This window comes from Acinetobacter sp. EKM10A, from assembly GCF_011075215.1.
Taxonomy (GTDB): Bacteria; Pseudomonadota; Gammaproteobacteria; order Pseudomonadales; family Moraxellaceae; genus Acinetobacter; species Acinetobacter baumannii.
On sequence record NZ_JAALLK010000003.1, the window covers coordinates 1 to 115,343 of the forward strand.

At 38.7% G+C, this 115,343-nt stretch carries 107 protein-coding genes and 4 pseudogenes (1 of these 111 running past the window's edge); 45 read left to right on the forward strand and 66 right to left on the reverse strand.

Annotated elements, in window-relative coordinates:
* The first annotated feature begins 474 nt into the window (after nt 1-474).
* The 7 genes from G9371_RS04700 to G9371_RS04730 all read left to right on the forward strand — a co-directional run bounded on the left by G9371_RS04700 (nt 475) and on the right by G9371_RS04730 (nt 5,442).
* Nucleotides 475-1,374: a VacJ family lipoprotein gene (locus G9371_RS04700; RefSeq protein WP_001109856.1), complete on the forward strand. Its 900-nt coding sequence runs from the start codon at nt 475-477 to the stop codon at nt 1,372-1,374.
* Nucleotides 1,375-1,489: 115 nt separating this feature from the next.
* Complete coding sequence (gene gigA, locus G9371_RS04705) at nt 1,490-2,458, forward strand: RsbU family protein phosphatase GigA (protein ID WP_000273589.1); 969 nt, start codon at nt 1,490-1,492, stop codon at nt 2,456-2,458.
* Nucleotides 2,459-2,560: 102 nt separating this feature from the next.
* Nucleotides 2,561-3,082 carry an anti-anti-sigma factor GigB gene (gigB, locus tag G9371_RS04710; protein WP_000103065.1) on the forward strand — a complete coding sequence of 174 codons (522 nt, stop codon included), beginning with the start codon at nt 2,561-2,563 and terminating at the stop codon, nt 3,080-3,082.
* Nucleotides 3,083-3,108: 26 nt separating this feature from the next.
* Entirely contained in the window at nt 3,109-3,933 is an 825-nt protein-coding gene (locus G9371_RS04715) for a carbon-nitrogen hydrolase family protein (RefSeq protein ID WP_000177091.1), read from the forward strand.
* A gap of 14 nt (nt 3,934-3,947) precedes the next feature.
* Nucleotides 3,948-4,325: a DUF4951 domain-containing protein gene (locus G9371_RS04720; protein WP_000266123.1), complete on the forward strand. Its 378-nt coding sequence runs from the start codon at nt 3,948-3,950 to the stop codon at nt 4,323-4,325.
* A 160-nt stretch (nt 4,326-4,485) separates the two neighbouring features.
* Entirely contained in the window at nt 4,486-4,923 is a 438-nt protein-coding gene (locus G9371_RS04725) for a MarR family winged helix-turn-helix transcriptional regulator (protein ID WP_000371731.1), read from the forward strand.
* A gap of 87 nt (nt 4,924-5,010) precedes the next feature.
* The gene (locus G9371_RS04730) at nt 5,011-5,442 is read left to right on the forward strand and encodes an organic hydroperoxide resistance protein (RefSeq protein ID WP_000051124.1); all 432 of its coding nucleotides are present in this window, start codon (nt 5,011-5,013) and stop codon (nt 5,440-5,442) included.
* Between the two features lie 56 nt (nt 5,443-5,498).
* On the opposite strand, the gene gspE is transcribed toward G9371_RS04730, so the two are convergent.
* Nucleotides 5,499-6,989 carry a type II secretion system ATPase GspE gene (gene gspE / locus G9371_RS04735; protein ID WP_029423664.1) on the reverse strand — a complete coding sequence of 497 codons (1,491 nt, stop codon included), beginning with the start codon at nt 6,987-6,989 and terminating at the stop codon, nt 5,499-5,501.
* Nucleotides 6,990-7,085: 96 nt separating this feature from the next.
* Here gspE and G9371_RS04740 point away from each other — a divergent pair, with 96 nt between their 5' ends.
* Nucleotides 7,086-7,907: a hypothetical protein gene (locus G9371_RS04740; protein ID WP_029423663.1), complete on the forward strand. Its 822-nt coding sequence runs from the start codon at nt 7,086-7,088 to the stop codon at nt 7,905-7,907.
* Between the two features lie 9 nt (nt 7,908-7,916).
* A complete protein-coding gene (locus G9371_RS04745; protein ID WP_029423662.1) occupies nt 7,917-8,834 on the forward strand; it encodes a mechanosensitive ion channel family protein in 918 nt (305 codons plus the stop codon).
* Here the strand turns inward: G9371_RS04745 and G9371_RS04750 are convergent.
* Complete coding sequence (locus tag G9371_RS04750) at nt 8,824-11,628, reverse strand: DUF2339 domain-containing protein (RefSeq protein WP_165471258.1); 2,805 nt, start codon at nt 11,626-11,628, stop codon at nt 8,824-8,826. The two genes, G9371_RS04745 and G9371_RS04750, sit on opposite strands and share 11 nt — an antisense overlap.
* Before the next feature lie 154 nt (nt 11,629-11,782).
* Here G9371_RS04750 and polA point away from each other — a divergent pair, with 154 nt between their 5' ends.
* The gene (polA, locus tag G9371_RS04755; RefSeq protein WP_029423660.1) at nt 11,783-14,554 is read left to right on the forward strand and encodes a DNA polymerase I; all 2,772 of its coding nucleotides are present in this window, start codon (nt 11,783-11,785) and stop codon (nt 14,552-14,554) included.
* A gap of 61 nt (nt 14,555-14,615) precedes the next feature.
* Here polA and G9371_RS04760 read toward each other — a convergent pair whose 3' ends face one another.
* Genes G9371_RS04760 through ppx form a run of 5 tightly spaced genes read right to left on the reverse strand, consistent with a single transcriptional unit; the run spans nt 14,616 to nt 19,715 of the window.
* The gene (locus G9371_RS04760; protein WP_000501183.1) at nt 14,616-15,185 is read right to left on the reverse strand and encodes a YggT family protein; all 570 of its coding nucleotides are present in this window, start codon (nt 15,183-15,185) and stop codon (nt 14,616-14,618) included.
* Between the two features lie 21 nt (nt 15,186-15,206).
* Nucleotides 15,207-16,043 carry a pyrroline-5-carboxylate reductase gene (proC, locus tag G9371_RS04765; protein ID WP_086374558.1) on the reverse strand — a complete coding sequence of 279 codons (837 nt, stop codon included), beginning with the start codon at nt 16,041-16,043 and terminating at the stop codon, nt 15,207-15,209.
* The gene (tilS, locus tag G9371_RS04770) at nt 16,015-17,418 is read right to left on the reverse strand and encodes a tRNA lysidine(34) synthetase TilS (protein ID WP_071543235.1); all 1,404 of its coding nucleotides are present in this window, start codon (nt 17,416-17,418) and stop codon (nt 16,015-16,017) included. Before tilS ends, proC begins: the two co-directional genes overlap by 29 nt.
* Nucleotides 17,355-18,176, reverse strand: a complete 822-nt coding sequence (locus G9371_RS04775) for an acetyl-CoA carboxylase carboxyltransferase subunit alpha (RefSeq protein ID WP_000710403.1) — start codon at nt 18,174-18,176, stop codon at nt 17,355-17,357. The genes tilS and G9371_RS04775 overlap by 64 nt, the downstream gene beginning before the upstream one ends.
* A gap of 18 nt (nt 18,177-18,194) precedes the next feature.
* Nucleotides 18,195-19,715 carry an exopolyphosphatase gene (gene ppx, locus G9371_RS04780; protein ID WP_001279273.1) on the reverse strand — a complete coding sequence of 507 codons (1,521 nt, stop codon included), beginning with the start codon at nt 19,713-19,715 and terminating at the stop codon, nt 18,195-18,197.
* 279 nt (nt 19,716-19,994) lie between these two features.
* On the opposite strand from ppx, the gene trxA reads away from it, so the two are divergent.
* Together trxA and rho are read left to right on the forward strand one after the other, a co-directional pair.
* Entirely contained in the window at nt 19,995-20,321 is a 327-nt protein-coding gene (gene trxA, locus G9371_RS04785) for a thioredoxin (protein ID WP_001276875.1), read from the forward strand.
* A 321-nt stretch (nt 20,322-20,642) separates the two neighbouring features.
* Nucleotides 20,643-21,911, forward strand: coding sequence for a transcription termination factor Rho (rho, locus tag G9371_RS04790; protein WP_001054522.1), 1,269 nt, complete (start codon nt 20,643-20,645; stop codon nt 21,909-21,911).
* A 194-nt stretch (nt 21,912-22,105) separates the two neighbouring features.
* Here rho and G9371_RS04795 read toward each other — a convergent pair whose 3' ends face one another.
* Entirely contained in the window at nt 22,106-22,231 is a 126-nt protein-coding gene (locus tag G9371_RS04795) for a hypothetical protein (protein WP_002127429.1), read from the reverse strand.
* Between the two features lie 94 nt (nt 22,232-22,325).
* Here G9371_RS04795 and G9371_RS04800 point away from each other — a divergent pair, with 94 nt between their 5' ends.
* Entirely contained in the window at nt 22,326-22,577 is a 252-nt protein-coding gene (locus G9371_RS04800) for a hypothetical protein (protein ID WP_000897673.1), read from the forward strand.
* Between the two features lie 171 nt (nt 22,578-22,748).
* Here the strand turns inward: G9371_RS04800 and G9371_RS04805 are convergent, their stop codons facing one another.
* The 3 genes from G9371_RS04805 to pheS are packed head-to-tail and all read right to left on the reverse strand — an operon-like array spanning nt 22,749 to nt 26,437.
* Nucleotides 22,749-23,045 carry an integration host factor subunit alpha gene (locus G9371_RS04805; RefSeq protein ID WP_000126166.1) on the reverse strand — a complete coding sequence of 99 codons (297 nt, stop codon included), beginning with the start codon at nt 23,043-23,045 and terminating at the stop codon, nt 22,749-22,751.
* Complete coding sequence (gene pheT, locus G9371_RS04810) at nt 23,042-25,423, reverse strand: phenylalanine--tRNA ligase subunit beta (RefSeq protein WP_029423657.1); 2,382 nt, start codon at nt 25,421-25,423, stop codon at nt 23,042-23,044. The genes G9371_RS04805 and pheT overlap by 4 nt, the downstream gene beginning before the upstream one ends.
* A gap of 33 nt (nt 25,424-25,456) precedes the next feature.
* Nucleotides 25,457-26,437 (reverse strand): phenylalanine--tRNA ligase subunit alpha, encoded by a 981-nt coding sequence (gene pheS, locus G9371_RS04815; RefSeq protein WP_000050952.1) that lies wholly within the window; start codon nt 26,435-26,437, stop codon nt 25,457-25,459.
* Nucleotides 26,438-26,594: 157 nt separating this feature from the next.
* On the opposite strand from pheS, the gene G9371_RS04820 reads away from it, so the two are divergent.
* The 3 genes from G9371_RS04820 to G9371_RS04830 all read left to right on the forward strand — a co-directional run bounded on the left by G9371_RS04820 (nt 26,595) and on the right by G9371_RS04830 (nt 29,751).
* Entirely contained in the window at nt 26,595-27,596 is a 1,002-nt protein-coding gene (locus G9371_RS04820) for a hypothetical protein (protein ID WP_024438103.1), read from the forward strand.
* Between the two features lie 428 nt (nt 27,597-28,024).
* Nucleotides 28,025-28,639: a hypothetical protein gene (locus G9371_RS04825; RefSeq protein ID WP_029423656.1), complete on the forward strand. Its 615-nt coding sequence runs from the start codon at nt 28,025-28,027 to the stop codon at nt 28,637-28,639.
* A 20-nt stretch (nt 28,640-28,659) separates the two neighbouring features.
* On the forward strand, nt 28,660-29,751 hold the full coding sequence (locus G9371_RS04830; protein ID WP_029423655.1) for an ImmA/IrrE family metallo-endopeptidase: 1,092 nt from the start codon (nt 28,660-28,662) through the stop codon (nt 29,749-29,751).
* Nucleotides 29,752-29,796: 45 nt separating this feature from the next.
* Here the strand turns inward: G9371_RS04830 and rplT are convergent, their stop codons facing one another.
* The 3 genes and pseudogenes from rplT to G9371_RS19195 form a co-directional block, all read right to left on the reverse strand.
* Nucleotides 29,797-30,156: a 50S ribosomal protein L20 gene (gene rplT, locus G9371_RS04835; RefSeq protein ID WP_000124858.1), complete on the reverse strand. Its 360-nt coding sequence runs from the start codon at nt 30,154-30,156 to the stop codon at nt 29,797-29,799.
* Nucleotides 30,157-30,167: 11 nt separating this feature from the next.
* Nucleotides 30,168-30,362, reverse strand: a complete 195-nt coding sequence (rpmI, locus tag G9371_RS04840; RefSeq protein ID WP_001096359.1) for a 50S ribosomal protein L35 — start codon at nt 30,360-30,362, stop codon at nt 30,168-30,170.
* Nucleotides 30,350-30,481 (reverse strand): annotated as a pseudogene (locus G9371_RS19195) (hypothetical protein); the annotation flags it as partial. The gene rpmI and the pseudogene G9371_RS19195, both read right to left, overlap by 13 nt.
* Before the next feature lie 129 nt (nt 30,482-30,610).
* Here G9371_RS19195 and nreB point away from each other — a divergent pair.
* Nucleotides 30,611-31,861 (forward strand): annotated as a pseudogene (gene nreB, locus G9371_RS04845) (nickel resistance MFS transporter NreB).
* 39 nt (nt 31,862-31,900) lie between these two features.
* Here the strand turns inward: nreB and G9371_RS04850 are convergent.
* From G9371_RS04850 to thrS, 4 genes are all read right to left on the reverse strand, one after another.
* On the reverse strand, nt 31,901-32,329 hold the full coding sequence (locus G9371_RS04850) for a YqaA family protein (protein WP_000954155.1): 429 nt from the start codon (nt 32,327-32,329) through the stop codon (nt 31,901-31,903).
* A gap of 52 nt (nt 32,330-32,381) precedes the next feature.
* Nucleotides 32,382-33,002 (reverse strand): glutathione S-transferase N-terminal domain-containing protein, encoded by a 621-nt coding sequence (locus tag G9371_RS04855; RefSeq protein ID WP_000566578.1) that lies wholly within the window; start codon nt 33,000-33,002, stop codon nt 32,382-32,384.
* Between the two features lie 205 nt (nt 33,003-33,207).
* Nucleotides 33,208-33,759 carry a translation initiation factor IF-3 gene (gene infC, locus G9371_RS04860; RefSeq protein WP_012297364.1) on the reverse strand — a complete coding sequence of 184 codons (552 nt, stop codon included), beginning with the start codon at nt 33,757-33,759 and terminating at the stop codon, nt 33,208-33,210.
* Between the two features lie 5 nt (nt 33,760-33,764).
* Entirely contained in the window at nt 33,765-35,687 is a 1,923-nt protein-coding gene (gene thrS / locus G9371_RS04865; protein WP_001121792.1) for a threonine--tRNA ligase, read from the reverse strand.
* 411 nt (nt 35,688-36,098) lie between these two features.
* Between thrS and G9371_RS04870 the strand changes: the two genes are divergently transcribed.
* The gene (locus G9371_RS04870; RefSeq protein WP_000253052.1) at nt 36,099-37,727 is read left to right on the forward strand and encodes an acyl-CoA synthetase; all 1,629 of its coding nucleotides are present in this window, start codon (nt 36,099-36,101) and stop codon (nt 37,725-37,727) included.
* Between the two features lie 60 nt (nt 37,728-37,787).
* Here G9371_RS04870 and yjgA read toward each other — a convergent pair whose 3' ends face one another.
* From yjgA to mazG, 9 genes are all read right to left on the reverse strand, one after another.
* Complete coding sequence (yjgA, locus tag G9371_RS04875; protein WP_000124014.1) at nt 37,788-38,324, reverse strand: ribosome biogenesis factor YjgA; 537 nt, start codon at nt 38,322-38,324, stop codon at nt 37,788-37,790.
* Between the two features lie 2 nt (nt 38,325-38,326).
* Nucleotides 38,327-38,596 carry an HPr family phosphocarrier protein gene (locus tag G9371_RS04880; RefSeq protein WP_000567533.1) on the reverse strand — a complete coding sequence of 90 codons (270 nt, stop codon included), beginning with the start codon at nt 38,594-38,596 and terminating at the stop codon, nt 38,327-38,329.
* A complete protein-coding gene (gene rapZ, locus G9371_RS04885) occupies nt 38,593-39,444 on the reverse strand; it encodes an RNase adapter RapZ (protein WP_000821671.1) in 852 nt (283 codons plus the stop codon). Before rapZ ends, G9371_RS04880 begins: the two co-directional genes overlap by 4 nt.
* A gap of 22 nt (nt 39,445-39,466) precedes the next feature.
* Entirely contained in the window at nt 39,467-40,315 is an 849-nt protein-coding gene (panC, locus tag G9371_RS04890) for a pantoate--beta-alanine ligase (protein WP_000846362.1), read from the reverse strand.
* Nucleotides 40,316-40,318: 3 nt separating this feature from the next.
* Complete coding sequence (gene panB / locus G9371_RS04895) at nt 40,319-41,128, reverse strand: 3-methyl-2-oxobutanoate hydroxymethyltransferase (RefSeq protein WP_000624763.1); 810 nt, start codon at nt 41,126-41,128, stop codon at nt 40,319-40,321.
* Between the two features lie 45 nt (nt 41,129-41,173).
* On the reverse strand, nt 41,174-41,656 hold the full coding sequence (gene folK, locus G9371_RS04900; protein ID WP_000219215.1) for a 2-amino-4-hydroxy-6-hydroxymethyldihydropteridine diphosphokinase: 483 nt from the start codon (nt 41,654-41,656) through the stop codon (nt 41,174-41,176).
* A complete protein-coding gene (gene pcnB / locus G9371_RS04905) occupies nt 41,653-43,116 on the reverse strand; it encodes a polynucleotide adenylyltransferase PcnB (RefSeq protein ID WP_001194201.1) in 1,464 nt (487 codons plus the stop codon). The genes folK and pcnB overlap by 4 nt, the downstream gene beginning before the upstream one ends.
* A gap of 124 nt (nt 43,117-43,240) precedes the next feature.
* Nucleotides 43,241-43,651 (reverse strand): ComEA family DNA-binding protein, encoded by a 411-nt coding sequence (locus G9371_RS04910; RefSeq protein WP_001978433.1) that lies wholly within the window; start codon nt 43,649-43,651, stop codon nt 43,241-43,243.
* Complete coding sequence (gene mazG, locus G9371_RS04915) at nt 43,620-44,426, reverse strand: nucleoside triphosphate pyrophosphohydrolase (RefSeq protein WP_000359488.1); 807 nt, start codon at nt 44,424-44,426, stop codon at nt 43,620-43,622. Before mazG ends, G9371_RS04910 begins: the two co-directional genes overlap by 32 nt.
* Nucleotides 44,427-44,537: 111 nt before the next feature.
* Between mazG and G9371_RS04920 the strand changes: the two genes are divergently transcribed.
* Complete coding sequence (locus tag G9371_RS04920) at nt 44,538-45,311, forward strand: SDR family oxidoreductase (protein WP_029423654.1); 774 nt, start codon at nt 44,538-44,540, stop codon at nt 45,309-45,311.
* 44 nt (nt 45,312-45,355) lie between these two features.
* Here G9371_RS04920 and G9371_RS04925 read toward each other — a convergent pair whose 3' ends face one another.
* Genes G9371_RS04925 through cysM form a run of 4 tightly spaced genes read right to left on the reverse strand, consistent with a single transcriptional unit; the run spans nt 45,356 to nt 50,849 of the window.
* The gene (locus tag G9371_RS04925; RefSeq protein ID WP_000259109.1) at nt 45,356-47,662 is read right to left on the reverse strand and encodes a RelA/SpoT family protein; all 2,307 of its coding nucleotides are present in this window, start codon (nt 47,660-47,662) and stop codon (nt 45,356-45,358) included.
* A 30-nt stretch (nt 47,663-47,692) separates the two neighbouring features.
* Entirely contained in the window at nt 47,693-49,084 is a 1,392-nt protein-coding gene (gene rlmD, locus G9371_RS04930; protein ID WP_029423653.1) for a 23S rRNA (uracil(1939)-C(5))-methyltransferase RlmD, read from the reverse strand.
* A 9-nt stretch (nt 49,085-49,093) separates the two neighbouring features.
* Nucleotides 49,094-49,912 carry a 3'-5' exonuclease gene (locus G9371_RS04935; protein WP_001212165.1) on the reverse strand — a complete coding sequence of 273 codons (819 nt, stop codon included), beginning with the start codon at nt 49,910-49,912 and terminating at the stop codon, nt 49,094-49,096.
* Nucleotides 49,913-49,934: 22 nt separating this feature from the next.
* On the reverse strand, nt 49,935-50,849 hold the full coding sequence (cysM, locus tag G9371_RS04940) for a cysteine synthase CysM (RefSeq protein ID WP_000072604.1): 915 nt from the start codon (nt 50,847-50,849) through the stop codon (nt 49,935-49,937).
* 172 nt (nt 50,850-51,021) lie between these two features.
* Between cysM and G9371_RS04945 the strand changes: the two genes are divergently transcribed.
* From G9371_RS04945 to G9371_RS04970, 6 genes are all read left to right on the forward strand, one after another.
* The gene (locus G9371_RS04945; RefSeq protein WP_000064534.1) at nt 51,022-53,829 is read left to right on the forward strand and encodes an ATP-binding protein; all 2,808 of its coding nucleotides are present in this window, start codon (nt 51,022-51,024) and stop codon (nt 53,827-53,829) included.
* Between the two features lie 96 nt (nt 53,830-53,925).
* Nucleotides 53,926-54,714, forward strand: a complete 789-nt coding sequence (locus G9371_RS04950; protein ID WP_001196726.1) for a crotonase/enoyl-CoA hydratase family protein — start codon at nt 53,926-53,928, stop codon at nt 54,712-54,714.
* Nucleotides 54,715-54,724: 10 nt separating this feature from the next.
* A complete protein-coding gene (locus tag G9371_RS04955; protein ID WP_001008362.1) occupies nt 54,725-55,591 on the forward strand; it encodes an NAD(P)-dependent oxidoreductase in 867 nt (288 codons plus the stop codon).
* Nucleotides 55,592-55,607: 16 nt separating this feature from the next.
* On the forward strand, nt 55,608-56,402 hold the full coding sequence (locus G9371_RS04960; RefSeq protein WP_000532983.1) for a hydroxypyruvate isomerase family protein: 795 nt from the start codon (nt 55,608-55,610) through the stop codon (nt 56,400-56,402).
* An 81-nt stretch (nt 56,403-56,483) separates the two neighbouring features.
* The gene (gene rsfS, locus G9371_RS04965) at nt 56,484-56,885 is read left to right on the forward strand and encodes a ribosome silencing factor (RefSeq protein WP_001047580.1); all 402 of its coding nucleotides are present in this window, start codon (nt 56,484-56,486) and stop codon (nt 56,883-56,885) included.
* A gap of 251 nt (nt 56,886-57,136) precedes the next feature.
* Nucleotides 57,137-57,958: an SDR family NAD(P)-dependent oxidoreductase gene (locus G9371_RS04970; protein WP_000697812.1), complete on the forward strand. Its 822-nt coding sequence runs from the start codon at nt 57,137-57,139 to the stop codon at nt 57,956-57,958.
* Nucleotides 57,959-58,010: 52 nt separating this feature from the next.
* On the opposite strand, the gene G9371_RS04975 is transcribed toward G9371_RS04970, so the two are convergent.
* From G9371_RS04975 to G9371_RS04985, 3 genes are read right to left on the reverse strand one after another with little or no spacing between them, the layout of a single operon-like run.
* Nucleotides 58,011-59,465: an NAD(P)(+) transhydrogenase (Re/Si-specific) subunit beta gene (locus tag G9371_RS04975; protein WP_000394402.1), complete on the reverse strand. Its 1,455-nt coding sequence runs from the start codon at nt 59,463-59,465 to the stop codon at nt 58,011-58,013.
* A 12-nt stretch (nt 59,466-59,477) separates the two neighbouring features.
* Complete coding sequence (locus G9371_RS04980; protein ID WP_000230434.1) at nt 59,478-59,792, reverse strand: proton-translocating transhydrogenase family protein; 315 nt, start codon at nt 59,790-59,792, stop codon at nt 59,478-59,480.
* A gap of 11 nt (nt 59,793-59,803) precedes the next feature.
* The gene (locus G9371_RS04985) at nt 59,804-60,931 is read right to left on the reverse strand and encodes a Re/Si-specific NAD(P)(+) transhydrogenase subunit alpha (protein WP_029423652.1); all 1,128 of its coding nucleotides are present in this window, start codon (nt 60,929-60,931) and stop codon (nt 59,804-59,806) included.
* A 239-nt stretch (nt 60,932-61,170) separates the two neighbouring features.
* On the opposite strand from G9371_RS04985, the gene G9371_RS04990 reads away from it, so the two are divergent.
* The 4 genes from G9371_RS04990 (at nt 61,171) to G9371_RS05005 (ending at nt 67,141) form a co-directional block, all read left to right on the forward strand.
* The gene (locus tag G9371_RS04990) at nt 61,171-62,097 is read left to right on the forward strand and encodes a DMT family transporter (RefSeq protein WP_000703587.1); all 927 of its coding nucleotides are present in this window, start codon (nt 61,171-61,173) and stop codon (nt 62,095-62,097) included.
* Between the two features lie 67 nt (nt 62,098-62,164).
* Complete coding sequence (locus G9371_RS04995; RefSeq protein WP_001031011.1) at nt 62,165-62,572, forward strand: RidA family protein; 408 nt, start codon at nt 62,165-62,167, stop codon at nt 62,570-62,572.
* Nucleotides 62,573-62,590: 18 nt separating this feature from the next.
* A complete protein-coding gene (locus G9371_RS05000) occupies nt 62,591-63,775 on the forward strand; it encodes an MFS transporter (RefSeq protein WP_029423651.1) in 1,185 nt (394 codons plus the stop codon).
* Nucleotides 63,776-64,453: 678 nt separating this feature from the next.
* Nucleotides 64,454-67,141, forward strand: a complete 2,688-nt coding sequence (locus G9371_RS05005) for a restriction endonuclease (protein WP_001019261.1) — start codon at nt 64,454-64,456, stop codon at nt 67,139-67,141.
* Between the two features lie 144 nt (nt 67,142-67,285).
* On the opposite strand, the gene G9371_RS05010 is transcribed toward G9371_RS05005, so the two are convergent.
* From G9371_RS05010 to cadR, 8 genes are all read right to left on the reverse strand, one after another.
* The gene (locus G9371_RS05010) at nt 67,286-68,353 is read right to left on the reverse strand and encodes an ArsO family NAD(P)H-dependent flavin-containing monooxygenase (RefSeq protein WP_000080827.1); all 1,068 of its coding nucleotides are present in this window, start codon (nt 68,351-68,353) and stop codon (nt 67,286-67,288) included.
* Nucleotides 68,354-68,457: 104 nt separating this feature from the next.
* A complete protein-coding gene (gene trxB / locus G9371_RS05015) occupies nt 68,458-69,411 on the reverse strand; it encodes a thioredoxin-disulfide reductase (protein WP_001191832.1) in 954 nt (317 codons plus the stop codon).
* Nucleotides 69,412-69,429: 18 nt separating this feature from the next.
* Complete coding sequence (arsH, locus tag G9371_RS05020) at nt 69,430-70,134, reverse strand: arsenical resistance protein ArsH (RefSeq protein ID WP_001052988.1); 705 nt, start codon at nt 70,132-70,134, stop codon at nt 69,430-69,432.
* Nucleotides 70,135-70,138: 4 nt separating this feature from the next.
* Nucleotides 70,139-71,179, reverse strand: coding sequence for an ACR3 family arsenite efflux transporter (arsB, locus tag G9371_RS05025; RefSeq protein WP_000068658.1), 1,041 nt, complete (start codon nt 71,177-71,179; stop codon nt 70,139-70,141).
* 7 nt (nt 71,180-71,186) lie between these two features.
* Nucleotides 71,187-71,660 (reverse strand): arsenate reductase ArsC, encoded by a 474-nt coding sequence (locus tag G9371_RS05030; RefSeq protein ID WP_000670223.1) that lies wholly within the window; start codon nt 71,658-71,660, stop codon nt 71,187-71,189.
* 6 nt (nt 71,661-71,666) lie between these two features.
* Complete coding sequence (locus tag G9371_RS05035; protein ID WP_000373080.1) at nt 71,667-71,990, reverse strand: metalloregulator ArsR/SmtB family transcription factor; 324 nt, start codon at nt 71,988-71,990, stop codon at nt 71,667-71,669.
* A gap of 55 nt (nt 71,991-72,045) precedes the next feature.
* Nucleotides 72,046-72,480 carry an arsenate reductase (glutaredoxin) gene (gene arsC, locus G9371_RS05040; RefSeq protein WP_000213577.1) on the reverse strand — a complete coding sequence of 145 codons (435 nt, stop codon included), beginning with the start codon at nt 72,478-72,480 and terminating at the stop codon, nt 72,046-72,048.
* Between the two features lie 224 nt (nt 72,481-72,704).
* Entirely contained in the window at nt 72,705-73,097 is a 393-nt protein-coding gene (cadR, locus tag G9371_RS05045) for a Cd(II)/Pb(II)-responsive transcriptional regulator (protein WP_165471259.1), read from the reverse strand.
* A gap of 75 nt (nt 73,098-73,172) precedes the next feature.
* Here cadR and G9371_RS05050 point away from each other — a divergent pair, with 75 nt between their 5' ends.
* The 3 genes from G9371_RS05050 to feoB are packed head-to-tail and all read left to right on the forward strand — an operon-like array spanning nt 73,173 to nt 76,571.
* Nucleotides 73,173-74,480 (forward strand): cation transporter, encoded by a 1,308-nt coding sequence (locus G9371_RS05050; protein ID WP_000537300.1) that lies wholly within the window; start codon nt 73,173-73,175, stop codon nt 74,478-74,480.
* 11 nt (nt 74,481-74,491) lie between these two features.
* On the forward strand, nt 74,492-74,752 hold the full coding sequence (locus G9371_RS05055; RefSeq protein WP_001048218.1) for a FeoA family protein: 261 nt from the start codon (nt 74,492-74,494) through the stop codon (nt 74,750-74,752).
* Nucleotides 74,742-76,571: a ferrous iron transporter B gene (gene feoB / locus G9371_RS05060; RefSeq protein WP_001086233.1), complete on the forward strand. Its 1,830-nt coding sequence runs from the start codon at nt 74,742-74,744 to the stop codon at nt 76,569-76,571. The genes G9371_RS05055 and feoB overlap by 11 nt, the downstream gene beginning before the upstream one ends.
* Before the next feature lie 133 nt (nt 76,572-76,704).
* On the opposite strand, the pseudogene G9371_RS05065 reads toward feoB, so the two are convergent.
* The 5 genes and pseudogenes from G9371_RS05065 to G9371_RS05085 all read right to left on the reverse strand — a co-directional run.
* A pseudogene (locus G9371_RS05065) lies at nt 76,705-77,553 on the reverse strand (TolC family protein); the annotation flags it as partial.
* A gap of 80 nt (nt 77,554-77,633) precedes the next feature.
* Entirely contained in the window at nt 77,634-78,029 is a 396-nt protein-coding gene (locus G9371_RS05070; RefSeq protein WP_002055110.1) for a hypothetical protein, read from the reverse strand.
* Between the two features lie 112 nt (nt 78,030-78,141).
* Complete coding sequence (locus G9371_RS05075; RefSeq protein ID WP_001260879.1) at nt 78,142-79,071, reverse strand: copper resistance protein B; 930 nt, start codon at nt 79,069-79,071, stop codon at nt 78,142-78,144.
* Nucleotides 79,058-80,815 (reverse strand): multicopper oxidase domain-containing protein, encoded by a 1,758-nt coding sequence (locus G9371_RS05080; RefSeq protein WP_077932446.1) that lies wholly within the window; start codon nt 80,813-80,815, stop codon nt 79,058-79,060. Before G9371_RS05080 ends, G9371_RS05075 begins: the two co-directional genes overlap by 14 nt.
* Nucleotides 80,816-80,897: 82 nt before the next feature.
* A complete protein-coding gene (locus G9371_RS05085; protein ID WP_000853609.1) occupies nt 80,898-81,215 on the reverse strand; it encodes a hypothetical protein in 318 nt (105 codons plus the stop codon).
* Nucleotides 81,216-81,364: 149 nt separating this feature from the next.
* Here G9371_RS05085 and G9371_RS05090 point away from each other — a divergent pair, with 149 nt between their 5' ends.
* On the forward strand, nt 81,365-82,048 hold the full coding sequence (locus G9371_RS05090; protein WP_001221580.1) for a heavy metal response regulator transcription factor: 684 nt from the start codon (nt 81,365-81,367) through the stop codon (nt 82,046-82,048).
* Nucleotides 82,038-83,414 (forward strand): heavy metal sensor histidine kinase, encoded by a 1,377-nt coding sequence (locus G9371_RS05095; protein ID WP_029423868.1) that lies wholly within the window; start codon nt 82,038-82,040, stop codon nt 83,412-83,414. The genes G9371_RS05090 and G9371_RS05095 overlap by 11 nt, the downstream gene beginning before the upstream one ends.
* 77 nt (nt 83,415-83,491) lie before the next feature.
* Here G9371_RS05095 and G9371_RS05100 read toward each other — a convergent pair whose 3' ends face one another.
* Nucleotides 83,492-85,831, reverse strand: coding sequence for a heavy metal translocating P-type ATPase (locus tag G9371_RS05100; protein ID WP_002055133.1), 2,340 nt, complete (start codon nt 85,829-85,831; stop codon nt 83,492-83,494).
* A 282-nt stretch (nt 85,832-86,113) separates the two neighbouring features.
* On the opposite strand from G9371_RS05100, the gene G9371_RS05105 reads away from it, so the two are divergent.
* Nucleotides 86,114-86,494, forward strand: coding sequence for a copper resistance protein CopC (locus G9371_RS05105; RefSeq protein ID WP_000689220.1), 381 nt, complete (start codon nt 86,114-86,116; stop codon nt 86,492-86,494).
* A gap of 65 nt (nt 86,495-86,559) precedes the next feature.
* A complete protein-coding gene (locus tag G9371_RS05110) occupies nt 86,560-87,441 on the forward strand; it encodes a copper resistance D family protein (protein WP_029423867.1) in 882 nt (293 codons plus the stop codon).
* A 263-nt stretch (nt 87,442-87,704) separates the two neighbouring features.
* Here G9371_RS05110 and G9371_RS05115 read toward each other — a convergent pair whose 3' ends face one another.
* From G9371_RS05115 to G9371_RS05145, 7 genes are all read right to left on the reverse strand, one after another.
* Entirely contained in the window at nt 87,705-88,754 is a 1,050-nt protein-coding gene (locus G9371_RS05115) for a DUF932 domain-containing protein (protein ID WP_000951141.1), read from the reverse strand.
* A gap of 55 nt (nt 88,755-88,809) precedes the next feature.
* Entirely contained in the window at nt 88,810-89,103 is a 294-nt protein-coding gene (locus G9371_RS05120) for a hypothetical protein (protein ID WP_075400723.1), read from the reverse strand.
* 91 nt (nt 89,104-89,194) lie between these two features.
* Entirely contained in the window at nt 89,195-89,524 is a 330-nt protein-coding gene (locus G9371_RS05125) for a hypothetical protein (protein WP_001009292.1), read from the reverse strand.
* 60 nt (nt 89,525-89,584) lie between these two features.
* Entirely contained in the window at nt 89,585-90,283 is a 699-nt protein-coding gene (locus tag G9371_RS05130; RefSeq protein ID WP_031945661.1) for a hypothetical protein, read from the reverse strand.
* Nucleotides 90,284-90,364: 81 nt separating this feature from the next.
* On the reverse strand, nt 90,365-91,432 hold the full coding sequence (locus tag G9371_RS05135; RefSeq protein ID WP_019767983.1) for a J domain-containing protein: 1,068 nt from the start codon (nt 91,430-91,432) through the stop codon (nt 90,365-90,367).
* 14 nt (nt 91,433-91,446) lie between these two features.
* Nucleotides 91,447-91,596, reverse strand: a complete 150-nt coding sequence (locus G9371_RS05140) for a hypothetical protein (protein ID WP_002056795.1) — start codon at nt 91,594-91,596, stop codon at nt 91,447-91,449.
* 104 nt (nt 91,597-91,700) lie between these two features.
* Nucleotides 91,701-91,961 (reverse strand): hypothetical protein, encoded by a 261-nt coding sequence (locus G9371_RS05145; protein ID WP_000790978.1) that lies wholly within the window; start codon nt 91,959-91,961, stop codon nt 91,701-91,703.
* Nucleotides 91,962-92,495: 534 nt separating this feature from the next.
* Here G9371_RS05145 and G9371_RS05150 point away from each other — a divergent pair.
* From G9371_RS05150 to G9371_RS05170, 5 genes are all read left to right on the forward strand, one after another.
* Nucleotides 92,496-92,711 (forward strand): hypothetical protein, encoded by a 216-nt coding sequence (locus G9371_RS05150; RefSeq protein ID WP_000489165.1) that lies wholly within the window; start codon nt 92,496-92,498, stop codon nt 92,709-92,711.
* A gap of 361 nt (nt 92,712-93,072) precedes the next feature.
* Nucleotides 93,073-94,185 (forward strand): hypothetical protein, encoded by a 1,113-nt coding sequence (locus G9371_RS05155; RefSeq protein WP_000235771.1) that lies wholly within the window; start codon nt 93,073-93,075, stop codon nt 94,183-94,185.
* A gap of 726 nt (nt 94,186-94,911) precedes the next feature.
* Nucleotides 94,912-96,147, forward strand: coding sequence for an inovirus-type Gp2 protein (locus tag G9371_RS05160; protein ID WP_000834699.1), 1,236 nt, complete (start codon nt 94,912-94,914; stop codon nt 96,145-96,147).
* Nucleotide 96,148: 1 nt separating this feature from the next.
* Nucleotides 96,149-97,129, forward strand: coding sequence for a hypothetical protein (locus G9371_RS05165; RefSeq protein WP_000170392.1), 981 nt, complete (start codon nt 96,149-96,151; stop codon nt 97,127-97,129).
* A gap of 18 nt (nt 97,130-97,147) precedes the next feature.
* On the forward strand, nt 97,148-97,420 hold the full coding sequence (locus tag G9371_RS05170; RefSeq protein ID WP_000500676.1) for a pyocin activator PrtN family protein: 273 nt from the start codon (nt 97,148-97,150) through the stop codon (nt 97,418-97,420).
* Here the strand turns inward: G9371_RS05170 and G9371_RS05175 are convergent.
* On the reverse strand, nt 97,404-98,552 hold the full coding sequence (locus tag G9371_RS05175; protein ID WP_029423866.1) for a tyrosine-type recombinase/integrase: 1,149 nt from the start codon (nt 98,550-98,552) through the stop codon (nt 97,404-97,406). The two genes, G9371_RS05170 and G9371_RS05175, sit on opposite strands and share 17 nt — an antisense overlap.
* 134 nt (nt 98,553-98,686) lie before the next feature.
* Between G9371_RS05175 and dusA the strand changes: the two genes are divergently transcribed.
* Both dusA and G9371_RS05185 read left to right on the forward strand, forming a co-directional pair.
* Nucleotides 98,687-99,703 carry a tRNA dihydrouridine(20/20a) synthase DusA gene (gene dusA / locus G9371_RS05180; protein WP_032009112.1) on the forward strand — a complete coding sequence of 339 codons (1,017 nt, stop codon included), beginning with the start codon at nt 98,687-98,689 and terminating at the stop codon, nt 99,701-99,703.
* Between the two features lie 335 nt (nt 99,704-100,038).
* Entirely contained in the window at nt 100,039-100,548 is a 510-nt protein-coding gene (locus G9371_RS05185) for a hypothetical protein (RefSeq protein ID WP_000587862.1), read from the forward strand.
* A 7-nt stretch (nt 100,549-100,555) separates the two neighbouring features.
* Here the strand turns inward: G9371_RS05185 and G9371_RS05190 are convergent, their stop codons facing one another.
* A complete protein-coding gene (locus tag G9371_RS05190) occupies nt 100,556-101,449 on the reverse strand; it encodes a LysR family transcriptional regulator (protein ID WP_000956765.1) in 894 nt (297 codons plus the stop codon).
* 103 nt (nt 101,450-101,552) lie between these two features.
* On the opposite strand from G9371_RS05190, the gene G9371_RS05195 reads away from it, so the two are divergent.
* Nucleotides 101,553-101,675, forward strand: coding sequence for a hypothetical protein (locus G9371_RS05195; RefSeq protein ID WP_001984446.1), 123 nt, complete (start codon nt 101,553-101,555; stop codon nt 101,673-101,675).
* Between the two features lie 62 nt (nt 101,676-101,737).
* On the opposite strand, the gene G9371_RS05200 is transcribed toward G9371_RS05195, so the two are convergent.
* The 7 genes from G9371_RS05200 to G9371_RS05230 all read right to left on the reverse strand — a co-directional run bounded on the left by G9371_RS05200 (nt 101,738) and on the right by G9371_RS05230 (nt 111,127).
* Nucleotides 101,738-102,499, reverse strand: a complete 762-nt coding sequence (locus tag G9371_RS05200; RefSeq protein ID WP_000130927.1) for a ThiF family adenylyltransferase — start codon at nt 102,497-102,499, stop codon at nt 101,738-101,740.
* Nucleotides 102,500-102,833: 334 nt separating this feature from the next.
* Nucleotides 102,834-105,590, reverse strand: a complete 2,757-nt coding sequence (gene acnA / locus G9371_RS05205; RefSeq protein ID WP_005112113.1) for an aconitate hydratase AcnA — start codon at nt 105,588-105,590, stop codon at nt 102,834-102,836.
* 124 nt (nt 105,591-105,714) lie between these two features.
* Nucleotides 105,715-106,527 (reverse strand): TatD family hydrolase, encoded by an 813-nt coding sequence (locus G9371_RS05210; RefSeq protein WP_029423665.1) that lies wholly within the window; start codon nt 106,525-106,527, stop codon nt 105,715-105,717.
* Complete coding sequence (locus tag G9371_RS05215) at nt 106,527-107,468, reverse strand: RsiV family protein (RefSeq protein WP_029423666.1); 942 nt, start codon at nt 107,466-107,468, stop codon at nt 106,527-106,529. Before G9371_RS05215 ends, G9371_RS05210 begins: the two co-directional genes overlap by 1 nt.
* Nucleotides 107,469-107,555: 87 nt before the next feature.
* Nucleotides 107,556-108,398, reverse strand: coding sequence for a hypothetical protein (locus G9371_RS05220; protein WP_001054078.1), 843 nt, complete (start codon nt 108,396-108,398; stop codon nt 107,556-107,558).
* 69 nt (nt 108,399-108,467) lie between these two features.
* Nucleotides 108,468-110,060, reverse strand: a complete 1,593-nt coding sequence (locus tag G9371_RS05225; RefSeq protein WP_000008538.1) for a peptide chain release factor 3 — start codon at nt 110,058-110,060, stop codon at nt 108,468-108,470.
* A 203-nt stretch (nt 110,061-110,263) separates the two neighbouring features.
* Nucleotides 110,264-111,127: a hypothetical protein gene (locus G9371_RS05230; protein WP_000037374.1), complete on the reverse strand. Its 864-nt coding sequence runs from the start codon at nt 111,125-111,127 to the stop codon at nt 110,264-110,266.
* A 330-nt stretch (nt 111,128-111,457) separates the two neighbouring features.
* Between G9371_RS05230 and G9371_RS05235 the strand changes: the two genes are divergently transcribed.
* Complete coding sequence (locus G9371_RS05235) at nt 111,458-112,030, forward strand: TetR/AcrR family transcriptional regulator (protein WP_000043988.1); 573 nt, start codon at nt 111,458-111,460, stop codon at nt 112,028-112,030.
* Between the two features lie 215 nt (nt 112,031-112,245).
* Here the strand turns inward: G9371_RS05235 and G9371_RS05240 are convergent.
* Nucleotides 112,246-112,800 (reverse strand): annotated as a pseudogene (locus tag G9371_RS05240) (TetR/AcrR family transcriptional regulator); the annotation flags it as partial.
* 613 nt (nt 112,801-113,413) lie between these two features.
* On the reverse strand, nt 113,414-115,343 hold the 3' portion of the coding sequence (locus tag G9371_RS05245; protein WP_000510221.1) for a GGDEF domain-containing phosphodiesterase. It continues 125 nt past the right edge of the window; 1,930 of the gene's 2,055 nt are visible here — the last part of the coding sequence; the start codon falls outside the window, past its right edge — the gene reads right to left on this strand; its stop codon occupies nt 113,414-113,416.

Genomic DNA, 115,343 nt, shown 5'->3' on the forward strand with positions numbered 1-115,343 from the left:
AATCAATCAATGAAAATTATTTCGATTAATCAATCAGTAAAAATCCACACAAGTTGTTCTTCAATTCTCTTAATGATCTTCTTACTAGTTCGTCACCAGCAAGCTAGGTCGGCTATATTACTCTTAATCTCTTAAAAGTCAACAGGTAATTTCGATATTTTTAAAACTTATTCTTTAAACCAACTTCCCATCAAATTCATCGCTTAAAGCAACCAATCTAATCACAAGTAACTGTTTTTCAACAAGTTTCTATCTGCATCACCGCCGATGGATGTGCATTATAGACCATCTCTCTCCCTTTGCAACCCCTTTTTCTAGCATTTCATATCAAGCGTACATTTTTTAGGCTTTTTGGCTATATTTCTATATAATTTGATCAATTTTACATTGATAATAGCTTATCGCTTCTGTATTAAAATATATCTCTACCCAACTGCATATTGAATATAGCCTGGCTAGCGGTTAAGGAATTATATGAATTATTCTAATTTACTTTTGTCGAGCTTATTAACTGTAGGTCTTTACACCTCAGCCCATGCTCAAGAAAATCTTACTGAAGAATCTGCCGCTAGTTCGGAAGATGTTACTTCAACCCAGACTCAGCATAGCCGACCTCACTTACAAATTATTAAAGATTTGAAAGGCATAAAAGTTAAAGATTTAAAGATCAACGCAAATGCTGCTCAACCGGATACAGTAAAAGATCCATTACAGTCACTGAACCGTCCAATTTATTCTTTTAACGATATGTTAGACCGCCATGTTTTGCGTCCCGTTGCTGTTGAATATAGAGAAAAGACGCCAGAAGATGTACGTGGTTCTTACCGACAATTTCGTAAAAACCTTGGCGAACCATGGAATGCTGTTAACCAGCTAATTCAAGGACGTCCTGGCCGCGCCGCAAAAACTTTAGGTCGTTTTACTATTAATACGTTAACAACATTAGGTTTAGCCGATCCAGCGAGCCGCTTAGGCTTACCTCCTGAAGAAGAAAGTTTTGGTGTAACTCTCGGTTACTATGGTGTTCCTTCTGGACCATTTCTTATGCTGCCTTTCTTTGGGCCAAGCACTTTACGTGATGGCGTTGGCTTGGCTGTAGATGCTCAGGCCCGTCCACAAAAATACATTATGGATGATCAAGATGGCCTGTATTGGTCGACTAATCTATTACAAGCCGTTGATACACGCGCTCAATATCTAGATTTAGACCAAACTATACAAGGCGATCAGTATGCGATGATTCGTGATTTATATCTCCAACGTAAAGCATTCCAGATTGCCGAGAAAAAAGGTGATTCGGCAGATGTGTCTTTTATTGATGATGACGAATCTGAAGATGTACCAGAAGATAACACTGATAAAACCGAAAAATAATTAAAGGACAAATCAAGGTATTGCATTTTTCTTATAGAAAGGCAATACCTTGATTTTGGTCATACATCCTCTATGATGGATAAAGTGATCTTGAAAAAGGACTACCATATCTTCTATGTATTTTATTAAACCGACACGCTCTATCCCTTTCGTAGAGCAAGCTCTGGAAGCATTACCAGACTTACAAGTCATTCACATAGATGATCTCGATTTATACGACCCAACAATTATCGCAATTGCTGATGTACAAGATTTCCTAACTTATAAATGGCGTTTACCTACAATCGTGATTGCTTTTGAGCATGAAGGTAGTGCTTTAGCTCAAGCATGGGAAGCTGGTGCTCTTGCAGGATGGGTATGGAACCAATTACCTAAAGATCTAAATAAAGCTTTAACAAGAATTGATGCACAATATAAACGTAATCAGGATAGCCGTGATTTACCTTCGGCAGCAGAATTACAAAAACGTTTATTGCCAAATCCTATTGATTTATTAAATTATGAGGTTGAAACTTTTTTCCAACCTTCTGCCTATTTATCAGGCGACTGGTACGACTACTGGAAGCTCAATGATAAAGAGGTTTTATTTTATCTCGCCGATGTATCGGGGCATGGTGTAACAAGTAGCTTATTAACTTCTTGGATGGCAGCCTTTCATGGTCGCTCCAAAACACCACGACAGTTAATCAAAAAGTTAAATGGGATGCTGGTTCAAGAGAATATTGAAAAACATATTACAATTGTGGTCGGTATTCTAAATCTTGAAACTCATAGTCTTCGCTGGTCTAGTGCAGGTCATTACCCTCCTCCAATTATTTTTGAACCTAATCAACCTCCAAAAATTTTAACCACCAGCAGCTTTCCCTTAGGGTTAACTGATGAGTTAGAAGTTGAAGAACATGTATGCACATTAAATCGTCATGCACGTTTCATTATTTGCTCAGATGGAGCACTAGAACCATTTGATGGCGGCTTGAATGATCAGTTTCAACAATTAGTTCAACATTTGCAAAATCAATCATTCCAAGCCCCTGATCACGTTGCTGATGACATTGCCATCTTTAGTCTTTGTCGAATGAATTAATTTAAGAATCAATTAATTACATAATATACGACTTAAGGACTCTTGAGTCTGAGATGGCACTATGTGATAATTTTTCTATCCTTCTCTGAAAATGGCATTTATATGTCAACAGGTCATGTTGAATATGCAAGTTTAAATGGAACGCATATTTTCAAGCTTATTGGTGAAGTGCGAGCCCATTCTTGTATAAGTCTAGACAAACTTTTAAACAGAATTGAACAGCAAGAAAATGTTGTTGGTGCAATCGTTGATTTAACCCAAACAACATTTATTGATAGTACTGTATTAGGTATCCTAGCCAAGCTAGGTTTAAAACTGAAACAGACTCATCATATTCAAGCTGTGATGCTATCTACCAATCCAGATATCACAACCTTAGCCAACAGCATGGGGCTAGGGCAGGTTTTTGTCATCCTGAATTATTGTGGCGATCCTAACGTTTGTACTTTAACGTTAACTGACGAGCACATTACTCATAATGCGATGCTAAGAACCGTTCTGGACGCACATAAGACATTGATGAAACTCAATGCAAATAATCAGAACATGTTTGAGCCGCTTGTTAAGCAATTGCAAAAAGAACAAGACACGCTTGAACAAGTATCTGATAAGCAAAATGCCTAAACTTTATTGCTAATCTGGATGTGTATATGACTCTTGTTTCGGTTGTTCAAATGAATTCTCAAGATGACATTGAAAGCAACTTTCAAGTGATTGAGTCATTGATTCAGCAAAGCAAGGCTCAAAATGCCAGCTTAATTGTTTTTCCCGAAAACTTTGTTTGTTTTGCGGCTGGCAAACAGCGTGAAACAGCAGAGCAATTTGAGTCGATTCAACAAAGACTTGAGAAACTTGCGCATCAGTATCAAATCTGGATTGTTGCAGGCACTCTACCGTGCCCATTTCGTCCGGATGGTTCCATCATACAAGATGGTCGAGTGCGCACAGTGAGTTTATGCATCAGTCCTGAACGTACCGAAGCACGTTATGACAAAATACATTTATTTGATGTACAAGTTGGCGATGCTGTGGGTGGATATCAGGAATCTCGTTTCTTTGAACCAGGAACAGACGTTGTAGTCACATCTACCCCTTTTGGCAATATTGGCCTAATGGTATGTTATGACTTGCGTTTTCCTGAGTTAGCTTTAACCCTTAGACAGCAAGGTGCTCATCTATTAACTGCTCCTGCTGCATTTACCTATACAACAGGTCAGATGCATTGGCAGCTTTTGCTGCAAGCACGTGCAATGGATAGCCAATGCTATGTTTTAGGGGCTGCGCAACAAGGTTGGCATGGGGAAAAACGCCAAACTTGGGGGCATGCAGGAGCAACTGATAGTCGTGGTCAAGTTTTAAGTATGATTGGTTATGAAGGGAACGGTTTAATTACGGTACCTTTTGATTTAGCTGCTCAAGAACTTGTGCGTACATCAATGCCTTTAATGATGCATCGTAAATTAATTCACTATTAAAAGCTTAATTATTCATGTGGAAATACTTATTTAGCATTTTTTGCTTAGGGGCAAATATTCACTGTTATGCGACTGATTTCGGGACAACGAATAATTTTGTCTCTCCAAATTTGCAGCTTAAACAAAATGTACTACCTCCTACTCCAAAAAATATTCCTCTGCCTGCTTTTGGCCAGCGGATTATTGGTTGGGGGACAGGTGCAGAAGGTGCCAGACAGCGTTTAGAGAATATTCAGCCTGCCGATGTTTCTATGATTAAAAAACAAGGAACAACTTTAGAAATGATCACGGCCTGGCAAGATTTTTATGAACAAGAGCAACAACGTAATGAAAATAACCCAACTGCAAAATATCGTGCTCGTTTAATGAAAAAAATTGCCGACCTTTGGTAACCATTTTAAATTAGTATTTTTAAGTGATGGAGTAATGTTTAGATTACTCCATTTTTTTACGTTATCTTATTTTTATCAATAGCTCTAAATTATGAGCATTTAAGAAATTAAACATAAAGCGATATACTAGAAAAGCACCAATTAGTTTTCTGAGGAATATATGGACCAAGACTGTCAAAATCTAAAGCTTGAGAATCAATTATGTTTCCTCATTTATTCAACAAATTTAGCCCTTAATCAACTTTATCGCAAACTATTAACTCCATTAGGGATTACTTATCCTCAATATTTGGTGATGTTGGTGTTGTGGGAAAAAGATGAGATTACTGTTTCAGAAATTGGCAGCAAGTTATTTTTAGAGTCTTCAACTTTAACCCCCATTTTAAAAAAGTTAGAAGCATTGCAGCTTCTTAATCGTACTCGATCAAAAGAAGATGAAAGACAAGTCATTATCACGCTTAGCGAAAAGGGGAAAAAACTTAAAGAACAGGCCGTAAATATTCCAACGCATATCTTAGAGGCCAGTTCTTGTGATACGGCTACCCTTCTCGGTCTCAAAGATCAATTAACACAACTCCGTACAAATATAGCTAAATAATCACCAATTTTTTTACAAAATTGACTTGTTAAAATAATTAAGTCGTGTACGATATATTTGCATTCAATTTAATTTAGGAATAAAAAGATGTCATTAGAAAAAGTTGTGTATCGTGCAAAAGCTAAAGCAACTGGTGGCCGTGACGGTCGTGCAACGTCATCAGACGGTGTATTAGACGTACAACTTGGTGTGCCTAAAGAAATGGGCGGCGCTGGTGGTGCTGTAACTAACCCAGAACAATTATTTGCAGCAGGTTATTCAGCGTGCTTTTTGGGTGCTTTAAAATTCGTTGCAAACCGCGATAAATTTAATATTAGCAAAGATGCTTATGTTGAAGGTGAAGTTGGTATTGGTCCAATTCCTACAGGTTTTAGTATTGAAGTAACGTTAAATGTTTACTTAATTGGTATGGACCGTGAAGAAGCTGAAAAATTAGTTGCAGCAGCTCATATTGTTTGCCCATATTCAAATGCGACTCGCAACAATATTGATGTGACTTTTAATATTGTGACTGAATAATTTTTGTCATTTCAAAAATGCCCGAGTTAAATCGGGCATTTTTTATATCTTACAGATTATGCTTCATTTGCTTCATTGGTTACACGCAATACTTCTTCAAGTGTGGTTTTACCTAAAATTACCTTGCGCAAGCCATCATCACGAATAGAACCCGAGTACTGGCGAGCATGGTTTTCTAATTCAAACTCAGCTGCATTGCCATGAATAAGACGACGCATCGGTTCATCAATAGGTACAATTTCATAAATAGCCGTACGGCCATTAAACCCTAAATGAGAACACTGATCACACCCTTGAGCTTCTGGTATCTTTAAAGTTGGCTCATGCGAAATATGCTGAAAAACCTGCTTTTCAAAAGTATCGGCTTCACGCCATGTCATACAATGTGGACATAAGGTACGAACCAAACGCTGAGCAACGACCCCAATTAAAGAACTTGATAATAGGAAGGGTTCAATCCCCATATCTTTAAGTCGAGTCACTGCACCAATAGCAGTATTGGTATGTAGTGTTGATAACACCAAATGACCTGTTAAAGATGCCTGCACCGCAATTTCAGCAGTTTCTAAATCACGAATCTCACCGACCATGACCACATCTGGATCTTGACGTAACATTGCCTTTAAAGCTCGAGCAAAAGTCATATCCACTTTGGTATTCACTTGAGTTTGGCCAATACCTTCAAGCTGATATTCAATTGGATCTTCGGCTGTTAAGATGTTACGGGTATTGTCATTTAGATCTGATAAGGCAGCATATAAAGTCGTCGTTTTCCCCGAACCAGTAGGTCCTGTGACTAAAATAATACCGTGCGGACGATGTACTAACTGAGTTAAACGTTCATAGTCATTTGCCATTAAACCTAGGTGAGTCATATTAAGGCGACCCGCTTGTTTATCAAGCAAACGCATAACAACCCTTTCACCATGTGACGATGGCAAAGTTGAAACACGGACATCAACTTCACGGCCAGCAAGACGCAAAGAAATACGTCCATCTTGCGGTACACGCTTTTCGGCAATATCGAGTTTTGCCATAACTTTAATACGTGAAACAAGTAAGGGAGCTAGTTCACGGCGTGGCTGTACAATCTCGCGTAATTGACCATCTACCCGTAAACGTACAGATAATTTCTTTTCAAAAGCTTCAATATGAATATCTGAAGCACCTACACGGATTGCCTCAGAGAGAAGTGCATTGATCAGACGCACAATAGGCGCGTCATCTTCCTGATCCATTAAATCTTCTGTTTCAGGAACCTGATCGGCCAAACTCAATAAATCCGGGTGGTCTTCTAAGCCAGCCGCAACTTGTTGAGATTCGCCTGTGTCCCCCGCATAACTCGTACTTAATAGGCTATTAAACTCTTGTTCAGTACATAGCTGATAATGTGCAGGCTTCCCCAAAATTCGTCTTGCTTCCTGCAATGCAATTTTTTCTGTATTTTGACGTCTAACAATAAAAACTTGATCACCGTCATAACGAAATAAAACACCATGACGCTTGGCAAAACTATATGGAACTTGTATTTGTTTCAATATTTGCATCACAATTTATAATGATGAGTAAGATAATTTTGAGTGTACTCTAAGCAGATTACAGCGTGAAGTCTGTTTAACAACTCGGTAGAGGAATTTTACGTCTTGTTTGAAAATAATGAATATCAGCCTCACCCCCAGAATTCTTTAAAATGGTGGGGTGAACAGCACTTTGAAATTAACCAATCCAAAGCATGGCAATTCGGTTCAATGCTCTTTCGTTTAACGCGTGGCATAAAAGAATGGCGTATCGAATATTATCGTCCCACTCTTCAAGATGATAATGAACAAGATTGGCACATCATCCCAGATGCTAATTTCGGTTTCCCACATTCTGTTCAAGTCGAACGTTACATGTTTCGGAAAACTAATCCAAAGTTTTTACTCATGCCTCGTTTAGCAGACCGATCTGTTGTGATTAAACCTGTTGATCCTATTTATATTCCAGCAGGTCAACGCGGAACTCTTTATATTAGTACACCCCTATGGATTGCAGGTTTAGTTGAAAGTCAGCATGAGCCTTTGTTTGAGATTCCTGTGATTCAACCTAAAGATACATGGTTTGGTCCTAATGCCCAGCAAGGTGAAATTTGTTATGCCACGTCTGTAGATGGGCGTACCGATTTGAACCTATTAACGCCTCGAGCTTTTCGTGCAGTTACGCCGATCGATTTTCACAATACCAGTAATCATCAATTACGCTTTGACCGTATGAATGTACCGGTTACCGCCCTACCGCTATTTTATAGTGAAAGTACGGGACGCTTATGGACATCACAAATCAAAGTCTACTATGAAGGCTCTGACCGCCCTGCCCGCATTCGTATTGAAAACCGTACGCCTCCTCTTGCAGGTGAAGTGACTTACGTACATCCCCCACGTTCACCTGGTGGTGCACTATTTAATATGTTTGATTCATTTTTCTAAGGGGGTTCTATGGCTGATTCAAATATTCCTAGAGATATCGCTGATAGCCTCAAAAGTATATTTACCAATATTAACACCGAACGTATCAGTGAAATTTTAGTAGGTGTTGTACTGTGCTTTATTGGTTTTGTCCTTGCCCGTATTATTTCAAATACATTTATTAGAACCATTGGTTCACGCTTTAATGCTCATCAACGCCTTGTATGGCGCCGTGGTATTTTCTATTTTATTTTCTTACTCTTCATTATGACGAGTTTAAAAGAGGCAGGATTTAAACTCAGTGTCTTCCTTGGCGCAGCAGGGATTTTAACAGTAGCACTGGGTTTTGCTTCGCAAACATCTGCCAGCAACCTGATTAGTGGTCTATTTTTGATTGGGGAAGGTTCATTTGAAGTCGGTGATACCATCCAAATTACCCTCATTCGTGGCAATACCATTGAAGGGGAAGTCATTTCAATTGATTTGCTTTCGGTAAAGTTACTTACGCTCGATAACGTGTATATTCGCTTGCCAAACGAACAGCTTATTCGTGCGCCTGTACACAACTTATCTAAATATCCCATACGGCGTATTCCAATTACTTTGGCAATTAACTTTCACGAAGACATTATTAAAGTTCGTGAGGTTTTACTGAATGTCGCATCAAATTATCCACTCGTATTAGATGATCCAAAACCGGCAGTTACGGTTACTGCATTTAGGGAATCATCGATTGAGCTTTTATTTACAATGTGGTGTCGACAAGAAAACTCTTTAAAAGTTCGAGATGAAATGCAAGAACGTATCCGTAATGGTTTTTTAGATAACCGAATCGAAATTCCTGTTCCTAAAATGGGCTTGATTGATCGACCATCTAATATTTTTGCTGACGATGATATCGATCAATACAGTAATCAGAAAGAATTAAAACAAGAGCCTAAGCTTTAGGCTCTTGTTTCTTCTGTACAGAAGATGACGGTGGTAATGGTGCAAGATAAGCAATAATCAACATTACCCCACCTGCTCCAATAAACGAAATGACTCGAGTTAATGTCGCACTTTGCGATAGATCTAGTAAAATCAGCTTTAATACCACAATCCCTAAAAGCGCAGCACCTACAAACCACAATTGACGAATCATTTTTCGACTAGAGAATGTAGTCAATACAAATGCCAAAATAACCCAAAGCAATGTCAGACTTAACTGGACTATTCCGTTTGTCCAAATTGCAGCACCCCATAGCGGTGTCGCCCAGTAGTGGTGCAAGCCCCGAACGACTACACTACTAAATACCAATAACCCCACTAGAATTGTTGTAATTTTAAAAGTCCACTCCAGTGATTTATCTTCATCAAAATCATGCTGATAAATAATAAAGAGTAGACCTGCAAATACCGCAATTGAAAGAAAATCAGTCAAGTTAATTAAAGGAACAAAATAAAGATACTCAGCAGAATGGCTATCTACACTCACTACAAGCAACCACAGTAAACTTAAACACCACACTGGAATTTGATGCAATAGGGTCGTTTTATGAGACTTATACACCCAAAGCGAATAAACCACAGGGATAAAAGCCAGAGCAACAACTGGCATTTTTGGGAAAATAGCCACGCCAACTATCGCTAACGCCAACCAGCTTAAACCAGCCCAGACATTTAAGTACCCAGACTCATCCGACTGCGGTTGAGCCATAAGAAATAAGGCACTTAGAATAATGGTAGCGACCAAGAAAGTAGTTTGTTGTAATGAGTCTACCCATTTAAACAACGTAAACACTTGACTCGCAAACGCTTCACCCAAAACTAATAACAGTAACAGGCTAATTAAAATTAACTGCAAACTTTGCCATTGCACACGAAGTTTATAGTGAACAATCGCACTAAATATTGCTATTAGAGCAATAGCAAACATCAAATATGGACTTAAAGCATGATGATGCCATGCCATTATTTCTACACCTGCTACGGCGCCCGCATACATGCCTAAACATAAGAAAATACCGCTAAACATGCTTGCGCTAAAATAGCGTTGTTCTTTGCTGTTGTATTGCAATAAATAAAAGGCCGAAATGAATTGGGCAATTGCATAAATGCTAGTGCTTAGTGTTGGAAACTCTTCATTTGCCCAAACCTGATAAAACAGTGCAAGTGAGCTGAGTAAAACTAAAATCACACCAATATATCGGCTTAAACGGTAGCGTTCAGTTACTCCCCATACGATGAGGGCCGTACCTTGAGCTACCCAACCAATCGCTGTCCAATGTGCTCCTTTTGCAAGCGGGAAAATTAAGGCAAAAAAAGCAACCGCGAGAATGAAAAAACTTTTTGCAAGGACTGAAAGCTGAGGATGAGTTTTTTTAATCCAGAACGTTAATACCGCATAGGTGCCTGCTAAAACAGCAGCACCAATTGTTAAAGCTTGGGTCGACTCATGAACTAAATAGGCATGAAGCGTAAAGCCTAGTACAGGTACACTAAAAATAAGACCAACATCTAACAGCGGAGGTAAACGGATCCCCTCTTGTTTTTCGTGTTCTGAAACCCGAGAGATATTTTGGCTATAACGAACACTTAACCAAATAAATAGCGCTATATGGAGCCATAAAATCCAGTCTAATTTGTCAAATTTTGCTGGCTCTGCATAAAATGCGATTGCACTACCGCCAATAAACATTGTGGCAAAGAAAGCGATCTGATTTAGGATTTTCCAAGGCTGAATAAAATTAACCGCAGCGACTGCAAGATTAATAACAAGATAGTAACTAAATAAAAAAACTACATCAGGACGATATTGCGGAATAACTAAAGGAGCCGCATAAGCCATACCCAGTGCGAGTATTGCCAAATAAATAGCTTGTTGTTTTAAACTCAGGAATACTGTAATTGCTAATAAAATCGTAAATAGAATACTTGCTGTAGTTAGGCTCGTGATTACACCAAAATGATGTGAGAACACAAGCGTTAGAAAGACAACAGCTAACCCTACACCTTGCAATGCTACAGCAAATAGCTGATTTTTCTTTTGCAAGGTATATCCAAATACTGTTAATACACCGCCTGCAATCGCAATAAAACCAAGTTTCACGCCTAAGCTCAACTGCCAGTGCTCACTTGCAAAACGCAGTAAGAGCACTACCCCAACCATAAGCATAGCAACAGCGACCCTTAAAATTGGATTACCATGAATCATCCAATCGACTGCTGGTTGCCACCATGCGGCCTGTACATGAGCTGGTTGTTCTGTTTGATTTAAAGGTGCCGTTTCTGCTGGGACTAGCGTGTCTGTATTATTGGAACTAACTTGTTCTATTACAGGATTTATAACTTCTGTTTGTATGGTCTCATTTACATGAACAGTTTTTTTTGCTGACTCGAGGTATAATAGTCGAGTATGAAATGCACTGATGGTTTGAATCAAACATAGCAATAAAAACAGTAAAGCCCCTCCAGCAATCCACATCCAATGATTGATATAAGCAACTAATGCAACCAAAGCGGCGGTATAAATTACCGTTCTTTGCATATGAATAGAATAAAGTGGCGTAGTCTGGTGAGAAAACTGTTGTTCTAAATGAGTTAAACGTTGATGCAGACTTGATAATGACTGAACCAGTATGACAGTGAGCGCAATAGATAAAGCAACAACGGCACTCTGAAATTTAAAACCAATTGAAATGGCTAAAAACAAAGTCAAAGCGATCAAAACGATGATCATTCCCTGTTTGTCTTTTTTATACATGGGCTTAGCAATATGACACCTTCATTACAGGCCATCTTACTTCAAGCCAATACATGCGTATATTTATACATACAAAATACTGCAAAAATCATAAACCTGCATTCATAGCCGTTTTCACGTAAAATACCCATAATTCAGTTTAAGGAATTGTTCAATGCCACCATTTGTCTTGGTTGATGGGTCCTATTTTTTATTTCGTGCATATCATGCATTACCACCATTGACGACCTCTACAGGGTTACATACCAATGCAATACGTGGAGCAATTTCTGCCATTCAAAAATTGATGCGTCGTATGCAACCGACACATATGGCCGTTATTTTTGATACACCTGAACCAACTTTCCGTCATAAGCTTTCACCTATTTATAAAGGTGATCGCCCAACTATGCCGGAAGAGTTATCTCAACAGATTCCATATTTACATGCATTGATTAAGGCTCAAGGTATTCCTTTATATAGCCTTCCGGGTGCAGAAGCCGATGACATTATCGGGACTCTCGCTAAACGCGCCGTAAAAGAAGGTCATCATGTGCTTATCTCAACCGGAGATAAAGACATGGCCCAGCTGGTTAATGACTATGTAAAACTTGAAGATAGCTTTAAAGATCGAGTACTAGACACCGAGGGCGTATTTGAAAAATTTGGTGTTTGGCCAAACCAGATTATCGATTACTTAACCCTTATGGGTGATGCATCTGACGGCATTATGGGTGTACCTGGCGTAGGTGCAAAGACGGCTGCCAAATTACTGACCGAATATGGGACATTGGATAATATCATTGCCAATGTAGACCAACTTAAAGGCAAACTAAGCCAAAATATTAAAGATAATTTAGACAATATTAAGCTTGATCACCAGTTGGCAAGCATTGTCTGTGATCTTCCTTTAGAACTCGACTGGCATGAATTAAAACTTACTGATCCAAATGTAGATGCCTTACGCAATCTCTATACGGAGCTTGAGTTTAGAAACCAGTTACAGTCTCTCGATCATCCAAATAATCCAAATAGCTCAAGCTATAAGCAGCAAGCTTCACAAACTATTGTCCAAAATGAAGTTAAACCTGCTCAAACGATTGAAACAGAAGATCAAGCAAGCTTGACTAGTCAAGATGATCAGCTTGGAACTGCAAACTATCACACTGTTTTAACACAAGAAGCATGGGATCAGCTCTGGCAACGCATGCAGAATGCCGATCATTTTGCTATTGATACAGAGACCACAAGTCTTGATTACCGTATTGCCGAGATGGTTGGTTTTTCAATCGCATTTGATGCGAAAGATGCCTACTATGTTCCTTTGGCACATAATTACGAAAATGCGCCACAACAACTGGACCGTGAACAAGTTTTAGCGCAAATCAAGCCTGTACTTGAAAATGAAGCAGTTAAAAAAATCGGTCATCATCTTAAATATGATGCGCACATTTTTGCTAATCACGGTATTGAACTTAAAGGTTGGTATTTCGATAGCATGCTGGCATCTTATGTACTGAATGCAGCAGCTACTCGTCATGGCATGGATGATGTTGCTCGTGTTTACCTAAGCCATTTGACCACTACTTTTGAGCAAATTGCTGGCAAAGGTGCAAAACAGAAGACTTTTAATCAAATTGAGATTGAAGTTGCAGCACATTATGCAGCAGAAGATGCACATGTGACCTATCGTTTATATGAAGTACTTTCAAATAAACTTAAAGCACATCCTGAATTGGAAAATATTTTATATAACATCGAGATGCCAGTTGCCCGAATTTTATCGGGTATGGAAGAAGATGGAATTCGTTTAGATCATGCTTTCTTAGATAAATTAAGTGTTGAATTTGCGAAAACTATGGAAGATCTTGAAAATCAGGCCATGGAAATTGCAGGTGAAACTTTTAATATTGCTTCGCCTAAACAAGTAGGTGAAATTCTATTTGATAAGTTAGGCATTAAAGGTGGTAAAAAAACTGCAACTGGGCAATACAGCACCAGTGAAAGTGTTCTTGAAAAAATTGAGCATCCCTTAACAGAAATTATTTTAGAACACCGTGGATTAGCAAAATTAAAGAGCACCTATACTGACCGTTTAATTGAGCAGTCGCATAATGACACCCATCGTGTACATACCAGCTATCATCAAGCACTAACGGCAACAGGTCGCCTATCCTCTTCTGATCCTAACTTACAAAACATTCCAATTCGTAGACAGATTGGCCGTCAAATCCGTAAAGCATTTATTGCACTGGAAGGACGAGTTTTGTTAGCAGCCGATTACTCGCAAATTGAACTTCGTTTAATGGCTCATTTTTCTCAAGATGATGCCTTAGTTCATGCATTCCAACATGGTCAAGATGTACACCGTAGAACAGCGGCAGAAGTGTTAGGTATTGCAATTGAAGATGTGACCAATGATCAGCGCCGTCAGGCTAAAGCTGTGAATTTCGGTCTACTTTACGGTATGTCCGAGTTTGGTTTAATTCGTCAACTTGGCTTTACTCGTGAAGAATCGCAAAACTATATCAAACAATACTTCCAGCGCTATCCTGGCATTTACGAATACATGCAACGTACTCGCCAAGTAGCATCGGAACAAGGGTTTGTTGAAACTATCTTAGGTCGCCGTCTTTATACACCGGATATTGACGCTCGAAATGTGATGGTACGTAAAGCTGCTGAACGTGCTGCAATTAATGCACCTTTACAAGGTAGTGCTGCTGATATTATTAAGTTAGCAATGATTGAAGTAGATAAAATCCTGCCAAAAGATCAAGCAAAACTATTACTTCAAGTTCACGATGAATTGGTGTTTGAAGTTGATTCAAACATTGCAGATGAACTTTCAAAACAAATTGCGGATGTCATGCAGTCTGTTCTGGAAATTTCTGTACCGTTAGTCGTAGAAGTAGGCCAAGGTAAAAACTGGGATGATGCCCATTAATTTATCGATAAACCAATAAAAAAAAGGGCTGTAATACAGCCCTTTTTTTAATCTTACAAAATTAAAGTCCAGTTAATAAAACTTTAGCGACTTCATTCATTAAGATCTCGGCAATATAGAGTGCCAAAAATGCCAGAATTGGAGATAAGTCAATCATCCCCATATTAGGTAATAAACGACGGAATGGGGCGAGTAATGGTTCAGCTAAATCTTGAATCACCTCAATATAAGGTGAACGAGATTGAGTAAACATAACGACCCAACTCAAAATGATTGTTGCAAAAATTAAGTAACGGCAGAAACGAATCAAATCCTGAATCATGGTCACAAAAGTCAGAATCACTAAATGAACCGGACTATTTGGCATGGAACCCGAAAGATACATTACACCGAAAATTTTCAGTAAATATAAAATAATTAAAAGAACCAACGCTGCCAGATTGAATCGGCCTTTTGCGACCGTTGGAAAAATTCGGCCAAAAATATCAACAATCTTAGTCGCCTTTACTGTCGATAAAACCACAGGATTATAAGGACTTACTGCCGCCAATTGCATTAAAAAACGGAAAAAGACCAATAAAATCGCGACGTTAATTAAAATTCCAAAAATTAGCGCAGAATTTGCACCCATAGTTGTCTTATCCTATTAAAGCTATTTTGCACTGTCACTCAGTTCTTGAGCCAATTCTTGGCTACGTTTCTGTGCAGCAGCTAATGCAGATTGAATATTTTGAGAGATTTGTGCACGATCAAAAACTTCAAGTGCAGCTTGGGTTGTACCATTCGGTGACGTCACATTTTTACGCAGCTCAGACGGAGTATTTGAACTCGTAATTGCCATTTGAGCTGCACCTAATGCTGTTTGAAGAGTTAAAGCAGTTGCAACTTTTTCATCCAAGCCTAAATTTTTACCTGCACGAATCATACTTTCCATGAGGTAGAAGAAATAAGCCGGGCCTGAACCTGAAACTGCCGTTACCGCATCAATTTGAGCTTCGGAGTTTACCCAAATTGTTAAACCAGTTGCTGCTAAAATCTGACTCGTTAATTCACGGTCCGAGGCACCAACCACATCAGTCGCGTAAATACCATGAACACCAGTTTGAACTAATGCAGGTGTATTTGGCATAACTCGCACAATACGTTCACTATCAATCAAATTTGATATTGTCTTAATTTCCGCACCGGCAATAATCGAAATAACCAATTTATCCGATAATAAACCTTTTAACGGACGTAGAACATTTGCCAGAACTTGTGGTTTTACAGCAAGAACAACTACATCGGCATTCTGGATAGCAGCCGTATTATCTTGAGTTACATGAACTTCTTTTTCTTGCAATAGTTGACGAATTTGTTCGACAGGATCTGAAACGGTAATACGTGTTGGTGGTAATCCTCTTGAAATGAGCCCGCCAATTAATGCTTGGGCCATATTACCACCACCAATAAAACAGATATTACAATTCACTGCTGTTGCCATAACTATATTCGCCATTTACCAGATTACAAGAATGAGAAATTAAATCTGGTTGCCACCCTCCTTCCTCACAATATGGAGACTGAGCCAACCAAAATCCTTTCGGTGTAAAAACCCCAAGCATAACATTATCTAAGACTAATATTTGAATTGTATGACGAAGCCAAGGCAAAATATGTGCTTCTTGAATTGCTTTTTTTAAAGGCCATTGCCCAACACGACCATATAGGTGAATCTTTTCCCCACCTTGACGTCGAATGATTTTTAATTTTTTATTCAATAAAGAATGACTTAAACCAATTTTTTTACACTCAACATGGAATAGTCCAGCTGCGCCCTGCCATCTTTCTTCTAATTTAAATGAATGCTCTAGTTCAGCATCAACCGGATTTAAAGTTTCAGCGAAATAAATCTGTTTACTCAACCTATAGAGTATATTTTGATAACGGACATAGTAAAACTGGTTCCAATGTAAAGCGGCTTGAGCATCTGACTTAGACTCAATAACTTCTGCTCTTAGCCGTTCGACCATTTCAAATGCAGGTCGATATTGCCCTTGGCCTTTCATCCACGCAGAAAGTAACTGGCGCTGCCGCGCAAAAGATAACTCGGATAATTTCGTTAAATCTAAATAGTCAGCTGAACCAGAATATTGCCAATCATCTTTAAGAACTTTTTCTAAAATTTCAGAAGCATCTTGCATCAGATAACTGGTTCGGCTCAAAGCTTGCTGCATTTTTGGAAAACGGCTTGTTAAAAATGGCCACAGTGCTTCACGACACCACACCCTATCGTAATGGTTGTCATAGTTCATTGGATCGTCAATATATTTAACTTCAAGCTGAGCAGTCCATAAGGCGATTTGCTCACGTGTTAAATCCAAAAAGGGGCGCCAAATTGTCATATCTTTACGGTAATCAATAGCCTGCATCGCAGCAAGTCCATCTACTCCCGCACCTGACAATAATCGCAAAATAACTGTTTCTGCCTGATCTTGTTGATGATGAGCAAGCAACAGAATTTCATTTTCTTGTAAATGTTGCTGATATGCTTGATAACGCGCTTGACGTGCTTGTGCTTCCAGATTGCCGTTTGCGATCTGAACTTTTTGAATAATATAAGGAATATTTAATATTGTTGCCTGTGTGGCAACCACTTCCGCCCACTCTGCACTTTGATCTTGCAGTTGATGATCAATATAAATTGCTCGGATCTTTTGAGGGAAAATTTGAGCCATTAAATGTAGCAGTAGCATTGAATCCATGCCACCACTACATCCAATAAGAAAAGAACTTTTTTCAGAGAACTCTTGAGCTTGCTTTAAGACGCCATGCCTAAATTTTCGCTGCCAAACTTCATTAAACGTTGATAACGTGCTTCGCATCGTTCATTTGCATCCATTGGTAGCAATTCATCCAAAGCCTGCTTTAAAACTACTTTTAAGTTTTGCATCACACGCTCAGGATCTAAATGCGCACCTTCACCTTCATCTACTACATATTCAACAATACCTAGCGATTGTAGTTTATCTGCTGTTAAACCTAAAGCTTCACTCGCTTGAGCTGCTTTCTCAGCAGTTTTCCACAAAATAGATGCACAGCCTTCAGGCGAAATCACAGAATAAATACTATGTGACAACATAATCACTCTGTCAGCAACACCAATACCTAAAGCACCACCAGAACCGCCTTCACCAAGTACTGTTGCGATTACAGGTACTTTCAGGCTTGAAAGTTGAGCAAGGCTAGTCGCAATTGCTTCTGCCTGACCACGTTCTTCAGCACCAACACCCGGATATGCACCCATAGTATCAATAAAGGTGAAAACTGGTAGATTGAAACGCTCAGCCATATCTAAAAGGCGCTGAGATTTACGATAACCTTCTGGGTTACACATACCAAAGTTGTGCTTTAATTTTTCACGGGTACTACGACCACGGTGTTGTCCAATGACCATCACAGGTTGACCGTCAAAACGAGCAAGACCACCTACCATCGCACCATCGTCACCAAACAAACGATCACCATGCAATGCATCAAACTCTGTAAAGATTTCACCGACATAATCTAGAAACTGCGGACGTTCAGGATGACGTGCAATTTGAACCGTTGTCCACGCTTTGGACTGAGTAGCTTTTTTCATAGGTCGAATATTATCCCTTTAATCGATAAATTTTTCCGACTGAATATTCAATTCAATGTCCCAATGCTTAAACTGCTCTTGCTCATCATGCAAGTCGGCAACTAACAATGGCCATTGTTTGGCATCACCAGAAACACTAAGTTGCCATTGTTGATCATTTATGATGGTCAATTCAATGGCAGGAAGCATCTGATCACTGCGGCTATGGTTGAGTAAAACTGCTAGGCGAAGTAACAAACTTAAATAAACTAATTTATGACCGCCAGCCTTTAAAACTTCATTTTTTACATCATTTCGCAATTTACGGCGGTGATGAGCAACCAAATGTGAAAGATGATTTTGGTCAATTTGTGAGAAACCAGGAATATCGGAATGTTGCAATAAATAAGCACCATGACGATGATAGCCACCATGACTAATCGCTAAACCAATTTCATGCAAATATGCTGCACGACGCAGTAAGTCACTGTCTTCACTCGTTAAATTAAGCGGTTTAGCGACACTGTCAAATAAGTGTTGAGCCGTATTTACAACTCGTTCTGCCTGTTTCGGATCGGCGTTATAACGTCCCATTAACGCTTGTACACTACGGTCGCGGATATCCTCATGCTTAAAACGGCCTAACAGGTCATACATGACTCCTTCACGTAATGCACCATCAGAATATGCCAAACGTTCAATTTCTAAAACTTCAAAAACAGCGTACAAAATTGCCAATCCGGCTGGCAAAACTGCTCGTCGGTCTTCTCGAAGTCCTTCAAAATCAATTTCAGAAATATTTTTGAACTTAAGTAACTTATCTTTAAGTTTATGCAGACCTTCACGTGTGACATTTTCTTGCTCGTCACTTAGCCCCATATTCACCATAATCTGGCGGCAAGCTTTAATGGTCCCACTTGAACCTACAACAGTATCCCACCCTTCCATCTTATAAGTGGTGGCGATTGCTGAAAGCTCTTTACGCGCAGCAACAACTGCTTTATCAAATGCTTTTTGTGTGATTTCACCATCGGCAAAATATGCTTTTGTATAGGCTACACAACCCATTTGTAATGATTCAGTATAAATTGGCTCAAATTCTTCGCCAATAATAAACTCGGTAGATCCACCACCAATGTCAACCACTAAGCGGCGTCCACCATTGGCCATCGTATGTGATACACCAAGATAAATCAGGCGTGCTTCTTCACGGCCTGCAATAATTTCAATAGGTTTAGGTAAAATTTCAGCAGCTTTTTGAATGAACTCATGTCCATTTTTAGCCTGACGCAAAGCGTTCGTCGCCACAATTCTTAAACGGTTAGGCTGAACTGAGCCTAAACGCCCAACAAAACGAGCCAAACAGGCTAAACCACGTTGCTGTGCTGCTTCTGTTAAGTTTTTATTTTCATCAAGACCAGCTGCAAGCTGTACTTTTTCTGACATTGAAGCCACTTTTTTAACTTCACCGTGATCTACCCGTGCAATGGCAAGGTGAAAACTGTTCGACCCCATATCTATGGCAGCAAGTAATTCTTCATCAATCAGAAAGTCAGACATTATTGAACTAAACCCATAACAATTCACGCCTAGAGTAATTCACAAGAATGCAATTGAAAAGCCATTTTCATCAACAATTAATAGCCTTTGATATTTTTCTATTTGTTAAACGATTGTACAAGCCGATGATGAATATCGTCAGCATCCATTAGACAATTTTACTTAAGCCTTGAATAATAGCATCAAACCCTTACATTGAACTAAGTAGCTATGTAATACTGATAGAGATTATCTCCTCCTATAGTGATAGCACTTTTTTCTAAAAATTGGAGCCGTACCATGTCTGCGACTATTGTAAATACAACTGATGATAACTTCCAAGCAGATGTTCTAGATGCTGAAACACCTGTACTTGTTGACTTTTGGGCAGGTTGGTGTGCACCTTGTAAAGCAATTGCACCTGTTCTTGAAGATTTATCAAGTGAATATGCGGGTAAAGTAAAAATCGTTAAAGTTGACGTGACTTCTTGTGAAGAGACGGCAGTGAAATACAATATCCGTAATATTCCTGCTCTATTACTTTTCAAAAATGGTGAAGTAGTAGCTCAGCAAATCGGCGCTGTGCCTCGTTCTAAACTCGTTAGCTTCATTGACGAAAACGTTTAAGACGTAACGTTACAGATGAAAATACGCTATACCTTTATAGCGTATTTTTTTCGGCTATAAATTGACAAATTAGCTGATCTCACTTATATTGCATGCTCAAGAGGCACTGAAGGGAATCGTCTTCTGTCCGGCTTCTTACAAGACACAAACATAAAGATCGCCACTCGGCAACAGAAATTGTTTTTTCACATTTCTCTTCGAAACAGTTAATCAGACTTCTGAATTGTTATTGTGTAAATACAATTGCGATACTCTTTTTTGTATGCGAGCGATTTTTCTTCTTTTTAAACCACACTCTACTCTTTCCTAATTCTGACCCTTATGAACTTAACTGAACTCAAGAAAAAACCAATCGGCGAACTAATTAAAATTGCTGAATTTATGGGCCTTGAAGGTATGGCTCGTAACCGAAAGCAAGATATTATCTTTGCCATCTTGAAACGCCATGCGATGAATGGCGAAGAAATTTTTGGTGACGGCGTTCTTGAAATTCTCTCTGATGGTTTTGGTTTTTTGCGCTCTGCCGCAGGTTCGTATTTAGCTGGTCCGGATGATATTTATGTGAGTCCTTCACAAATCCGACGCTTTAACTTGCGTACAGGTGACACCATCACAGGTACCATTCGTCCACCAAAAGAAGGTGAGCGTTATTTTGCTTTGCTCAAAGTTAATCAAATTAACTATGACACACCAGAAAATTCACGTAACAAAATTTTATTTGAAAACTTAACTCCACTTTTCCCGACCGAACAACTGGTTATGGAACTTGGTAATGGTACAACAGAAGACTTGACCGCGCGTGTAGTCGATTTAGTTGCACCAATCGGTAAAGGTCAACGTTCTATTATTGTCGCTCCGCCAAAAGCGGGTAAAACAATGTTACTTCAAAACATTGCTCAATCTATTGTGAGAAACAATCCGGAAGTTTTCCTTATTGTTTTATTAATTGATGAGCGCCCAGAAGAAGTAACCGAGATGGAGCGTACTGTACGCGGTGAAGTCGTTGCGTCAACATTTGATGAAGCACCAGCACGTCACGTACAAGTTGCAGAAATGGTCATTGAAAAAGCAAAACGTCTTGTTGAGCACAAAAAGGACGTCGTGATTTTACTTGACTCCATTACACGTTTAGCCCGCGCATACAACACAGTAATTCCTTCATCAGGGAAAGTATTAACTGGTGGTGTGGATGCACATGCTTTAGAACGTCCAAAACGTTTCTTCGGTGCTGCTCGTAATATCGAAGAAGGCGGTTCTTTAACAATCATCTCTACTGCTCTTATCGAGACTGGCAGTAAAATGGATGATGTAATTTACGAAGAGTTTAAAGGTACAGGTAACCAAGAAATTACACTTGATCGCCGTATTGCTGAAAAACGCGTCTTCCCTGCCATGAATATTAAGAAATCTGGCACACGTCGTGAAGAACGTTTAATGGATGAAGATAAATTACGTAAAGTTTGGATTCTCCGTAAACTTCTTCACCCTATGGATGAGTTGGCGGCTATGGAGTTCTTACTTGATCGTATGAAAGAAACCAAAACAAATGATGATTTCTTTGATCAGATGAAACGTAAAGCTTCAACATAAACATATTATTTATTCTAAAAAGGCCGCTCTATTGAGTGGCCTTTTTTATTTGGTTGACAAGCTTTACACAAAAATACATTTTGCTGATTTTTATGTAAAATTATTTATAAGTTTTTGAAAACAAATATTTTTAATATAAAAAAGCCATGTTTTTTAGTAGCTTACTTATACCTTTTCCAATATATCTCAGCTGATTAATTGTTTTTTTCTGTTAAAAAACAGGCTTTTTTCACTCTTTTCCCGATCTTTTTTGACAGCCAACAGTAGTATTTCAACATTTGCAGTGATAGCATAGCGGCAGACCAGTTAGACTGCTCCATGCGTTGTTACCTAGCTACGTTTTAGGAATAATAAAAGCAAAACAGTCCAACTTAGGTTTTTTTAATCTCAAATCTTTTTTGTGAGAGTGATGCCATGTTATTCAAAAAATTCGCTGTTGCTGCTGCTGTTGCTGCTACTTTAGCTTTCGTTGGTTGTTCTAAGAAAGAAGAAGCTCCTGCTGCTGCTGCTGCATCTGAAGCTGTAGCTGCTGCTTCTGAAGCTACTGCTGCTGCTTCTGAAGCTGCTGTAGCTGTTGACGCTGCTGCTTCTGAAACTGCTGCTGCTGCTTCTGAAGCTACTACTGCTGCTTCTGAAGCTACTGCTGCTGCTTCTGCTGCACACTAATCTATACTCTAGATTAGCGAAAAAAGAGGACATTTTGTCCTCTTTTTTTATACCTAAATTTTATGTTTACGCATCAAAAATAGATTTGATGTATTAATGGCTAAGTATACTTTTCTAATATTAAGAAAAATTTATTCTAGATTTATTTAAAGTCATAAATAAAAAAGCAGATCAATCGATCTGCTCATTTCCAACGCGTTGTCTAAATTTCTGACCCGCTCTGAAGGTAACTACACGACGTGCAGAAATCGGAATTTCTTCGCCAGTTTTCGGATTACGTCCTGGACGCTCGCGTTTATCTCTAAGCTCGAAATTACCGAAACCAGAAAGCTTAACCTGCTCGCCCGCAATAAGCGCTTGGCTAATTTCGTCAAAGAACAACTCGACCATTTGTTTTGCTTCACGGCGATTTAAGCTGGTTAACTCACTTAAATGATCAGCCATGTCTGCTTTAGTTAGTGCTGTCATGAGGCCCTCAATGTCGCTTGATAAGTGTTTTCCAACACTTGGATTATATTGTCCATACCAGATTTAATTTCAGCATCTTCAAGCGTACGTGAAGGATGTTGCCATAATAACGCAAACGCTAATGAGCGTTTACCTTCTTCGACACCCTGCCCCGTATACACATCGAATAACCAAGTAGAGTCTAAAAGCTCTCCACCAGTTTTTTCGATTAACTGCTGAATATCTCTAACATTTATATTATCAGAGATTAAAAGCGCAATATCACGTCTAACCGAAGGAAAACGTGATAATTCTGTAAAATTAGATACATAAGATTGCAAAACAGCAGCCTGATCAAGCTCGGCAACCCAAGTTGTGCTCAAATCTAGTTCGTTTTCTAAAGATGGATGCAAGCGGCCCAAGTAACCAATTGATTGGCCATCAACTAAGATTTCAGCAGATTGCCCTGGATGCAACCATGGACGCTCTGAACGTACATACTCAACTTTGACACGTCCAGCAGCTAAAATCTCTTCTACTTCACCTTTAAAATCGAAGAAATCCATTGGCTGTGGCTTAGCATGCCATGATTCAGGTTCACGAGAACCTACGGCAACTAAAGCCAATGTAGGAATTTGCTTCAGATCCTGAATAGAATTAGCATTTTGATAATCAAAACGTAAACCTAGTTCAAAGAAACGTACACGGCTTTGCTGACGGTTTAAATTATATTGTACACAAGGGATTAAACTCGAAAGCAATGTGCTGCGCATTGCAGCCAAATCACTAGAGATTGGATTTGCCAACATTAACGGACTTACTTGCGGGTTCAATTGCTTTTCAAGTTTTGCATCAGCAAAGCTAAAGCTAATCGCTTCTTGATACCCTAAAGTGACTACCGTTTGACGTAACTGCGCGATTTCAAAACGATCTTGGTACTTAGCAAGTTGAACATCCATACTTGGTAAGCTGATCTGAATATTGTCATAACCATCAATACGTGCAACTTCTTCAATCAAATCTTGATAAATTGCCATATCGTAGCGATGTGATGGTGGAACTACGCTCCATTCACCATTCGCTTGAACAGTGACTTCACAACCTAATCGAGTTAACGCATCTGTAATGAACTCTGCCGCTACTTTGTAACCCAACAACTGGTCTACTTGAGCTTGCTTAAGTTCAATCGCTTCACGTTTCGGAAGTAAATCAGATTTTTCAGCTACAGTAATTGGACCGAACTCACCACCCGCCAACTCTTGAATAAGCTGAGAAGCACGGTTCATCGCAATTAACGGCAATTCAAAATCTACACCGCGTTCATAACGTTGTGAAGAATCTGTATGTAAACCAAAGCGACGAGCACGTCCAGCAATCGCAAGCGGAGCAAAAAATGCGCTTTCCAAGAAGATATCAGTCGTATCATCAGTTACGCTTGATGCTAGCCCCCCCATGATACCAGCGATTGCTAGTGCTTTCTGGTCATCAGCAATAACCATCACATCATCTTGTAGTTCAACTTCTTGATCATTTAAAAGCTGTAACTTTTCTTGTGGCTGAGCTTGGCGAACATGTACAGTCCCTTCGATTTTAGCTAAATCGAAAGCATGCATTGGCTGACCCAATTCCATGAGGACGTAATTCGTTACATCAACTAAAATACTATGAGTACGAATTCCTGAACGTGCTAAAGCCTGTTCCATCCATTCAGGGGTCGCAGCTTTAACATTTACATTTTTAATGACACGTCCTAAGTAGCGTGGAGCACCATCAGTGCTGATGACTACTTTTTTCTCATCAGTGATTGTCGCATCAACTGATTTGATTTCAGGCTCATTCATTTGCAGTTGGTTAATCACTGCAACTTCACGTGCGATACCACGAATACTAAAGCAGTCACCACGGTTTGGTGTAATACTAATATCGATGACATTATCATCAAGTTTTAAGTATTCACGGATGTTTACCCCTACTGGAGCATCATCAGGTAACTCAAGCAAACCATCGATTTTATCTTCAAGATCAATTTCAGAAGCACCGCACAACATGCCTTGTGACTCGACACCACGAAGCTTACCTTTTTTGATTTTAAAATCACCCGGTAATACTGCACCAATAGTTGCCACAGGTGCTTTCATTCCAGCACGAACGTTAGGAGCACCACATACAATTTGTAAAGGCTCACCTGAACCAATATTCACTGTTGTTACACGCAGACGGTCTGCATCAGGGTGCTGCTCAACTGTTAGGACTTCACCAACTACAACGCCAGTAAATGGCTTAGCAACAGGTGCCAGCTCATCTACTTCAAGACCAAGCATAGTCAACTGATCAGATAATGTATCGCTATCAATTGCTGGGTTAACCCATGTGCGTAACCAATTTTCGCTAATCTTCATCTTTATAAAACCTTATTTAATCCTGAAAAAATGTTAGGCAAATTGGCGTAAGAAACGCACATCATTTTGATAGAACATACGCAAGTCATTAATGCCATAACGCAACATTGCAAAACGTTCTACCCCTAAACCAAAAGCAAAGCCTTTGTATTTATCAGGATCAATCCCCGCAGCACGCAATACATTTGGATGTACCATGCCACAGCCTAATACTTCTAACCAACGTCCACGCTCATCCATGATATCCACTTCCGCACTAGGCTCTGTGAATGGGAAATATGATGGACGGAAACGTACTTTTAAATCTTTCTCAAAAAATTCATTCAGTAGGTTAATCAATAAACCTTTTAATTCAGCAAAGCTGGTGTTCTCAGCAACGTACAAACCTTCAATTTGATGGAACATTGGCGAATGCGTTTGATCTGAGTCGCAGCGGTATACACGGCCCGGACATACAATACGAATTGGCGGCTGGCTTGTTTCCATAGTACGAATTTGCACACCAGAAGTATGCGTACGCAACAAATGGTTTGCATCGAAATAGAAAGTATCATGCATAGCACGTGCAGGATGGTGCCCAGGAATATTTAATGCTTCGAAGTTATGATAGTCATCTTCAACTTCTGGTCCTGTAGCAACCGTAAAGCCAGCTTTAGTAAAGAACTGGCAAATACGTTCTTGCACTTGAGTAACAGGATGAACTGTACCAATGCGCTGTCCACGGCCTGGCAAAGTAATATCAATGGTTTCACTTGCTAATTTTTGCGCCAGTGCAGCTTGTTGTAATGCTGTTTGACGTTCAGTTAAAGCGTTATTAATTGTTTCTCGAACAGCATGAATCGCAGCACCTTGTACTTTACGTTCTTCAGGGTCCATTTTCCCTAATGCTTTCGATTGTTCTGCAAGCTGGCTTTTTTTCCCTGTAAATTGCACACGCACCTGATCAAGTGCAACAAGGTCTTGAGCTGCTGCAATGGCAGCAAGCGCTTCTGTGGTCAGGGCTTCCAGTGACATAGTAACTCTCAAAGCAACAAATTTAAAAATATAATAAAACACTGCATTCTAACAGTTTTTCACCGTATTGATGAAGTTTATCCATCATGAAAAATGTATTAGGCAACAAAAAGATAAAACGTATAAAATAATAGCATCGTCAATGAGATCAATTATTATGGCGCTTAATCAGATTTGGAAACAACAACTTACACTTGTGACCTATGGTAATGAATACCTACGTCAGAATTTAAGTTTTAGCCAATGGCGACAACATCATATTTTTGACCAGCATAGTTTTCAATTTCGTGACTTAATTTCACAACATTTACTTGCTCAACATTTCCAAGTTTGGTTAGAAGCACTCAAAAAACAAGGGACGACTCAAATCTCTCTTCACCTATCTACTATTTTAAATGAAGAGCAAAACCCGAATAGTAATGTCGAGCTTTTACCTTATGCTCATTTTATTGTAAGTCATCAAAATAATAAGAAAATCGCATGGATTTTTGGACATGAGCTTGCCGAATGGTACAGCAGCGATAACGAGTTTGAGCCGCCTCTGACTCAACGCAGCGATTTACGCTTAGAGACTTTCTGGCGTTTTGAATTGAATGAAAAATTATCTAAGAAAGTTGAAGCTGACTTAAAAGCACCTCAATGGGACGAAATTTCAGACTTTATGGAAACTGAGTTATTTCGAAGTAAGTATGCAGCAGGTTTTGAAGAACCAGAATTTCAGAAAAAATATTTTGATGGGTCAACACATCAAATTTCGGTAGAGCATCAACCAACTCTTGCTCTTATTCCTGAAAGCTACCCAGCAGATTGTGCACATCAACTCCTCTACCGCACTCAGGCTTTATCAGATTATTTAGAGCAAAAAAAACGCACCGCAAATGATCCTTTAGGGGAAGACTTAGACCAAGAACAAATTATTAACTTAAGAAATTTCACCCACAAAACTGACGACCTATTTGCAAAACTTATTGTGAAAGCAGCCAATCATTATCAAACAGCTCAATTAAAACCTGTTGAAAAACCCTCTCCTTTTGATGCAACGAATGAGTCCGCAACTCATTTAAAAGCACCTCATCATAAGGCTGGAGGAACAGGGGTAATCAAGCTTATTGTTCTGACAATAATTATTTGTGCCTTAGCTTATTATTTTGGTCTTTAAATTTAATATAAGTTCAAACCATTTTCATGCATCGTGAGATAACTGGATTCATTATAGATTAAAAAGATATCTATATTTGAGTAAGTTTCTTGTAGCAAAATAATGCATTCCTCCATAACTCTTTACCTATAAGATTATGGAGGATTAATTCCTAATTTCCTTTATTGCTCGATACTACCGACAATCTAACTGCATTTTTCCAATTTCTTAGGCAAGTTAATTATTAATAAATTTTTTAACTTAATCAGAAAGTTAAATCTAAAATTTTTAAGTTATACAGAATAATTCCTATGCTTTTTTAAAAATTATAACAACTTAGGTGACAAAATAGAAAAAATGAAGCAATTAAGTTGACGTTTTTAAAAAATTGAAATAAATTAAAAGTTCGCTACTTAGGATTTTTCCTTACTAAATTCGGAACGTTATATATGGTCAAATACCCTCATCCATCAACATTTGATAAAGAGTTAACAGACGATAAATTAACTTATATTTCAAAGTTAATGTTTCAAAGCTTTGATAAAACATTCAAAGATACTCGAGATATTGATGATGATAACTATACTTTCGGTACAATGTTTTTTAAGCGAACACATAATTGTTTTATTCGCGAGTTCAATGATGAACAATGCCCTTTTGATATAAAAGTTTTAAATAGAACCAATAAATTCATTTTCCAAATTGGACAAACTCCTTGCAGATTTTTTGAAGAAAAAGATTATTTCCATCCAACAAAAAAAGGGGCTTTTGTATCCACTATACAGCCTCAACTTAGTTTATTTAATGAAGAAATAGGTATACCCGTATTTTCAAATTTTTACTTAATGTATTCTCTCGATGAAGATGAAATTCCACTTGTAACAGTTGTTTTTGTTAGCTATGACGCTAATAAAAATATAGTTTCATTTTGGGAATATAATTCTTCTAGTTTCGTCCCTGCAATTTATTCTGATGATTTATACACTCCTGATGGTAATAACAATAAACGATCTAGAAAATTATCAAGTAAACACCGCAAAGAGAGTGGATCAAATGAGATCTAAAATAGTAATTAGGTTATAAGATGTTTAACACTTTTAACGGCTTAGAGCTAAAATTGCTTCGGTTATTCAATGGGTTATCTCTTGAAGACGTTGCGATTAAAGTTGAAAAATCTAAACAATATATACATAAGCTTGAAACTGGTCTTAGTTATCCAACTGATGATCTATTAAAAAGCTTATGTAACTTATTTAATGTCAAAGAAGAATTCTTCTATCAAGTTCACTCACCTTTGCAAGAAGATCAGATTCATTTCCGAAGTCTAAAAACCTCAAGACAATTTGCAAAACAAATTGTGATAGCTCGAGCTGAACAATTAAACCGTCTAATTAGGTTTATTGAAACAAATGTTAACTTGCCTGAGTATGCAATTAGTGCAGAGGAAATTGACCACACCCTACTAACAGGAGATCAAATTGAAAAGATTGCTGATAATTTTAGACAGAACTTCAACTTAGGTTTAGCTCCAATTCCCAACTTAACTGAATTCTGTGAAGATATAGGAATAATTATTACGGATTTTGATTCGGTCTCTGCTGAAGTTGATGCGCTATCTTTAGTTTGCCAAAGACCCATTATTGTCAGAAATACTAGTAAAGAGAGTGTATGCCGCCAACGCTTTGATATAGCTCATGAAGTTGGTCATATGGTTCTTCATAATGGTGTTACTACTGGAGATACGTTGACTGAGTCCCAAGCTCATAGATTTGCCAGTTCACTTCTATTACCACAATCTATGCTTAGAACAAATTTCCATATTCTATTTAGAGGTGGGAGATTTGATTGGAAAAAAATGAGCGAGTTCAAAAAAATTTGGGGAATTAGTAAAGCTGCAATTCTATATAGAGCCAAACAGCTTAATCTAATTAATGAAAATCAATATAAGACAGGCATTATTCATCTACGAGTTTCTGGTGAAGCTAAACAAGAAATTGAAGATCCAGATATGACTCTAGAGACTCCCTCTTTACTACAAGATGCTATCAATATCATGTTAGATGATGGCATTTCAACAGAAGAAATTGCTGATAAATTAAAAATATCAACACAATTATTAGAAAAGTTAACTGGTATGAAACTTCCCAAAATAAAACATAACTTAAGAGTTTTATAATAAAAAAAGACCGCTAAAAAGCGGTCTTTTTTTGAATCTCTAAGCTTATGCAGCTAATGCGCCTTTAGCTTTTTCAGCTAAAGCAGCAAATGCTACTGCATCATGCATAGCGATGTCAGCTAATACGCGACGGTCGATGATCACTTGAGCTTTTTTCAAGCCATCGATCATACGGCTGTAAGACAAACCGTTTTGACGAGCACCAGCGTTGATACGCGCAATCCATAGAGCACGGAATTGACGTTTCTTCTGACGACGGTCACGGTAAGCGTATTGACCAGCTTTGATTACCGCTTGGAACGCTACGCGGTAAACGCGTGAACGGGCACCGTAGTAACCTTTAGCGCGAGCAAGAATTTTTTTGTGACGGCGATGAGCCACTACACCACGTTTTACACGAGCCATTTATAATCTCCTTAGATGTATGGGCACATACGACGAACTGAAGCAACGTCACTTACGTGAACCATTACACAGCCGCGCAATTGACGGATACGCTTAGCAGATTTTTTGGTCAAAATGTGGCGCTTGAATGCTTGTTTGCGCTTAAAACCGTTTGCAGTCGCTTTGAAGCGTTTAGCTGCACCACGGCGAGTTTTTAACTTAGCCATAGTAACCTCTTTTGGGCACCTGTTCGGCACGATTGCACCATTGCAAAATCGACCTGCAGGTAAGGAAGCGCGTATTTTATAGTATGCTGACTAAAATTAAAACTATTCCTAGATTTTTTTTAAATTAATCCCTTTAGAAATGAGAAAAACCTATCTCTTTTTTAGATGAATATAATCGGCAATAATTTCAGCATCGCTGCTTATTTACCCCTATAATATGGGCAAATTATCAACATACGATATTTCAAATGCAGAAACATGATGCATTCGCTGCCCTGCGCTATAGAGATTTCTCAATTGTCACCATTAATCAATTTTGCTTAACATTAGCAATTTTGATTCAAGAAATTATTGTTGCCTAATCACTTTATCAAATTACCAAAGACCCTTTAACTTTAGGTTTAATTGGACTTGCAGAAGCCATTCCATTTATTGCCCTATCGCTTTGGGGTGGTTATTTTGCTGATAAATTTAATAAACAGGTCATCATGAAAATCTGTTTATTTTTCTCAGTACCTCTTCCTTTAGTTTTATGGTTACTGTTCCATCTGCATGGGTTGGGTCATATCAGTGTAAATTTCCTTTCTTGGGGTATTTATGCAGTTATTTTTGGTTTGGGCACCATACGTGGTTTTTATAACCCTTCTGCTACGTCCCTAAAACCATTTTTAATTCCACGTGAGCTTTATGCAAATGGTGCAACATGGACAACCATTGGTTGGCAGAGTGGTGTAATTATTGGGCCTATGCTCGGTGGGTTCATGCTCGCTTATTTAGGCAGAGAAACCAGTCTTTTTAGTGTTGCCGGTCTACTTAGTATCTGCTTTATTCTCATTAATTTATTACATAAACGTAGCTTTCCTAAAATTGAAACTGCCAATGTTTTAGAAAGCTTAGGCGATGGCTTTCGCTTTATTTGGAAAACCAAAATAGTTCTTTGGGCAATTTCTTTAGACCTTGCCTCTGTTTTATTTGGTGGTGTAATCGCTCTACTCCCTATTTTTGCCGAAGATATTTTAAAAGTCGGTCCTGAAGGCTTGGGTTACTTGCGTGCAGCTCCTTCTATTGGTGCGCTCATTACTATGATTGCTTTAACTCGTTTTCCGCCAACTCAGCACGCATGGCGTAATATGCTACTTGCAGTTGCAGGGTTTGGTGTATTTACAATCCTTTTCGCGTTCTCGAACAACATGTGGTTATCACTATTTGCATTGGCGATGACGGGTGCTTGCGACAGTATTTCGGTGGTAGTTAGACAAACCATTTTGCAAATATTCCCACCAGAAAATATGCGTGGTCGCGTAGCGGCTGTAAATGGAATGTTTGTCTCATCAAGTAATGAGCTGGGTGCATTTGAATCAGGCTTGGCTGCCAAATATTTAGGAACTATTGCAGCGACTATTTTTGGTGGTTGTATGACTCTTGCAGTAGTAACCTTCTGTTGGCTAAAAACCAATGATCTTTTTAAAGTCGATATTACTAAAAGCTCAGAAGATTAGTTAAATCATTTTAATAAAGCATCTTCGGATGCTTTTATTTTAAATAAAACCTGTAATTACCCAATAAATGAAAATATAACGCCCAGCCTTAGCGATAAGGACCATAAATAAAAAGCGCCAAAAATTTTCTTTGAATAAGCCAGCAACCAAAGTAATAGGGTCACCAATCACAGGTGTCCAACTTAAAAGCAGCGAATAAAAGCCATATTTATGATAAAAGCGTTGGGCTTGTTCTAAACGTTTTTCAGAAACCGGGAACCATTTTTTATGTTTAAACTGTTCTATTTTTAAACCTAACCACCAGTTTATACATGAGCCCAATACATTTCCGAAAGTAGCAATCAAAATGAGAAGAAAAGCTGAATGTTGATTTTTTAATAATAAAGCAGCAAGTACAGCTTCTGATTGTAGCGGTAATAAGGTAGCCGCCCCAAAAGCACTCAAAAAAAGTAAAAAGTAACTTAGCATATTAAATTAGACCAAATCACCTTTCACCTTATTCATTACCCTACCAATAAACTTAGATGACTTTAATTGATAATGCTTTTTGTACTGCAGGGCGTGCTGTTAAGCGAACAATGTATTCTTGTACATACGGGTAATCCTCTAATTGAATCCCCTGCCATTCATAACGCAAAATCCAAGGTAGAATTGCCATATCAGCAATTGAGTATTCCCCTGCAACAAACTTCTGACCAATGAGCTGTTTATTCAACACACCATATAAACGCTTAGTCTCATTTACATAGCGGTCTATAGCATAGGGAATTTTCTCTGGCGCAAAGCGGTTAAAATGATGATTTTGTCCCAACATAGGACCTAAGCCACCCATTTGCCACATAAGCCATTGTTCCACTTCAACTCGCTCTTGCTCGTCTGTCGGGTAGAACAATCCAGTTTTTCGCCCTAAATACTGTAAGATCGCGCCTGATTCAAATACTGAAATTGACTCACCACGTGGACCATCCTGATCAACAATGGCAGGAATTTTATTATTCGGAGAAATTTTCAGGAAGTCTGGTTGAAATTGATCATTTTCTAAAATATTAATTGGGTAAAGGGTGTAATCCAGTCCCATTTCTTCTAAGGCAATTGTGATTTTATGTCCATTGGGTGTGCCCCAATAATATAGATCAATCATTCTATTTTCCTATTCATCGTTATCATGACTGCGTCTTGCGTTATATCATGTTTTGGGTAATACAATGATATTTCCAACACCAAAAAACACATAAAATTTGAGAATAACTTTGGATTAAAACGATATTAAACGTCAGTTTAAGAAAATAGGGCTAAAAGATGAGAGGCATAAAAAAGCACTGCTTTTGCAGTGCTTTTTTTGAGTGTTACTTTTTCTTTTTCGGTCCAAGTAACATACCCATTTGTCGACCTTCCATTTTCGGTGCTTGCTCTACAACCCCTAACTCAGCTACGTCTGCTTCAATTTTTTGCAATTGAGCTAAACCAAGTTGTTGGTGAGCCATTTCACGACCACGGAAACGTAAGGTGATCTTAACTTTGTTGCCTTCTTCAAGGAACTTCAGAATAGCACGAAGCTTAACTTGATAATCACCTACATCAGTTGCTGGGCGTAGTTTGATTTCCTTCACTTGCACTTGATGCTGTTTTTTCTTGGCATCTTTTTGCTTCTGTTTCAGGTCAAACAAGTGCTTGTTGTAATCCATGATTTTACAAACAGGCGGCTCAGCGTTTGCGACAATCTCAACAAGGTCAAGATCTGCATCCTCAGCAGCACGCAGTGCTTCATTTAATGAAACAATTCCTTTTTGCTCACCATCAGCACCGACAAGGCGTACTTCTTTTGCACGGATCTCATCGTTAATTGCTGGACGGTTACTCTTTGCACCTTGTTGTTGGTTACGGTCAGGCTGTTTAATCTTTCTTACTCCACAATATACCGGCCACGTTCGGCGACGGCAGATTTCACTAAGTCAATGAAAGCATCCACTGACATAGTACCTAAATTTTTTCCTGAGCGAGTACGTACATTCACTGTACCTTCTTCAACTTCTCGATCACCAAGAACTAACAGGTAAGGAATGCGCTCTAGAGTACGCTCACGAATCTTAAATCCGATTTTTTCATTTCTCAAGTCAGAAATAGCACGAAGACCATTTTCCTTGAGTTTTGCCACAACTTGCTCACTTGCTTCAGCTTGAGAATCAGTAATATTCATGACACATGCTTGTACAGGTGATAGCCAAGGCGGCATAAAACCAGCGTAATGTTCAATTAGTATACCAATAAAACGCTCAAAACTACCAAGAATTGCACGGTGCAACATGACAGGTTGATCACGCTCGTTTTCTTCAGTTACATAAGAAGCATCTAAACGAACTGGCAAGTTGAAGTCACATTGAATGGTACCACATTGCCATACACGACCAAGACAGTCTTTTAAAGAGAACTCAATCTTTGGACCATAGAATGCGCCTTCACCCGGCTGCAATTCCCATTCAAGACCAGCTGCATCTAAAGCATCTGCCAAAGATTTTTCAGCTAAATCCCAAAGTGCATCATCCCCTACACGCTTTTCTGGGCGAGTAGATAATTTCATTTGAACTTCTTCAAAGCCAAAGTCTTTATAAACATCTAAAGTGAGTTTAATAAAGTCTGCAACTTCTTTACCGATCTGTTCTTTAGTACAGAAGATATGCGCATCATCTTGAGTAAAACCACGAACACGCATAATACCGTGTAAAGAACCAGACGGCTCATTACGGTGACAAGAACCAAACTCAGCTAAACGAATTGGTAAATCACGGTAAGACTTTAATCCTTGGTTAAACACTTGAACGTGACAAGGACAGTTCATTGGTTTTACAGCATAGTTACGACTTTCAGAATGAGTCGTAAACATGTTTTCTGCATAGTTTGCCGCATGACCAGATTTCTCCCAAAGCGTAAAATCTACGATTTGCGGAGTTTTGATTTCTTGGTAACCATTGTCTTGCTGAACTTTACGCATGTACTGTTCTAGTACTTGATAAATAGTCCAGCCATTTGCATGCCAGAACACCATACCCGGTGCTTCTTCTTGCATATGGAACAAGTCTAACGCTTTACCAATTTTACGGTGATCACGCTTTTCAGCTTCTTCAATACGCTTGATGTAAGCTGCTAACTGTTTTTTATCAGCCCAAGCAGTACCATAGATACGTTGAAGCTGTTCATTCTTCGCATCACCACGCCAGTAAGCACCAGAGATTTTAGTAAGCTTGAATGATTTTAAGAATTTTGTGTTCGGTACGTGCGGACCACGACACATATCTACATATTCTTGGTGGTAGTACAAGCCCATTGCTTTTTCTTCAGGCATGTCTTCCACAAGACGTAATTTATATTCTTCGCCGCGGTCAGTGAATACTTTGATGACTTCATCACGCGGTGTCATTTTTTTGATAACATCATAATCTTGATCGATGAGCTTTTTCATACGCTCTTCAATCGCTGCCATATCATCTAGTGTAAAAGGACGTGGCATCCAGATATCGTAATAGAAACCTTCTTCGATGACCGGACCAATCACCATTTTTGCTTCAGGGAAAAGCTGTTTTACTGCGTGCCCTACAAGGTGTGCACAAGAGTGGCGAATGATCTCAAGACCTTCTTCATCTTTTGGAGTGATAATTTGTAAGGTCGAGTCTTCGGTAATTAAGTCACATGCATCAACTAAGCGATCATTTACTCGTCCAGCAACGGTATTTTTTGCTAAACCAGGCCCAATACTTTGAGCGACTTCCATAACAGATACAGGGTGATCAAAACTCTTTTGATCGCCATTTGGCAATGTGATAATTGGCATAAAAAAATCCTTAAGGAGTGATGCCCTATACGAAGGAGCATTTCACCGCGAGATTATGATCGAGGCAAGCCTCAAAATATAAAAACGGTGTAAATCAAAATTAAAAAACCTGAAAGATTTTACACTTGTTCAAGCCAAGTGAAAACCTTTGTACTCATAAAATCATAAATACATTTTGCTTATACGGTAAACAGCAATAAATGACTTTAATAAAGACCTAGCTAAATTTTCAGAAATACATAAATAGGATAATTATTCATCAGAACTGATTTAAGATGTTGAAAATAGCATTTCTGCTCATTTTCTGACTGGGAGGTATTTCTCTTTAAGACTAAAGCATTAATGCTTTGATTACTATTAAGCCATATTTTCAAAGAATGAATTAAAAAATAGAACATGGAGTTGTTTCACATGGTTAGTGCCTATAACGAATTACCACGCACACCCGCAAACTTTGTTGCGTTATCCCCTCTGCGCTATTTAGAGCGCGCAGCTTATATCTACCCAGACCAAGCTTCTATTATTCATGGCAACCGTCAGATTTCATGGAAACAAACTTATCAGCGCTGCCGTCAATTTGCATCTCAGCTTCAACAATTAGGCATAGTTAAAAATGATACGGTTTCAGTTTTACTGCCAAATGTACCAGCAATGATTGAAGCACATTTTGCTGTACCAATGGCGGGTGCTGTTCTTAATACCCTAAATACCCGTTTAGACGCTAAAACCATCGCTTTTATGCTAGAGCATGCTGAAACTAAAGTGCTTTTAGTTGACCCCGAGTTTGTTAATTTAGCAAGAGAAGCTTTATCACTCATTCCTAACCAACATATTATTGTGATTGATGTTGCTGATGAAGAGTATGAAGGCGAAAACCAATTCCTTGGTTCTTTCGAATATGAGGAATGGTTAGCTCAAGGCGATGCCAATTTTGAATGGCAATTACCTGAAGATGAGTGGGATGCAATTAGTTTAAATTACACCTCTGGAACCACTGGAAATCCTAAAGGAGTGGTTTATCACCACCGAGGTGCTTATTTAAATGCGGCTAGTAATATTTTAGCTTGTGGCATGAAACCTCGAGCCGTTTATTTATGGACACTTCCTCTGTTTCATTGTAATGGTTGGTGCTTTGCATGGAGTATTGCAGCAAGTGGCGGAACCAATATTTGTCTACGTAAAGTTGACCCAGAACTGGTGATGCAGCTTATTGCAAAACATAAGGTTGATTACTTCTGTGGTGCTCCTATTGTCCTATCCATGATTATTAACCTACCGAAAGAAAAACAGCCAAGCATAGAACATCATGTTGAAGTTATGGTGGCAGGTGCTGCACCACCTGTCGCTGTCATTGAAGGTATGCGAAATATTGGGATTAATGTCAACCATGTTTACGGTTTAACTGAAACCTATGGTCCATCTGCACTTTGCGCATCTCAAGCGGGATGGAGCGACCTCTCAATTACTGAACAAGCACAACTGCATTCTCGTCAGGGCGTGCCTTATCCACTTCAAGATAGCATGCGAGTACTAGACCCTGAAACGATGCAGCCAGTTCCAAATGACGGTGAAACTATGGGAGAAATCATGTTCCGTGGCAATATTGTCATGAAAGGATATTTAAAAAATCCAAAGGCAACTGAGGAAGCTTTTGCAGGTGGCTGGTTCCACACGGGTGACCTAGCTGTTTGCCATCCAGATGGTTATGCAAAAATTACTGATCGCTCTAAAGATATTATTATTTCAGGTGGAGAAAATATTTCATCTTTAGAAGTCGAAGACGTTTTATATAAACACCCAGCAGTTTTAACAGCCGCTGTTGTGGCAAAACCTGACGAACGTTGGCAAGAAGTACCATGTGCATTTATTGAATTAAAAACTGGGGCTAGTGTCACGCCTGAAGAAATTATTGAGCACTGTCAAAAAGAACTGGCGCGCTTTAAAGTTCCTAAAGATGTGGTGATTACCGAAATTCCAAAAACCTCAACAGGTAAATTGCAAAAATTCATCTTGCGTGAATGGGCAAAAGAACGCGCTTAATCTGAATCCTATAAAAATAAAAAGCGGCGTATCTAACGCCGCTTTTTATTTAAAACTGTATTAACCTTGATCTGACAATAGAGCAACCTGTTGTACATAGTTAATAAATTTCATTTTAGTTGCTTCAAGATCTGCTTCTGCAACTTGCTGGGTTTTATCACGATTAATTCTTAACACATGCTGGCGTAAAGTATGTCGCTCTGATGCATTATAGATTTTGCTAAATTCATTGATTGCAGGGTCGCCCTGCTCGATCATACGATCTACCCAACGCATGAGTTGAGCTTGTTTCTTCGCGCCTTGCTGAGGAGTCAAATAAGATAAAATGACTGTTTCATCTTCATTGCGCAAGAGTTTACCAACACGCTGAAACTGACGACGGCGCGCTTCGAATGAACTAATATTCTGAACTTCCAAAAGAGCATCAATTAAACGCTCATCAACAGGAAGTTTTTGAATTTGTTTGATAGAAAGTTGTGCTAACTGCTCACCTAAAGCAGCCATACGTTGAACTGCTTTTTTCTGTTCGGTTTTACTTGCACGTCCTTCTAAAGAATCAAAATCTTCTTCAGTATAACGCTTGGGACGACGTGCCACGATTAATCTGCCTCATAAAATTTTGCGGCGAATAACGCCTGTACTTCATTTAATGCCTGTTCTTCGTCAGTGCCATCAATGACTAAACGTAAAGTAGTCCCTTTACCTGCACCTAACATCAGTAACGACATAATATTCTTTGCATCTACTAAATGATCGCCCTTACCAATTTGAATTGACGAACGAAACTTTGTAGTGACCTCTATCAGTTTTCCTGATGCACGTGCATGTAAACCGAGTTTATTAATTACATCAACAGTTGTGTCTATCATGACCAGTGCTTCATTTCTCTGTGTAAGACCTGAACAGACCATTCTGCCTCAAGTGCTTGTTTTAGTCTATCTACCATATAAACTGAACGATGCTGGCCGCCTGTGCAACCTATTGAAATCGTCATATAGTGACGATGCCCTTCAGCAAATGCCGGCAGCCATTTTTTTAAGAAGTGGAGAATGTCCTCAAACATTTCATTTGCTTGTGGACTTGCTTCTAAAAATTGTTTAACTGGCTCGTCTAAACCAGAAAAGCGGCGTAATTCTAAATCCCAATGCGGATTTGGTAAATGCCGTACGTCAAAAACATAGTCAGCATCTAAAGGAATGCCATGTTTATAACCAAATGACTGCAATATAACAATCAGATTATCTGATTGTCCTAATTTTGATAGCAAGATATGTTTTAAATCGTGAACACTTTTATCTGTGGTATCAATGTGAACAGTGGCACGAAACTGAATTGGAATCAGCAACTGCTTTTCTTCATGAATACACTGTAAAAGACTTTTGAAACGATTTGCTAACGGATGTGGACGACGTGAAGCACTAAATCGTGCAATCAAATCTTGATCTTGTGTCGTCAGATAAATCACATCAACCGTACCATGTTTTTGTAATTGCTCAAAAACATGGTCGAACTCTTGCATATCTGCCCGAGTACTTCGTACATCCACCCCTAAAGCAAGCTGCTCAAGATTATTTTCATGATCTAGCTTTGCCACAATTTCAGGCAGCAATGCCAAAGGTAAATTATCAATACAGTAGTAGCCCAAATCTTCTAATACTTGAAGAGCTGAAGATTTTCCTGAACCAGACTGTCCTGTCACGATAAGTATACGCTTCATGGCATGGCTGTCCTTTTATATATTATTGAGGTGTAAAGGCAACTTGTAGATTATCAATTAAGCGCGTTCCACCTAACTTTGCCGCGACAAACAACACAATATCACGATCAAATTGAGAAGCAGCTAACAAATTAGGTTGACGAGCCTCCACATAATCCACAACAAAACCATTGTCTGTCAACAGTGTTTTCAAATCTGCCAAGACTTGTTGTAAATCTTTACCTTGGTGTAATTGTTCTTCGGCTTGTTTTAAACCTTGATAAATGACTGGTGCAACCTGGCGCTGTTCAGGAGTCAAATAACCATTTCTTGAACTCAGTGCCAAACCGTCTTCTGCACGAACAATTGGTACGCCAATAACTTCTAACGGAATATTCAAATCCTGTACAAATTGGCGAATCACTGCTAATTGCTGGTAGTCTTTTTGACCAAAGAAAGCATAATTCGGTTGCACAATATTAAAGAGTTTGGTGACAACCAGTGCTACGCCATCAAAGTGCCCCGGACGTGAGCTTCCACATAAATCATCAGTAATTTGACTGACGCTAATGTTAGTTAAGCGAGGTTGTGTACCGTACATTTGCTCAACTGATGGTGCAAAAATAATGTCACAGCCAACATCTGCAAGTAGACGACTATCCTGCTCTAACGTACGCGGATAATTATCAAAATCTTCACCCGGACCAAACTGTGTTGGGTTCACGAAGATACTCACAACCACAACATCACATAACTTTTTCGCTTCACGAACAAGAGTGAGGTGGCCTTCATGTAGATTTCCCATCGTTGGGACAAAACCAATGATTTTACGTGCAGCTCTAGCAGGATTTAAAGAAGCAGCTAAGCCTTGTATAGTGGTTTCTGTTTTCATGAATTACAGCTCAACTTGGAAAGTGTGTTCTTTAGCTGGGAACGACTGATCTTGTACAGCAGCATGAAAAGCTTTAAAAGCATCTAAAATCGCTGTTTCACCAGATTGCTCTTTCATAAAGTTACGTACAAAACGCGCAACTCGACCAAACGTTAGTCCTAACATGTCTTGTACAACCAATACCTGACCATCAGTCGCATTACCTGCCCCAATACCGATCACAGGAGTATTTGGGAACAATTCGGCAATTTCTTGACCTAATTGTGCCGGAACGCATTCAAGTAATAAAACTGCCGCGCCCGCTTCAACCACCGCCGTACAATCGGCAATAAGCTGATCGGCTGCTTCACGCGTTCTAGCTTGTAACTTGTAGCCACCAAATACATGTACAGACTGAGGAGTTAAACCTAAATGTACACATACAGGCACACCATTACGTGTTAACACTTGGACAGTTTCACTTAGCCATGCACCACCTTCGATTTTGATCATTTGGGCACCAGCTTGCATAACTGTTTTCGCATTCTGCAAAGCATCGTTTAAAGTGGCATAACTCATAAATGGTAAGTCAGTCATAATTAAAGCATGCTGATTACCGCGACGGACTGCCGCTGTATGATAGGCCATGTCTTCAACAGTTACAGGTAAAGTTGAGTCACGCCCCTGAATTGCCATTCCAAGAGAATCACCAATTAAGATCGTATCAATTTCAGCAAGTTCCATTGCTTTTGCCATACTTGCATCGTAACAAGTTAGGCAAGAGAACTTACGTCCTTCGGCTTTAAATTTTCTTAAGTCACTTAGACTAATCATGATGGTATCCTCTACAGGAGTTTGCAGAACGTAATAAGTCCGGCTTTAAGCCCAAGACTCATCAGCAAGTACAGTCAGCGTTGGCTGCTGTATGAGTTCTAAATTTTTAAGTGGCTGATCATTAATATGTAGATCAGCATCTAAATCTAATAAAGGAATCACAACAAAATCTCGTTGTAATATTCCTACATGTGGCACCGTTAAGCGCTCATTTTGTATTTTTTCATTGCCATAAATCAGTAGATCAAGATCTAAAGTTCGCTCCCCCCAATGACGGAGTCTTACCCGCCCAGCTTCCTGCTCAAAACGCTGTAACTGGTCAAGTAATTCAAGCGGAAGTAACTCGGTTTTTAGCTGAGCGACTGCATTTAGATAATTCGGCTGATCTTGGGGACCCATAGGGGGACTTTGGTAAAGTTTAGATACTTTCACTTCACCAAGAGATTTAAGTTTGGCTATCGCTTCAGATAGAATCTGGCGTGAGTCACCTAGGTTACTTCCTAAGCCAATATATGTGGTTACTGTCATTGTGTCGGCCCAAAAATAACTTGGCTCAAATCACGTTGTACCCGCTTGCGCTTTAAAATTGGATGATCACTCATCACATTCGTTTGTGCTGCGGAAGATTTTTCAATAAAACGGTCAATAGACTGCTCTTGTCGTGCACGCTCTTTTTTACCACGACGGCTTCGAGGCTCTGGAACATCAACCAAAGGCTCAATTTCCGTATCAACTTTATTGCTTTCAACAGGCTCAGCAGCAACCTTACGACGACTTTTCGCCTTCTGACGATTATATTGGCTAATCGCAGCTTCTTTTTCGTCGTTTGACATTTCTTGGTAAGCTTCCCACCAGCTTCCCATTCCCTGTGTTGTGTCATCACCTGACTTTTCACGAAGTAATAAGAAATCAAACCCAGCGCGGAAACGAGCATGGCTTGCCAATGCTTCAATTTGCTGTGGTTTTGGATTAAGCAAACGGGTTTGCATTTCCCAAACTTCACGAATAAAAGTTTCGGCAAAACGAGGAATAACTGTGCGTGTTGCTTGACGTTTTAAAACATCCAAACCTGCTTGAGCACGTGCTTCGGCCGGAACAACGCCTTTTGATAAATAAAAATCACAACGCTCTAAAAATGGCTGCCACAATAAAACCGCATAGAAAAATGCCGGATTAATCGTTTTACCCACCTGAATACGTTGATCAGTATTTTTTGCTGCACGTTGAATAAATGGAGTGAGATCCGGACGAATATCAGCAAAAAGCTGTTTCCACACGCCAAAGTCAATCAACATTGGTAATACGCGTGCCAAATGCCCCATTGTGAAAAGCTTTTGAGACTCATCGTATAAACGGTGTGGTGAAACATCACGAAGTAATTGCGTCATCTCAACATCAAAAATGTCGAGAATTGCCGGATCAATTTTAAAGTTGAGTTTAGCTGCAAAACGTAATGTCCGAAGCATACGCACCGGATCTTCTTCAAAACGTTGCACAGGATCGCCCAATAAACGTAAAGTCTTACTTTTGACATCATCAATTGCTTTACAGAAATCGAGCACAATACCCTTACGCGGCTGGTAGTACAGAGTATTGATAGAAAAATCGCGTCGAGCAAAGTCCTGTTCGATGGTTCCCCAGTTGTTGTCACGTAAAATCATGCCCGAAGCACTGGTCACCGCTTTTTTAGGAGGAGCACGGAAAGTGGCAACTTCGATTAGCTCACGTCCTGAATAGACATGTGCCAATTCAAATCGACGGCCAATAATTCGGCATCGACGGCCAAAAACTTCTTTAATTTGAGAAGGTGTTGCATTGGTGACTGCATCGAAATCTTTAGGATTGAGTCCTAGCATTAAATCACGGACACCACCCCCAACAATATAAGCTTCATAGCCTGCTTTAGTCAGACTATCGATCACATCTAAAATCGAAGAAGGAAGTTGGGCTGTGGACAAACCACATTTTGACGCTCGCAAGGTTTGCAAAAGACGCTGTCTCCTACGTCAGGACGTAAATAACAAGTTGTCGCTAATCATAGCTCTAACACACACAAAGGGCAATTTGATTCTCTTAGATTGCGCAGGAAATGATAATTGACGAATAGAACTTTTATAAGGCTAAACGTGATTTATTTTTTTCAAAAATGGCTGGTCCAATTCCTTTAACGTTTTTAATTTCGTCAATATTTTTAAAGCTACCGTTCTTTTGTCTGTATTCTACAATCGCTTGAGCCTTTTTCTCACCTATACCTTTTAACTGCTGAAACTCATTTACATTCGCCTGATTCAAATGAATTTGCCCTGTAGAGTCATTAAAATTTTTAGTTTGAGAAATTTTAGAACCATTAGAATGAGAAGACTTAGAGATGTTTAACTTTTGGTCATACATCTGCTGTTTAGCCTTCCACTCTTGAAAGTTTTTGTCAAAAGATTGAGCGTAAACCGAAGGTGAAATTACCCCCAAGCACAACATTATTAAAAGAAAATACTTATTTTTCCAAAATCTCATGCTGTATTGCATGTGGTTTTTCCCCTGATTTTAATTGTCGTTTTGCCTGATTCCACAATTCATCCATTTCGGACAAGGTCATGTCTTCCAATGTTCTTTGCTGTTTTATGGCTTGCTCTTCAATAAAAGCAAAACGACTTCTAAATTTATGTATGGTTGATAAAAGTGAACTTTCACTTGAAATGCCAAGTTTACGTCCTACATTGACTAATGAAAACAGGCAGTCTCCAAATTCATCTTGAATTTCATCACTATTTTGATTTTTAAGTGCCTGTTTAAACTCATCTAATTCTTCTTCTAATTTTGTATAAGCATCTTCTACCGTTTCAAAATCAAACCCAACTTTTGCGACATTTTTTTGAATTTCTTGCGCTTGAGATAGTGCTGGTCCATGTTTAATTTCATCTAATCTTGATTGTGGTTTGCCTTGCTTTTCTTGTTGTTTAATTTGTTTCCATAACTCACTTACTTGTTCTGGTGTTAAGTTGTTAAATTGGTCTGCTTGAAAAACGTGCGGATGACGTCGTACTAATTTTTCGCTAATTGCCTCAACCACATCTTGAAAATTGAACGCCCCCTGCTCGCTAAACATTTGCGATTGAAATACCACTTGTAATAACAGATCACCCAATTCATTCCGAATTTCATTAATGTCACCTTGACGAATGGCAGCCTCGACTTCATATGCCTCTTCAATCGCATATTTAGTCAGTGACATTGGAGTTTGCTCTTGGTCCCACGGACATTTTTCACGTAGCTCTTGCATAATTTTAAGCAATTTATCCATGTAACCCTCAAGTTCAAAAAATTGGTCAGTAACTTTAAAATCTTAATTTGCTATGATCAAAATTAAAGCGGCAAATCATTCGTCATATTGTAACGATAAAGAGAAAAAAAGATGAAACATAGCATTCTGATTAGTGGCGCAGCTCAAGGTATTGGAGCAGAAATTGCACGGGTATTTTATCAGCGGGGTTATAAAGTCGGCATTTATGACATTAATGAGTCGCTTGCTCAAAATTTAGCGCAGGAATTAGGACCGAATGCATGCGCAGGCTATCTAGATGTCAGTGACTACAGCCAGTGGCAACATATATTGAAAGAATTTACCGACTGGGCTGGCGAGCTTAATATTTTGGTGAATAACGCAGGGATTTTATATTCCGGAGCCTTTGAAAATATCGATATCAAGTCACATCAAAGAACAATCAATATTAATGTAAACGGCGTAATCAATGGTTGCCATGCTGCTCTCTCTTATTTAAAGCAAGCTTCTTTTGCACGAGTCATTAATCTCTCTTCAGCTTCTGCAATTTACGGGCAAGCTGACCTCATTTCTTATTCGGCCAGTAAATTTGCAGTGAGAGGAATTACCGAAGGTTTAGATGTGGAATGGAAAAAATACGGTATTCGTGTTTTAGATGTGATGCCTTTATTTGTACAAACCGCAATGGTCAACAATATGGATGCAGGTTCTATTCAAAACATGGGAGTCGATTTAACGCCTAATGATATTGCTCAACAGGTGCTTTCACTTGTCGAGAAAAAAGCTCATTTCTGGACACCGACTCACACTCCAGTTGGCATAAAAACCAAATTGCTTTATCAACTCTCAACAATAAACCCCCAGTTTTTAAATCGTTTAACTAATATTTATTTATCGAGAAAGTAGCTCATAAAAAAGGCCGTCAATTGACGGCCTTTTTCTCAATTTAGTTAAACACCTTGAATCATGCGTCGTGCGCTAATAATTCCAGGTTGTTGCTCTAAACGAGCTAACAAACGTGAAAGCTGAGCCAAGCCTTTCACCTCAATGAGCAACTTCATATTAGCAATACCATCTGCCTCAGAAATTGTGTTCACCTGACGAATATTAATCTGGTCAGAGAAAATCACTTGAGTTAAGTCTTTGAGTAAGCCACGACGATCATAAGCTTCAACTACAATTTGAACACTTTGACCACGAGTTGGCTGCATCTCCCAATCCGCTTCAACAGCACGTTCTGGCTCTTGCTTGATCATGCGTTGATAATCAGAACACAAGACTTTATGAATACTTACCCCACGATTCAACGTGATATAGCCAGCAATTGATTCACCATGAACTGGTTGGCAACACTGCGCAATATGTAGCTCAACATTGTCTAAACCATCAATTAAGATGCCATGCGCAGACAGGGTGTGGCTGGCACGTGGGTTTAATGTTGGCTTAAGTACCAGTTCAGGTTCATCCTGATCCAGATGCATTTGACGATTAATCTGATTAATCAGAGCATGCAAACTAATATCGCCGCTGACCAGACTAACCAAAATATCATCCCCTGTTTTCACATTAAAATGTGACGAGTAATCGTTGAGATCGATACTCTTAGGGTGAATCGCCAATCGAGACAATTCTTTGTTTAGTAACTCACGGCCAACTTCAAGGTTCTTACTACGGTCTTGCTGTCTGAACCAATGACGTAATTTGTCACGGGCACGAGCTGTCTTGATATAACCTAAAGAGTTCACCAACCAGTCACGGTTAGGCTCACGATCCTTCTTGGTTAAAATCTCAACCTGCTCACCTGTTTTTAACGTATAGGTTAATGGTACATAGCGCTGGTTAACACGTGCTGCATAACACTTGTTTCCTACCTCTGTATGCACATGATAAGCAAAGTCTAAAACTGTTGAGCCACGTGGTAGTTCTTTAATATCACCATCACGACTAAAGACATAAATCTTTTCAAAACCTTCAAAGTCTTGAAGCTGATCAAAACCTTCCGTCTCATCTTCATTTTGATGTACTGTTGTTTCATTACGTTCTTGATAATGTTCCAAAACAGCACGAAGCGAATGCAAACGGTGGTTAAAAGAGTGGTCGGTATTCTTTGAACCTTCTTTATAGTTAAAGTGCGAACATACCCCTAACTCTGCTTCGTCATGCATCTCATGAGTACGGATTTGTACCTCTAAAGATTTATTCTCAGCAATAACAGCAGTATGTAATGAGCGATAACCATTGGCTTTCGGGTTAGTAATATAGTCATCGAACTGATGTGGGATATGACGCCAAATCTGATGAACAATACCTAATGAGTGATAACACTCAGGTACGCTATTCACCAATACACGTAAAGCACGAATATCATAAAGCTGATCGAAACTTAGGTTTTTGCTTTTCATCTTTCGATAAATCGAATAAATGTGTTTTGCTCGACCTGTAATTTCAGCTTCAATACCATGCGCCGCCAATTCACTTTTTAAACGGTCTATCACGAACTGGATATAATGTTCACGCTCAAGACGTTTTTCATTGAGTAATGAAGCAATCTCTTTATAACGGTCTGGCGCCAAATAACGAAACGCTAAGTCTTCAAGTTCCCACTTCAGCTGTGCAATACCAAGGCGATGCGCTAATGGCGAATAAATAGTTAAAATTTCACGCGCCACACGCTCTTGACGTTCACGTGATGAGTTTGCCAACTCACGTAAAGAGTAAGTACGTTCAGCTAACTTAATTAAAACGACACGAACATCTTCGGTCACTGAAATCAGCATTTTATAAATGCCGCTTAAATGTTCCCGTTGGTTGTTATTAAAATGGTCTTCTAGTCGTTTATTTTTTTCAATAAGCTCTGAAAGCTTACCCATTGCCAAAGTACCTTTGACAAGGTTATAAACTTGCTCACCAAACTTTCGCTTTACTTCTTCTATATCAGTAATGTCCTCACGAACACTACGATAAAGCATTGCAGCAGATAAAGTATCTTCATCTACATGTAAATGCGCCAGAATATCAGCCATTCCAACACCAGTAGCAAATGTATTGGAACGATGATTAACCGTTGAATCTAACTCTTTTTGTAGGGTTAAATGCGCAACCTCTTCGAGTTGTTTAAGCTCTGCCCCATCTAATATTTCACGAACCCGATCCAACCATGAGGCTAAACCGACTTGTGTTTCGGCGGCATGCTCTACAGTCGTTTCCTCTGACAACTCAGTTAGTTGTTCAGGTAACTGTTCACGTACTGTGACCATACCATTCTCCTGGATATGTAACTCATGTTTTTAATCGTTTATCTCTTGAATTTTCTCAAATAAAGCAATCGATTCAACATGTTCTGTGTGCGTAAACATGTCCATAACCGCTGCTTTTTTTAACTGGTAACCATGTTGAACCAAAACACCGGCATCCCTTGCTAATGTTGCTGGATTACATGATACATAAACGATTCTTTTTGCTCCAAAGTTCGGTACATACTGCATAATTTCATATGCACCAGCACGAGGAGGATCAATCAATAATGCATCAAATCCTTGATTTGCCCAAGAATGATGCGAAAAATCTTTTGTTAAATCTTGTGAAAAGAAGCTTGCCTGCACCAGATTATTACGCTTTGCATTATCTGTTGCCCGCTGCACCATTTCTTCACTTGCTTCCACACCAACAACCTGACCCTTTGCACCAACACATCGTGCAAGTGGAAGCGAAAAATTACCTAACCCACAAAACAGATCTAGTACTCTTTCACCCTGTTGCAATTGAAGCAATTCACATGCCAATTGCACCATTTGTTCATTTACTGTGGCATTGACCTGCGTAAAATCCAATGGCGAAAAAGCAAAATTTACATCAAATGCATTTAAAGCATAATGTAATCGCATAGCTCCTTGTTCTTCATCAATACGACGAAGACTTTCGGGTCCTTTAGGTTGCAAATACAACTGCCAGCCTTTGTGTAACGCAAATTGTCTTAATTGGTTGACATCAGCATTGTTTAGTTTTTCGATATGACGAACTAATAAAGATGTTTCATGATCACCTTTTGCTAATTCTACATGACCAATATGCGCTTTGCCTTTTAGACTTTGGAGTAAATTACGCAATTCCGGCAGACTATCTGATAACTTTTTATCCAAAACGCTACAAGTATGGATAGATGTTAAACGATTACTATGATGCTCACGGAAACCTAGAATCAAACGGTCCTGTTTTGGCAAATAGCGCACACCTATTCGAGCACGACGGCGATAATCACTTTGCAAAGAACGAATTGGTTCTAACCATTGTTCAGGCTGAATACCAGCAAAGTGTTGCAAGTGTGACTGAAGGACATTTTGCTTTAAACGGATCTGCTCATCGGGGTGGATATGCTGCATGCTACACCCCCCGCAAATACCATAATGAGGACAAACTGCCTCTACACGATTTGCTGAAGGCTCTGCTAAAAGCGCTACCATTTCAGCTTCGTCAAGCCGCTTAGCCTCATGCGTAATTTGGGCTTTTACTGTTTCTCCAGGCAACGCATAACGAATAAACACTTTTTTACCATGCTTATCTGCCGGATGGTCTGGATGAGAACCATAATGCGCAATTCCCCGCCCCTCATGAGAAAGAGTTTCAACCTGAAAAATATATTCGGGTTGTTGAGGTTTACGAGATTTGGCTTGCTGTTTCAAAGAATGAACCTAAAAATTTAAAGGATTAAAATAGTGGGACGTAAATTCGGTATGTTTCGATGTACGTTGCCACACCTCAAGAAAATCGGCTTGCTGAGGCATAGTCTGTAAATACTCAATACTCGAACTAATCCAGTGGTTATGCTCATCTACATTCATTTGGCCTTTGAGCAATAGCCAACGCAAATAAATAAACCATGTATTGAGCACATCACCTTCACAATAACTGGTTAACTTTAACCATTGTTCTGTACGTACATATTCAGGCACATGATAACCCGACTCACCACGTTTACCTGGTAAACCTAAAATACAGGCTACATCATCGAGTTTCTGGAAATTACGGCCATTAAACATTGCCATAACATCCATTAAATCAATATGACGGTGGTGATAACGGTTTTGGTAATTATTAAAACGCTTCTGACTATCAAGCTCGCCTTGATCAAATAACCCGGGTGCCGAAAGACCATGATACATGGCACGGAACAAAATGACGGGCAAATCAAATTGCGAACCATTCCAGCTCACTAAAGTTGGATGGCGCTTATCAAAAATGGATAGAAATTTCTGTAAAATTTCAGCTTCCGAATAGTGTTCCCGACTAAAAGAAAATAATCTGAAACCTGATTCATCAATCCACAAACCAGAAATACAAACGATTTCATGTAAAGGCAAACGCTGAAAATCCATGCCGGATTCTTGGCGACGGATTTTTGTGAGTGCCTGTTCAACATCTGCCTCTGGCAAATCAAGATGATATAAATGCGCTCCCGCTTTTAAATCAGTTAAAGTTTCAATATCAAAAACTAAAGTAGGAAAACGCATTTTTTCTCTCAATTATGAGTCATCAGTCCTGTACTGAGAACAGGCCTGTAGACAAGTAGCGATCACCACGGTCACAGATAATGCAAACAATCACAGCATCCGGGTTTTCTTCTGCAATTTTTACTGAAGCCCATACCGCCCCCCCAGAAGATGTACCTGCACTAATTCCTTCTTCACGTGCTAAACGGCGAGCCGTTTTTTCCGCTTCAATTTGCGGAATATCCATAATTTGATCAACACGCTTTGGTTCGAAAATCGTAGGTAAATATTCCTGTGGCCAACGGCGAATACCGGCAATATTTGAACCTTCAGAAGGTTGTAAACCAATAATTTGAATATCTGGATTTTGTTCTTTTAAATACTTAGAAACACCCATAATGGTACCGGTTGTACCCATTGAACTTACAAAATGGGTAATCTTTCCACCTGTTTGTTTCCAAATTTCAGGGCCAGTCGTAAGGTAATGAGCTTCGACATTATCTGGATTGCCAAACTGATTGAGGACCAAACCTAGACCTTCAGCTTGCATTTGCAAAGCCATATCTCGTGCAGCTTCCATATTTGGTGCTTCAATCAATTCTGCGCCATAAGCACGCATGGCGTCCTTACGCTCCTGACTTGAATTCCCAGGCATAATCAGTTTCATTTTATAGCCGCGCATCGCCGCAACCATAGCTAAAGCAATACCTGTATTACCACTGGTAGCTTCAACTAATGTATCACCTGGTTTAATTTGACCACGCTTTTCAGCCTGCATAATCATGTTATATGCAGGACGATCTTTTACAGAACCTGCTGGATTATTACCTTCCAATTTTGCTAAAACCGTTGCCTGCGTATGACAAGCCAAGCGCTGCAAACGGACCAGAGGTGTTTTACCTACATAGTGATCTAACAAAAATTCGTCGGCTAAAAAATCAGGTTGTGTATTACTCATGATCAACACCTAAATCGGGGTGGCACTATTGTATGAAAAAATGATCGGTACTGCATCCATTTCACTATGCTTTTTAATGAAAGTGATTAAAGCCCAGTCAGTTATAAAATGCCGTCTGTTTTAAAATAAAGCGTGATAATATGCCCTACAGAGAGATCAATCTGATGTAGCTATGTCTAATTTCAATAAAACCTTATCGAAACGCTTACGTCTGAATCATGCATATGGGCAATTAATTGCTCTTATTTTTGTGCCCATTATGATTTTAACGTGTGTTGGGGCTTTTCTGGTTTTAACTGAAACATCACGTTCTGCAAAGCAACAACAATTGCATCATGCCTCAGCGATTTTGGCACGCTACAATCAAATTGCTAAAGATCTCTACACATTAGTAGAACTACAACCAGACGAATATGATCATGCTCAACATATTATGCAAAGTATGTTTAGCGAGAAAAACCTAAAGCGTGCTGCTTTAATTGATAGTAATGGTCAGACTTATTTAAGTATCGGTTATCGAGATAATCGTTACTGGCCTAACTTCACACAAAACAATAACTTTTTTGGTCCGATCTCTTATAACCATAATAATATTTATGGAGTCCGTATCATTGATACCGCAGGAAAGCCTCCTGTCTGGCTCTTGATTGAAATGGATAATCAACCACTTGAATTAGCGCGTTATCGCATTTTGATTGCTTTAGTCATTACTGGCCTGATGACTTTATTATTACTTTTGCTCTGTCTTAACTTTTATTCTCGCCGCTGGATTGCACCCATGTATGAAATACGTATGCAATTACAGCGTCTCAATGCAGACACTTTAGACCAACACATCGTGATTAACAGTTCCGGTGAGTTAAGATTACTCCAGCGCGATATCGCAAACGTGGTGAAACGCTTACATTTTAGTTTTTTAGAGTTAAAAGAACATACCGAGCAAACAGAAGAAGACTTACGCAGAACTTTAGATACTTTAGAAGTTCAAAACATTACTTACCGTCAAGCACGCGACCAAGCCATTTCATCTAATCAGGCAAAATCGGTTTTCCTTGCCAATATCAGTCATGAACTTCGTACACCGCTTAATAGTATTGATGGCTTTATTCATTTATTACTTCGCCAACAAAATTTAAGTAACGAACAGAACCTTTATTTACAAACTATTCGCAAGTCCTCCGCCCATTTATTAGCATTAATTAATGATGTATTAGATTTCTCAAAAATTGATGCAGGTAAACTGGAACTTGAAACGGCACCTTTTGACTTAGAGGAAGCTGTATTTGATGTCATGGATATGTTGTCACCTTTGGCTGCACAAAAGCATATTGCCATGGCTTTTTATTATGCAGACAATATTCCTCAACAAGTGATTGGTGATGCTTTACGCTTTAAGCAAATTTTGACCAATTTGATTTCCAATGCCATCAAGTTCACGCCAGACGGTGAAATTATTGTTCGTGTACGTATGGAACATGATGACATCGGTCAGTGCTTGCTTCATTTTAGTGTTCAGGACAGTGGTATTGGTTTAAGTGGTACAGACCGTAAAAAATTATTTGAGTCGTTTTCGCAAGGCGATGCATCTGTTACCCGCCAATTTGGTGGTACAGGCTTAGGTCTGGCAATTTCTAAACAATTGGTTCATCTCATGCATGGCCAAATTGGCTTTGAAGATAACCAAGAACGTGCTCCAACAGAAAAAGGTTCAACATTCTGGTTTACTGCACAGTTTGCTGTAGATGAAGAACATGAGATTGAACATCCTCACTTCGAACATTTACAGGTGGTGTCTTATTTAGCCCACCCTGCGACAGCCAGTGTTTTACGCTACTATCTTGAAAATTATCAAGTACCACATATTGAAACTCAATCTATTCTGGACTTGTTTAGCCGTTTAAAACATCTCGACCAGAAAGACAATACATGGCTCATTGTTGATCATAGTGGTGATACTGAAGCTCTACTCAAAGAAATTCGTAGCCGCTATCAAGGTAACTTAGCAGTTTACGGCTATCAAATGACGCTTGAGCCAAACATGCTCACCGAATATCGCGCTCGCCCTCTTTATCAGCCATTAAGCCGTAGTGGTCTCATTCAATTATTAAGTGACCAACCTATCTTTGAAGAGGAACAACAAGACTTTAATGGGCAGGGTTTACATATTTTGGCGGTCGATGACCATTTACCTAACTTAATTGTTTTAGAAGCATTATTAGGTGAGTTAAATGTCAAAACCACTAAGGCTTTAAGTGGTCAAGAAGCGCTTAATATTATTCAAGAAAGAATTGATCAGAAGCTTAAACCATTTGATTTGGTATTTATGGACATTCAAATGCCAGTTATGTCGGGCATTGATACCACACGTGCGATCCGATCTTTAGAATCCACTTTAGATGGGGAAATGCAACTTCCAATTATTGCTCTAACAGCCCACGCACTTGCAGATGAAAAGCAAAAGCTTCTTAAAGTTGGTATGAATGACTATGTCACCAAACCAATTCAAATGGAGCAAATCATTCAAATTTTAACGCAATGGACGAAAAACAACTTCACTGCGCAAAATCTAGCTAAAGATCATCATGTGGTTGCAGAAGCGTTAGATCCAGAAATTTTAAATTGGCAGCAAAGTTTACAACTGGCAGCAAACAAAGAAGATTTAGCTCAAGATCTTCTCAAAATGTTGGTAGATAGCTTCCCAACCGAGCTAGAAGAAATGCAACAACTCATTGAGCTTGAAGACTTTCCTCAGCTTGAGCATGTACTACACCGTCTCTATGGCGCAACACGCTATGTAGGCACACCAAAACTTCAACAAGTGACGGGTGACTTTGAACAATTTATTTCTACGCTACGCAAAGAACGCCGTAGAGCTGACGATGGCTTCATTGAAGAAGTCATGAGACGTTTCGATGAATTAGGTCTCGTCATTAAAGAAGTTGAGAGTGCAGCTCATCAAATTTTAGTCATACCAGATTAAATAACAGTTGCTAAATAGGCATGACTGACCTGTCATGTTTCCAATTTCCAGCCATGCTATGCTCCGCTTATCGATAAAAAAATAAGCGGGAATTTCATGGCACTATTACGTATTGAAAAAAATAATGGCATTGCAACAGTTTATCTAAACCGTCCTGATAAACGTAACGCTATGAGTTTTGCTCTACTCAAAGAACTCGTAACAACGGCTAAAGCTATACAAAAAGACCGAGATATCCGCTGTGTAATTTTGACGGGTGAAGCACAAGTGTTTAGTGCTGGTATTGATTTATCTGACTTAAACAATCCTAAGAACTCTGCATTTGCCATTTGGGAACTTGTTAAACCAGGACAAAGTCTTTTCCAAAAAGCCTTTCTTATTTGGCAAAATTTGCCCGTCCCTGTTATTGCCGCTCTTGAAGGTTATTGTTTTGGGGCAGGTATGCAACTTGCACTAGCTGCCGATATCCGCATTGCCCACCCAGACACTAAAATGTCGATTATGGAAAGCCGCTGGGGCTTAGTACCAGATATGGGTCTTACCCGTTCGCTCAAAGGCTTGATTGGAGTTGACCTTGCAAAAGAGCTGACTTTAACTGCCCGTGTTTTTGACGGAAATTATGCAAAAGATATTGGACTTGTGACTCACTTAAGTGAGAATCCATTAGAAAAAGCAAATGCGATCGCTTCAGAAATGTTGCAGCGCTCACCTGATGCATTGACTGCTGCAAAACGTGTACTAGATGCAATGGAACATCAACCAGAAAAATCATTACGCTTAGAAAAAATCTGGCAACTTAAATTATTACTTGGTAAAAATAGCAAACTTGCTCGTAAAAAAGACAAACATCCGGAAGTTAAATTTTTACCACGCCAATATAGATAAGAGCTTTATTATGAATTTTGATCGTAATACTCCTATTGCTTTTTTAGGCATAGGACTTATGGGAAGCCGTATGGCAAGCCGTCTTATACAAGCCGGCTTTCAGGTCGCAGTATGGAATCGAACAGCATCTGCTTGTGAAGAACTTATTGATATTGGCGCGCATGCACTCGATCTTTCCAACATCGGACAGTACCCTCTCATTTTAACTTGCCTAGCCGACGATAAAGCTGTGCAAGCAGTATTTGATCAAATTCAAACAAACTTAAAAGCGGGTCAGGTCATTGTCGACTTCTCAAGTCTCTCTGTTGCTGCGACAAAAGCACTTGCTCAGGCTGCTGCTTTACAAGATGTGATATGGATTGACTCCCCTGTTTCAGGCGGTACAGCTGGGGCGGAACAAGGCACGCTAGTCATTTTTGCAGGTGGCGATGCTCAAACTATTGAAGCTTTAAGTCCTGTTTATAATGTTCTTTCCCAACGTGTCACACGAATGGGAGATACAGGCACAGGACAAGCAACTAAAATTTGCAATCAACTCATTGTGGCAGCAAACAGCGCCCTGATTGCCGAAGCAGTTGCACTGGCAGACCGCGCGGGCGTAGATACCACTTTACTCGCTCCTGCCCTAGCTGGCGGATTTGCCGACTCAAAACCTTTTCAAATACTGGCACCACGTATGGCGACTCATACTTTCGAACCTGTTCAGTGGAAAGTTCAAACATTATCGAAAGACCTTAACAACGCAGTAACATTGGCTAACAATGTTAATTTAGACATCCCCGTTGCACAAAAAGCTCTATTACAGCTACAAACTCACCAAAAAAATGGCTTTGCTGAGAAAGATTTAGCTACTATGATTCAAGTAGTAGAGCAATAATAAACGGAGTTTGTGTATGGGTCGTCTTGCCGTTAACTTATCCATGATTTTTACCGAAGTTCCTTTAATTGAACGCTTTGCATTAGCCCATGCAGAGGGCTTTGAACATGTAGAAATTCAATTCCCATACGAGCTTGCCATTTCTGATATTCAAGACCAACTTGAACGTTACAACCTAAATTTATGTTTAATTAACGTTCCTGCTGGTGACCTTATGCAAGGTGGAAATGGCTTAGCAGGTATACCGGGTCAAGAGGCAGCATTTCGTGAAGCATTACAGTTAGCGATTCACTATGCCACAGCATTAAAAGTACCACGTGTTAACATTTTGGCAGGCAAGCAACCTCAAGACTCTGACTTACTTCCTTGCCTTAAGACACTTGCAAGCAACTTAAAATTAGCCTGTGATTTACTGACAGAACACGATATTGAACCTGTATTTGAAATGATTAATGGCACAGATATGCCACGCTTTTTGGTACAGAACATTGCCCAAGCCCAAGAAATGCTAGAAGCAGTCAATCACCCTGCCTTAAAAATGCAATACGACTGTTACCATATGGCAATGATGGGTGAAGACGTACTTGAAGGGTTACAAGAAAATATTCACCAGATTGGCCATATTCAGTTTGCAGATTGTCCGGGACGCCATGAACCCGATACAGCTCAAATACCGTATGAGCAAATTTTTTCATGGATTAAGCAAAGTGCTTATGAGGGCTATATTGCGGCAGAATATAAACCTAAAAATGGCTCAAATCAGTCATTTACATGGAAAAAGAAATATTTTTCCGATGATGTAAATATATAAACTGTTACTAGTTTTGTTTGAAATTCTGAGTGAAAACCACTATATTAGATAGTGAGTAATTGTCAGGAAAATATACCCTATATGAATTTAGAACCATCGCCCAGCGTGTCTAATTCTCACGATTTCGCAATGAACACCTCAAATAAAGACGTACAAGCTTGTCTTAAAGTCGTCCATGACGCTTTAGTTGATGTAAAAGCAAAAGATATTCTACAGTTAGATGTTAGTTCTATTAGCAATGTTGCTGATGCTATTGTCATCGCGAGTGGTACTTCTACTCGTCACGTCAAAGCACTTGCTGACAATGTTGCAGAAGAAGCTCGAAAAGCTGGTTTCCGCCCGATTGGCGTTGAAGGCGAACGAGATGCCGAATGGATCTTAATCGATCTTGGCTTTGTTGTAGTACATGTGATGCTACCAACTGCCCGCAAATTCTATGATTTAGAAAGCTTATGGCGTACTGCTCCAGAGTCGGTCGCATAAAATTTTGCTTTTAAAAAAAGCGGCTCTTTTGAGCCGCTTTTTGTTTATATACTTACTCAAACTTTTATTATTTAAACAGCCACCTTTACCCTCTCTTCCTATGAAAAGCTGTTAACTCAACAAAACTTTAATAACACTAACAAGCAAGTCATCAGCCCTACTTAAATTTGACATGACAAATTGTCAGAATTCCAGCACTATACTAATTCTTATAGTCTCATCAATAAATAGCATAACCGGAGCACTAAAAAGTGAAGATACTCATTACAGGCGCCAACACAGGTATTGGTTTTGCCGCAGCAGAACAACTTGTAAAACAAGGGCAACATGTGATCTTGGCGTGCCGAAATCCTCAAAAAGCACAAGAGGCACAAAACAAACTACGCTCACTCGACCAAGGAGAAGTCGATGTCGTTTCTCTCGACTTAAACAGCCTTGAATTAACTCAAAAAGCTGCCGAAGAAATTGCAGATAAATATGGCAGCCTTGATGTACTTATTAATAATGCCGGTCTATTTTCAAAAACAAAGCAACTCACCGTAGATGGGTTTGAACAGCAATTTGGTGTTAACTATTTAGGTCACTTTTTATTAACTCAAAAACTACTCCCCGTTTTAAAGCAGTCTCCTCAAGCACGTATTATTCATCTAGCGTCTATTGCTCACTGGGTTGGCTCAATTAAGCCTAATAAATTTCGTGCGGAAGGTTTTTACAATCCCCTGTTCTATTATGGACAATCCAAGCTTGCAAACTTACTGTTCAGCAATGCATTAGCTGAACAACTAGCAGACAGTTCAATTACCAATAATGCATTACACCCCGGTGGTGTTGCTTCCGATATTTATCGTGATTTACCAAAACCAGTTTATGCAGCCATGAAAGTAGGTTTAGTTCCAACATCGGTTCCTGCAAAGCTCATTACAGAAATGGCGACTGGCGACACATGGCAAAACCGCAATGGTGAATATGTCAGCGCGCATATGCCTGACTGGAAATCCTCTCATGCCAAAAACCAGCAATTAGCACGCGACCTCTATCAGCAATCTATGAATCTAGTGGAAAAGTTCCTCTAACCCTCAAAAAATAAAAAACCACCCGAAGGTGGTTTTTTTATATCAAAGCAACTTAGTGGCCTGTACCATTAATTGCTTTCGTCATATCTTCAACAACTTTCTTAGCATCACCAAAGATCATCATTGTTTTTTCGTTATAGAACAAGTCATTATCAAGTCCAGCATAACCTGTCGCCATAGAACGCTTAATCACCATGATTGTACGTGCTTTATGTGCTTCAAGAATCGGCATACCATAAATTGGTGAACCTGGGTCATCTTTTGCAGCAGGGTTCACAACGTCGTTTGCACCAATAACAAGTACTACGTCAGTTGCCGGGAAGTCTGAGTTAATCTCATCCATTTCCAAGATGTCTTCATATGCTACGTCTGCTTCAGCAAGCAATACGTTCATGTGACCAGGCATACGACCTGCAACCGGGTGAATTGCGAAACGGACGCGAACACCTTGCTCTTTTAGAATTTCGCATAACTCTTTTACAGCATTTTGTGCACGACCTTGCGCCATACCATAACCCGGTACAATCACAACGCTGTCTGCATTTGACATTAAGAAGCCAGCGTCATCAGCAGAACCTGAACGGTAGTTACGCTGAACTTGTTCACCTTTAGCAGCTGTAGAAACTGCTGCACCACCCATTGCACCACCAAACAATACGTTGATGATTGAACGGTTCATTGCTTTACACATGATGTATGACAGAATCGCACCAGATGAACCCACAAGTGAGCCCGCAACGATCAACATGTTGTTTTCAAGGGTAAAACCAATACCTGCTGCTGCCCAACCAGAGAACGAGTTAAGAAGCGATACCACTACAGGCATGTCACCACCACCTACTGGTGCAATCCATACCCAGCCAAATGCAAGTGCAAGTGCGGTCATTGCCCAGAAAGCAGTCATATTGCCAGTTGTGAAGAAGTAAAAACCACAAGCCAACATCGCAACAAAGATAAGTGCTTGAACAGGTTTAACCCATGCACCAGAGATTGTTTTAGCCCATTTTTTCGCAGCCAATTTACCGTAAGCAAACACAGAGGCTGTAAAGGTAATAGCACCAACGAAACAACCAACAAACAATTCAAATAGGTGAACCTTGCTCATGTGTGCATGTTGCACTCCAGCCGCTGTTAATGCTGCCTCATTTTGAGCAAACAATGCTGTAAGCTGGTTGTTATGCAAAATTGCTGCAACTGCAATCAAAACCGCAGCCAAACCCACCAATGAGTGCATAAGTGCAACAGTTTCAGGCATTTGAGTCATGGGTACAGTACGTGCACGTGCAATACCCACAATCGCACCAAGCACCATTGCACCACCAATCATCCAAATAACTGGGTTATTGGCAACAAAGAAGGTTGTTACAACTGCAATCGCCATTGCGATCATACCGTAACGGTTACCTTGAATTGCTGTTTTAGGACCAGATAGACCGCGAAGCGTCAAGATAAAGAGAATTGCGCCTACAAGGTACAACCAGTTTGCATTTGCTTGAATAAATTCCATGTCAAAGCCCTCTTATTTCTTTTGCTTAGGCTTGAACATTTCCAACATGCGTGCAGTTACTGCGAAGCCGCCGAAAATATTAATGCTTGCTAAAAATACTGCAATCGCACCAAGTACGCTCACAACATTCACACTTTGAAATGCAACATTTGCATCTACACCAAGTACAGGCAGGCCAACTGTTTGTAACATCGCACCAACAACAATAATCGATGACAATGCGTTGGTTACCGCCATAAGTGGCGTGTGCAAAGCTGGTGTAACACCCCAAACAACGTAATAACCTACGAAGATGGCAAGGACGAAAATTGTAATAGTTTCAACCATGAGAAATCTCCTTAACCACGCTTAAGCAGCACTTGACCGCCATGAGTGACCAATAGGGCTTTTTGGATTTCGTCTTCTTGATTAATCGCAAAGTTTTTCTCTTTGTCGAATAAAGTCTCTACGAAATTAAAAACGTTACGTGCATATAATGCAGAAGCTTCTGTCGCAACAGTGGCCGGAATATTTGGAATACCCAAAATTTTTACACCATTTTCAGTGACAACAGTTTCGCCAACTTTAGAACCTTCAACGTTACCGCCTGTTTCAACTGCCATATCTAAAATGACAGAGCCTGGTTTCATTTTGGCAACAGTTTCAGCTTTGATCAGACGCGGTGCATCACGACCTGGCAACAATGCTGTTGTAATCACGATATCGGCATTCGACACAGCTTTATCTACAATCGCAGCTTGGTCTTTGATGTATTGCTCACCCGGCATCCAGCCATAACCATTTTTTGCTGCATCTGCTGCACGTTGCTGTTCTTCTTCAGACATTGGTACGTCTAACCACTTACCACCTAAAGACTCAACCTGATCTTTTGCTGTTGGACGTAAATCTGTTGCTTCAACAATTGCACCCAAACGTTTTGCAGTAGCAATCGCTTGAAGGCCTGCAACCCCAACACCCATAATCACAACACGTGCAGGCTTTACAGTACCAGCAGCAGTCATAAGCATTGGGAACATGCGTTGATATTCAGCAGCCGCAAGCAAAACTGATTTATAACCAGCTAAGTTTGCTTGAGAAGACAACACATCCATGTTTTGTGCACGAGAAAGCGTACGAGGAAGCAATTCCAGAGCAAAAGCAGACACTTGCTGATTCGCAAATTGGTCTAGCTCGGTATTACGATAAGGATCAAACATTGCTACAACAGTTGTATTTGCTGCAAGTTTTTGAATTTCCCCGCCTTGTGGCGCACGAACTTTCAAAATAATTTGACTACCCGTATAGGCATCATCCGTAATGGTTGCACCGACCTGTTCATAAGCACTTTCAATGTACGCAGCCTTTACACCAGCACCACGTTCAATCACAACGCTATGACCAGCGCTAATCAACTTCTTTACTGTCTCTGGCGTAGCAGCTACACGATTTTCACCGACGACAGTTTCGGTTGGGATTCCGATCTGCATGAGCGTTCCTCAAGCTAATTTCTCATTGTCAAAAACATTGCAACCCGCAATGTTTCCCCCATGTGTATTCTTTGTACAGAATTTGGATTCTAATTGAACTTTTTGAAAATACCACCCACTATTTATTTAATAAATACCCATATTTTGAACTGATGATTCACGATGTTTGACATGAGGTGTAATATAGGAGGATTTTTCTTTTTTTTGCAGACAATAGTCTCTCTTATACAGTCCTGTATATGAAAATTTCTTTATCTTCGTTTCAAATTGGGTCTTTTTTTGCGCTTTGCTCTGCTTTTCTATTCAGCACAAAAGCGATTTTTATTAAACAAACTTATGCCCTTTCTCCATTAGTAGACGGTACAGTCCTGATGGCTTTACGGATGTTAAGCGCTTTACCGTTTTTTCTATTAATTTGCTGGTTCAATAGGCATCATAATCAGGGCATAAAAAAGAAGGATTGGCTAATTTTAATTTTTGCCGGTCTATTAGGCTACTACTTTGCCAGCTGGCTCGATTTCATGGGCCTCATGTTTATTAGCGCTTCTTTAGAGCGAATCATCCTATTTTTATATCCCACACTTACCGTGATCGCTTCAAGTCTGCTCTACAAACAAAAATTAGATGTAAAAAGTTTATTCGCCATTTTTCTTAGTTATGGTGGAACCGTGTTAGTGATGCTGCAAGAGCACAACAATGCACCAATTCAGGGCAACTTTTGGCTCGGAACAAGTTTTGTATTTGCTAGCGCTGTAGCTTTTGCCGGTTATTTACTGCTGACCCCACCATTAATTAAAAAATTTGGTTCTTGGAATTTCACAGGTTTAGCTTTAACAGTTGCCTGTATAGGTACATTAACCCATTACACTTTAAGTACCACTCACCCGTTTCAACTCCTATTACAACTTCCCTCAAGTGTAATTTGGTACGGGATTGGCTTAGGCTTTTTAGTCACTGTCTTACCTACCGTTATGCTTATGCAAAGTATTGAGCGACTCGGAGCATCTCAATCTGCAATGATTGCTTCGATCGGACCAGTTTTAACGATTTTGCTTGCCGTTGCTTTTTTAAATGAAAACCTAAATATATGGCAATGGTTCGGTTGTTTCCTCAATATAGTCGGCGTAATGATGATTACTTTAAGAAAGAAAAGACTAAAACACTAAATGCTCTTGACCTCAACTTAAGTTGAGGTTGGATACTCATCTAAATTTTATTAAACGGTTGAGTTCCATGAACAAAGAAATTTTTAAAATCATAAATCCTTCTACTTTATATGACCCAATACCTAACGCTTATAGTCATGTCGCTGTAGTAAGCAATTTTAACAATATTATTCATATTGCAGGTCAAGGTGGCGAAGACCAACAAGGTCAATTAAGTTCTCATTTCAGTGAACAAGTCCTACAAGCATTTGAAAATATTAACTATGCTTTAGTAGCTGCCAATGCAGAGCTTACGGATATCGCTGTTTTAAGAATTCTAGTTGTTGACCATTCGGTAGAAAAACATGAGATTTTGATTAAAATTATGAAGGATTTATGGAAAAATCATCCTTTTCCAGCCTGCACACTCATTCCTGTGCCGCGTCTTGCACTAGAACATATGCTCATTGAAGTCGAAGCAACGGCATACACTTAATAAAATCGAGAGAACATCATGTCTACCCCTGAAGATATCAGTCAAAATAAACCTTTACTTTGGTTGATGGCAGCAGCATGTGGCCTATCTGCAGGTGTGAATTACTATTGCCAACCCCTTATTCACTCTATTCAGCAAGATTTTGCTGTAACTCAGGCACAAGCTGCTTTAACAGTAACATTTGCTCAGGTGTCTTATGCCTTAGGTTTACTCTTTATTGTTCCGATGGGTGATATTGTCAATAAAGCCAAAGCTATTCCGTTTTTGATGATGCTTTGTGCAGTTGGCCTATTTACCTCTGCTTTTGCTGTTAACTTACCTATGCTCTGGATCGGTACAATTTTAGCAGGTTTGTTTTCAGTTGCAGCTCAAGTGCTTATTCCTCTTGCAACAATGACGGTTAAACCTGAAAAAACTGGTGAGATTATTGGCTTCTTAATGAGTGGCTTATTGGTCGGGATTTTACTCTCTACCAGTCTGGCTGGCTTATTTTCCAACCTTTTCCACTGGAAAGTCGTTTATGCCATAAGCGGTATATTAATGCTTCTGTTGGCCTATACCTTAAAAAGCCGCCTGCCTTATGTCATGCGTATGAAACTGAACTATGGACAAATCTTTGTTTCCATGGCTCAGCTTTTAAAGCAGGAAAAGCGACTATTATTAAGAGCACTTACAGGTGCATTCGCCTTTGCGTCAGTGAGTATTTTGTATTCAACAATCGCGTTACTACTGACCTCGGCACATCATTTACCCGATCTATTTATTGGACTGGTACCTTTAGTCGGTATCTTTGGTGCGTTATCAACACGTTATATCGGCAAATATGCCGACCAAGGCTACACACGTTTACTCACCTGGATGGGTTGCGGGCTATTTTTGGTAAGCTGGATTTGTTTCTATTTCGGACAAACTCTACTTTCAGCTTATGTTATTGGTTTTGCTTTAATTCAATTGGCACTTGCCCTTGTTCACACTAGCAACCAAAGTATTATCTTCCGTTTACGTCCCGATGCTAAATCTCGTATTAATGCTATTTATATGACTACTTACTTTATTGGTGGTGCAGCTGGCTCGGCATTAGGGATTTTTGCATGGAATCGTGGTGGATGGACCATGACTTGCCTTGCAGGTGTAGGACTCGTTGTGTTTTGTATTTTATTTAGCATGATTGATGCTTTCTTACAAAAAAAGCAAATGGCTTAGCTATAAGGTAATTTGTTAAAAATCATCTTACTATATCTAACATTAGGGCGGTTATAAATTACGCAGTTAAATGCCACTGTCGATTCAGGGCTAAACCCCGTATAATGCTGCCCTTTCTTTAATTTAGCGACTTTTGGGTCTTTCGGTTATGCAATCACTTCAATCGTTACAACCTCGTATTTCAGTAGCCCCAATGATGGATTGGACACACAATTAAAATATTTTTTAAATTATCATAATCTTAAACAATTTTTAGGATTTCATGGTGTAAATTAGGTGTAAATTTCAACTTAACTAAAAAACTATTTGATTCAATTATAACTATCTATCTCTGAAACGAGTGAAGATTCCTACGAATACTCGCTAAACCTATGTCATCGCATATCTATATAAGAGTAAATCTTTAAGACTAATATTAGATTTAAGGACCAAGCAATCCTACTACAATATATTAGATACCAACACACCTCGAAGTAGCCACAGTGCAAAAACAAAAAAACATACAACCTTTTGTTTTTTAAAAAATTTAATAAAATTACTTAGATAATAAACTTTTTATATATCTCATAATCTAACCATAACCTAATAAGAAATTTATTAATTTTAAAGTATTTAAGAGTAGTAAAAGTTTTGATAAGGTTATGACAGCAGAAAATAATTAAATCTTGAGTATTTCTAATGAATATTGAAATTTGTACTCCTAACTCCGCTACAACTAAAGAAAAGGGTGATTTACTAGAAAAACTGTGTAAAAAAATGCTTGAAGCACAAAATTATCTAGTGACAGAGGAAGTGCGAAAGACTGGCAGTGAATTAGATTTATTATGTGAACATAAAGTTTCTGGGAAAAAAATTTATGTTGAGTGTAAAGCATATAGAGATAAAAAAATTGATGCCCCAATCATAAGACAATTATTTGGTACAGTTGTATTTGAGAACTATAGTGAAGGCTGGTTAATAGGTACTTCAGAATTTAGTAAAGATGCGAAAGGATTTTGTGAGGAGCTACCTAGTCGACCACTTGGTGATCGTATAGTAGTCTATTCATCAACAGATATTATTGAATCACTACAAGCATCTAAAATTATTAGCTCAATACCTCGTGAACATCTCGAACAACACCTTGATATAAACAGCATTGGTGAATGGTTTTTATTAATTACAACTTTTGGAAATTTTTGGGTAAGTACAATATTAAGTGCAGGCATTCCAACAAATGCTGTATGTTATTATGCAAAAACAGGCGTCTTAGTTGAAGATCAAGAACTACTAGATAACATTGCCTCTACAGATAGTAGTCTTTCTAAGTTAGATTTTTCTAAAATTATAAATACAAAAAAAGAGATGAAACCTTTGTTTGACTCTCAAATTGAAGTTGTAGAAGTTCAAAGAGGCGAAGATTGGAATGACTATCGACCTGCACGTCCACAGGATTTCGTAGGAAGAACTAAGGATATTCAAGAGATTTTTGATTTTTTTAAGAAGATTAGAGCAAATGAAATAAATACTAGGATTTTTGCTATTACTGGTAATTCTGGATTAGGCAAGAGTTCTTTGATTATTACTCTTTCTGAAAAAGCTAAAAATCGTCATCAAAAACAAAAATTATTTCTTTACGCTATTGATGTTCGTGCGGCTAAATCACCAGAATATATTTACTCCGCATTGTTAAAAACTTTACAAGAGGCCCAAATAAAAGGTTTTGGTGATCCAACTATTAAATTACAAATAACTAACGTAAACCATCCTTTAGAGTCTGAATCTATAGCTAAATACTTGAATAGCCTTGAAAGATCAAAGCAATTAGTAGTATTAGTTTTTGACCAATTTGAAGAATTGTTTAGCAAACCAGAGCTATTCGAACTATTTAATAATGCAACGAACATTCTATTAGATGCCGCTAGTTTAAAAACAAATTTATGCATAGGTTTTGCATGGAAGACTGATAGTACAACCCACTCGGAACATCCTGCTTATTTCTTCTGGCATCGTTTGTCAGATTATCGAATTGTAAGAAAATTAAATCCATTTTCTGTTAGAGAATCTAATGCTGTCATAAATAAGTTTGAGGAAGCAATTGGAGAAAAAGTTCATAGCGACTTAAGACATAACTTAATTGTAAGTAGTCAGGGTTATCCATGGTTGTTAAAGAAACTATGCATTCATTTACATGAAAAAATATTGTCAGGCCAAAAACAAGAGGAGCTTTTAGAGAATAAATTAGATATCTCAAGTCTTTTTGCTAGCGATTTAGAAGAGTTAAATCCTAATGAAGTTAGAGCTTTAAAATTTATTGCTCAAAGAGCACCTGTTGATCTTGTTGATACAATTGATACATGTGGAGAAGATGTAGTCACAAACCTGCTTCATAAACGACTAATCATTAAAAGTGGTATTAGATTAAATATTTATTGGGATATTTTTAGAGAATATATATTAACAGAGAGTATTCCTATTATTTCTCTTCGCTATTTACCATCAAATGATTTTCTAGCAATCTGGAATGTAGCGCAACATTTAACAGGCACTCCAATTTCCATTCCCGAATTGGAAATTAAAACGAATTTATCTGATGGTACTATTCAAAATATTGGTACAGACTTACTGACATTTGGCATTGCGGTAAGGGAGAATAGCCAATATTCATTGTCAGAGGAAATCTTAGCTACAGGGAATTCCATGGAAAGTATTCTCTCATTAATGAGAGAAAAATTTAAAAAACATATTATTACTTTAAGTTTAAAGGACTTACCTAATGGCACAAATATTACTTTGGCTTTCTTTATAGACTTAATGAAAAGTATCTACTCTAACAATGATTATGCAGATAAAACATGGAGATACTATGCTATCAGAATGTGTAAATGGCTAGAAATTACAGGCTTTTTATCTCGGTCAATTGAAACATACACATGGTTTTATAAAGATATAGGTTCTGTAAAAACATCTGTCAGTAACGTTAGACGCCAGCAATCTTCTTTTTTCATACCAAGAAATAGTCCTCAATTAACTATAAATATTTATAATGAACTTAAGGGTAAGAAAATTTCTGAATACAAAAATGGTAGTAGTAATGCCAAAGCTGTGGAAATTTTCAAGAGATATAATTTAGTTGATGATGATAATAAAATTAGAGAGGTTGAAGATATCGAATCTTATCTTTACGATGCGATTTCAAATGAGTTAAGTATCCAAGAAACCATATTAATAAAGAAACTGTATTCAGGAACTAAAAAATTAACTGCATCATTCGTTGGGCAGCTCCTGAGAGATAAGCATGATATTAAGTGGGCTGAAGGTACTGTGGAGTATGCAGGTAAAAAGCTAAACAGTTGGGCTAGCTGGTATGAAAATTTCGATTTATAAATTTTGGATACCAATTACCTTCAAGCCCTCCCACCTAACAGAACTCAAACCTTTGATAATCTAGTTTTCGTCGATTAGGTATTTAACAATGAGTAAATGAGATGTTTTCTGGGGAGTAAGTAATTTATCTCCCCCTTCAACTATTTAATCTATAGCTAAGTAAACAGCTATTTCATCGACTACTGCTTTGGCTGTTCTAGAAACCCCAATTAATGTTGCCGATGCCATGCCTGTCCATTCACCATAACCAACTAGCCAAAGGTTGTTTATTTTTATTGAACGCCCATCATTGACAGCAACAGTCTGATTAGGTTCTATCACTCCTAGACTCCTTAAGTGATTTAGGGATGCTTTGAAGCCTGTACACCAAATCACAGCATCAACCAATTGTGTTGAACCATCCTCCCAAACAACCGAATATTCTTTAAATGCTTTAAAGGGTTCTCTGCTATGTAATACCCCACGTTCACGTGCATCTTTGACACTATCAATCATGACAATATCCCCTAGACCACCAATGGGTTGATCAACTATTCGTCCCTCCTGTTGTGCCTTCAAACGTTCTGTTGCTCGAAGGAATAAAACACGCCCATCAACATCATCCGATAAAAATTGAGGAGGATTTACTGTGATCCAAATAGTGTCTGCAACTTCTGAAACTTCAGCAAGAATTTGAGCACCAGAGTTACCTCCTCCTATCACTAGAACCTTTTTATTAATAAAAGGTTCTGGATTAACATAATGTGCTGAATGGGTTTGTATTCCTTTAAATCTTTCTAATCCTTCGTAATGTGGAATATAAGGCTGACTCCATGTACCTGTAGCACTGACAACGGCCTTTGCTCGCCAATATTTATCACCCGCATATACATCTAAGCAGTCATTTTTTTTCTCAATATGATCAACATGTATAGGTCGAATGACAGGAAATTGATAGCGTTGTTCGTATGCAGATAAGTATTGAATCACCTCATTCCGCGTTGGATAAGTTTGTTCAGTTTTTGGCATCATCCAGCCCGACAACGAACTCCAAGTATTTGGAGAAAAAAGACGTAAAGACTCCCAAGCATGTAACCATGCACCACCTGCCTGATTTTGGTCATCTAAAATCACAAATGGAATTTTCTTACGTTTTAAAAAATAGGCTGTAGCAAGAGCTGCTTGTCCACCACCAATAATGACTACATCTACTTCAGCTTGTAATTGAGACAAATTATCTCTCCCTCTTCTTTATTGTCATAAACAAAATCAAAAGCCCAGCCTGTTTAACAGACTGGGCTTATTTCTTAAAACTTTCAAGTGATTGAATTAGCTTTTCAATCGTTCAATTGATCTAGATATTTTTCAGCATCTAGAGCAGCCATACAGCCTGACCCAGCTGAAGTAATCGCTTGACGATAAATGCTGTCAGCGACGTCACCAGCAGCAAAAACACCAGCTACAGAAGTTGCTGTTGCATTACCAGAAGTACCGCTTTGTACTTGGATATAGCCATCACGTAAGTTTAATTGACCATCAAACATTCCAGTATTTGGTTTGTGGCCAATTGCAACGAATAGACCATGAACCTCTACGTCTTGCTTAGACTCATCTTGAGTTGATTTAAGGCGAACACTTGTTACACCAGTATTGTCACCCAATACTTCTTCAACTTCGTGATTCCAGATAATGCTGATTTTGCCTTCTTTTTCTTTAGCAAATAAATGATCTTGCAAAATCTTTTCAGAACGTAAGCTATCACGGCGGTGTACTAGCGTTACATGTGAAGCAATATTTGATAAATAAAGCGCTTCTTCAACAGCAGTGTTACCACCACCTACAACCATTACTTTTTGGTTTTTGTAGAAGAAACCATCACATGTTGCACATGCGCTTACGCCTTGTCCCATAAAGTTTTGTTCAGACTCTAGGCCAAGATATTGAGCTGTAGCACCAGTTGCAATAATCAAAGCATCACATGTGTACTCTTCCATATCACCTTTTAGAACAAAAGGACGTACGTTTAAGTCCACTTCGTTAATATGGTCATAGACGAGTTCTGTACCAAAGCGTTCAGCATGTGCTTGCATACGATCCATTAATGCAGGACCAGTTAAACCTTCAGGATCGCCCGGCCAGTTGTCAACTTCGGTTGTTGTTGTAAGTTGCCCACCTAGTTGTAAACCCGCAATTAAAGTAGGTTTAAGGTTTGCACGCGCTGCATAGACAGCTGCACTATAGCCCGCAGGGCCAGAACCGAGAATTATCAGACGTGAATGTCTACTTTGCATTTAGTTCTCTCCAATGTGTTACAGACTACGCTGGTTAACACGTTTAGATAATTCTTCAGCAGATTCTTTACGCTCAGAATATCGATCAGTTAGATACAGGCTTTGTCCACGCGTAAGTAATGTAAACTTATAGAGTTCTTCCATCACATCTACTATACGATCGTAATAAGAAGATGCTTTCATACGTCCATCTTCTTCAAACTCTAAAAAGGCTTTAGGAATTGAAGATTGATTCGGGATTGTAATCATCCGCATCCAGCGCCCCAAAATACGCATCTGGTTAACGCTATTAAAAGATTGTGAACCACCACTAACTTGCATAAGTGCTAAAGTTTTACCTTGCGTCGCACGTATTGCACCACCAGCCAAAGGAATCCAGTCGATTTGGGATTTAAAAATAGAACTCATAGAACCATGACGCTCAGGTGAACACCAAACCATACCCTCTGACCAAGCCAAAAGTTCATGCAATTCTTTTACTTTTGGATGTTCAGTATCGGCATCTTCTGGCAAAGGCAATCCTTTCGGATGAAAGATTTTCACCTCAGCACCAAACTCCTCCAAGATTCGTCCTGCTTCCATCACCGCTAAACGACTATAAGAACGTTCACGATTCGAGCCATATAACAATAAGATGCGTGGTGCATGATCCAGTGCTTTAGCTTGAACTTTCTCTAAAGTAGGTCGATCAAGAAGATTCATATCAACATTTGGGAGATTCATAGATTTACACCGATTCAAAATACTTTTTTCTTAGCCATAAAGAGACACTGACCAAAGCAATCAAAACTGGTACTTCAACTAATGGCCCAATGACTGTAGTAAATGCCACAGGCGATGCTAAACCAAAGGTTGCAATGGCTACAGCCAGTGCTAACTCAAAATTATTACCCGCAGCAGTAAATGAAATTGCTGTAGTTTTTGGGTAGTCATTACCCATCCACTTACTCATAAAGAAACTAATGAAGAACATTACGATAAAGTAAATTGTTAATGGAATCGCAATTCGAATTACATCCAAAGGCAGACTCACTACATCTCCACCTTTGAGACTAAACATAGCAACAATAGTAAACAGTAATGCCAATAGACTTAATGGACTGATCTTCGGTAAAAAGACATTTTGGTACCACTCTAAGCCTTTGGCGTTGACTAAGATCAAACGGGTCAAGAAACCAAGAAAAAAAGGAATACCCAAGTAAATTAATACCGCGTGGGTAATCGTCCAAAAATCCACATTGATTACTTGCCCAGCAATACCAAAATAAGGTGGTAAGAAGGTAAGAAATAACCAAGCATAAGTACTAAAGAACAAAATCTGAAAGATACTATTGAATGCAACCAATGCTGCTACATATTGGTTATCGCCGCAGGCTAAACCATTCCAAACTAAAACCATTGCAATACAACGAGCTAATCCGATCAGGATTAGTCCAGTCATATACTCTGGATAGCTATGCAAAAAAATAATTGCTAATGCAAACATTAATACAGGAGCAATAATCCAGTTCTGTACTAAAGACAAAGTTAATGTTCTTTTGTCTTTAAATACTTGTGGTAGAGCTGCATAGTCCACTTTGGCTAACGGTGGATACATCATCAGAATCAAACCAATCGCAATTGGAATATTGACAGAATCCACACTCATTTTGTCTAAAGTAACGGAAGCTTGAGGTAAGAAGACACCTATCGCAATCCCCAACCCCATCGCAATGAAAATCCATAGCGTCAGGTTACGATCTAAAAATGACAGTCTTTGTTGAGCCATGATTTTCTCATTCAATATCTGATATGTGATTGATTGCAGCAATTAATTCAGGACGAGACATATTTGCTGTATCAAGTGCAAATAAAGCATCTAAACGACGGTTGATATGGTCTACTGTCACTTGGAAAGCTTTTAATTTTTCCTCTTTAGGCAAGTCTAAATGTGATGGATCAGCCAAGCCCCAATGTGCCTTGATCGCTCCCCCCAAATAAAGAGGACAAGCTTCTTGAGCTGCTGAATCACACACAGTAATCACTACATCAGGTTTATATTGCTCACAGTCATCAATGGTTTTACTCCATAAACCTTCTGTTGAAAGACCAAGGTTTTCCAAAGTTTCAATAGTCAATGGATGCACCTGTCCTGATGGCTTACTACCTGCACTGTATGCTTTCCAGTCATGAGGAGCACGACTGTTAAAAAGCACTTCAGACAAAATGCTACGACAACTATTTCCAGTACACAAAAAAAGGAATTTCATAATCTATTACTCACAATAACTATTTATAGAAAGCGTGTTGGTATTGCTTACAACTTGACTAGATGATGTTTTTTTTAAAGTATCTAGAATTTCAAAACACCATGCTGGAAGTTGTTGATTAATGCTGTAGTACACCCATTGGCTTTGTCGTCTGTCTTGTAAGAGACCAGAAGAGCGTAATAAAGCTAAATGCCTAGAAATCTTTGGTTGACTCAGTTGTAGCTTTTCTGTCAGATCACAAACACAGAGTTCTTTATTCTCAGCAATTAAAGTGACAATATTGAGACGGGTTTCATCTGATAAGCATTTAAAAAAATTAACTTGATCCATCTTTGCTACCTATAAATTTGGATATGCAGATAATCACATACAAGAACTAAATTTTTTAATTTACTCTCTGACCATTTTCGTCGATCACTTGTTCACCATCTTCTTTAGTGAAAGCACCTTTTTGTGGTAATGGCAGAATATCCAAGACAACTTCTGAAGGACGACTTAAGCGAGTACCTAATTCAGTAACAACAAATGGTCGATTAATCAAAATAGGATGTTCAAGCATAAAACTGAGTAGTTGTTCATCACTCAAATCACTACGATCAAGCTGTAAATCCCGATAAGGATCTACATTCTGACGAATAGCCTCTCTTACTGTTAAGTTTGCATCCTGAATCAATTTAACTAATTCGTCATGACTAGGTGGTGTAATGAGATATTCAATAACGGTTGGTTCAATTCCTGTATTGCGAATCAAAGCCAAAGTATTCCGAGAGGTGCCACAAGCAGGATTGTGATAAATCTTTACATCTAATGAAGTTGTCATGAAACTGGGACCTCTAATATATTAATATCTTTATATATGAATTAGCATATATATGCAACTTCATATATGATGGTCTGCAAAATACAATCCATTAAATAAGCTAGTTAAATTTGAAAAACTGCTGTAAACAATTCATTTTAGATTAAGAATTTAGCAATAATATTAAATAAGCCAATATACGTATCAGTAAGTTTGAGAAACAAATGTGATCACTAACTTTTTATTCAGGCTAACTTCTTCAGTACACCACATTTGTCCACTGTACATAACCCATCACAACTCTTTCTTATTTCTAATAGCTGCTGTATGAGTTTCTGCTGATTCCGAATATTTTCCTCTACATCGTTAATATGTGAATCGATAAGCTCATTCACATCAGAACAATTTAGATTAGGCAGATCCTTATAATTTAGTAATTTTTTGATTTCAATTAAGTTCATATTCAAAGAACGACAATTCACAATGAATTTCAACCGATCAATGTAATCTTCAGTATATAGTCTATAGTTACCTTGAGTTCGATCAGGTTGCGGGATTAAACCTTCTTTTTCATAAAACCGTATTGTCAGTACTGAGCACGACGTTTTCTCAGAGAGCTCTCCTATCTTCATAAACATTAGAAATACTCAAAATCCAACTTGACTCTATAGTAGCTATAGAGATTTTAATATGCAATAAGTAAAGATATGACTATGGGCACATCAATGAGTGGTTGCGGTTGTAATAAAGAAAGTTCTTGTGAAGACACTAAGCAAAATCAAAATGAATCAGAAACAAATTCTGGTAACAGTAAAGATTTAACTGCTGAAGAAAGTAAAAGCTCTTGTTGTGGTAATGAAGTACCACAACAATCTAAGCCAGATGAAAAAGATTCTTGTGCTAGTACTCAGCCATGTTCTACGCAGTCAAACTCATGTTGCACCCCAGATTCAATAAGTTCACCTGAGATAATCAGTGATAATGAGGGTGTAGCGACTTTCATCAGTGACTATAAAATCCCTAAAATGGATTGTTCCGCAGAGGAACAAATGGTTCGGATGACTTTATCTTCTTTGGTAAATGTTAAGAGGCTAGTTTTTGATTTGCCGAATCGAAACCTAAAAGTTATGCATAATGGTGAAAGTAATGAAATCACTGCAAAACTTGAAGCTCTTGGGTTTGGCGCTAAATTAAATAAAACTGAAGCCTATGTAAATAAAGAGCATGCAAAAGAAATCAGTACGTTTCTGATTCCGAAAATGGATTGCTCTGCTGAGGAGCAAATGGTTCGTATGGCATTGTCTCCAGTGAGTGAGGTCAAAGGACTAATATTTGATTTACCTAATCGGAAATTAAAAGTTTTTCATAATGATGGTCTTAATGAAATTACTAGCAAACTTGAAGCACTTGGTTTTGGAGCCAAACTTGAAAGTACCGCTGCCTCTGTGGGTGAAATGCCTGAAAAAGCAGATACGTCTGAACAAGCAAAAGTTTTAAAAATTCTTTTAGCGATTAATCTCCTATTATTCTTTATAGAGTTTATCAGTGGTTTGGTAGCTGCCTCTACAGGCTTGATTGCTGACTCATTGGATATGCTTGCTGATGCCACAGTGTTTGGTATAGCACTGTTTGTTGTTGGTAAAAGTGTAAAAAAACAATTAAAAGCAGCGCATCTTTCAGGCTGGTTACAGTTAATTCTCGCTACTTCTGTAATTGTAGATGTTGTGCGTCGGTTCATTTATGGTAGTGAGCCAGAGTCTTTCTTGATGATTGGAATTGCTGCTTTAGCGCTAATTGCCAATTTTTATTGTATATACCTAATGTCTCATCAAAAAAATGATGGTGCACACATGAAGGCTAGTTGGGTCTTTTTATCCAATGATATCATAGTCAATTTTGGTGTGATTTGTGCAGGGATACTAGTTGCTTTGACAGGTTCCGCATATCCAGATCTTGTTATAGGAATAATTGTTTCACTTTTCGTACTTAACGGTGCTCGAAAAATTTTGGCATTGAAATAAGAGTATTAAAAATGAATTTATTCCAAGTTAAACCAAACGAATTTGTCAAAATTGTTGACCTAAAAAAAGGTAACCAATATTTAGATAAAAATGATCCAGTTCTCGAACGACTTGAATTGTTAGGTTTCAGAATTGGTGAAACTTTACAAGTTCTAGCTAAGGGACTTTTCGGTGGTGATCCAGTATTGGTTCAAATTGAAACTTCTCGATTTGCGTTAAGAAAGAATGAAGCTGAACGAATTTTTGTAGAGATTGTTTCAAATGAACAGTAAAAATATTGCACTTATTGGTAACCCAAATTGTGGGAAAACATCTCTCTTTAATACTTTAACAGGTACTCGTCAAAAAGTAGCTAATTATGCTGGTGTTACTGTTGAGCGGAAAGAAGGTTTTTTTAAACTACCTTCTGGTGAATCAGTTCGAGTTTTAGATTTGCCCGGCACATACAGCTTAAAGCCTACGAGTCTAGATGAAGAGGTAACAAGGGCTGTATGCTTAGGTGAGCTTGAGGGTGAGGTTCTACCTGATATATATGTATGTGTGGTTGATGCCACTAATTTACATTTACATTTAAGTCTTGTGCTTGAAATAAGGGCATTGAATCGACCAATGCTTCTTGTTTTAAATATGATGGATGAGGTCAAAAAGCGTGGTATTTCGATAGATATTAATAAGCTATCAGAATTGTTGGGTATCCCTGTTATTGAGGCTGTTGCCGTTAAAACTAAAGGCGTGCAAGAACTACTAAATCAATTAGATCAAAAAAATCTATTTGTCACTCCTTATCATTCTGATCTGAATCATTTTGATCAGATTAAAAATATTACTAAACAGGTAATTTTAAAAAATGATAACGGTGATGCAAGAACAGCTTTCTTGGATAAAATTTTCTTACATCCTGTACTTGGTTTAGTCATCCTAACGCTTACCATGTTTGTCATGTTCCAAGCCGTTTTTATCTGGGCACAACCTTTTATCTCATTAATTGAAAATGCAATTGCTTGGTTAGGTAATACAATTGGCCCGCTTATTACTCATCCATTACTTAGAAGTCTTATTGTTGATGGGGTAATCGCTGGATCGGGTAGTGTTTTGGCTTATATGCCGCAGATCCTTATCTTATTCTTCTTTATTTTAATTTTAGAAGAATCAGGTTATTTGCCACGAGCAGCATTCCTTTTGGATAAATTAATGTCCAAAGCTGGTTTAAGTGGACGTTCCTTTATTCCACTATTGTCTAGTTTTGCCTGTGCTATTCCTGGTGTCATGGCAACACGAAGCATTAGTTCGGAAAGAGATCGTCTAGCAACCATTATGATTGCGCCATTAATGACTTGTTCTGCAAGATTACCTGTTTATGCTTTGCTAATTGCGGCATTCATTCCAAACAAATTAGTTTATGGTTGGTTGAGCCTACAAGGTTTAGTTCTTTTTGGACTATATATGGCTGGAATTGTTTCAGCATTATGTGTTTCTTTATTTTTGAAACTAGTTAGAAAAGATAAAACAGAAAGTATTTTTATCTTTGAGTTGCCTACTTATCGATTGCCAGATATTCGAAACGTTGCATTAGGACTTTATGATCGAGCTACGATCTTTCTAAAAAGAGTTGGTGGTATTATCGTAGCATTATCTATATTGCTTTGGGTATTGGTGACGTTCCCTCAACCACCTGAGCATGCCACGATGCCTGCTATCAACTATAGTTTAGCTGGACAACTTGGACACATTATTCAGCCTATATTTGCACCTATTGGCTTTACTTGGGAAATCTGTATCGCATTAATTCCTGCTATGGCTGCAAGGGAAGTTGTCATTGCTGCTTTAGGTGTAATTTATGCTATGTCTGGAGATGAAGATACTGTAACTCAAACATTGTTGAGTCAAATCTCTGGTCCTGATGGTTGGGGGCTAGCTACAGGGATGTCATTATTAGTTTGGTACATTTTCGCACCACATTGTCTTGCAACATTAGCGACCATTCGTCGTGAAACTGGTAGCTGGAAACAGCCTGTTATTATGGCGACTTACTTATTTGGGCTTGCGTATTTCTTTGCCTTCATTACATATCAGCTTATTAGTAGACTTTAATCAAAATAAGAATATTTCATAAAGAAAAATGGATGCCTTCGCATCCATTTTTCTTTTAAGTATCAAACTGATTATGAGCTTTTTTTCACAGCAACAATAATCTGACTCTCACCCTCTATTTTTAATTCGAAGTCCAATCTGGTTTCTGTAAAGCCTGAGCTTGCTTCAGTTTTGCTTCAGCAGTTTGCTTTTCTGCCTGAAATGCTTTTAATTCAGGATGTTGATGCAAATGATGATATAGCTTTGATGTATCAAGGTAGATAGATGGTGCTTGGTCAGGTAAGGTTTCAATTTGAGAGAGATTTTCAGTAGGTTCTGCACTGACTAACCGATGCAACTCTAACTTGGCTTTATTTAAATCACGAAGTAAATCATCCTTCTGGTCAAGCAATACCGTGGCTTCTTGTCTTGGATCAAGTGCATCGGCAATGATTGTACGACCAGAGATGACCTGTGTTTGAGTAATTTGAGAAAGTAATCGATTCTCTGAAAACAGTTCATCATATAGTGCTAATTTACGTTCAAGATAAAAGCGCTTAAGCCAAGCAGATGCGACTTTCTGACGTAACTCAATACGCAGAATCTCAGTTTGAGCATTGGCCGAACCTAGTTCAGCTTTTGCTAAATCGACCTCAGCTTGTCTTTTGGCACGATTTGGAAAATCTTGCATCACGCCAATTTTTTGCATAGTCATACCTTCGCGTGTGACTGACCATGCGGCATCGCCGGATACAGGGTAATTATCTAAACCTACAAATAATTTAGGGTTGGGTAAAATACCTGAAGCTGAAACTACATTCTCGGCCCCTTCAATCTGGGCGCTATTTGCTCTTAGGGTAGGTGAATATTGCTCAGCGAGATTCAAAGCTGTATCCAAGGTCAGTGGCTGGGCATAAGCATGACCATAGGTCAAAGAGAAGCAGACCACAGCTATTGACCATCCCCCCCATTTTCGAGACAGTTTTTCTTTATAAAAGTCCATATTTCTAGCTCTAAAAAGATGTACACGCGCGCGTGCAGAACATCCATAGAAAAATCTATGAATGATAAAAAATCATCAGATTAGTTAGAGCGTGGGGGTTTCCATAAACCAGAAGGGTATGGAGAAGGAAGGTTTTGATCTGGAGAATAAAAAATAGAGCGTTCTATTGGAGAGAACACAATTGAGTGCGAAATATCTTGAGCAGTGTTGGCATAAGCAATCTTGGCAAAAGACATAATACAATCTTGCTCAGACATACATGATGGATCATGTACATCTTTTTTTACCTTCACCTCGGTTTTCATACAGTCAGTATGCATCATACCCCGAACTTCGGACAGCTCCATTTGCATGGTTTGTATCTGTTCAGATGGCATTAAACAACGCTTATGTACAGATGAAGCAGCAGCAGCCGATCCTACTAACAGGATAGCAAACGATAAAAACAGCGATAGGCATGTCTTTAACCACTGCATAATGATAAGACCAAAATTTAAGCTTTTTTAGTTTTACAGAATTGAAAGGCAATAGCAACAATTTCATGAATAGTAGCTAAAACTACCATTCATGATTCCAAGTTATAGTACATTAAAAGCCCAATTCGATGCCTGCACCATATCTCCATCCTTTTTCGGACTCAGTTGCTTCTTGCATATTAGTCGCTTTTTTTCCTTTTTCATATTGATAAGCAATATCTACAAAAGGTCGGATTCTCTTAGTAACTTCATATCTGGTTTTAATACCTGTCTTTAATTCAGATAAACCTGATTTTGCAGCATAGTTAGAATTATCGCTAAACACAGCATCTACTTCGAGATAAGGTTGTGTGATCAATTTCTGGGTTAACAAGAAATCACGCTCGACTTCTAAGCTTGCCCCCCAGAAATTATTCTCACCACCGTACAAATAAGCTTGGGTTTCAAAGAAATAGGGAGCTAATCCCAATACGCCAATAACACCATCAACCCGATCACTATTGCTGTTATTTTTATCTTCACTATATCTCACCCCCGCCTGCACATCCCAGAAGGGTGCTACATTACGGCTATAAAGTGCAGACACATCATATTTTGGATCATGACTTTCTACTTTATCCAAATTTGCTTCAATAAATAGGCGATTTTCATCTGTGCCTATCAATGTTTCAATTTTCGATCCTAAAGTACCTTTGCCATCTTCATCCACAGTCCACTCATTCTCAAATTTAGTCGTTTGAAAAACTTGTCCACCATGTTCTTTCAGATGCTTATCATGATTTCGGCTATTAGATGTTTCAACTTCAAGACCTGCATTGTTATCTCCATCATTACCAGAAGTTGAATTTTGATAAGTATTACGGTCAACATAACCTAGCCCACCAGGCTCTTTTAACAGCATTTTCATACTCTCGGACTGACAGAATTTAGTACTATTATCCGTGCGTTGAACATCAGTATTATTTGCAAAAGCTAGACCTGATAATCCAATTAAAGCTATAGATAAAAGTGTCTTAGAATATATTTTTTTAGTGGTGCGCATGTTGATTTACCCCCTTATCATTAGTATTAGGTTGAGTAACAACATCTTTCGAAGATGTACTATTACTATCGACATTTGCCACAATAAGTTTATTCATCATTCCAGCAGACATGTGATAGAGCAAATGACAATGGATGGCCCATTCACCTAACTCATCAGCAGTTAATAAAGTTGTAACTGTTTTACCTGGTGGAACAATTACTGTATGTTTATTCGGCATATTACTTGGATCTTGGCCATTTTCCAGTTGCATAAACATGCCGTGTAAATGCATTGGATGAGCCATCATACTGTCGTTAACAAATTTCAAGCGTATACGCTCACCATATTTCACTTTAAATGGTTCAGTTTCATTAAACTTCTTACCATTAATTGTCCAAATATAGCGCTCCATATTTCCCCCTAAGCGGATTTCAATTTCACGTTCTGGAGCACGAGTATCTTTTTGAGGGGTTAAAGATTGTAGATCACTATATTGAAGTGCTTTTAGTCCAGCTGGGGTTGAGGCATTCGCCCATCCGTAAACCACCTCATCTGATCCAGAAGAGCCCATTGTTTTTGAAGACATGTCGTGACCCATACCTTTCATTGAAGACATGTCGTGACCCATACCTTTCATTGAAGACATGTCATGACCCATACCTTCCATCGAAGACATGTCATGGTTCATTCCCATATCTTCCATCGTCAGTAAAGCACGGGGACGAGGTGTCGGCATCATTATATTTTTTACAGGTGAAGTATTTTCATCATGTAATGTACCGATAGAAAAACCACTTCGATCAATAGATTCAGCTTCAATCTGATAACTTGCTTGTTTCGGTTCTACAATAACATCATAAGTCTCAGCGGTTCCTATCCGGAACTCATCCACTGGCACGGGTTTTACTGGTTGTCCATCCGCGCTGACTACTGTCATTTTCAGATTAGGAATTCTTACATCGAACAAAGACATTGCAGAAGCATTGATAAAACGAAGACGTACTTTTTCTCCAGCTTTAAAATTTCCAGTCCAATTTTGTTCTGGAGTCTTACCATTCATTAAAAACGTATAGTTTGTTACATCAGACATATCTGTCTTAAGCATTCGCATCTGATTCCACATGGAACGATCTTTCCATGTTGCTTTTAAACCATCTCTTTTAATCTGCCTGAAAACATCAAAAACCGTTTCTCTTCGATTCTGGTAATAATCAGCTTCTTTCTTGAGATTACTCATAATCTGACCACTAGTAGAATTGTGAAAATCAGAGAGTAAGACTACGTAATCTCTATCAGCTTTTTCTCCAGCCGTTAAAGGAACTTTATTTTTGGGATAAATAACTAGAGGACCATACAAGCCATCTTGCTCTTGGCCTTTACTATGCGAGTGATACCAATAGGTTCCATTCTGACGAACCTTGAATTTATATTCATAGGTTTTATTTGGTGCAATACCATCAAACTTGTTGAACCCAGGTACTCCATCCATAATGCCAGGTAAAATTAAACCATGCCAATGAATAGATGAATCTTGGTTTTTCAACTTGTTGTGTACGCGAATAACGGCATCATCACCTTCCTCAAACTCAAGAAGAGGTGCAACAAACTTACCATTTACAGTAATTCGTTTTAGAGGCTTTCCTGTAATATTCACCGTCTGTTCAGCAATTGTTAAATCATATTCTTTAACCGCTGCCATAACCCAAGTCGACGAAAACAATCCGACTCCTATTAAAAGGACATGACTTAATTTTCTAGACATTTATTTTCACCTATCTATAGTTAATTGAGGGCTAAGCAGGTGGATAAAATACTTTCCCTCAATATCTTATTTCGCGTATTAATTATTTATTTGGCATATTCATTTTAGAATGGTCCATCTCACCCATTTGAGAATGATCCATGTTCATCATTTTAGAATGATCCATTTGGGACATATCAGACATTTGGCTGTGATCATGCTGACTATGGTTTTGTTGATTTTCCTTGCCATCTTTCATATCACAAGGCTTTTTGCATTTCTCTTGTGCTTTTGAATTTACTTTAACTTCTGTACTTACAATATTTTTCTGTTGAGCATCCGCAGCCCAAGATTGGCTTCCAGCAATTAAAGTCCCAACACACATAAAAGCAGTAAAGCTACGACGGAATAGAGTTTTCATTGATTGCTCCAAAAATAAATTTTATATAACTAACTTATAGGTTGGAACCGGACATCTATGTGACTTGAAAATGACATTTTTGTAATCTACATCGCATCCTGTATTTATAACGTTATTATGGTCTTAATATGCGATACGGGGCTTAATAAATGAGAATCTTACTAGTTGAAGATGAACAAAAAACTGGTGATTATCTAAAGCAAGGTCTTTCTGAGGCAGGATATATTACAGACTGGGTTACAGATGGCTTATCAGGTAAACATCAAGCTCTTTCTGAAGAATATGATCTAATTATACTAGATGTAATGTTACCGAAGTTAGATGGTTGGAATATCATTAATGATATTCGCAAAAGTGGCAAAACTATGCCTATCCTTTTTCTCTCAGCACGTGATCAAATTGAAGATAGAGTTAAAGGCCTGGAACTAGGAGCTGATGATTATCTCGTTAAGCCTTTTGCTTTTGCAGAACTTCTTGCCCGAATTAAAACTTTACTTCGTCGCGGTCAACAAAAGGAAGATAGCAATATTATTACTATTGCTGATCTTGAACTTGATCTTCGTAAACGCCGTGTCACACGTGCTGGACAAAGAATTGACCTTACAGCTAAAGAGTTCGCATTGATGGAATTATTCATGCGTAGACGTGGAGAGATTCTGCCTCGTGCTCTCATTGCTTCTCAAATATGGGATATGAATTTTGATAGTGATACAAACGTTGTAGAAGTCGCTATTAAACGTCTAAGAAATAAAATAGATAGTAATTTTAGTCCTAAGTTGATTCAAAACATCCGCGGAATGGGGTATGTCTTAGAGGTAGAAGATGACTCATAAACTGTTTAATGCGATCAGTTTCCGTATTGCTCTCATCTTCTCATTATCTACCATTATTATCTTAATGATTATGGGGCTGGTCATTCATCAGCTTGTTATGCATCATTTTGAAACTCAGGACCGCACTCAGCTAGAAGGGAAAATTCAGCTTTTAGAAAATTTACTGGAACAGAATCCGAAAAATACCGATGAACTAAAGATATATTTAAAAGATGCTTTAGTTGGCCATCATGACCTAATTGTCCAGATTGAACGCCCAACTGGCCAAATCATTTTTAGTTCAGCACCTGCCGTTATAAAGGCTAAAACATTAGTAAAGTCCAAACATATCCCTTGGATAGAGTGGGAAATTCAAAATAAAACATACCGCGGTTTAGTTTATAAGAAGTCGTTTGATAAAAATATGAGTGTTCCAACTGCTCAAATTATTGTTGGAATCGATACCTCCGAACATCAACATTTTTTAAACGACTTTAGACGACAATTGTTATATATCGGAGTGGTGGGCACAATTTGTTTAATGTTTTTAGGTTGGTTTGCCGCATGGAGGGGCTTACGTCCAGTTCAGAAAATGGCAAAAGTTGCAGAAGGTATTTCAGCTCAGCATCTATCTGAACGTTTAGCAGTCGATAACACTCCTACTGAACTAAAATCATTAGCCATAGCCTTTAACGATATGCTAGATCGATTAGAAACTGCTGTAGAAAAACTCTCAGATTTTTCATCTGATCTTGCCCATGAAATTAGAACGCCAATTAATAATTTAATGACTCAAACTCAAGTATGTTTATCTCGTAGTCGGGATATTAATACTTATCAGGAAGTCCTCTTTTCTAATCTGGAAGAGTTTGAACGTTTGGCTCGAATGGTTTCAGATATGTTATTTCTTGCAAAGGCAGAGCATGGCCTACACTTACCAAACCTGCAGCAGATCAACCTGGTACAAGAAATTTCTGCTTTATTTGACTTCTATGATGCTATCGCTGCTGAAAAGGGAATGTCCCTAGAACAAAGTGGACAAGGATATGTAAAAGGCGATCCTTCAATGTTACGTCGTGCACTGAGTAATTTACTATCAAATGCGATCAAATATGGCAAACCTGATACAGTAATTAAGATTAACTGCCGACAAAATATTGATACCACTATATTTACAATCGAAAATGAAAGCTCACCAATAACATCTGAGCAGCTGAATCGGTTATTTGACCGTTTTTACCGTACGGATGCGTCCAGACAAAGAGTTGAGGAAGGCACAGGTTTAGGTCTAGCAATTACCAAGTCAATTCTTGATGTACATGGTGCAACGATTCTAGCGGACTATAACAACGGTCGGATAGCTTTTCAAATAATTTTTAAAAGATAAATATTTGTGAATAAAAAATAACTGACTACTCATTTCTATATCTAAAAAGTTATGAGTAGTCAGACAATGATTCTTTCTTAACTACGTAACCTTAAAGCATTACCAATAACCGATGCTGAACTTAGGCTCATTGCTAAAGCTGCGATCATAGGAGAAAGTAGCCAACCGGTAAATGGATATAAAATACCCGCAGCTAAAGGGATGCCTAAAGCATTATAAAGAAATGCAAACATCAGGTTTTGCCTCATATTTTTAATAGTGGCCTCTGACAGGGAACGAGCGATCTCTATACCCCGTAAATCACCTTTGACTAAAGTGACTTGAGCACTATTCATGGCCACATCTGTTCCTGTTCCCATTGCAATACCAATATCCGCTTGAGCTAAAGCTGGGGCATCATTGATGCCATCACCTGCCATTGCAACCATTCTTCCTTCTTTTTGTAATTTATTAACCAGTTCCAGTTTATCTGCCGGTTTAACTTCTCCATAAACTTCATCAATGCCTAATCTAGCTCCAACTGATTTTGCAGTAGTTAAACCATCTCCTGTGGCCATTATAATTCTTAAACCAGAATTCTTCAGAGCATGCACAGCCTCAGGTGTACTGGCTTTGATTGGATCAGAAACAGCCAATAATCCTACGAGCTTCCCATCAACAGCCAAATGCATAACACTCGCACCTTCTGCTCTTAATTGCTCAGCTTGAGGGATATATGTATCAACTGATATGCCGAGTTGTTCCATTAGAGCGGTATTGCCTAATGCTAATTGTTGCCCCTCTAACTCGCCCTTCACACCAATTCCGGAACCTGACTCGAAAGATGTTGGTGTGGTTAGTACAAGGTTTCTTTCACGGGCAGCCCGTACAATTGCATCCGCCAAGGGATGTTCACTACCTTGATCCAAGCTCGCAGCTAGTCTGAGAACTTCATTCCCTTCATATCCGGATAAAGCAATGACCTTATCAAACGAGGGGTGACCTTCTGTTAAGGTGCCTGTTTTATCAATAATTAATGTATCTATCTTACGTAAATTTTCTATTGCTGCGGCATCACGGAAGAGTACGCCATTGGATGCACCACAACCTGTTGCGACCATGATTGACATGGGTGTAGCCAATCCTAAAGCACACGGGCAAGCAATAATTAAAACTGCGACAGCATTGATTAGTCCATATACCCAACTTGGTTCTGGTCCAAATATTCCCCAACCAAAAAAAGTAAGGATAGATATACCGATCACCACCAGCACAAACCAACCGGCTACCTGATCTGCCATTCTTTGCATAGGGGCTTTAGAACGCTGAGCCTGTGCCACCATTTGAACTATCTGTGAAAGTACTGTTGAAGAGCCGACCTTTTCCGAGCGCATCACTAATGAACCGTTCATATTCATTGTCGCACCAATGACTTGGTCACCTATACGTTTTGTTACCGGAACTGGCTCCCCCGTTAACATCGACTCATCAATAGAACTTGAACCTTCTGTAATTACTCCATCAACAGGTACTTTTTCACCTGGCCGCACTCTCAGTAAATCTCCAACATGTACATGGGAAAGTGGGATATCTTCCTCTCGGCCATCTTCGTTAATTTTTCTTGCAGTCTTTGGAGCCAGCCCAAGTAAAGACTTAATTGCTTCCGAAGTCTGTGACCGAGCTTTTAATTCAAGTACTTGACCTAATAAGGTCAATGAAATAATGGCGGCTGTAGCTTCAAAATACACAGCGACACGCCCCATAGAAACAAAAGAATCTGGAAATACTTGTGGGGCCAAAGTCCCAACGAGACTATATATAAATGCAGCCCCAGTCCCAATTCCGATTAAAGTCCACATATTCGGACTACGATTTAAAATTGATTGCCAACATCTTACAAAAAATGGCCAACCTGCCCAAAAAACGATTGGTAAAGTAAGGACAAGTTCAATCCAGCTTTGCACCTTCATTTCAAACCAATTCAGTTGATGACCAAACATCGCCAAAAATACTACAATTAGGGTCAACGGTAAGGTGTACCAAAATCTTCTTTTAAAATCTTTAAGTTCAGGATTATCATCAGCTTCATCTAGATTGGGTAGTAATGGTTCTAGTGACATACCGCATATGGGGCAGTTACCGGGATGATTTTGCCGGATCTCTGGATGCATTGGGCAAGTATAAATTGATAAGGTATTTACACTATCTGAGTGTGTATCCATCTTATTTAGAGAGGCATTTGCGGAAGCAGATTCATTTTCTTTAGCAATATACAAAGCAGGATCATGCTTAAATTTTATCTGACATTTTTCACTACAAAAGTAAAAAGTCTTAATACCAACTTGTTCATGAAATTTAGATTCTTCTGTTACAGCCATGCCACAGACAGGATCCTTAAGTGCTTCATTTATACTTTTCTTTTCATGATGATGGTTCATATATAAACCTCCTTCATATTTAATTTAAAAAAAAACAATTAGCTTCGGACAGAAATAAATTTCCGGTTATTTGGATATTTAATGAACATTTTTCTTGATAAAGTCAGTTTAGCACTTGTGAGTTTTCAATTCTAAAAATGACAAAAATGTAATTTTGGAGTCATCAAGACGTTTCTCTCTTTCTTGAATAATAGGCATACAAAGAGTGATGACCAACTCTATCAATTTAGGAATTTCACTGGGTCATTACTTAGCAAGTACTAATTTTAAAAAGGTGATGAAATGAAAATTTTCCAAAATAAAGTGTCTGCTCTACGTAATGTACTAGTAGGTGCGACTATGGTTGTAGCTGCTTCAAGCGCATTTGCTCATGTCAAACTTGAAAGTGCTACTCCGGCTATTAATGCATCTGTAGCAAGCCAGCCCAAAAATATAACTTTGAATTTTGGTGATGAAGTCATGTTAATGAATGTCAAATTACTTGACGCTCAACGTAAAGACATCCCTTTAAATTACCAGGTAACTCATGATTTAAAAAAATCATTTGAAGTCGCAGTACCTAAACTTAAGAAAGGCAAGTACACAGTGGTTTGGACCACAATGGGTGCTGATGGTCATAACATGAATGGTGAATATAGCTTCACCATTAAATCAGCGAAATAACCATAAAACACCAGTAGTCTATATGCCAGCAGCTTGCTGGCATATTGCTATCGCGGGGGATAAATATGAATCCTGAAACTTGGATATATGCAACGTGGCTGATTAAAGTCATTTTATATTTAGGAATAGCCTTTGTCGTTGGGGGCGCCTTTAGCTATTTTCTACTGGGACGCTATGTAGAAATCAAGGAAATTCTCCTAAAGTACATTACTATTGGTGCCGGATTAGGCTTTATTTCAAGTACTTTAGGTTTCTTCGTTCTTATAGGAAGTTTTGCCAATACAGATCTTTCTGGGATGTGGGACAGTAACTACATTAATATCTTAGTAAATACACCTACTGGGCATATCCATATCATCCGTTCAGTCAGCTTCGCATTTTTACTGTTATTTATGCTCGTAAAGCTTAGTAAAGGGACTATCCAGATTTCCAAAGTAGAAGGGACAATTTTTACCATCCTGCTCATCCCCATAGTTTTTAGTTTTTCACAACTAGGCCATGTTACGAATTTACCTTTATTAGCTCAATTCTTATTATCAATACATGTACTTGTAATGTCCTTATGGATGGGATCACTTTTCCCTTTATGGAGAACAACTAAAAAAATTACTGGTCTTCCATTAAAAGATCGCATGCATTTATTTGGAAGAATCGCAGCATTTGTTGTAGGAATACTACTCGCTTGTGGTGCCAGTATTGCGCTGTTACTCATTAAAGATTTTAATACTCTACTAAATACTCCTTATGGACATGGTTTTATTATTAAAATCGCATTTGTTCTAAGCATTTTATTATTAGCTGCCTCTAACAAATGGTATTTTACCCCTCGCTTACAAGACCCGAAATTTGCCGGACAGTTGGGTTATGCCATTTTATTTGAAATATCATTAGGCTTAATGATCCTTTTAACGACTGGATATATTACAACTGTAGTGGGAATTGATTAAATAGGTATATAGAAATTTAAAAAGTAAAATGAAAAAATTATCTGATTCTGTTTGATTTCATTATTGGTTCAATTCTTGATATTTTTTCTAACTCCATAAGCTTTACTATTGTAAGTAGAGTGTAGTGTACGGCTATAGAGTCTCAAATCTTTTAAAATATAGGGGTAAAATTACTTACCCCATAATCTGCCTATGTTTTTATACATTAATTACATGATTTTCTGTAATTAATGTATAAATGAACTTAAATAAATAATCATACCTTATACAACCATTCTTAATGCCTGTTCCAATCCACGTTGTTTAAGGTTGGCCCCAGCTCCAAACCATGCCGAATCCATCCGATGATCCGTTGAAATCGCCCGTCGCTCGTGATCTGCAAATTCTGTAATACTGCACAACAAGCCATAAGCCGTATCTTTGGCTGAGGCTAACTCTGCCCCACGTCCATGTCCGTTAAACATGGTCATGACTTTTGACATGGCGCGCCCATTGGGTTCAGTTTTATTATCGGCTCTGGATGAGTTGATCTGTTTAGGCGTAGCTACATTACGGTAGAACTGAATGATACTATCATCCTGTTCGGCAATACTCAGATTCGTGTTATTGAACACAGCATCAAAGTAAGCTGCTGCTTCCTGCTGAGTGACTTTGCGTTGGCTGAGTTGCTTCATTTCATACATGTGTTCATCCCATGCACGAACTGAAATACCCAATTGCTGTTTGATCTTCTCAGCATCAAACTTGGTACTGTGTGGAACTTTAACTACACCAGCACTACTATTCTGCCCACGTAAGGCAATAGCTAAAGTGTTATTACATACCACACGAATCGAGGTAAATTGCGCCGTGGTTGCCAATGTGCCATCACATGCAGTTGCCAACAAAATGTAGCCATTACTGACATCCTTACTTTTCAACGCTGCCGATTGCCCTGTTCTTGCCAATGCCCAGAACTTACGCCCACCTTTAAGTACCCCCGCTGTTTCCAGTTCAAAGCCTGATTGCTCTGTTAGGTCTCGGTAAAATTCTAAAATCTCTTTGGGCTGGACTTCCTGATAACGCTGACTCACTACCGATAACGGCGCATGAGTATCTGAACGATAAAGGACTCTCTGATCTTCATACGGCATGATGATGCTTTGTCCACGTTCATTTTTTGCCATATAGCTGACATTGGATGATTCAATTCGCCAGTCCAGACCTGCTTGTTCCGCCCATACTTCTATAGGTTGGTTTCGGGTCAATTGATTCCCTAAACCATGCCAAGGGGTTTGACCTACAAATGCCATTTTTTCCACTTGATGTGCCATGATTGATTTCCTTTAAATGATTTAAATAATTTGAATTCTGTAAAATTGAGAGTTACTAAAAACCCGACTGCTTGATTTCAAAGTGCTCCAGACATTGCTCACACTGGTAATGCAAGGTCACCGTGTTGTCTTGATGCTGGACGTAGAGCAGAAACATGCCCCCTACAACTAACCCAACAAAGCCACCGACTAGTGGGTGAATAGGACTGCGCTTTGACAATTGCATACAGGCCGCTGCTAGAGACATGGGTGAGAATGATGAGAGCTTTGCAAATACACTTTGGTGAGTTTGCTCCGACTGCCGTAGTAATTTCAGATGCCTCGAATGGCAGTAAGGACATTGATGCATAGTCGTTTCCTCTAAATAAAAGGCATAAAAAAAACCACAAGCAAATGCTTGTGGTTTGATTGAGATTTATGTCGTTTTGATGAATGTCAGATTAACGAGTTACTTTTGGAGTCGCTAAACCTTTCTTGCTACATGGTTGGATACTTTCAATATATTGACCATCTCCAGTGTCTTTAAAGAAACCATGTTTTGATTTAATTTCTAAACACTGCCCCTTCTTAAAAGGTTTAACTTGAGGAACAACTTTGGCTGGTATGGCGTAGCTATTTAAAATGACTTCGCCTTTAGTGGTTGGAAATACCACTGATTCTTCGCCGTAATAGACATTGGCTTTAAGTGTAACCTGCTCAGTTTTAGCCAAGGCAATAGAACTGATTGAAAGGCTTAAAACGCCACAAGTGATAAGTTTGATAAAGTTCATAATCTTTTCTCTGATGTAAATAAAAGTAATCATTCAATAAATGCTAAAAGGCTATTTAAGTTAGTGACCAAAACATGGCTGGTATCCTTCATTCAGGACTTGATTGCTGTTCTTATCCCAACTCACCACATACCAAGTACATTGGTAACGGTCAGAGTCCCATGCAGTACGATAGGTCATGGTATTACCTTGCTGGCTCCATCCTTCAACTCGTTTACTCACCTGATCTGGACTTGAGCGGCCCCATACATTCATGAGGTGTGAAGCTAACATTTGATCAATATTCGGGATGGCTGACTTTAAATCACTAGGAGCAGATTTGATTGGCTTTAATCCATAGCGAGAAGCATTGGAACTTAAGGTTTTCCCTTCATGGTACTCACCATCAACTTCTGAACTGAGATTACCTAGACTTGTATCTTGTGCTTTTGCCTGATCAACCGCGGCTATTGCCCCCGCAACCACCTCATCTTCAGCTTGTGAATGAGCAGATTCTGATTCCGGGTTTTCCACCATACTTTCAATTCCAGTGAAACCTGATTCAACGGGTTCCGATGCTGCTTGTGTTGTGGCAGATTGATTTTGTACCTTAGATTGTTCTAAAGCGAGTTGTGCTAACTGAAGTTCAGTTTGTCGTTTTTGATGTTGATTAAATAAAATACCGCCTGCAATTAACACCGCCATCATGACTACAGTTAACAACCAATATAACGGTGGTATCTTTTTAGTTGAGTTAGTGCTGTTCTTTATCATATTCATATCATTACCTTGAAATAGAGGATATACGGCGCTTTAGTGCTGCCTTCACTGGGGTAATATGTAAGTAAAAATTCTTTATTTTCAGTTATTGTCCAAATAGCTTTTTAATACTGCTCTTGCTTCATTCAGTTGCTGTGCCTGACTTTCAATCAACTGACGAACAGATTCAGGTAAGTTCTGGTATTTATCGGGATGGAACTCAGCCATCTTTTTTCGGTAAGCAATTTGCAAGGTTTGTTCAGTCAGTGAATTAGGCTGAATATCAAGAAGTTTGCACGCTTGAAGTTGTTCACCGTTGAAAGTAGAAGTAGTAGACTGATTCACTTCATCAGCCAGACATTGATAAATAATTTTGACCAGATCCGGAAATACGGCTTTAGAAACATTGGATACACGACATAAATGGGTCATGAAGAGATCCGCCTGATTCTGCTCAACTTGTCCCAGTGCCATTGCATAGACCAGTTGCTCAATCATCTCTCTACGGAAGTTATAGGCCAGCTTATCTTTCAGGTCTGCCAGACGATGCAACAGGTCGTCATAATCGAAGTGCGTCTGTTCATTCAGTAGTTTTTCAACATACTGATGCACACCCTTATCATTCAATTTAGTAAAATGATCGGATACCGCTGCTTTTGATCGGCTATTCCACTGACCCGCACTAAAGGTAATAAAGTAAGCAAACAGATCAATCATGATCTGCATCTCGGCATCAATATTTACATTCGTTTGCTTGGTTGCTTGCTTGCCCTGACAACATTCATTTAGGAATGCCACCAAAGTTTTTACCACACCTTTATCGAGTTGACTAAAGTTCAGTTCATCATGACCATTGATCAAAATAGAACTGGTAAGTATTCCAATATCAGCCTCTATTCGCTGGATGTGTTCAAACGGATAAGCTTGTTCATCTTCAAAGCTTTCTTTATAGAAAAGCCCCTTTGCCGTGAGACACATTCCAGCCTTGGCACTACCAAATACAGTGTCATCAATCAGCATCAAGACATCATTGGGACTTACACCATGTGGGAGATAGGTCATGGCACCTTGCAACTTTTTATTGGGAATGACTGGTGAAAAATAAATATTATCGCTACATCGCAATAAGGGCACCCACTGACTCTTCTGGATTCGATCCGATATGCTCATCACTCTTAATCCCCCTAAAAGAACCAACGTATAAAGATAACCGGCCAGACCAGAGCACGTCCTAGTAAATAAGCGCCAGAGTAATGTCCCGGATATTCCCAAATGCAATACAGCCAGTAACCAATGACAATCGTGAAATAGAAGGTAAAAAATGGATGTTTCATGATCAAAACTCCTAAATTGAGTTGCATAAGCCCTTCCCGTTGCCCGAACAGGCAACAGGAAATGAGTGCTTTAATGATTTGCTTAAGGCTTTAAATATCTGGTACTAAAACTTGTCTACGCATTGCTCACCAGACTGGTACATCACACGGTCCAGATCGGCAGGAAGGTAGCTCATACGCTCAACTTGCCGCATGACTTTACGTCCATAGTGTTCTTCGACCTTGTCATAGACACAAGAGCAATAGCTGCGACTGCCACCCATGTTGTAACAGCCATGTTTGACGCCCTTTTCAAAATCGGAAGAACAGCCATTCAAGATCAGAAAACTGATACCCACCACACCCATCAAAATTTTATTTTTCATCGTTATATCCAGTGACATGGTCATGGAGGTCAGGCTTTTTTAGGCAATACAAAGCCCTGCCACGGTGTAGCTCACATGACATTTTTTAAAGTTAAATTTTTAGACGAAAAAAACTAAAGCTTGAGAAACAGTAAGTTCATCAAACTCGATTAAAATTAGTCGGAAGGTGTAAAAAGAATATGCATAGCCAACTCCTTATATTGGGAGTTCTGCCAAAGCATTAATTTAGAATTATGGTGGCAGAACGAAAGTGGGTTGACAGACTGGTCTCAGAGGCCAGCACACTCGAAAGTGTCCCACTTCCGTCCTACCGCTACGGAAGGGAACGAGAAGCTAGACATTAAAAGAAGATCTTTTAATATCTCTGAGAAATGGTCTGTCAAAACCAACTGGCAATGTAGGCCAGCACGCAAAGGATAATGTGCAAAATTTAAGGTGTCAATGATCTATCGACTAAGTTGTAAAGTGATTGTTATTGTTTTTCATTAGATTAATTCTTTAAACTAACCATTAGGTAAATTTAAGGATGATTCAGTGTTTCGGTTAAAGTGTCTTGGTGGTCCACTGTATGGACAAGAATATTCTCATGCTCAGGATGAGTTTATTTTCAAAGACAAACAGACAGGAAAGCAGACGCGTTATCGAAAGCAGGCTTTAAACTTCACCCCACCCCAAGAGTTCTTTATAGCAGAGTCAATTTCTACAACCGTAGCCTACAATCTTGCATTGCAATTAATGAAACGCTATTGAGACCTTTTAGTAATACAAAGACATACTATTAACTAACCAATAATGAGTGATTTTCTAGCACTTGATTCAGTCCATAATAAATTTATAATCCAGTAGAATGCTTCACAGTACTACAAGTTTAGTCCAACAATTATAACTCTAAGCTACATTTTGATTTTGACTACTTTTCACCCAAAACATCGCAAGTCGGTACAGAATCATCATAAGTCGGTACATAAATGGAGTGCAGTTTAACACCTAACACCCCTCTACAAATGCTCATAATTCACTCTCAAGTTAAGCTAAATCATTTTTAAATTATAAGTAGTTACGACTTATAATATATGCACTTCTTTTAAAATGAATAAGTGAACTTGATTACATGGCAACTTCAGCTAAAAAAAATGCTAAGGCTAAACAAGAAACCACATCTACGAGTAACATCAAAAAACTTATTGGCTTAATTGACCAACTTGAAGAACATATTATTAAAAGACATAAATTTCCCTATGGTTTGCCATCAGCCTATGCCGAACACTACAAAGCTTATTTACCCGAACAAATGGAACCTATCAGTGAAGAAATGACGGATAATGACCGAAAGTGGTTTTATGAACAGCTTGATCAAGGCTTATTAAAAGAATCGCCAGAACAAAATGCTCTCCGTCAACAGGCATGGAGATTACCCCCACCATTACTTCGAGGTAAATCGGAAATTTACATCTACATTCCCGAAGAGGACCGACTTGCCCGACACTATGGCGAAATCGCGACTGAAATTCGTAAATTCAAAAACTTGGTATCAACTAAAACCAGAATATTCAAAAAAACAGCACAACAAGCTGAGAAACATTTTGAAGAAGCATTTCGTCTCTACTCCAAACATTATGATTGTTCTTTCTATATCTACACGCTACCAGAAGATATCTATAAACAGATTAGACAATCTCAATTAGCCCGAAACAGCCATAAAAAATCCCAGAGGGTAAAAAAAACTTACCTCTCACTTGTTCAACGTTTTATTACCAGTAATCAAAAAACTTACTCAAGTATGGATACGGTTCTAGGAGCCATTGAGCAGCAAGCTATCTCAAAAATTCCAGAATACCTCACTCAAGAATACAATGCTGAAATAGAACATTGTTTACGAAAAAAAGAAGAAGCTGAATATTTTCTTTTTGCAGCTCGAAATGATCTATCTACAGCTGAAGTCAAAGAAATTGAAGAATATGGTAAAAAAACTGTAATCATACAAGCTCAGAACCGTGATCAACCCCTAACTTCTTTTGCAGGTCGCCCTATCGAACGTTATAAGGAAATAAGAGTATTTTATCAGAAAAAGATTTCTGACTTAGAAACTCAAAAAAGTAAAATTAGAGACTTCGACCAAAGATTAAAATTACTGAATGGAGCTAAATCTTGGTTAAAGGAAAGCGAACCAAGCCTATATAATGCGCTGAACATTTTTATAGAAAAGAAAGGTAGAAAACTTTAGAATTCCCCTCTCACCCCAATAAAAATCCGATCACTCACATAGTTTATTTAGAGCCTGTTAGTTCTACACTGACATGCTCTTAAAAAAAATTAATAAATTTTTAAAAGAGTAATAATTACAATGAAATTTCTATATTTTAAAGCTTTTAAAAATATAAATATCAGTAGCTTAAAGAAATTCTTCGCAGTTTTTTTTGGGGTGGTCAATTTTTTCTAGAATTCCCCTTATGCAATCAAGCATACAAAACTTGCTACATAAGGAACCAATATGACCAACTCAAACCTAAGCCAGCAACACATCAAATTAATAAGTACATTCAATTGGAAGCTTAGCAATTTACAGGTGTGGGTCAACCCAAAAATAACTCCACAAAGCCATTTAAATGCTGCGTAACGCGGGACATCGCAACCTTTAAAAAGTTCTCGTATTACCGTCATTTTTTGGTAGAGCATTCTCGAAGTAAAGGGCAATCGGCTTTTCGGCTTAAATACAATTAATAAGTAATATTAGATATATGTAATTATTCTGATAGATACTTATTGCCATAAGCAGTATGCCTTAGCAAATACTGCTTATGGATTAGATTGATTTGAATACACTCCAGATAGATTAGCCAATACCCACTCTACGCCTACCTCTAATGGACATGTCTAAACGATGTCCATAGGGAGAGCTTTTACCTCATGACGCCTGATACGTAATTAATTATTTGTATTGAGGTATATTATGAAATCTTTTAACGCTACAGCTAAACCTTCTCTTCCACCTATCGCACAGTTCTCAGGTGCAGATAGAGATGCATTCCTAGAACAGCTCAAAGAAGATTTTTCAACTTTTGAGTGGACAACAGAGAATGGTAATACTAAAACTTTCAAGACGAGTATAAACCACGAAGTTGAGAAAATGATCAGTCGTATTGAGTTGATCAAGTTTTTTCAGAAGCAGCGCCCTATCGCTATACTTACACCTATTAAGAGTTTTAAGGGTAAAGAGCAACTATGTGTTGAATATGCGAAGGATGTTCCTCTTTCGCTTAAGTGCCAGCTTACAACAATCTTTGTGTCTGCTCGCTCTGGCAATTATAAAATGGGCATTGAGTTACAAGCTTTTGAGGACACATTCTCAGAACTAACAAAGGAAGAACAATATGCCCTTTATGAGTTTGCTCTAATCAATCAGTGTTACACATCTGAACAAGCTCAGGCTTATGTTAGGGCTTTGATTAAATTTCAGAAGTTGTTTGCAGTAAGAATACAGAGTACCTCAATTCGTAAACAGCTTTCAAATCGTGCTAGTAATCGACGCCGTTCTAAAGAACGTTGTGTTCAGCTTGTTGATACGCTACTCAAGATCCATTCTCGAATCCTTGTTGTTCGAGTAGACCTAGGATTAATACGCGATCCAGCTAAGCTTCAACAGCTTGCTATCTCACCTAATTTTGCTCAGGTTGAACATGATAGTGGGTTTATACAAGAGTCTTTTATTCGGTTCTATGATGCATCTAAGCATAATCAGCTTAAGCATGCGCTCGGGTATATCCTGCGTATTGAACACACCCCGACTAAGGGATTTCATGGACATCTTTATTACTTCTTCAATGCCAATGACCATCGTGAGGACATCACGTGGGGACAATATATTGCTGAGAAATGGAAGGTTGCTACAAACAATCTTGGGACTGCTTTTATCTGCAATATGAAGAAAGATGAGTACCGCTATCGTGCCTTAGGCATTTTGGAGTATACCGACCATGAAATGCTTAAAAATCTCAAGGCTACGTTTGACTACATATGCAAAAATGATCAGTACTTCGCCTTTACTAATGGAGAACAAATTCGGAGCTTCCGAACAAGCCAAATACCCAAAGTACCTGATACTAAACTTGGACGCCCACGTAAGTTCGAACAACTTAACCTTCTAGACTCTGATCAATCAGATGATGCTCAAGTAGGAGGACAGTAACATGACTAAGTACGCATCAGATGCTTTACTTGCAGCTACACATTCGTCATGCAGCATTCAACCTATTTGGGCTTACGATCTGATTGGTTCTGAGAAGTCAGCAAAAGCTCTTGGGAGATCAAAAACTACGAGCATGTTTGCAAAACAAAATTCTCAAAATAGTAATCAGGCATTATCTCTCAGTAAACCTGTTGAGTTGATTAGATCAGCATATCCATTAGTGACAGGCTCCCCTGTCACTAATGGGATGTTATCTGTTCGACTAAAGCCAGAGAACGAATTGTTTATTCAGTTTATTAAACATATGGGGCCTATGCTTAATGGGGGGATTTACTGCCACGATCAGTATTTTTCTAATCAAATTACGGGCTACCAATATATGCTCAACACTAGGCAGTTTAGTGAGGATTTAACAGCTTGGAATACAGAACAAAGTCGTGCTGAAGAGTTATTTGATTCGACAATGAAGGTTCTATTCAGAGACTACGCAGGCTTCGAAACACATGAGCTATATTTGCCAATGCTATTTACGCTTTCAGCGAATACTCCAATGTATTCGAAACAACAATATTTAGATCAGCAGAAAAAAGAGATGATCGCCATTTTCCTTAATGAAGGTGGAAATAATGAAATTATTGCCGTATTTTCGAAATGGGAACTTACACCCCAAGGACAATTAGCACTTAGGCTGGTGTTTTTACTGGAACGCCAGTTCATAGATGATCCTGTTGGTTCTTCTGATGAAAATGCTTTCATTGCCTTACGAGGTAATCTGGAAGGCCTATTTAATTGCAAAGCATATCCTGTATCTATGCCATTAAACGGGTTTATGCAAACTAATCATTTTTTTAAAAGTGATCCAAGGTGCAAAGATCTTATTAAGCTGCTCAAAACGTACCTGATAGGCAGTGATGCAGTCCTTCGAATTTGGGATACACAGTCCAATTTTGATGTGTTGTATTCAAAGTTTAAAACTAACTAGTTAAGAGGCTATTTCACAATGGGTGCATTCCAGTTAAACACCGCTGATTACCTATTTATGAAATATCGCTCTATGACTGTCGAATTAATGAGCATAGTACAAGACTACTATCCTCACTTAAGCAAGGCAGAGGCGCTGAGAAAGGCAAATAATCAAGAGTTTCCTTTCTCTGTCTTTAAAATAGATTCAAGCAAACGCGCACCATTTCTGGTGCACGTTAAAGACTTGGCTGATATCTTAGATAAGAAGTATTCTGAAGCTGCTAAAGACTTTGCTACGTTTCATCAATGAGGCGTAGCACCTCTTCCAATTGAATTACATTTCGCCTTGACTTCACAGAAACATACCGCTGTAAGCTCCCCCAAGAATCATGCAAACTTACTTTCTGAATTTCAGGAATAGTAAAACTTTGTTCTGCAAGTCTCGTACAACCTTCATGTCTCAAATCATGAAAATGTAAATCCTCTATTCCCAATATTTTACATGCTTCGCGAAACTCTTTTCCTATGCTTTTGGGATTCAAAGGTAATAAGAGTTGTTCATCATATCCAAATCGAAGCATACGACTCCGCACTTCATTATCTAATAAAAGTTCAATTATTGTTTTACAAGGTTCCAACACATCAAAAGACTTGTGATTACCTTTAGAACCGTTCGGATTTTTCAAATCATGAACTTTCCATGAAGAGTTGTAAGAATCATAATCTTGCAGCCATAAGCGTGTTAACTCTGCTTCACGTCTACATGAAAAAATTGCGAACCAAATAATTAAATGCATTGGATACTTAGTACCGTATTTATTTAACTTCCAACGCTCAGCAAAAAGTTTTGTTAAAGCAATTAACTCTTCCTTTGTAGGAAGCCTATCTCTCACTTTACTAGACGAGATTTGACGAGTTTTTCTAAGCTGTGCTGTAGCTTTATCGAAGTTACTTAAATCAACTTCCATACCCCACATAACAGATGCATGAGATAGAACACCTCTAATATGTAAAAGCTCATGCTGCTGTGTACTTGTTGCAATAGGTTCTAAACCAAGATTAGGCACGCCTCTTCGTCTTAGAGCCACATGCTCAGCCAAATGTATCGAATGTATTTTTGTGATAATATTGCGCGCAATTGGCAACTTCTTAATTAAGAGTAGAGAATAGCGTTTCGTCCTGCCGTACTCGCTCCCAACTTCATCCAAATATTTATCTATGGCATCTGACAAAGTTAGATCAATCAGTTGTTCTTTGCCAAGTAAAATGTCTGGATTTTCTTGAATCTCAACTTCTCTTTTTTTAAGCCAGTTTTCTGCCACTTTTTTTGAATAAAATGTTTTGCTTTCAGAATAAGCAGGATAACCTTTTTTGTTGATCCGGATAGCAGCTCGGTAACTAACACTTCCATCTGCACTTTTTCTGGCAGTAATTGACCCCATAATTTTACACCATGAACCATTTTTTTCATTATGGTGTAAATTCTGGTGTAAATGCAAACCGATTAACGCAGCTAAACATGAGTTCCCACAGATTCAAACAGGTTGCAAAACACTGATTAAAGGTATGATTTTTAATGACTATTAACAAAACCATTGAAACTATTAAATCTCCAAGAATCAGTGTAGCCCCAATGATGGACTGGACTACAAAGGATTATCGATTCTTTGCGCGCTTGTTTAACCCGAACGTTGTGCTTTATACAGAAATGGTGACTACGGGCGCAATTCTATTTGGCGATGCGAAACGCCATTTGGACTATAACGCTCAAGAACACCCAATCGTATTGCAGCTTGGCGGCTCAAACCCACAAGAGCTTGCCACTTGCACAAAAATGGCTGAAGACTGGGGTTATGACGAAGTCAACTTGAATGTAGGCTGCCCAAGTGACCGTGTACAGAACAATAAAATCGGTGCATGTTTAATGGCAGAACCAGACTTGGTCGCTGAATGTATTCACAGCATGCAAAAAGCGGTGAATATTCCGGTAACGGTTAAGCACCGTATCGGTATTGATGACATGCAGTCTTACGAAGAAATGCTGCACTTTGTAGATACTGTAGCAGCAACAGGTTGTACTCACTTTGTCGTACATGCCCGTATTGCAATATTGAAAGGTTTGTCTCCGAAAGAAAACCGAGAAGTACCACCGCTACGCTATGAAGATGTTTACCGTTTAAAGCAAGAACGCCCGCATCTGACTATTGAAATTAATGGCGGTATTAAAACTTTTACCGAAACTCAAGCTCATTTACAGCACGTTGACGGCGTCATGATTGGCCGTGAAGCCTATCACAACCCTTACTTACTTGCTGAGCTCGGCCAACTTTGGAACCTAGAAGCACCGGATCGCTTCGATATTATGGAACAAATGCTACCGTATATTGAACAACGTCTAGCTGAGGGTGCGCCACTCTCTATCATTACGCGTCATATTTTAGGTTTATTCCAAAATTTACCTGGCGCTCGCAAATGGCGTCAGGCGCTAAGTGGTGGAAATGCAAAAACTTTAACTGATGTCGAGAATGCAATCCATAATATGCAAGCTGCCATTATCCGTACTGAAGATTATTTAAAGGAACACCAATTTTAAGCCAGCCCATGTTTCTAAAATTGTAAGAAAATGTGGCATTTTAAATCAGAGACTTAGATTTTGAGTATATTCGCAAATGTTGGCTCGAAATATTCAAAATTAAGCTCTGATTAATTATTTATATTCAATAATATCAAAAACTTAATTTTTATGATTTCAAAAGCTCTTTTAATTAGCTCTTTTTACCATAGCCAGAAATAAAAACTGGTAAAAAGATACGTTATTACATAACATAAACAAAACTTTTAAGTTTGGGCCATTAGTATCTCTGAACGCCACAGGTAGGTGGTGATTTTCTAAATACGGATATAGGTAGTACGGGTAGAGATTTCACGATGATTATTTATGACGGACAAGTAGCTGATAACTATATGTATCAGGATTCAAATCAGGCAGCCATTGTTGTATCCCACAGCACACCAAGCCTCCCTTATCCATTCACCATGAAACCCAATAATCACTCCACTGAAACCAACACTCCTCCAGCCATTGATGTAGAAAAATTCGTAGCTAAATTAGAAAGTATTACCTCTAGACGCAGTAAAGCGCGTTGTGCACGTAGCATCCGTATTGCGCTTGAGTCTGCTGGTGCCGATGTTGAAAACCATCCGATTGCAGCATCAGATTGGGGCGATACCCTCAAGAAAATTGGCTATAAAGAAATAAATCCAGCCTTTGATGAGCCACAAGAAGGCGATATTTATATCATTCACAGAACCCGTAACCATATTTACGGTCATATCGCTGGTTACACAGGAAGTGAATGGGTGTCGGACTTTAAACAAAGTAGTTATGACGTCTATAAAGATGATAACGTCACCTATACTTACTATAGATTAGGCTAATTCACTTCTAAGATAGAAACATTTGATGAATTTGCTCGGCGCAGTGCTGAATGATTTCATCATGGCCTTTTCTATAGACCAGTAAAACTTCCGAAAGAGATAGAGAATCTGCCAAAGGTATTAGTTTTACATTGGCAGGTAAGATTTGTTGAAACTCCGCAGGAACAATACCTACCCCTAAATTTGCCGCCACGAGCTGTAACTGTGAAATCTTACGCGACTGAATGGAGGCTTTTTGTGGGGTAAATCCTGCGGCTAAACACAGATTTGCGACCAAATAACTTAAGCCTCCTCTTTCAGCATGAGGCGTTGATACAAAACACTCATGTTTTAAGTCTTTTAAATAAACCTTTTCTGATTTAGCAAACTTGGCATGATCAATATGCACAGCCACCATTAAAGGCTCTTCATATAACTTAAGAGTATTTATACCATCTAAAGTATGCCGAACTGGCGGGCGGATCAAACCGATATCAATTTCACCATTTAATAACGCTAAGATTTGCTGTTCGGATGATAAGGTATTAATCTCAAAGCTCAACTGCTGCGTTAAGCTAACTTCTTTTAATATCTGAACCTTTGTATTATCCACGACAATACTGCTGGAATGAGCAATTTTAACCTGTCGATTTTTCCCTTCCGAAACACTTTTAGACAGATCAATAATTTCATTTAAATAAAGCAGGTTATCTTTTATTTTCTTATAGAAGACCTCTCCTGCTGCCGTAAGTTTTACTCTTTTATCCGTGCGATCAAACAACAGAAAATCAATTTCTTCTTCTAATAGTTTCATTTGTCGACTTAAAGCAGACTGGGCAATAAAGAGCTTTTCGGAAGCAGCGGTAAAACTCCCTTCTTCAACAATTTTTATGAAATATTGGAATTGTTTTAATGTGAGCATTACCATCTCAAAATTAGATCATTTGGTCTATTTTCTATATTAGATTAGATAGATCTCCTTCGCTAGAATTTTAATCAAGACCATTCACTTGATTGAATTCTTCATGAAGTATTTAAAAGGTTTCGCAATATGCACCATCGTTATTTTAATTTTATGGTGTTTTAAATTTTATGATCAGCAATTACCCACACAGCCCAAACAAGACAATATAGAGCTATATGATTAAATAGTTTTTTCCAAAACAAAAGGCATGCACTCACATAAGCACATGCCTTTTCAATATTTAAATTAGGCTTTCTTTAAATCGAGTTTTTTCAAAACTTCGGCTACAGCAATCATAGCAAAGCTTGAAGTCACCACCACCGCTGAACCATAGCCACCACAGCGCAACCCCGCCGATGGGCAGACATCTGCGCTTGAAAATGGATTGTCGATTGAGTAAATACAGGTAATGCCAAATTTCTCTTTTGGCTTCTTACAAATGCCGCGAGCGCGAAGCTGACTACGTAGCTTCGCTAACATTGGGTCTTGTTCTGTTTTTGATAGATCGGCTACGCGAATTTTAAGTGGATCGAGTTTACCACCCGCCCCACCGGATACAATCAAAGGAATTTTGTTAAAACGACAATGGAGCATTAAAGCCAGTTTCGCCTTAACATCATCGATGCAGTCCAAAACAATGTCCGGTACAGGGTTTAAAAGCTCTGCAACATTTTCAGGTGTTAAGAAGTCATCAATAATATTGACTTTAATGCGTGGGTTAATTTGACGACAACGCTCCGCCATAATTTCAACTTTTTCACAGCCCAGAGTTGAGGTCATTGCAGGTAGCTGACGGTTTACATTTGACGCTGCAACCACATCCATATCGACTAATGTGATCTCACCAATACCTGTACGCGCTAAAGCTTCTACCGCCCAACTGCCGACCCCACCAATACCAATCACCATCACATGACTTTGTTCATAGTGCTGGAACGATGAATCACCATAAATTTTGGCTACACCTGCAAAACGGCGGTCATATTCATCTTGTTGAAGATCGGTCATTGCTACTCTTTGAAGGGATATAAAACACGGGAGGTATTTTACTGCTTTTCAGAAGAAAGTATATTTCAGATCAAAGAAAACTTGAGATAGCGATATTTGAGTTCACGACAAGTCTTATCATTATAAATCAAATTATATTATTTAAGATTTAAGTCATTATTTACTAACGTGACAGGCGGCATGGATGCCGCCCAGTTGGGCTGCGGTATAAGGATATACCGTCAGCCCGACAAAGGATTTTTGTTACTTTTTATCCTTAAAAAGTAAGGATACGCCTATATAGTCAACATTAGCTCATATACATTCATTATAAGGCTGTGCTAAGTTTATCGATTTATGAAGCAATCAAATTCCGAAGTACATAATGCAAAATACCACCTGCCTTAAAGTACTCAACCTCATTTAACGTATCAATTCGACATAACACATTAAAATGACTAGCTACTCCATTTGGCCCTTTCACATCAACCTCAAGAATTTCATGAGGCTGAATACCATCCGATAAACCACGAATCGAAATGACTTCGTGACCCGTTAAGTTGAGGGACTGTCTGGTTTGGCCATCAACAAACTGGAGTGGCAACACGCCCATACCCACCAAGTTTGAACGGTGAATACGTTCAAAACTTTCAGCAATGACAGCTTTTACACCTAACAAGTTCGTTCCTTTGGCAGCCCAGTCACGTGAAGAACCTGTTCCGTATTCTTTACCAGCAATAATCACAAGCGGTGTATGTTCTTGTTGGTAACGCATTGCCGCATCATAAATGGCAAGCTTCTCACCACTTGGCACATGTATGGTATTACCGCCTTCTTCACCGCCGAGCATTTCGTTTTTAATACGAATGTTGGCAAAGGTGCCTCGCATCATGACTTCATGGTTACCACGTCGTGAACCATAAGAGTTGAAGTCTTTTGGCTCTACACCTTGCTCTTGTAAATAGCGGCCAGCTGGACTGTCTTTTTTGATATTACCCGCTGGTGAAATATGGTCGGTTGTTACCGAGTCACCAAGCACTGCCAAAATACGTGCCTGTTCAATATTCTTGATTGGTTTTGGTGGCTCACCAATACCTTCAAAGAACGGCGGATGACGAATATAAGTCGAGTCATCAGCCCATTCGTAAGTTTTACTTTTTGGAATCTGAATCGCTTGCCAGCTTGCATCACCATCAAACACCGCAGCATATTCTTTGTGGAACATGTCGGTATTTACTTTTTGTAAGACGGCATCAATTTCTGCCTGACTTGGCCAGATATCTTTTAAGTAAACAGGTTGCCCATCTTTACCTTGCCCGATTGGTTGAGTCGTTAAATCGGTACGAATATTCCCAACTAAACCATAGGCAACCACAAGTGGTGGTGAGGCAAGCCAGTTGGTTTTAACTAATGGATGCACACGCCCTTCAAAGTTACGGTTACCCGAAAGTACAGATGCCACGTTTAAATCATGACACTGAATTGCATCTTCAATTGGTTCAGGTAAAGGACCTGAGTTACCAATACACGTTGTACAACCATATCCGACCAAGTTATAGCCCAACTCATCTAAATACGGCGTAAGCCCAGCCGCCAATAAATAGTCGGTCACGACTTTAGAACCAGGCGCAAGTGAACTTTTTACCCACGGTTTACGCTGCAAGCCTTTTTCAATGGCTTTTTTAGCAAGTAAACCGGCTGCCAACATGACACTTGGGTTAGAAGTATTGGTACATGAAGTAATTGCTGAGATGACGACATCACCATGATTCAACGGATATTCTTGCCCTTCAATCACACAAGATGGGCTTTCATGCTGAATATTGGCTTTGGTCGCTTCTACAGCCGTACCACCACCGCCTTCATTTTCTAAACGCTCTTTCGCTTCTTTAGCTGGCTTAAGCGTTAATTCCATGAGTGCATTAAAGGTTTTAGGAACTTCCGATAAAAGTACGCGGTCTTGAGGGCGTTTTGGACCTGCCAAACTTGCCTGAACCGTACTCATATCTAAACTTAACGTATCTGTAAACACAGGTTCATCACCCGCATTACGCCATAAACCTTGCGCCTTGCTATATGCTTCCACCAATGCAATACGGTCACTTTGACGACCTGTTAATTTCAAATAACCCAAAGTCACTTCATCAATTGGGAAGAAACCACAAGTTGCACCATATTCAGGCGCCATATTGGCAATGGTTGCACGGTCAGCAAGTGGTAAATCGGCTAGACCATCGCCATAGAATTCTACAAATTTACCTACCACACCTTTTTGGCGAAGCATTTGAGTAATGGTCAGCACTAAGTCAGTTGCCGTAATCCCTTCTTGTAATTTGCCAGTCAGTTTAAAACCGATCACCTCAGGAATGAGCATAGAAATAGGTTGGCCTAACATGGCAGCTTCTGCTTCAATACCCCCAACGCCCCAACCTAATACCCCTAGACCATTAATCATGGTGGTATGTGAATCTGTACCCACTAAGGTGTCAGGGAAAGCAAAGGTTTGTCCGTTGTCTTCACCTAACCACACTGCTTGAGCCAAATACTCTAAATTGACCTGATGGCAAATACCGGTACCCGGTGGCACAACACTAAAGTTATTAAATGCAGATTGTCCCCAACGCAAAAATTGATATCGCTCGCCATTTCGCTGCATTTCAATTTGAACGTTTTCTTCAAAAGCCTGATCATCGGCAAAATGGTCTACCATCACAGAGTGGTCAATAACCAGATCTACAGGTGATAACGGATTAATTTTTTCAGGGTCACCCCCCGCTTCAGCCATTGCAGCACGCATTGCGGCTAAGTCAACGACTGCCGGAACGCCGGTAAAATCTTGCATTAAAACCCGTGCAGGTCGATATTGAATTTCTTGATCTGAGGTACGGGTTTTTAGCCACTCAGCTAAAGCATAAATATGTTCTGTTTTAACACTGTGCTGATCTTCAAACCGTAATAAGTTTTCCAACAGTACTTTTAATGATTTCGGCAGTTTGGCAATGTCACCTAGCTTTTTCTCGGCTTGGGTTAAGCTAAAAATCTGATAATTGCTGGAACCTACTGTTAGCGTCTGTAAAGCATTAAAACTATTGATATTGCTATACTTAGCCATTGGGTTATCCTCCCATGTCTGGCAATGTTATTTTTCACGTTTTTACATGTTGTTTTCTTACTTTAAGCTTCTTTTTTAATCGCTGTGTTTTGTTTTAGTTACTATTTCTAATCTTTGATTTTTATTACGATAATTTCAAAGCAGATAAAGAGTTTTTCCACAGCAAATCTGCTAATTCTGGCTCTGCCATATTTAAATTTTCAGCCAAACTTTTTAGTACATAAGGTAAATTCACAGGCGTATTTCGAGTACGATGCTCAGCTGAGGTTTGGCAGCAAAGTGGCGTCATATCAGGACAGTCTGTTTCAATCACTAAATGCTCGGCACCTATAGCCTGCACAACCGTATGAAGCTTTTTCGCATTGGGGTTCGTGATTTGTCCCGTCACACCAATTTTAAAACCAAGCTTAATCAGGCCTTTTGCCTCCTCTACTCCGCCACTAAAAGCATGAGCAATGCCACCGAGTTTAAACTTATGCGCTTTTAATAGTGCGAGCACATCACCATGTGCTTTTCGTATATGAAGCAACACCGGTTTTTGGTATTGAGTTGCCAGATCTAACTGATCAGCAAAATACTGTTTTTGCTTGGCATATATATCGGGCTGCTTGTGTTCCTTTAAGAAGGTATCTAAGCCGATTTCTCCTATTGCGACGCAGTCTTCTTGCTGCAAAATCTGTTCAAGATGAGAAAGATGTTCTGGTTTGTGCTGCTCAATATAAAACGGATGCAACCCCGGTGCTAAATAAGAAGTAGGTACATTCTCCCACTGCTTGAGCTGATAATGAGTGTGTACCAACTCATCAAAACGTGACTGTAAAAAGCCAATTAACACCAAAGCATCCACACCCACTTTTTTAGCTTCACGTGCTAACTGGTGCCGATCTTCATCAAAATCGGCAACATCAAAATGGGTGTGAGTATCAAACAGATGCATTAGCTGGCACTTTTTGCGGTAGGTGTCGAAGCTGGTTTAACTTTAGGCTGTGGCAAATATTCTTCTTTCAATACTTCTTGTAATTGGTCATATGGAATGACTAAACGAGGTAGCCCGACCACATAAGGTCCAATTTCATATTCGCCATATTGAAGAATCAAGCCTTGGTCACCTAACAGGAAATTTTCTGTGAGTTTAAACGGCCAAGCTTGCTCATATTCACTCACACTATTTGCAAGTTTTGAGTCTGTCACCCAAGCTTTAAACGCTTCATGTGCTAATTTTTCTAAAGCCGCTTTTTTCTCTGGACGTAACAAGTCTTCAAGTTTGACCTGCTTTTCTTTCTTTAAGTCAAAATTATAATATTGCTGCGCTGCCGAGCCATGTGCCCCGCCTAAATAGCTACTACTATTTACAACAACAGTTACGACTTTACCTTGAGACTGTATGATTTTAGGTTTCACCAACAGATTAATCTGGTGATTACTACTTAGAGCCTTTAATTCATTGTCCAAATCAATAAATGAATTTGCATAGCGCTGAACCTGAGCATCGAAACTATCTTGTTGCTCTGTAGCGGCAGCTACTGAAGCTTCTGTCTTCTTATCAGCTTGTGCTGCTTTTGCATCTGGTTCTGCAATTTCAAGAATCTGTCCGAGTGCTTTTAAAACTTGTTGATCAATAATCTTATCAATAAAAGGGAAATTACTTTGTAGGCGTTCTACCGTAAATTCAGGGCAAGTTTTACCATCACAATCCGGTAAAGTCACTTTACTTGGAACTGTTTCCCCTTTCAAAGTCAGTTCTACAGGCTTTTGTTCAACCACAGCCGGTTTTTGCTGATCTTCCGACTCTTTAGGATCACTTTTAGGCTGACATGCCACCAAAAATATCGCAGAAGCAAGTAGCGTTAAACGTAGCAAAGCCTTAGAAGTTAACATCATATTTTGCCTTTATTCTGAGAAGATTATGCATAACTCATATGAAGTTAGCGCATCTACAAGTAGGTTGCAAATTCTGCTACCAACTTAAAACATTTGTTCATAAACCTGAGGTTGCAATATTTTTTTCGTTTGTTCTGTTGTTAAATAAATATCAAGTTGAGGCGCATCTTTCGTAATCTGATTTGCCTGATAGTGCAAACCTACCCCTTCACCATCAAAGAACCAGTCAGCTTGTCCCCAATATAAAGTTTTTGGTGCTTGTTTTTTGACATCGGCAGTTTGCTTTTTCAACCAGTCCTGATACGCAGTTTGAACAATTTGATGTACTGTCGGTTGCTGGTCTTTTTTAAGCACATCAAGCAACGTTAAGTTTTTATGCAGTTTACGATCCGCCACGAAAAAATAATAACGGTCTTTTATAGTAATCTCTTCTTGTTTACTGTCTAAAGCCAATTGCAATAACACATACTGATTACGCTGCGAGGCAATGCGTGTACGAATGTGTAATTCATAAGCACGATTTTTAGAATACTTATCTTGCCATTCATCCGACTTCTTCACGTAAGCATTAATCGCTTGTTGAAGGCTTAAATCTTTTTTCAAATTAATTTGAGCCTGAATAACTTTCGCCTGATTTTTTTCAATCCAGCTATTTAACCACGCGTCTTGGGTTTTTATGGTTTGAATATCGACATCAATACAATTTTTCTTTTCACAAAACGGCACTGCATAATTTGCTTTGGTTTCGGTCAAATTTAAATAAGGTAAAACCTCTGCTTTCTCAACCGGATGGTCTTGAGTAGAAGCTGAATTTTCTTGAGAAGATGATGAAGACTGAGGCTTTTTCCAGACAAATACACAAATAGCCAAAATTAGAGCTATGGCTGCAACCACAAGCGCAATAATTGTCTTTTTACTCAAGTTCATTTCATCATCCTTTCTTATTTTTCAAAACAAAACAGCTTCTATTCGAAGCTGTTTGTCACATTTACATGATTAGTGTTCACGTGTGCTACGGAACTCAATATCAGGCCAACGCTCTTGCATAATCTGCAAGTTCACTCGGCTTGGCGCAAGATACGTTAAGTGTCCGCCACCATCAATAGAAAGTTGGTCATGTGCCTTTTTCTTAAACTCATTAAGAATCTTTTCATCATCACAATGAATCCAGCGTACCGTATTTACACTTACTGGCTCATAAACACAGTCAACTTTATATTCTTCTTTCAAGCGGTAAGCAACAACGTCGAACTGAAGTACACCCACAGCTCCCACGATCAAATCATTGCTAATTTGTGGCATAAATACCTGAGTTGCACCTTCTTCAGACAACTCTTTCAAACCTTTTTGCAACTGTTTTGACTTTAATGGGTCTTTCAAACGTACACGGCGGAACATTTCCGGCGCGAAGTGAGGAATACCTGTGAAGTGCAAGTTTTCACCGCTAGTGAAAGTATCACCAATCTGGATTGTACCGTGGTTGTGTAAACCAATAATATCGCCCGGCCATGCTTCTTCTAAGTGCTCACGCTCGCCTGCAAGGAAAGTCAACGCATCACTAATACGAACTTCTTTACCAATACGTACGTGATTCATTTTCAGGCCTTTCTCGTATTTACCTGAACAAATACGCATGAAGGCAATACGGTCACGGTGTTTAGGGTCCATGTTGGCTTGAATTTTAAATACAAAGCCAGAGAAACCTTCTTCTTTTGCTTCAACCATACGCTCTTGCGTTGGATGTGCTTTAGGTTCAGGTGCCCAGTTCATAAATGCATCGAGAACGTGGTCAACACCAAAGTTACCTAATGCTGTACCAAATAAAACAGGTGTTTGTTTACCTTGTAAGAATAGTTCGCGGTCTAATGGCTCATTTGCCATTTGTACAAGCTCAAGTGACTCTTCAAAAGAAGCCCAAGCTAACTCACCAACTTTTTCACGAATATCAGCGTGATTATAGCCATCACGTACTTCAATATCGGTAATGGTTGAACCAAAACCTGCTTTGTAGACATACAATTTATCTTCAAGAATATTGTATACACCAGCAAAGTCACGCCCCATACCAAGTGGCCATGTAATTGGTACACAGCGAATATTCAAGACGTTTTCAATTTCATCTAACAACTCAAGTGGCTCACGAATTTCACGGTCCATTTTGTTGACGAATGAAATAATTGGTGTGTCACGCATACGACACACTTCCATCAATTTGATGGTACGTTCTTCGACACCTTTTGCACCGTCAATCACCATCAGTGCAGAGTCAACAGCAGTAAGGGTACGATAAGTATCTTCCGAGAAGTCTTCGTGCCCCGGTGTATCGAGTAAGTTAATCGTGTGACCTTTATATGGGAACTGCATAACAGACGTGGTGATCGAAATACCACGTTCTTTTTCCATTTCCATCCAGTCAGATGTAGCTGCACGATCAGATTTACGGCTTTTTACCATCCCTGCAACCTGAATCGCTTTACCCCATAACAACAGTTTTTCTGTCATGGTGGTTTTACCGGCATCGGGGTGGGAAATAATAGCAAATGTGCGTCGTTGAGCGACCTGTGCCGCTAACTCATCTTTAAAACTCATGAAATACACCTACTGCGGAGATTGCAGTGCCAAAGATCTAAAGTCGATCAAAATAAAAATTGGCGTAATTGTAGCAGATTTATAGGTACTGTTTAGAGATTGTTGAGTTGTCTATCCGTGTTTTCATATTTGGAATATTTTTAATTGAGCCACTAAAAAAGCCTGTTCAATATAAACAGGCTTTTACGAATGAACTGAACAGCTTATGCCAATTTCTTTTCTTCAATAAATTGGACATCGGCAATTTGTGCATCCCAAAACTCAGTCCACAGTGCACAATAATCAAGACATAGTTGAGTCAAGCTTTCATAGTCATCTTTGGTAATGGCTTGAGCCAACGCAAACCAAAGGTCATCTTGATGGTCATCATCAGCAGCTTCAGCTGTTTCATCTGTTGAAACGCCATGTACATGGTAATAACCACCACCCTCAACATCGATATTTACAAACTTGGTTGCTTGTCGCAATGGTGGGCTAAAAAGAATAACTTCTTCTTCTGCCACCGCCAATAATGCCACCACATTAATATAACGATCGTAAGAAGCTTCTAAAAATGTTCTCACCTGATCTGCAATTTTTGAAGGTTTATAATTACGGCGGTCAGCCTCAGTCAAACCATAGTCATTTAGCAAATCTTCATATAATGGATAATGTGCATATTCAGGGTTGCCTAAATAATAATTATCTTTATCTAAACCCGGTCGAAAACCAAATTCATCTAATATATTTAAGCTCAACAACACCCGTGGAAACATTTTAGCGCCCGAGTGAAGCTTTGGTTCCAATTGTTTTGTCAGAAACTGCGCCTTTAATAAAGCATCGGTAAAAATCTGAACAATGGCATGACGATATTCTAAATGAATACGAGTCAGGGTTTGTTTATCAAGATAACCGTTATTTAATATTTCAATTGCAGGGTGTTTACTTACTGGTAATTGCGCAATTTTATTCCTTAATTGTTTGAGAAACTGTAAGTTTTCTTCCCATTGTGAAGCGGGAATACTATCTTTCATCCCCTGCAATGCTTTTTCTCTTGGATTATTAAAGTCTTCAAATTTTTTTGACATAATCATTCTCAATAAAAAGTTTTTCTTATAGTTAAGCTAAAGGCTATCCCTCTATTTCCATTACGTATTCGAACGTAAAAAGGATAAATTCCGTATACCCATACTTAACGAATTGATATTATGTTTATTATCTCAACAAATCAATGGATTAATTAATATTATTTAAAAAAGTAAACTATTGCCAATAAAATATTTATTTCTTTATTTATCAAGGCAAACCAAGCTATTGAATAAATATAATTTTTTAAATATCATTAAATAAGTTTTATTTAAGCTTTCATACTTTACAATAGCAAAGTTAATCAAAAAATATCTATGACGGGGCAACCAATGTCAAAAAGAGAAACGATTATAACAACAGCAATGACCCTTTTTAATCAGAAAAGTTATACCTCTATTGGGGTAGACAAAATTATTGCTGAATCTAAAGTTGCAAAAATGACTTTTTATAAGTACTTCTCTTCTAAAGAAGTTTTAATTGAAGAGTGTCTTCGCCGAAGAATTTTAGAAGTCCAAACTTCTTTATTAGATAAAGTTAATAGTGTAGATGACCCATTAAATAAACTAAAAAGTATTTTTAATTGGTATATCGACTGGATTAACACTGAAGATTTTAGTGGTTGTTTATTTAAAAAAGCAACGATAGAAGTCCTGCAGCTCTATCCTTCTATTAAAAAACAAGTAAATAAATACCGTGAATGGATTTACAGTTTAGTTTTATCTATATTTTTAGAGTTAGAAATTGAAGATCCAAAAGTATTAAGCAGTCTTTTTCTTAACATTATAGATGGGCTTATTATTGACGGGACTATTAACAAACCAGAAATTAACTCTGAAGAAACATGGTCTTATATAAATAAACTCATTGAGCTTGAAACAAAACAAAAATATGAAGCTGCTTAAAAAATTTAATTATTACGGCCCTTTACCATATTATAAGTTTTATTTTGAAGATGAGAGGATCTGTAATACATGCTCTATCAGGTGATCAGATCTGTTTTTTATCTGGTTCAATATAAAGTTCAGGTTGATATGTTTTAAAAGCATAACCGCCTGAACTTTATATAAATTTAGTTATCCCTAATATATTAATTAATAAACATATAGATTTTAATAAATTAATCTTTAAGAAAAATACCCTTTAAAATATAAGTAAATAACAGTTCTCTCGTATCACCCCTAGTTTCATCTAGCAGCTGAATAATGGCACCATCTAATGTAAATAAAAACATATCGCTATCGCTTTTCGTAACATCTTTCTTCACAGTTAAAAGCAATTTATAAACTTCAGTAGTTAACCAATGCCGATATTGTACAACCACTTGATAGGCTGCGGGGTAGAGTTTCTCAATTTCAAAAATAGCCCTAAATAGCAAGTGGTAATAACCATCCAGACTGGTATGTAAAAAGAAAATCTTCTTGAGTTTTTCACGCAAGATTAAATCTTTTTGTATGTAAATGATTGAGCGCACTTGTTCTTTTAAGACGTCTTTTTGAAAGTGTAGGCACATTTCAATAAGCCGTTCTTTAGAGTGGAAATAGTTATAAAACGAAGCTTTTGGCACCTCTGCTTCTCGCACAATGCGGTCTACTCCTACGTTATGAAAACCATGTTTATTAAAAAGATATCGAGACTTATGGAGTACGCTTAACGCGCGAAATGAGAGATCTGACTATGGCATATAGTTACCGTTATAAAATAATTTCTTGTTGTGTATAGAGATAAAACGACTGCAACTTTTGCTCTAAGCAAAAAAAGCATGCAAAGGCCCCAAAGACTGCGCTAACGCATCTCAAGTTTTATTGTTGATATGATTTTTTAGTCGTGAAGAACTGATGCCTGAAAACCTAAAGGTGATCAAACTGCATAAAGACTAACTGGGAGGTGTAAAAATAGTATGCATAGCCAACTCCTTATTTTGGGAGTTCTGCCAAAGCATTAATAAAAGATTATGGTGGCAGAACGAGCAAGGGTTCGCAGACTGATAGTAAAGAATCAGCACACCCAAAGGTGTCCCTCACTCGTCCTACCGCAACGAGCGAGGGACGATTGTACACACAAGACTACTCCTCAGAGGGAATAATCTGATGCCTTTACTAATCGGTCTGCGACAACCGGCTGGCAATGTAGGCCAGCAGGCAAAGGATAATCTGAGAGTTTAGAAGTGTCAATGTGGAATTTATGACAAGTTTTAAAAATTCTTATTATTTTTCATTAGATTAACTAAATTATTGTTTTAGATATTATATTAAGTAGTAGTTTTTAAATTTAACCAAATATCTGGGTTAAACAAAATGAGCACCTTGCGACTGAATCAGTTGCCCTACATTTACAGGCATACCCAACAAATAACCTTGGAACTGCTGACAGCCCAAGCGTGTTAAAATCTCAACTTGTTGCTGTGTTTCCACCCCTTCGGCTGTTACGGTTAAACCTAACTTTTTCGCCAAATGAATAATACTTTCTAAAATGACTTCTTCTTTTGAGCCCGGTTTTAAATCGACAATAAATCCACGGTCAATTTTAAGTTCATCGACTGGTAAATCTTTTAAATATAAGAAGCTTGAGTGCCCTGTTCCAAAGTCATCAATTGCCACACGAATGCCCATATCGCGCAGTCGCTCACAAGCACGAATGCTTAAGTCGATATGCCGCATTGCGGTTGATTCGGTAATTTCAATAATGAGGTGATGCGGCTGAATTTGATATTTTTTTAACAAACCTTCGAGAGTACTAAAGAGCTTTTTATTTTCGAACTGCAAGGCAGATAAATTGACTGCGATTGGATAAAACTGCGTATTGCTACGTTCCCATTCCTGAATTTGTTGGCAAGCTTGCTCAAGCGCCCAATATCCCATTGGAATAATTAAACCTGTCTTTTCCGCGCCACCAATAAACATATGCGGTGTCAGCATTCCTAAAGATGGATGGTTCCAGCGAATGAGTGCTTCTACCCCACAAATCTCAAGATTGGTATTAAATTTTGGCTGGTAGTAGAGAACAAATTGTTTTTCTTCGACTGCTTTGTATAAATCATTGATCAGTTTTGACTGACTTCTTGTTTCTTGTTGATGGGTAGAATAACTAAAGACGGTATAAGTATTGCGGCCCTGCTCCTTAGACATCAGCATGGCAGCATCGGCATTCATTAGCAGGTCTTGAACATTTTGCCCATGTTCAGGGAACAGTGCGATACCTAGACTTGCTGAAATATTAATTTCTTTACCGGAAATTTGGTAACTGTCTTGAATAAGATGTAATACTTTCTCAGCAAGTTGCATTGCCTCTTCAGTATCAGTGTTTTCAGCAATTAGTAAAAACTCATCCCCACCAATTCTAAGCAATTTACATTTTTCATTGAGTTGCCAATGTAAACGATTGGCCATTTGTATAAGCAGTTGATCACCAATGTGGTGTCCAAACGCGTCATTTACCGATTTAAAACGGTCTAAATCAATATAGAGAAAAGCTATTTTTTGGTCTTTATAACGGTGATCTGACAGGAGAACTTCGGCGTAATCCACTAAATAAAGTCGGTTTGGTAATTTAGTTAAGTTATCTTGAATAGAGAGGTTGGCTAATTCTTTATTGGCTTTACGCAGTTCTAGATTTCGCTGGTTCAGTCGTTGTTCCAGCACGGCAACAATAAAACTCGCGACCAGCACCAGACACGTCACCAAGATAATTGTAAATAGCAGCAAGTCATGTTCAGCCTGATATTGGCTTACAAACTTATCGGTAATATTTGTCGAAATAAGTGCCGTATAGTGCATCCCCATAATACTTAGGGTCATCATCACTGCAAAGGCTAATTTTAAACTTATACGGTGACGTTCACTTTCTTTTAATTTATAGGCCAGCAAGAAAGCTAGCCCCGACCCGCTCATGGCAATTAAGACAGAAAATAAAATAAGAAAAGAGGTATAGTCTTTCTTATAAATATCAATATTCCAGCCTAACATACTCACATAATAAGAAGCAGAAATCCCAATTCCCATAATGACTGAGCTTAAAATGAGTCTAAATATAGGAAGTGTAAAACGAGAAGTCAGCCAAATTGCGACACTTGAAAGTACAGCACTAATGCCAAAAGCCAGTGTAATTAAAGGAACGTTCGAAGAAGCTGCTTCAAATAAATGGTAAGCATGCATGCCGACAATATGGACAATACTAATCGCTGCTGCGAGTAATAATCCATTGAGTAATAGAATAAAC

Coding starts and splice junctions, on each gene's coding strand:
- G9371_RS04700 (WP_001109856.1), top strand. CDS start 475: ATGAATTATTCTAATTTACTTTTGTCGAGCTTATTAACTGTAGGTCTT.
- gigA (WP_000273589.1), top strand. CDS start 1,490: ATGTATTTTATTAAACCGACACGCTCTATCCCTTTCGTAGAGCAAGCT.
- gigB (WP_000103065.1), top strand. CDS start 2,561: ATGTCAACAGGTCATGTTGAATATGCAAGTTTAAATGGAACGCATATT.
- G9371_RS04715 (WP_000177091.1), top strand. CDS start 3,109: ATGACTCTTGTTTCGGTTGTTCAAATGAATTCTCAAGATGACATTGAA.
- G9371_RS04720 (WP_000266123.1), top strand. CDS start 3,948: ATGTGGAAATACTTATTTAGCATTTTTTGCTTAGGGGCAAATATTCAC.
- G9371_RS04725 (WP_000371731.1), top strand. CDS start 4,486: ATGGACCAAGACTGTCAAAATCTAAAGCTTGAGAATCAATTATGTTTC.
- G9371_RS04730 (WP_000051124.1), top strand. CDS start 5,011: ATGTCATTAGAAAAAGTTGTGTATCGTGCAAAAGCTAAAGCAACTGGT.
- gspE (WP_029423664.1), bottom strand. CDS start 6,989: ATGCAAATATTGAAACAAATACAAGTTCCATATAGTTTTGCCAAGCGT.
- G9371_RS04745 (WP_029423662.1), top strand. CDS start 7,917: ATGGCTGATTCAAATATTCCTAGAGATATCGCTGATAGCCTCAAAAGT.
- G9371_RS04750 (WP_165471258.1), bottom strand. CDS start 11,628: ATGTATAAAAAAGACAAACAGGGAATGATCATCGTTTTGATCGCTTTG.
- polA (WP_029423660.1), top strand. CDS start 11,783: ATGCCACCATTTGTCTTGGTTGATGGGTCCTATTTTTTATTTCGTGCA.
- G9371_RS04760 (WP_000501183.1), bottom strand. CDS start 15,185: ATGGGTGCAAATTCTGCGCTAATTTTTGGAATTTTAATTAACGTCGCG.
- tilS (WP_071543235.1), bottom strand. CDS start 17,418: ATGCGAAGCACGTTATCAACGTTTAATGAAGTTTGGCAGCGAAAATTT.
- G9371_RS04775 (WP_000710403.1), bottom strand. CDS start 18,176: ATGAAAAAAGCTACTCAGTCCAAAGCGTGGACAACGGTTCAAATTGCA.
- ppx (WP_001279273.1), bottom strand. CDS start 19,715: ATGTCTGACTTTCTGATTGATGAAGAATTACTTGCTGCCATAGATATG.
- trxA (WP_001276875.1), top strand. CDS start 19,995: ATGTCTGCGACTATTGTAAATACAACTGATGATAACTTCCAAGCAGAT.
- rho (WP_001054522.1), top strand. CDS start 20,643: ATGAACTTAACTGAACTCAAGAAAAAACCAATCGGCGAACTAATTAAA.
- G9371_RS04795 (WP_002127429.1), bottom strand. CDS start 22,231: ATGGAGCAGTCTAACTGGTCTGCCGCTATGCTATCACTGCAAATGTTG.
- G9371_RS04800 (WP_000897673.1), top strand. CDS start 22,326: ATGTTATTCAAAAAATTCGCTGTTGCTGCTGCTGTTGCTGCTACTTTA.
- G9371_RS04805 (WP_000126166.1), bottom strand. CDS start 23,045: ATGACAGCACTAACTAAAGCAGACATGGCTGATCATTTAAGTGAGTTA.
- pheT (WP_029423657.1), bottom strand. CDS start 25,423: ATGAAGATTAGCGAAAATTGGTTACGCACATGGGTTAACCCAGCAATT.
- pheS (WP_000050952.1), bottom strand. CDS start 26,437: ATGTCACTGGAAGCCCTGACCACAGAAGCGCTTGCTGCCATTGCAGCA.
- G9371_RS04820 (WP_024438103.1), top strand. CDS start 26,595: ATGGCGCTTAATCAGATTTGGAAACAACAACTTACACTTGTGACCTAT.
- G9371_RS04825 (WP_029423656.1), top strand. CDS start 28,025: ATGGTCAAATACCCTCATCCATCAACATTTGATAAAGAGTTAACAGAC.
- G9371_RS04830 (WP_029423655.1), top strand. CDS start 28,660: ATGTTTAACACTTTTAACGGCTTAGAGCTAAAATTGCTTCGGTTATTC.
- rplT (WP_000124858.1), bottom strand. CDS start 30,156: ATGGCTCGTGTAAAACGTGGTGTAGTGGCTCATCGCCGTCACAAAAAA.
- rpmI (WP_001096359.1), bottom strand. CDS start 30,362: ATGGCTAAGTTAAAAACTCGCCGTGGTGCAGCTAAACGCTTCAAAGCG.
- G9371_RS04850 (WP_000954155.1), bottom strand. CDS start 32,329: ATGCTAAGTTACTTTTTACTTTTTTTGAGTGCTTTTGGGGCGGCTACC.
- G9371_RS04855 (WP_000566578.1), bottom strand. CDS start 33,002: ATGATTGATCTATATTATTGGGGCACACCCAATGGACATAAAATCACA.
- thrS (WP_001121792.1), bottom strand. CDS start 35,687: ATGCCAATTATCACATTGCCAAATGGCGATCAAAAGAGTTTTGATCAC.
- G9371_RS04870 (WP_000253052.1), top strand. CDS start 36,099: ATGGTTAGTGCCTATAACGAATTACCACGCACACCCGCAAACTTTGTT.
- G9371_RS04880 (WP_000567533.1), bottom strand. CDS start 38,596: ATGATAGACACAACTGTTGATGTAATTAATAAACTCGGTTTACATGCA.
- rapZ (WP_000821671.1), bottom strand. CDS start 39,444: ATGAAGCGTATACTTATCGTGACAGGACAGTCTGGTTCAGGAAAATCT.
- panC (WP_000846362.1), bottom strand. CDS start 40,315: ATGAAAACAGAAACCACTATACAAGGCTTAGCTGCTTCTTTAAATCCT.
- panB (WP_000624763.1), bottom strand. CDS start 41,128: ATGATTAGTCTAAGTGACTTAAGAAAATTTAAAGCCGAAGGACGTAAG.
- folK (WP_000219215.1), bottom strand. CDS start 41,656: ATGACAGTAACCACATATATTGGCTTAGGAAGTAACCTAGGTGACTCA.
- G9371_RS04910 (WP_001978433.1), bottom strand. CDS start 43,651: ATGCAATACAGCATGAGATTTTGGAAAAATAAGTATTTTCTTTTAATA.
- mazG (WP_000359488.1), bottom strand. CDS start 44,426: ATGGATAAATTGCTTAAAATTATGCAAGAGCTACGTGAAAAATGTCCG.
- G9371_RS04920 (WP_029423654.1), top strand. CDS start 44,538: ATGAAACATAGCATTCTGATTAGTGGCGCAGCTCAAGGTATTGGAGCA.
- G9371_RS04925 (WP_000259109.1), bottom strand. CDS start 47,662: ATGGTCACAGTACGTGAACAGTTACCTGAACAACTAACTGAGTTGTCA.
- G9371_RS04935 (WP_001212165.1), bottom strand. CDS start 49,912: ATGCGTTTTCCTACTTTAGTTTTTGATATTGAAACTTTAACTGATTTA.
- cysM (WP_000072604.1), bottom strand. CDS start 50,849: ATGAGTAATACACAACCTGATTTTTTAGCCGACGAATTTTTGTTAGAT.
- G9371_RS04945 (WP_000064534.1), top strand. CDS start 51,022: ATGTCTAATTTCAATAAAACCTTATCGAAACGCTTACGTCTGAATCAT.
- G9371_RS04950 (WP_001196726.1), top strand. CDS start 53,926: ATGGCACTATTACGTATTGAAAAAAATAATGGCATTGCAACAGTTTAT.
- G9371_RS04955 (WP_001008362.1), top strand. CDS start 54,725: ATGAATTTTGATCGTAATACTCCTATTGCTTTTTTAGGCATAGGACTT.
- G9371_RS04960 (WP_000532983.1), top strand. CDS start 55,608: ATGGGTCGTCTTGCCGTTAACTTATCCATGATTTTTACCGAAGTTCCT.
- rsfS (WP_001047580.1), top strand. CDS start 56,484: ATGAATTTAGAACCATCGCCCAGCGTGTCTAATTCTCACGATTTCGCA.
- G9371_RS04975 (WP_000394402.1), bottom strand. CDS start 59,465: ATGGAATTTATTCAAGCAAATGCAAACTGGTTGTACCTTGTAGGCGCA.
- G9371_RS04980 (WP_000230434.1), bottom strand. CDS start 59,792: ATGGTTGAAACTATTACAATTTTCGTCCTTGCCATCTTCGTAGGTTAT.
- G9371_RS04985 (WP_029423652.1), bottom strand. CDS start 60,931: ATGCAGATCGGAATCCCAACCGAAACTGTCGTCGGTGAAAATCGTGTA.
- G9371_RS04990 (WP_000703587.1), top strand. CDS start 61,171: ATGAAAATTTCTTTATCTTCGTTTCAAATTGGGTCTTTTTTTGCGCTT.
- G9371_RS04995 (WP_001031011.1), top strand. CDS start 62,165: ATGAACAAAGAAATTTTTAAAATCATAAATCCTTCTACTTTATATGAC.
- G9371_RS05000 (WP_029423651.1), top strand. CDS start 62,591: ATGTCTACCCCTGAAGATATCAGTCAAAATAAACCTTTACTTTGGTTG.
- G9371_RS05005 (WP_001019261.1), top strand. CDS start 64,454: ATGAATATTGAAATTTGTACTCCTAACTCCGCTACAACTAAAGAAAAG.
- trxB (WP_001191832.1), bottom strand. CDS start 69,411: ATGCAAAGTAGACATTCACGTCTGATAATTCTCGGTTCTGGCCCTGCG.
- arsH (WP_001052988.1), bottom strand. CDS start 70,134: ATGAATCTCCCAAATGTTGATATGAATCTTCTTGATCGACCTACTTTA.
- arsB (WP_000068658.1), bottom strand. CDS start 71,179: ATGGCTCAACAAAGACTGTCATTTTTAGATCGTAACCTGACGCTATGG.
- G9371_RS05030 (WP_000670223.1), bottom strand. CDS start 71,660: ATGAAATTCCTTTTTTTGTGTACTGGAAATAGTTGTCGTAGCATTTTG.
- G9371_RS05035 (WP_000373080.1), bottom strand. CDS start 71,990: ATGGATCAAGTTAATTTTTTTAAATGCTTATCAGATGAAACCCGTCTC.
- arsC (WP_000213577.1), bottom strand. CDS start 72,480: ATGACAACTTCATTAGATGTAAAGATTTATCACAATCCTGCTTGTGGC.
- cadR (WP_165471259.1), bottom strand. CDS start 73,097: ATGTTTATGAAGATAGGAGAGCTCTCTGAGAAAACGTCGTGCTCAGTA.
- G9371_RS05050 (WP_000537300.1), top strand. CDS start 73,173: ATGGGCACATCAATGAGTGGTTGCGGTTGTAATAAAGAAAGTTCTTGT.
- G9371_RS05055 (WP_001048218.1), top strand. CDS start 74,492: ATGAATTTATTCCAAGTTAAACCAAACGAATTTGTCAAAATTGTTGAC.
- feoB (WP_001086233.1), top strand. CDS start 74,742: ATGAACAGTAAAAATATTGCACTTATTGGTAACCCAAATTGTGGGAAA.
- G9371_RS05070 (WP_002055110.1), bottom strand. CDS start 78,029: ATGCAGTGGTTAAAGACATGCCTATCGCTGTTTTTATCGTTTGCTATC.
- G9371_RS05075 (WP_001260879.1), bottom strand. CDS start 79,071: ATGCGCACCACTAAAAAAATATATTCTAAGACACTTTTATCTATAGCT.
- G9371_RS05080 (WP_077932446.1), bottom strand. CDS start 80,815: ATGTCTAGAAAATTAAGTCATGTCCTTTTAATAGGAGTCGGATTGTTT.
- G9371_RS05085 (WP_000853609.1), bottom strand. CDS start 81,215: ATGAAAACTCTATTCCGTCGTAGCTTTACTGCTTTTATGTGTGTTGGG.
- G9371_RS05090 (WP_001221580.1), top strand. CDS start 81,365: ATGAGAATCTTACTAGTTGAAGATGAACAAAAAACTGGTGATTATCTA.
- G9371_RS05095 (WP_029423868.1), top strand. CDS start 82,038: ATGACTCATAAACTGTTTAATGCGATCAGTTTCCGTATTGCTCTCATC.
- G9371_RS05100 (WP_002055133.1), bottom strand. CDS start 85,831: ATGAACCATCATCATGAAAAGAAAAGTATAAATGAAGCACTTAAGGAT.
- G9371_RS05105 (WP_000689220.1), top strand. CDS start 86,114: ATGAAAATTTTCCAAAATAAAGTGTCTGCTCTACGTAATGTACTAGTA.
- G9371_RS05110 (WP_029423867.1), top strand. CDS start 86,560: ATGAATCCTGAAACTTGGATATATGCAACGTGGCTGATTAAAGTCATT.
- G9371_RS05115 (WP_000951141.1), bottom strand. CDS start 88,754: ATGGCACATCAAGTGGAAAAAATGGCATTTGTAGGTCAAACCCCTTGG.
- G9371_RS05120 (WP_075400723.1), bottom strand. CDS start 89,103: ATGCATCAATGTCCTTACTGCCATTCGAGGCATCTGAAATTACTACGG.
- G9371_RS05125 (WP_001009292.1), bottom strand. CDS start 89,524: ATGAACTTTATCAAACTTATCACTTGTGGCGTTTTAAGCCTTTCAATC.
- G9371_RS05130 (WP_031945661.1), bottom strand. CDS start 90,283: ATGAATATGATAAAGAACAGCACTAACTCAACTAAAAAGATACCACCG.
- G9371_RS05135 (WP_019767983.1), bottom strand. CDS start 91,432: ATGAGCATATCGGATCGAATCCAGAAGAGTCAGTGGGTGCCCTTATTG.
- G9371_RS05140 (WP_002056795.1), bottom strand. CDS start 91,596: ATGAAACATCCATTTTTTACCTTCTATTTCACGATTGTCATTGGTTAC.
- G9371_RS05145 (WP_000790978.1), bottom strand. CDS start 91,961: ATGAAAAATAAAATTTTGATGGGTGTGGTGGGTATCAGTTTTCTGATC.
- G9371_RS05155 (WP_000235771.1), top strand. CDS start 93,073: ATGGCAACTTCAGCTAAAAAAAATGCTAAGGCTAAACAAGAAACCACA.
- G9371_RS05160 (WP_000834699.1), top strand. CDS start 94,912: ATGAAATCTTTTAACGCTACAGCTAAACCTTCTCTTCCACCTATCGCA.
- G9371_RS05165 (WP_000170392.1), top strand. CDS start 96,149: ATGACTAAGTACGCATCAGATGCTTTACTTGCAGCTACACATTCGTCA.
- G9371_RS05170 (WP_000500676.1), top strand. CDS start 97,148: ATGGGTGCATTCCAGTTAAACACCGCTGATTACCTATTTATGAAATAT.
- G9371_RS05175 (WP_029423866.1), bottom strand. CDS start 98,552: ATGGGGTCAATTACTGCCAGAAAAAGTGCAGATGGAAGTGTTAGTTAC.
- dusA (WP_032009112.1), top strand. CDS start 98,687: ATGACTATTAACAAAACCATTGAAACTATTAAATCTCCAAGAATCAGT.
- G9371_RS05185 (WP_000587862.1), top strand. CDS start 100,039: ATGATTATTTATGACGGACAAGTAGCTGATAACTATATGTATCAGGAT.
- G9371_RS05190 (WP_000956765.1), bottom strand. CDS start 101,449: ATGCTCACATTAAAACAATTCCAATATTTCATAAAAATTGTTGAAGAA.
- G9371_RS05195 (WP_001984446.1), top strand. CDS start 101,553: ATGAAGTATTTAAAAGGTTTCGCAATATGCACCATCGTTATTTTAATT.
- G9371_RS05200 (WP_000130927.1), bottom strand. CDS start 102,499: ATGACCGATCTTCAACAAGATGAATATGACCGCCGTTTTGCAGGTGTA.
- acnA (WP_005112113.1), bottom strand. CDS start 105,590: ATGGCTAAGTATAGCAATATCAATAGTTTTAATGCTTTACAGACGCTA.
- G9371_RS05210 (WP_029423665.1), bottom strand. CDS start 106,527: ATGCATCTGTTTGATACTCACACCCATTTTGATGTTGCCGATTTTGAT.
- G9371_RS05215 (WP_029423666.1), bottom strand. CDS start 107,468: ATGTTAACTTCTAAGGCTTTGCTACGTTTAACGCTACTTGCTTCTGCG.
- G9371_RS05220 (WP_001054078.1), bottom strand. CDS start 108,398: ATGAACTTGAGTAAAAAGACAATTATTGCGCTTGTGGTTGCAGCCATA.
- G9371_RS05225 (WP_000008538.1), bottom strand. CDS start 110,060: ATGAGTTTTAAAGATGAGTTAGCGGCACAGGTCGCTCAACGACGCACA.
- G9371_RS05230 (WP_000037374.1), bottom strand. CDS start 111,127: ATGTCAAAAAAATTTGAAGACTTTAATAATCCAAGAGAAAAAGCATTG.
- G9371_RS05235 (WP_000043988.1), top strand. CDS start 111,458: ATGTCAAAAAGAGAAACGATTATAACAACAGCAATGACCCTTTTTAAT.